This is a genomic window from Paracoccus sp. DMF-8, from assembly GCF_029309835.1.
GTDB lineage: Bacteria > Pseudomonadota > Alphaproteobacteria > Rhodobacterales > Rhodobacteraceae > Paracoccus.
Genome location: NZ_JARJHL010000016.1, coordinates 112,786 through 206,217, shown reverse-complemented (window position 1 = coordinate 206,217; position 93,432 = coordinate 112,786). Strand labels below are relative to the sequence as shown.

General features: G+C 65.1%; 91 protein-coding genes, 1 tRNA gene and 6 pseudogenes (1 of these 98 only partly in view). 41 read left to right on the top strand and 57 right to left on the bottom strand.

Going from position 1 to position 93,432, the window contains the following annotated elements; all coding sequences use genetic code 11:
* The 4 genes from PE067_RS17915 to guaB all read right to left on the bottom strand — a co-directional run.
* The coding region (locus PE067_RS17915) for a PAS domain-containing protein (RefSeq protein ID WP_276191058.1) at nt 1-906 on the bottom strand (906 nt) is incomplete at its 3' end.
* Between the two features lie 60 nt (nt 907-966).
* Nucleotides 967-2,118, bottom strand: a complete 1,152-nt coding sequence (locus PE067_RS17910) for an RsmB/NOP family class I SAM-dependent RNA methyltransferase (RefSeq protein ID WP_276191057.1) — start codon at nt 2,116-2,118, stop codon at nt 967-969.
* A 69-nt stretch (nt 2,119-2,187) separates the two neighbouring features.
* A complete protein-coding gene (locus tag PE067_RS17905; protein ID WP_276191056.1) occupies nt 2,188-3,003 on the bottom strand; it encodes a hypothetical protein in 816 nt (271 codons plus the stop codon).
* Nucleotides 3,004-3,069: 66 nt separating this feature from the next.
* Nucleotides 3,070-4,518, bottom strand: coding sequence for an IMP dehydrogenase (guaB, locus tag PE067_RS17900; protein WP_276191055.1), 1,449 nt, complete (start codon nt 4,516-4,518; stop codon nt 3,070-3,072).
* 357 nt (nt 4,519-4,875) lie between these two features.
* On the opposite strand from guaB, the gene PE067_RS17895 reads away from it, so the two are divergent.
* Nucleotides 4,876-6,012, top strand: a complete 1,137-nt coding sequence (locus tag PE067_RS17895; protein WP_276191054.1) for an outer membrane protein transport protein — start codon at nt 4,876-4,878, stop codon at nt 6,010-6,012.
* A 106-nt stretch (nt 6,013-6,118) separates the two neighbouring features.
* On the opposite strand, the gene murD is transcribed toward PE067_RS17895, so the two are convergent.
* The 10 genes from murD to PE067_RS17845 form a co-directional block, all read right to left on the bottom strand.
* Nucleotides 6,119-7,519, bottom strand: a complete 1,401-nt coding sequence (murD, locus tag PE067_RS17890; protein ID WP_276191053.1) for a UDP-N-acetylmuramoyl-L-alanine--D-glutamate ligase — start codon at nt 7,517-7,519, stop codon at nt 6,119-6,121.
* Nucleotides 7,516-7,911, bottom strand: coding sequence for a hypothetical protein (locus PE067_RS17885; protein ID WP_276191051.1), 396 nt, complete (start codon nt 7,909-7,911; stop codon nt 7,516-7,518). The genes murD and PE067_RS17885 overlap by 4 nt, the downstream gene beginning before the upstream one ends.
* A 128-nt stretch (nt 7,912-8,039) precedes the next feature.
* Nucleotides 8,040-9,122, bottom strand: coding sequence for a phospho-N-acetylmuramoyl-pentapeptide-transferase (gene mraY, locus PE067_RS17880; RefSeq protein ID WP_276191050.1), 1,083 nt, complete (start codon nt 9,120-9,122; stop codon nt 8,040-8,042).
* A gap of 2 nt (nt 9,123-9,124) precedes the next feature.
* A complete protein-coding gene (gene murF / locus PE067_RS17875; RefSeq protein ID WP_276191049.1) occupies nt 9,125-10,510 on the bottom strand; it encodes a UDP-N-acetylmuramoyl-tripeptide--D-alanyl-D-alanine ligase in 1,386 nt (461 codons plus the stop codon).
* Complete coding sequence (locus tag PE067_RS17870) at nt 10,507-11,991, bottom strand: UDP-N-acetylmuramoyl-L-alanyl-D-glutamate--2,6-diaminopimelate ligase (protein ID WP_276191048.1); 1,485 nt, start codon at nt 11,989-11,991, stop codon at nt 10,507-10,509. Before PE067_RS17870 ends, murF begins: the two co-directional genes overlap by 4 nt.
* A 16-nt stretch (nt 11,992-12,007) precedes the next feature.
* Entirely contained in the window at nt 12,008-13,813 is a 1,806-nt protein-coding gene (locus PE067_RS17865; protein ID WP_276191046.1) for a penicillin-binding protein 2, read from the bottom strand.
* Complete coding sequence (locus PE067_RS17860) at nt 13,810-14,148, bottom strand: cell division protein FtsL (protein WP_276191045.1); 339 nt, start codon at nt 14,146-14,148, stop codon at nt 13,810-13,812. Before PE067_RS17860 ends, PE067_RS17865 begins: the two co-directional genes overlap by 4 nt.
* Nucleotides 14,148-15,116 carry a 16S rRNA (cytosine(1402)-N(4))-methyltransferase RsmH gene (gene rsmH / locus PE067_RS17855; protein ID WP_276191043.1) on the bottom strand — a complete coding sequence of 323 codons (969 nt, stop codon included), beginning with the start codon at nt 15,114-15,116 and terminating at the stop codon, nt 14,148-14,150. The genes PE067_RS17860 and rsmH overlap by 1 nt, the downstream gene beginning before the upstream one ends.
* Nucleotides 15,116-15,634, bottom strand: a complete 519-nt coding sequence (mraZ, locus tag PE067_RS17850; RefSeq protein ID WP_276191042.1) for a division/cell wall cluster transcriptional repressor MraZ — start codon at nt 15,632-15,634, stop codon at nt 15,116-15,118. The genes rsmH and mraZ overlap by 1 nt, the downstream gene beginning before the upstream one ends.
* Nucleotides 15,635-16,366: 732 nt before the next feature.
* A complete protein-coding gene (locus PE067_RS17845) occupies nt 16,367-17,479 on the bottom strand; it encodes an Mrp/NBP35 family ATP-binding protein (protein WP_276191040.1) in 1,113 nt (370 codons plus the stop codon).
* A 331-nt stretch (nt 17,480-17,810) separates the two neighbouring features.
* Here PE067_RS17845 and PE067_RS17840 point away from each other — a divergent pair, with 331 nt between their 5' ends.
* Together PE067_RS17840 and rlmJ are read left to right on the top strand one after the other, a co-directional pair.
* On the top strand, nt 17,811-18,026 hold the full coding sequence (locus PE067_RS17840) for a DUF1127 domain-containing protein (RefSeq protein WP_276191039.1): 216 nt from the start codon (nt 17,811-17,813) through the stop codon (nt 18,024-18,026).
* A 377-nt stretch (nt 18,027-18,403) separates the two neighbouring features.
* A complete protein-coding gene (gene rlmJ, locus PE067_RS17835; RefSeq protein WP_276191038.1) occupies nt 18,404-19,180 on the top strand; it encodes a 23S rRNA (adenine(2030)-N(6))-methyltransferase RlmJ in 777 nt (258 codons plus the stop codon).
* Here the strand turns inward: rlmJ and PE067_RS17830 are convergent.
* Genes PE067_RS17830 through gatC form a run of 5 tightly spaced genes read right to left on the bottom strand, consistent with a single transcriptional unit; the run spans nt 19,177 to nt 22,619 of the window.
* Nucleotides 19,177-19,602: a GFA family protein gene (locus PE067_RS17830; RefSeq protein ID WP_276191036.1), complete on the bottom strand. Its 426-nt coding sequence runs from the start codon at nt 19,600-19,602 to the stop codon at nt 19,177-19,179. The genes rlmJ and PE067_RS17830 overlap by 4 nt on opposite strands.
* A gap of 21 nt (nt 19,603-19,623) precedes the next feature.
* Entirely contained in the window at nt 19,624-20,289 is a 666-nt protein-coding gene (locus PE067_RS17825) for an N-acetylmuramoyl-L-alanine amidase (RefSeq protein WP_276191034.1), read from the bottom strand.
* Complete coding sequence (locus PE067_RS17820) at nt 20,253-20,825, bottom strand: hypothetical protein (RefSeq protein ID WP_276191033.1); 573 nt, start codon at nt 20,823-20,825, stop codon at nt 20,253-20,255. The genes PE067_RS17825 and PE067_RS17820 overlap by 37 nt, the downstream gene beginning before the upstream one ends.
* A gap of 28 nt (nt 20,826-20,853) precedes the next feature.
* On the bottom strand, nt 20,854-22,335 hold the full coding sequence (gatA, locus tag PE067_RS17815) for an Asp-tRNA(Asn)/Glu-tRNA(Gln) amidotransferase subunit GatA (protein ID WP_276191032.1): 1,482 nt from the start codon (nt 22,333-22,335) through the stop codon (nt 20,854-20,856).
* Entirely contained in the window at nt 22,332-22,619 is a 288-nt protein-coding gene (gene gatC / locus PE067_RS17810; RefSeq protein WP_276191031.1) for an Asp-tRNA(Asn)/Glu-tRNA(Gln) amidotransferase subunit GatC, read from the bottom strand. Before gatC ends, gatA begins: the two co-directional genes overlap by 4 nt.
* A gap of 127 nt (nt 22,620-22,746) precedes the next feature.
* Here gatC and PE067_RS17805 point away from each other — a divergent pair, with 127 nt between their 5' ends.
* Nucleotides 22,747-23,655: an AEC family transporter gene (locus tag PE067_RS17805; protein ID WP_276191029.1), complete on the top strand. Its 909-nt coding sequence runs from the start codon at nt 22,747-22,749 to the stop codon at nt 23,653-23,655.
* Nucleotides 23,656-23,693: 38 nt separating this feature from the next.
* Complete coding sequence (locus PE067_RS17800; protein WP_276191028.1) at nt 23,694-24,389, top strand: metal-dependent hydrolase; 696 nt, start codon at nt 23,694-23,696, stop codon at nt 24,387-24,389.
* A gap of 154 nt (nt 24,390-24,543) precedes the next feature.
* Here the strand turns inward: PE067_RS17800 and PE067_RS17795 are convergent, their stop codons facing one another.
* From PE067_RS17795 to PE067_RS17730, 14 genes and pseudogenes are all read right to left on the bottom strand, one after another.
* Nucleotides 24,544-24,708: a hypothetical protein gene (locus PE067_RS17795; protein WP_276191027.1), complete on the bottom strand. Its 165-nt coding sequence runs from the start codon at nt 24,706-24,708 to the stop codon at nt 24,544-24,546.
* A gap of 141 nt (nt 24,709-24,849) precedes the next feature.
* Nucleotides 24,850-25,632 carry a succinate dehydrogenase iron-sulfur subunit gene (locus PE067_RS17790; protein ID WP_276191026.1) on the bottom strand — a complete coding sequence of 261 codons (783 nt, stop codon included), beginning with the start codon at nt 25,630-25,632 and terminating at the stop codon, nt 24,850-24,852.
* An 18-nt stretch (nt 25,633-25,650) separates the two neighbouring features.
* The gene (locus PE067_RS17785) at nt 25,651-26,382 is read right to left on the bottom strand and encodes a hypothetical protein (protein ID WP_276191025.1); all 732 of its coding nucleotides are present in this window, start codon (nt 26,380-26,382) and stop codon (nt 25,651-25,653) included.
* Complete coding sequence (locus PE067_RS17780) at nt 26,379-26,726, bottom strand: hypothetical protein (RefSeq protein ID WP_276191024.1); 348 nt, start codon at nt 26,724-26,726, stop codon at nt 26,379-26,381. The genes PE067_RS17785 and PE067_RS17780 overlap by 4 nt, the downstream gene beginning before the upstream one ends.
* Nucleotides 26,726-27,001, bottom strand: a complete 276-nt coding sequence (locus PE067_RS17775) for a hypothetical protein (protein WP_276191023.1) — start codon at nt 26,999-27,001, stop codon at nt 26,726-26,728. Before PE067_RS17775 ends, PE067_RS17780 begins: the two co-directional genes overlap by 1 nt.
* Before the next feature lie 100 nt (nt 27,002-27,101).
* Nucleotides 27,102-28,905, bottom strand: a pseudogene (gene sdhA, locus PE067_RS17770) (succinate dehydrogenase flavoprotein subunit).
* A gap of 8 nt (nt 28,906-28,913) precedes the next feature.
* Nucleotides 28,914-29,303, bottom strand: coding sequence for a succinate dehydrogenase, hydrophobic membrane anchor protein (gene sdhD / locus PE067_RS17765; RefSeq protein ID WP_276191022.1), 390 nt, complete (start codon nt 29,301-29,303; stop codon nt 28,914-28,916).
* A gap of 17 nt (nt 29,304-29,320) precedes the next feature.
* Nucleotides 29,321-29,713: a succinate dehydrogenase, cytochrome b556 subunit gene (gene sdhC, locus PE067_RS17760; protein ID WP_276191021.1), complete on the bottom strand. Its 393-nt coding sequence runs from the start codon at nt 29,711-29,713 to the stop codon at nt 29,321-29,323.
* 264 nt (nt 29,714-29,977) lie between these two features.
* Nucleotides 29,978-30,430 carry a hypothetical protein gene (locus tag PE067_RS17755; RefSeq protein WP_276191020.1) on the bottom strand — a complete coding sequence of 151 codons (453 nt, stop codon included), beginning with the start codon at nt 30,428-30,430 and terminating at the stop codon, nt 29,978-29,980.
* On the bottom strand, nt 30,427-31,461 hold the full coding sequence (locus tag PE067_RS17750) for a MaoC family dehydratase (RefSeq protein ID WP_276191019.1): 1,035 nt from the start codon (nt 31,459-31,461) through the stop codon (nt 30,427-30,429). Before PE067_RS17750 ends, PE067_RS17755 begins: the two co-directional genes overlap by 4 nt.
* Nucleotides 31,458-31,664 (bottom strand): DUF1737 domain-containing protein, encoded by a 207-nt coding sequence (locus PE067_RS17745; RefSeq protein WP_276191018.1) that lies wholly within the window; start codon nt 31,662-31,664, stop codon nt 31,458-31,460. Before PE067_RS17745 ends, PE067_RS17750 begins: the two co-directional genes overlap by 4 nt.
* A 1-nt stretch (nt 31,665) precedes the next feature.
* Entirely contained in the window at nt 31,666-32,217 is a 552-nt protein-coding gene (locus tag PE067_RS17740) for an NnrU family protein (protein WP_276191017.1), read from the bottom strand.
* A gap of 42 nt (nt 32,218-32,259) precedes the next feature.
* Complete coding sequence (locus PE067_RS17735) at nt 32,260-33,102, bottom strand: CoA ester lyase (RefSeq protein ID WP_276191016.1); 843 nt, start codon at nt 33,100-33,102, stop codon at nt 32,260-32,262.
* Nucleotides 33,103-33,207: 105 nt separating this feature from the next.
* Nucleotides 33,208-33,948 carry a sulfite exporter TauE/SafE family protein gene (locus tag PE067_RS17730; RefSeq protein ID WP_276191063.1) on the bottom strand — a complete coding sequence of 247 codons (741 nt, stop codon included), beginning with the start codon at nt 33,946-33,948 and terminating at the stop codon, nt 33,208-33,210.
* A gap of 202 nt (nt 33,949-34,150) precedes the next feature.
* Here PE067_RS17730 and mdh point away from each other — a divergent pair, with 202 nt between their 5' ends.
* Nucleotides 34,151-35,113 carry a malate dehydrogenase gene (gene mdh / locus PE067_RS17725; RefSeq protein ID WP_276191015.1) on the top strand — a complete coding sequence of 321 codons (963 nt, stop codon included), beginning with the start codon at nt 34,151-34,153 and terminating at the stop codon, nt 35,111-35,113.
* A gap of 124 nt (nt 35,114-35,237) precedes the next feature.
* Here the strand turns inward: mdh and PE067_RS17720 are convergent, their stop codons facing one another.
* Nucleotides 35,238-37,607, bottom strand: coding sequence for a pre-peptidase C-terminal domain-containing protein (locus PE067_RS17720; RefSeq protein ID WP_276191014.1), 2,370 nt, complete (start codon nt 37,605-37,607; stop codon nt 35,238-35,240).
* 284 nt (nt 37,608-37,891) lie between these two features.
* Between PE067_RS17720 and sucC the strand changes: the two genes are divergently transcribed.
* From sucC to PE067_RS17665, 11 genes and pseudogenes are all read left to right on the top strand, one after another.
* Nucleotides 37,892-39,085 (top strand): ADP-forming succinate--CoA ligase subunit beta, encoded by a 1,194-nt coding sequence (gene sucC / locus PE067_RS17715; protein ID WP_276191013.1) that lies wholly within the window; start codon nt 37,892-37,894, stop codon nt 39,083-39,085.
* A gap of 6 nt (nt 39,086-39,091) precedes the next feature.
* Entirely contained in the window at nt 39,092-39,976 is an 885-nt protein-coding gene (sucD, locus tag PE067_RS17710; RefSeq protein ID WP_276191012.1) for a succinate--CoA ligase subunit alpha, read from the top strand.
* A 302-nt stretch (nt 39,977-40,278) separates the two neighbouring features.
* Complete coding sequence (locus PE067_RS17705; protein ID WP_276191011.1) at nt 40,279-40,542, top strand: hypothetical protein; 264 nt, start codon at nt 40,279-40,281, stop codon at nt 40,540-40,542.
* A gap of 163 nt (nt 40,543-40,705) precedes the next feature.
* Complete coding sequence (locus PE067_RS17700) at nt 40,706-43,678, top strand: 2-oxoglutarate dehydrogenase E1 component (RefSeq protein ID WP_276191010.1); 2,973 nt, start codon at nt 40,706-40,708, stop codon at nt 43,676-43,678.
* A 3-nt stretch (nt 43,679-43,681) separates the two neighbouring features.
* Nucleotides 43,682-45,252 (top strand): annotated as a pseudogene (gene odhB / locus PE067_RS17695) (2-oxoglutarate dehydrogenase complex dihydrolipoyllysine-residue succinyltransferase).
* 4 nt (nt 45,253-45,256) lie between these two features.
* Nucleotides 45,257-45,568: a hypothetical protein gene (locus PE067_RS17690; protein ID WP_276191009.1), complete on the top strand. Its 312-nt coding sequence runs from the start codon at nt 45,257-45,259 to the stop codon at nt 45,566-45,568.
* Nucleotides 45,569-45,779: 211 nt separating this feature from the next.
* Nucleotides 45,780-46,037, top strand: coding sequence for a hypothetical protein (locus tag PE067_RS17685; RefSeq protein ID WP_276191008.1), 258 nt, complete (start codon nt 45,780-45,782; stop codon nt 46,035-46,037).
* Nucleotides 46,037-46,429, top strand: coding sequence for an MAPEG family protein (locus PE067_RS17680; RefSeq protein WP_276191007.1), 393 nt, complete (start codon nt 46,037-46,039; stop codon nt 46,427-46,429). Before PE067_RS17685 ends, PE067_RS17680 begins: the two co-directional genes overlap by 1 nt.
* Nucleotides 46,430-46,480: 51 nt before the next feature.
* Nucleotides 46,481-47,876, top strand: a pseudogene (gene lpdA / locus PE067_RS17675) (dihydrolipoyl dehydrogenase).
* Between the two features lie 149 nt (nt 47,877-48,025).
* Nucleotides 48,026-48,511, top strand: coding sequence for a lytic transglycosylase domain-containing protein (locus PE067_RS17670; protein ID WP_276191006.1), 486 nt, complete (start codon nt 48,026-48,028; stop codon nt 48,509-48,511).
* A gap of 25 nt (nt 48,512-48,536) precedes the next feature.
* Nucleotides 48,537-48,689 (top strand): hypothetical protein, encoded by a 153-nt coding sequence (locus tag PE067_RS17665; protein ID WP_276191005.1) that lies wholly within the window; start codon nt 48,537-48,539, stop codon nt 48,687-48,689.
* On the opposite strand, the gene PE067_RS17660 is transcribed toward PE067_RS17665, so the two are convergent.
* On the bottom strand, nt 48,664-49,506 hold the full coding sequence (locus PE067_RS17660) for a MoxR family ATPase (RefSeq protein WP_276191004.1): 843 nt from the start codon (nt 49,504-49,506) through the stop codon (nt 48,664-48,666). The genes PE067_RS17665 and PE067_RS17660 overlap by 26 nt on opposite strands.
* A gap of 165 nt (nt 49,507-49,671) precedes the next feature.
* On the opposite strand from PE067_RS17660, the gene dksA reads away from it, so the two are divergent.
* The 3 genes from dksA to PE067_RS17645 all read left to right on the top strand — a co-directional run bounded on the left by dksA (nt 49,672) and on the right by PE067_RS17645 (nt 51,874).
* Nucleotides 49,672-50,094, top strand: coding sequence for an RNA polymerase-binding protein DksA (dksA, locus tag PE067_RS17655; protein ID WP_276191003.1), 423 nt, complete (start codon nt 49,672-49,674; stop codon nt 50,092-50,094).
* 62 nt (nt 50,095-50,156) lie between these two features.
* Nucleotides 50,157-50,729, top strand: a complete 573-nt coding sequence (locus PE067_RS17650) for a DJ-1/PfpI family protein (protein WP_276191002.1) — start codon at nt 50,157-50,159, stop codon at nt 50,727-50,729.
* 2 nt (nt 50,730-50,731) lie between these two features.
* The gene (locus PE067_RS17645; protein WP_276191001.1) at nt 50,732-51,874 is read left to right on the top strand and encodes an FAD-dependent oxidoreductase; all 1,143 of its coding nucleotides are present in this window, start codon (nt 50,732-50,734) and stop codon (nt 51,872-51,874) included.
* Nucleotides 51,875-51,907: 33 nt separating this feature from the next.
* Here the strand turns inward: PE067_RS17645 and glmM are convergent, their stop codons facing one another.
* The 9 genes and pseudogenes from glmM to PE067_RS17600 form a co-directional block, all read right to left on the bottom strand.
* Nucleotides 51,908-53,251: a phosphoglucosamine mutase gene (gene glmM / locus PE067_RS17640; protein WP_276191000.1), complete on the bottom strand. Its 1,344-nt coding sequence runs from the start codon at nt 53,249-53,251 to the stop codon at nt 51,908-51,910.
* Nucleotides 53,226-54,251 carry a dihydropteroate synthase gene (gene folP, locus PE067_RS17635; protein ID WP_276190999.1) on the bottom strand — a complete coding sequence of 342 codons (1,026 nt, stop codon included), beginning with the start codon at nt 54,249-54,251 and terminating at the stop codon, nt 53,226-53,228. The genes glmM and folP overlap by 26 nt, the downstream gene beginning before the upstream one ends.
* Nucleotides 54,248-54,691 (bottom strand): hypothetical protein, encoded by a 444-nt coding sequence (locus PE067_RS17630; protein WP_276190998.1) that lies wholly within the window; start codon nt 54,689-54,691, stop codon nt 54,248-54,250. The genes folP and PE067_RS17630 overlap by 4 nt, the downstream gene beginning before the upstream one ends.
* A complete protein-coding gene (locus PE067_RS17625) occupies nt 54,640-55,080 on the bottom strand; it encodes a dihydroneopterin aldolase (protein ID WP_276190997.1) in 441 nt (146 codons plus the stop codon). Before PE067_RS17625 ends, PE067_RS17630 begins: the two co-directional genes overlap by 52 nt.
* A gap of 132 nt (nt 55,081-55,212) precedes the next feature.
* On the bottom strand, nt 55,213-55,773 hold the full coding sequence (locus tag PE067_RS17620) for a cell wall hydrolase (RefSeq protein ID WP_276190996.1): 561 nt from the start codon (nt 55,771-55,773) through the stop codon (nt 55,213-55,215).
* Nucleotides 55,774-55,989: 216 nt separating this feature from the next.
* Nucleotides 55,990-58,570 (bottom strand): annotated as a pseudogene (locus PE067_RS17615) (putative PEP-binding protein).
* 119 nt (nt 58,571-58,689) lie between these two features.
* Nucleotides 58,690-60,906: a glycine--tRNA ligase subunit beta gene (gene glyS, locus PE067_RS17610; protein WP_276190995.1), complete on the bottom strand. Its 2,217-nt coding sequence runs from the start codon at nt 60,904-60,906 to the stop codon at nt 58,690-58,692.
* A complete protein-coding gene (locus PE067_RS17605) occupies nt 60,906-61,379 on the bottom strand; it encodes a DUF6446 family protein (protein ID WP_276190994.1) in 474 nt (157 codons plus the stop codon). The genes glyS and PE067_RS17605 overlap by 1 nt, the downstream gene beginning before the upstream one ends.
* Nucleotides 61,376-62,305, bottom strand: a complete 930-nt coding sequence (locus tag PE067_RS17600; RefSeq protein WP_276190993.1) for a glycine--tRNA ligase subunit alpha — start codon at nt 62,303-62,305, stop codon at nt 61,376-61,378. The genes PE067_RS17605 and PE067_RS17600 overlap by 4 nt, the downstream gene beginning before the upstream one ends.
* Before the next feature lie 85 nt (nt 62,306-62,390).
* Here PE067_RS17600 and PE067_RS17595 point away from each other — a divergent pair, with 85 nt between their 5' ends.
* Nucleotides 62,391-63,923: a peptidoglycan-binding domain-containing protein gene (locus PE067_RS17595; protein WP_276190992.1), complete on the top strand. Its 1,533-nt coding sequence runs from the start codon at nt 62,391-62,393 to the stop codon at nt 63,921-63,923.
* Here PE067_RS17595 and PE067_RS17590 read toward each other — a convergent pair.
* On the bottom strand, nt 63,847-65,304 hold the full coding sequence (locus PE067_RS17590; protein WP_276190991.1) for a TrkH family potassium uptake protein: 1,458 nt from the start codon (nt 65,302-65,304) through the stop codon (nt 63,847-63,849). The genes PE067_RS17595 and PE067_RS17590 overlap by 77 nt on opposite strands.
* Nucleotides 65,305-65,392: 88 nt before the next feature.
* Between PE067_RS17590 and PE067_RS17585 the strand changes: the two genes are divergently transcribed.
* The 3 genes from PE067_RS17585 to truA all read left to right on the top strand — a co-directional run bounded on the left by PE067_RS17585 (nt 65,393) and on the right by truA (nt 67,679).
* Nucleotides 65,393-65,466 (top strand) — tRNA-Gly (locus PE067_RS17585).
* A 429-nt stretch (nt 65,467-65,895) separates the two neighbouring features.
* Nucleotides 65,896-66,873 (top strand): 5-bromo-4-chloroindolyl phosphate hydrolysis family protein, encoded by a 978-nt coding sequence (locus PE067_RS17580; protein ID WP_276190990.1) that lies wholly within the window; start codon nt 65,896-65,898, stop codon nt 66,871-66,873.
* A 5-nt stretch (nt 66,874-66,878) separates the two neighbouring features.
* On the top strand, nt 66,879-67,679 hold the full coding sequence (gene truA / locus PE067_RS17575; RefSeq protein ID WP_276190989.1) for a tRNA pseudouridine(38-40) synthase TruA: 801 nt from the start codon (nt 66,879-66,881) through the stop codon (nt 67,677-67,679).
* A 50-nt stretch (nt 67,680-67,729) separates the two neighbouring features.
* Here truA and PE067_RS17570 read toward each other — a convergent pair whose 3' ends face one another.
* Nucleotides 67,730-68,392 carry a sugar transferase gene (locus PE067_RS17570; RefSeq protein WP_276190988.1) on the bottom strand — a complete coding sequence of 221 codons (663 nt, stop codon included), beginning with the start codon at nt 68,390-68,392 and terminating at the stop codon, nt 67,730-67,732.
* 264 nt (nt 68,393-68,656) lie between these two features.
* On the opposite strand from PE067_RS17570, the gene PE067_RS17565 reads away from it, so the two are divergent.
* From PE067_RS17565 to PE067_RS17520, 10 genes and pseudogenes are all read left to right on the top strand, one after another.
* On the top strand, nt 68,657-69,118 hold the full coding sequence (locus PE067_RS17565) for a universal stress protein (protein WP_276190987.1): 462 nt from the start codon (nt 68,657-68,659) through the stop codon (nt 69,116-69,118).
* A 102-nt stretch (nt 69,119-69,220) separates the two neighbouring features.
* Nucleotides 69,221-69,790: a NifU family protein gene (locus PE067_RS17560; RefSeq protein WP_276190986.1), complete on the top strand. Its 570-nt coding sequence runs from the start codon at nt 69,221-69,223 to the stop codon at nt 69,788-69,790.
* Nucleotides 69,791-69,835: 45 nt separating this feature from the next.
* Nucleotides 69,836-70,380: pseudogene (tsaB, locus tag PE067_RS17555) on the top strand (tRNA (adenosine(37)-N6)-threonylcarbamoyltransferase complex dimerization subunit type 1 TsaB).
* A complete protein-coding gene (locus PE067_RS17550; RefSeq protein WP_276190985.1) occupies nt 70,377-70,826 on the top strand; it encodes a GNAT family N-acetyltransferase in 450 nt (149 codons plus the stop codon). The pseudogene tsaB and the gene PE067_RS17550 overlap by 4 nt, the downstream one beginning before the upstream one ends.
* A gap of 75 nt (nt 70,827-70,901) precedes the next feature.
* Nucleotides 70,902-71,892, top strand: a pseudogene (locus PE067_RS17545) (BMP family ABC transporter substrate-binding protein).
* Nucleotides 71,893-71,921: 29 nt separating this feature from the next.
* Nucleotides 71,922-73,493: an ABC transporter ATP-binding protein gene (locus tag PE067_RS17540; RefSeq protein ID WP_276190984.1), complete on the top strand. Its 1,572-nt coding sequence runs from the start codon at nt 71,922-71,924 to the stop codon at nt 73,491-73,493.
* Complete coding sequence (locus PE067_RS17535; protein WP_276190983.1) at nt 73,490-73,636, top strand: hypothetical protein; 147 nt, start codon at nt 73,490-73,492, stop codon at nt 73,634-73,636. Before PE067_RS17540 ends, PE067_RS17535 begins: the two co-directional genes overlap by 4 nt.
* The gene (locus PE067_RS17530; RefSeq protein WP_276190982.1) at nt 73,636-74,733 is read left to right on the top strand and encodes an ABC transporter permease; all 1,098 of its coding nucleotides are present in this window, start codon (nt 73,636-73,638) and stop codon (nt 74,731-74,733) included. The genes PE067_RS17535 and PE067_RS17530 overlap by 1 nt, the downstream gene beginning before the upstream one ends.
* Nucleotides 74,733-75,698 carry an ABC transporter permease gene (locus PE067_RS17525; protein WP_276190981.1) on the top strand — a complete coding sequence of 322 codons (966 nt, stop codon included), beginning with the start codon at nt 74,733-74,735 and terminating at the stop codon, nt 75,696-75,698. Before PE067_RS17530 ends, PE067_RS17525 begins: the two co-directional genes overlap by 1 nt.
* Nucleotides 75,682-76,479 carry a purine-nucleoside phosphorylase gene (locus PE067_RS17520; protein ID WP_276190980.1) on the top strand — a complete coding sequence of 266 codons (798 nt, stop codon included), beginning with the start codon at nt 75,682-75,684 and terminating at the stop codon, nt 76,477-76,479. Before PE067_RS17525 ends, PE067_RS17520 begins: the two co-directional genes overlap by 17 nt.
* A 61-nt stretch (nt 76,480-76,540) precedes the next feature.
* Here PE067_RS17520 and PE067_RS17515 read toward each other — a convergent pair whose 3' ends face one another.
* On the bottom strand, nt 76,541-77,122 hold the full coding sequence (locus tag PE067_RS17515) for a L,D-transpeptidase (protein ID WP_276190979.1): 582 nt from the start codon (nt 77,120-77,122) through the stop codon (nt 76,541-76,543).
* 477 nt (nt 77,123-77,599) lie between these two features.
* On the opposite strand from PE067_RS17515, the gene PE067_RS21995 reads away from it, so the two are divergent.
* The 4 genes from PE067_RS21995 to PE067_RS17505 are packed head-to-tail and all read left to right on the top strand — an operon-like array spanning nt 77,600 to nt 80,776.
* A complete protein-coding gene (locus tag PE067_RS21995; RefSeq protein ID WP_346429724.1) occupies nt 77,600-78,460 on the top strand; it encodes a copper ion binding protein in 861 nt (286 codons plus the stop codon).
* A complete protein-coding gene (locus PE067_RS21990) occupies nt 78,367-79,335 on the top strand; it encodes an HAD-IC family P-type ATPase (RefSeq protein WP_346429725.1) in 969 nt (322 codons plus the stop codon). Before PE067_RS21995 ends, PE067_RS21990 begins: the two co-directional genes overlap by 94 nt.
* Nucleotides 79,332-80,066: an HAD-IC family P-type ATPase gene (locus tag PE067_RS21985; protein WP_346429723.1), complete on the top strand. Its 735-nt coding sequence runs from the start codon at nt 79,332-79,334 to the stop codon at nt 80,064-80,066. The genes PE067_RS21990 and PE067_RS21985 overlap by 4 nt, the downstream gene beginning before the upstream one ends.
* Entirely contained in the window at nt 80,063-80,776 is a 714-nt protein-coding gene (locus PE067_RS17505; protein ID WP_276190978.1) for a GDSL-type esterase/lipase family protein, read from the top strand. Before PE067_RS21985 ends, PE067_RS17505 begins: the two co-directional genes overlap by 4 nt.
* A gap of 142 nt (nt 80,777-80,918) precedes the next feature.
* Here PE067_RS17505 and rpmB read toward each other — a convergent pair whose 3' ends face one another.
* The 3 genes from rpmB to meaB form a co-directional block, all read right to left on the bottom strand.
* Nucleotides 80,919-81,194, bottom strand: a complete 276-nt coding sequence (gene rpmB, locus PE067_RS17500) for a 50S ribosomal protein L28 (protein WP_276190977.1) — start codon at nt 81,192-81,194, stop codon at nt 80,919-80,921.
* A gap of 389 nt (nt 81,195-81,583) precedes the next feature.
* Nucleotides 81,584-82,231 carry a methylated-DNA--[protein]-cysteine S-methyltransferase gene (locus tag PE067_RS17495; RefSeq protein ID WP_276190975.1) on the bottom strand — a complete coding sequence of 216 codons (648 nt, stop codon included), beginning with the start codon at nt 82,229-82,231 and terminating at the stop codon, nt 81,584-81,586.
* A gap of 30 nt (nt 82,232-82,261) precedes the next feature.
* Nucleotides 82,262-83,257, bottom strand: coding sequence for a methylmalonyl Co-A mutase-associated GTPase MeaB (gene meaB / locus PE067_RS17490; RefSeq protein ID WP_276190974.1), 996 nt, complete (start codon nt 83,255-83,257; stop codon nt 82,262-82,264).
* 132 nt (nt 83,258-83,389) lie between these two features.
* Here meaB and PE067_RS17485 point away from each other — a divergent pair, with 132 nt between their 5' ends.
* The 3 genes from PE067_RS17485 (at nt 83,390) to PE067_RS17475 (ending at nt 86,252) form a co-directional block, all read left to right on the top strand.
* The gene (locus tag PE067_RS17485; protein ID WP_276190973.1) at nt 83,390-83,812 is read left to right on the top strand and encodes a SoxS protein; all 423 of its coding nucleotides are present in this window, start codon (nt 83,390-83,392) and stop codon (nt 83,810-83,812) included.
* Nucleotides 83,813-83,941: 129 nt separating this feature from the next.
* A complete protein-coding gene (gene serS / locus PE067_RS17480; RefSeq protein WP_276190972.1) occupies nt 83,942-85,234 on the top strand; it encodes a serine--tRNA ligase in 1,293 nt (430 codons plus the stop codon).
* Nucleotides 85,235-85,412: 178 nt separating this feature from the next.
* Complete coding sequence (locus PE067_RS17475) at nt 85,413-86,252, top strand: hypothetical protein (RefSeq protein WP_276190971.1); 840 nt, start codon at nt 85,413-85,415, stop codon at nt 86,250-86,252.
* Here PE067_RS17475 and der read toward each other — a convergent pair.
* From der to PE067_RS17440, 7 genes are all read right to left on the bottom strand, one after another.
* Nucleotides 86,249-87,718: a ribosome biogenesis GTPase Der gene (der, locus tag PE067_RS17470; RefSeq protein ID WP_276190970.1), complete on the bottom strand. Its 1,470-nt coding sequence runs from the start codon at nt 87,716-87,718 to the stop codon at nt 86,249-86,251. The genes PE067_RS17475 and der overlap by 4 nt on opposite strands.
* A complete protein-coding gene (locus PE067_RS17465; protein ID WP_276190969.1) occupies nt 87,715-89,037 on the bottom strand; it encodes a PQQ-like beta-propeller repeat protein in 1,323 nt (440 codons plus the stop codon). Before PE067_RS17465 ends, der begins: the two co-directional genes overlap by 4 nt.
* 35 nt (nt 89,038-89,072) lie before the next feature.
* Complete coding sequence (locus PE067_RS17460; RefSeq protein ID WP_276190968.1) at nt 89,073-89,765, bottom strand: tetratricopeptide repeat protein; 693 nt, start codon at nt 89,763-89,765, stop codon at nt 89,073-89,075.
* Between the two features lie 216 nt (nt 89,766-89,981).
* Nucleotides 89,982-90,581 carry a superoxide dismutase gene (locus tag PE067_RS17455; protein ID WP_276190967.1) on the bottom strand — a complete coding sequence of 200 codons (600 nt, stop codon included), beginning with the start codon at nt 90,579-90,581 and terminating at the stop codon, nt 89,982-89,984.
* 116 nt (nt 90,582-90,697) lie between these two features.
* A complete protein-coding gene (locus tag PE067_RS17450; RefSeq protein WP_276190966.1) occupies nt 90,698-91,267 on the bottom strand; it encodes a hypothetical protein in 570 nt (189 codons plus the stop codon).
* A gap of 109 nt (nt 91,268-91,376) precedes the next feature.
* Nucleotides 91,377-91,895, bottom strand: a complete 519-nt coding sequence (locus tag PE067_RS17445; protein ID WP_276190965.1) for a sarcosine oxidase subunit gamma family protein — start codon at nt 91,893-91,895, stop codon at nt 91,377-91,379.
* Nucleotides 91,888-93,432, bottom strand: the 3' portion of a protein-coding gene (locus PE067_RS17440; RefSeq protein WP_276190964.1) for a sarcosine oxidase subunit alpha family protein. The gene runs 1,386 nt beyond the window's last position; the window shows 1,545 of its 2,931 coding nt (coding positions 1,387-2,931); the start codon falls outside the window, past its right edge; it ends in the stop codon at nt 91,888-91,890. The genes PE067_RS17445 and PE067_RS17440 overlap by 8 nt, the downstream gene beginning before the upstream one ends.

The following is a 93,432-nucleotide window of genomic DNA, read 5'->3' as shown; positions in this document are numbered from 1 at the left end:
TTTCTGGCTTTGCGCAAACTGCGCCTCCAGCTTTTTCAGATCGCTGGCATCGGACAGAACGGCGGTCACGCCGGATTCTTCGCTGCGCCGAAGCGTGACCTGAACGAAATGCTCGGGACCGGCAGAGCGGCTGCGCAGAACCTCGGGTCCGCCGACAAGCCGTCCGGTCGCAACATCCGCCACCCAATCGCAGAGCGGGCGGCCCGGCCCCTCGAGCAAGGTCGCAAGCGATTTTCCGTCGATCTGGCCGCCCAACAGCTCCCTTGCCGCACTGTTGGCACGGACGATCACCCCGGCCGGGTCCAGCAGCAGCAAGGCCACGGGCAATTCATCGAAATGGTCTTGCCGCGCCGGGGGCGCGATCTGCGGCGCGGGCGAAACCTGCGGCAGATCCGCGGCCTGCCAGATCAGCACCTGACTGCCGGGTCTGCGCGTGACCTTGTATCTGCCCATAGTGCCCAGATCGACCGATGTGCTGCCCTTGCGATCCAGCGCCAGCAGAACGGAATGCCAGAAGCGGTCGGGATCGGCATGGGCGGTGGCGAGGCGCTGCCGCAGATCATGACCGAGCAGATCACCGGATTCCTGTAAAAAAATACTGTTCTGCCCCAGAATTTCCCCCTGCGCCGAACTGGTGAAGGCGGCGCGGTCGGAAATCTCAAGCTGCTGCCCGATTTCCTTCACGTCGCGGCGCAGCGCGATGCCTTGGGTCAAGGCGCGCAAGGCGATCGCGCCACCCAGCAGATACCAGGCCAGCGCGACGGTCGCCACGACCAGAACCGCCGTCCCCTGCGGATGGCCGGGCGTGATCGCGATCAGGAGGGCGCCGATCAATGCGGGCAGGGCCAGCAGGGGCACATAGGCCAGTGCGGATGCGGGAATCGCCCTCATCGCCTTGAAGTTCATGCGCAGCCCCTTGCAGATCGTCCTGATGGAAAACCTAGCCGATGATCCGTTAACAGCCGGTTAACGCTTGCGGAGCAAGGCCAGATAAAACCCGTCCGACGCATTCAGCGGCGTGAAACGCTGCGTCGAAATCTGTTCGAACTCCGGTCGCGCGGCAAGGAAACGCGCGATCTGATCGCCGTTTTCCTCTGCCAGCAGCGAGCAGGTCATATAGGCGACATGCCCCCCCGGACGGACGAGATCCGCGGCACGCCCCAAAATGGCGGCCTGGGTTTCGACAAGCCTGCCCAGATCATCCTGCGTCAACCGCCATTTCGCCGCCGGAGTCCGCCGCCAGGTCCCCGATCCCGAACAGGGAACATCTGCGATGACCAGATCCCATTCCCGGTTCAGGGCAGAAGCACCGGCGATGCGGATCCGTGCCTTTGCCCGGGCCGCGCGGGTGGGCAGATCCGCCATGCGCGCCGAGTCGATATCATGGGCGGTGATGTGTTTCGCGCCGCGCCCGGCCATCGCCAGGGATTTGCCGCCCCCACCAGCGCAAAGATCCAGAATCCGGCCTTCCAACGGCAGCGCCGCACAGGCAAGCTGCGCGGAAAGATCCTGCAGTTCGACCAGACCATCCAGATAGGCGCGACTGTTCGCGAGCCGCCTTTCGCCCTGCGTGATCCGCAAGGCGTAAGGCAGCAGGTCCGAGGGTTCGACCAGGATGTCCTCCTCGATCAGCGCCCCCATCGCATCCTGCACATTCGCCTGCATCGCATTGACCCGCAGCCAGACCGGGGCGCGTTCCCGCATCGCCTGCGCGATGCGATCCGCATCCGCGCCAAGCGCCGCCTGCCAGCGCCCAAGCAGCCAGTCGGGAAGGTCGCAAGCCTCTGACGGCGTTGGCGTATGCCCTGCCGATATCTCGTCAATCGTGAGGGGCGCGGGGGCAAAGCCTTCGCCGTTAAAGAACATCGCGGGATTCTGGCCAAGCTCCCGGCATGCGCCCAGCATGATGCTCCGGCCGGTCATCGCCCCGCCCAAAGCCGCGCGGGACCGCAGGCGACGCAGGCTGTCATAGACCAGATCGCGCACCCCGGCACGGTCGCCGGAACCCGCGAACCGGCTGCCCCTGGCCCAACGGGTCAGCGCCGCCTCGGCCGGTTCACCGGCAAGAAAGCGGTCCAGAATATCAATGGCGGCGGCAAATCGGGCAGCAGGGGTCACGGCGTTTCGCTTGCGTCAGGAAGATGGCGCCACAAGAATGTCCGGCAGGCAAAAGTCAACCCCGCAGCCCTAGGGTCCCCCGCGCCACAGCGACCCCGGCGCGGCCGTGCCGCCGCCCGTCGGTTGGGCCGCGCTGACCACGATCATCGGCCCCCGCGTTCCATGGATCGGAGAGGCACGCGCCCCCCCCATCACCGCCAGCGAGCCATGCGCCCCGTCCACGCCGCTGCCAAGCGGGGCGCCAAGTATCGTCACCCGTTCACGCATCATGCGCCTGCGGCCCGGCTGGCTGTCGACGGCGGCAAAGGTGTTGTAGGTTTCGGGCGAACCCGTCATCCCCATGAAACCGCGATCATTGTGCAAGGCCCGCAACGTGTCGAAACGGGCCAGATAGCGGTTGGCATATTGCGGCGTGCGGGAATGAAACGCCCCCGCCGCCACCCGCCAATCGCCGAATTCGGTGTAAAGTTCGGACACGAAACGCGCCGCATAGCGGGCGTTTTCCAATGGGTCGAACATCTGCCGGACCGAGCTGAAATTTTCGCCATGCCAGCGGTAATTCAGCTGAAAACAACCGATATCAATATTCGGGCGCCCCTGATCGACGCGGGACTGGGCAAAGGCGATGGCGCTTTCGGGGTCGTCGAACCAACTGCCCGCACCTTCGGCATTCGCGCTCCACGCCCAGGGGCGGACGACGCCGTCGATGCGCCGGCCGGTTTCGGTCAGGGTCAGCGCGGCCAGAATATCGGCGGGCACGCCGCTTTCGCGCGCGACCTGCTGCACCGCCCATTCGCACACCTCGGCCTGCGGGCTGGCGGCAAGGCGCAGGGGCAGCCCGGCCATCAGCAAAGCCGCCAGAAAAAGAAAAAGGGACCGGGTCATGTCAGGCCGTGGAATGGAAACATTCCCTGACCTTTACCCCGGTCCCCTTAAGATTTCGTATGCACCCTAGCCCAGACGGTAATTCGGGCTTTCGCGGGTGATCTGCACGTCATGGACATGGCTTTCCTTGAGCCCGGCCCCGGTGATACGGACGAACTGGCAGTTCTTGCGCATTTCCTCGACCGTGGCGCAGCCGGTATAGCCCATTGCCGCGCGCAGTCCGCCGACCAACTGGTGAATCACCGCCGCGGCAGAGCCCTTGTAAGGCACCTGCCCCTCGATCCCTTCGGGAACCAGCTTGTCGCTGGCCGCATCCTTTTGGAAATAACGGTCGGCCGAGCCGCGCGCCATCGCGCCAAGCGACCCCATGCCGCGATAGGATTTGAAGCTGCGGCCCTGATACAGGATCACCTCTCCGGGGGACTCATCGGTGCCTGCGATGGCCGAACCGACCATGGCGCAGCTCGCGCCCGCCGCGATCGCCTTGGCGAAATCGCCGGAATATTTGATGCCGCCATCCGCGATGATCGGCACGCCGCCGGCACCCGAAACCGCATCCATGATCGCCGTCAACTGGGGCACGCCGACGCCCGCCACGATCCGCGTCGTGCAGATCGAACCCGGCCCGATGCCGACCTTGACCGCATCCGCGCCCGCGTCGATCAGCGCCCGCGCGCCCTCTGCCGTCGCGACGTTGCCCGCAACGACCTGCACCGAATTCGAGAAATTCTTGATCCGGCTGACCGCGCGGCCAACGCCTTCGGAATGGCCATGCGCGGTGTCGATGACGACCAGATCGACGCCTGCCTCGATCAGGGCCTGGCTGCGTTCGTAGCCTTCGTCCCCGACGGTCGAGGCCGCCGCGACCCGCAGCCGGCCCAGATCGTCCTTGCAGGCCAGGGGGTTCAGCACCGACATTTCGGTGTCCTTGAGCGTCAGGAGGCCGGTCAGCTTGCCGTTGCCATCGGTGATCAGCAGCTTTTCGATGCGACGCGCCTTCATCAGGCTGATCGCCTCGGCGCGATCGGCGGGTTCGCGCAGGATCGCCAGATTGTCCGAGGTCATCATGACGCTGACCGGGGTGCGGTCGTCGCTGGCGAAACGCATGTCGCGGTTCGTCACGATGCCCAGCACCCGACCACCCGCATCGACCACCGGAAAGCCCGAGACATTATAGCGGTCCTGGAGTGCCTTGGCATCGGCCAGCGTCTGTTCGGGGGTCAGAGTGATCGGGTTGTAGACGATGCCCGATTCAAAGCGCTTGACCCGGCTGACTTCGGCGGCCTGCTGTTCGGTGGTCAGGTTGCGGTGGATCACGCCGATCCCGCCCGCCTGCGCCATGGCAATCGCCATGCGGCTTTCGGTGACGGTATCCATCGCCGAAGACAAAAGGGGAATGTTCATCCGGATCTGGCGCGTGACATGGGTCACCACATCCGCCGTCGAGGGCATGACAGTAGATGCCGCAGGAACCAGAAGAACATCGTCGAAGGTCAAAGCCTCGCGAATCTGCATGGAGTCATCCTGATCAGGGGTTCGTTTGGCAGTTTCCCATTTCATGCGACGCGGCAATTGTCCATAGCGCCCGTGCCGATCTGCGACCGAAACGGCAGCCGGGGCGGGCGCGCCCGCATCTGAAAATCGCCCATGTCATTCCGGCGGCAACACGCAACGCGTGTGTTTTCCACATCGCTGCGGCAGCGTTAACCCAACGTCAGTTGCGGTTTCGACACGGGAAACGTCACGCCGTTCACGAAAACGTCACGTCAGGATTGTGTGTTGATTGACCTAGACAAGGGTTCTGCCGCACCTTTGAAACCATGACACTAAAAGCCCTTGACGGGCGTCAGGGAGGGAAAAATGAAAAAGACGATGACAGCGGTCGGGACGATCCTCGCGCTTGGCAGCGGCGCCGCTTTCGCGGGCGGGATCGAGCGTGCGCCGCAATCCTTGGGCATCCTGTTCGAGGAAGGGAATTATGCGGAACTCAGCTTTGGCGGCGCTTCGCCGAGCGTGTCGGGGCGCGATGTCCTGGGCTATGAGACGGGCAATGTCGCCTCGGGCTATGGCTTCTTCGGGCTGGCCTACAAGCACCAGTTCAACCAGAATCTGTCGGGCGCCTTCATCATCGAACAGCCCTTTGGCGCCGATCTGAACTATGCGACCGTGGCGAATGGCGGATCGGTGATGCTGGGGGGCACGGCCGTCACCGTCGATTCGACAACCTATACGGCGCTGCTGCGTTACAAGTTCGACAACAATTTTTCGGTCCATGGCGGTATCCGCGGCTCTCGCGCCAGCGGGAATGTGACGCTGAACGGCTGCGCCTACAGCAGCCCGCTGGCGCCCGTGCCCTGCACCGGCGGTGTGATGGGTTACAATGTCGACACCGACACATCCTGGGGCATGGGCTGGGTCGCGGGCGTCGCCTATGAGATCCCGGATATCGCGGCGCGGATCTCGCTGACCTACAATTCGCCGATCGAGCATGATTTCGACACCAAGGAATCCATCAACGGCATGCCGCTTGGCCCGGATACGGAAACCACGGTCAAGACGCCGCGTTCCTGGACGCTGGAGGGGCAGACAGGCATCGCGGCTGACACGCTGCTGTTCGGCTCGATCCGTTGGGTGAACTGGTCGGAATTCCGCGTCGATCCGCCGATCTTCGTTGGTTTCGTCCCGACGGGCCTGGTCGAGCTGGAGGATACCACCACCTATACCATCGGCGTGGGTCGCAAGTTCACCGACAACTGGTCGGGTTCGGCCTCGTTCACCTATGAACCCACGGGCAATGATCTGGTGTCGCCGCTGGCCCCGACGAATGGCCGCAAAAGCATCACGCTGGCCGCGATCTATACGATGGACAACATCAAGATCACGACGGGCATCAACTATACCAAACTGGGCAATGCCAAGCCCGAAACCGGGACCCCGGACGTGCAGCGCGCCAGCATGCGCGACAACGACCTGTGGGGCGCGGGCGTCAAGATCGGCTATTCGTTCTGATCCCATCCTGCCCGGACGCGAAAGGCCCCCGAAAACCGGGGGCTTTTCATCTGCGCGCCTGATGCCCGGCGGAACTGCCGCATGGGTATTTGGATGATGAAGAAAATCAGGCGCCGAGCGCAGGGACCAGCGCGGTGAAATGTTCGCCGCGCTTTTCAAAATTGGGGTATTGGTCGAAACTGGCCGCCGCCGGGGCCAGCAGGACGGTATCGCCGGGCTGCGCCTCGGTCGCGGCGCGGGCGACGGCTTCCTCCATCGTTTCGACCACCTCATGCGGGGTCTGGCCGATCTGCAGGGCGAAATCGCGGGCGGAATGGCCGATCAGATAGGCTTTCGCGACATGGCCCAGATGGGGCAGCAGCGCTTCGATCCCGCCATCCTTGCCCATCCCGCCCGCGATCCAGCGGATATTTCTGAAGGCGGTCAGGGCCTTGGCCGCGCTGTCGACATTCGTGGCCTTGCTGTCATTGACCCAACGCACGCCGTTGATTTCGGCGACGGTCTGGCTGCGATGCGGCAGGCCGCCGAAGCTGTGGAACGCGGCCTCGATCTCTCGGGGGGGGATGCCCACGGCGCGGCAGGCGGCATAGGCGGCGCAGGCGTTCTGGTGATTGTGTTCGCCCGGCAGCCCCGTCACCTCGCGCAGATCGAGCGAGGCGATCTGACGGCCCTTGCGATATTCGGCCAGAAAGCCCTTGCGCGCGAAAACCGACCAGCCGAAACGTTCCAGTTTCGTCCCCGAGGACACCCGGATCACCCGGTCATCGGTCGCGCCAAAGGAAAGCTGATCGGCCAGATACTGCCCCTCGATCTCGTCCACGCCGATCACGGCGCGGTCGGGGCCACCTTCGGCGAACAGGCGGCGCTTGGCCGCGAAATAGCCGCCCATGCCGTTGTGGCGGTCCAGGTGGTCGGGCGACAGGTTGGTGAACACCGCGACATCCGGGGTCAGCGCGCGGGCCAGATCGGTCTGATAGCTGGACAGTTCCAGCACCACGACCTCGCCGTCCCGCGCGGGTTCCAGCGACAACACGCCGGTACCGATATTGCCGCCCATCTGGGTCGGGCGACCGGCTTCGGTCAGGATATGGTGGATCAGCGCGGTCGTGGTCGATTTGCCATTCGATCCGGTGACCGCGATGACGCGCGGAAAGCTGTCGAAAGCGTCCCAGTCCCGCGTCGCAAAGCTGCGGAAGAACAGCCCGATATCATTGTCCACCGGCACGCCAAGCGCATAGGCCCTGGCGATTACCGGGTGGGGTTTGGGATAGAGATGCGGGATGCCGGGGCTGGTGATCAGCGCGGCGATCCCGTCCCAGTTCTGGTCGCGGGTCAGGTCCAGCACGGTCAGGCCATCCGCCTCGGCCTGCGCGCGGGTATCGGTGCCGTCGTCCCAGACCACGACATGCGCCCTGCCTGCGCGCAGGGCCGCAGCGGTCGCCCGGCCCGAACGGCCAAGGCCGAGGACAGCGATGGTCTGGTTTTCGACACCTTGGACGGGGATCATGGTGCAGTCACTCCCAACACGCGAAGAACCCTTTCGATGAGCTCTTTCGAGGCATCAATCCCCGACGCCAGAACGACAGTCAAGATGACACCAAGCGACATTGCCGGCAGCGCAAGAGACAGGAAAGGCCGTTCCCTGCTGAAGATGCGCAAGGCCCACGATATCCATGGCCCGAAGGATGAAGGGACCGGCTGACCCGCCGCCAGTATCGCCGCATTGACCGCGCCCGCGAACACGACGATGCCCCACAGGACACCGCCCAACGCCCCGCCAAGAAAGATCAGCGCCACGCCAAGGGAAACGACGAACGTGTAGAACCCGGCAAAGGAGAGGGGTCCGGCCACGGCATCCAGAACCGGGCCGATCACAAGCGGCAGCAGAACCAGCCCCAAAAGCCCCCCGCCCAGCAAGAACACGCTGCGCACAACGCGGGCCGCCGCGTCGTCCCAACCTTTGAAATATGCCTCTGCCGCCTTTTCGCGCGGAAGGGCATGCGCGTGGTGGTCGTCCCTCATCGATCTCAGCGGATCTTCAGCGTCGCCAGCCCGATCAGCGCCAGGATCAGCGCGATGATCCAGAAGCGGATGACGATCTGCGCCTCGCCCCAGCCCTTTTTCTCGAAATGGTGGTGGATCGGGGCCATCAGGAAGACGCGCTTGCCGGTGCGTTTGAAATAGAGGACCTGAATGATCACCGACAGGGCCTCGACCACGAACAACCCTCCGACGATGGCCAGAACGATTTCGTGCTTGGTCGCGACCGCGATGGCGCCAAGCGCGCCGCCAAGCGCCAGCGACCCGGTATCGCCCATGAAGACCGCAGCCGGGGGCGCGTTATACCACAGAAAGCCCAGCCCCCCGCCGATCAGGGCGGCGACGAACACCGCCAGCTCACCCGTGCCGGGGACCAGATGGACGCCCAGATAATTCGCGAAATTCGCGTTGCCGACCATATAGGCGATCACCGCGAATGTCGCGGCGGCGATCATCACCGGCATGATCGCCAGCCCGTCCAGACCATCTGTCAGGTTCACCGCATTGGCCGCGCCGACGATCACCAGCATGGCAAAGGGGATATAGAACCAGCCCAGATTGATCAGCGCATTCTTGAAAAAGGGCAGCGCCAGATCATTGGTCAGGGCCTCGGGGTGCATGATGGTCGCGGCAATGGCGGCCAGCGCGGCGATCGCCAGACCGATCGCCATCCTGATCCGGCCCGAGAGACCCGCGTGATGCTGTTTCGTCACCTTGGCATAGTCATCGGCGAAACCGATTGCGGCAAAGCCCAGGGTCACCAGCAGCACCATCCAGACATAGCCGTTATCCAGCCGCGCCCACAGCAGCGTGCCCACCGTCAGCGCCGCCAGGATCAGCAGCCCCCCCATGGTCGGCGTGCCCGCCTTGCTGAAATGGTTCTGCGGGCCGTCATCGCGGATCGGCTGGCCCTTTTTCTGCTTGCGCCGCAAAAGGTCGATCAGCGGGCGGCCAAAGATAAAACCGAAAATCAGCGCGGTGAAAAAGGCGCCGCCAGCGCGAAAGGTGATATAGCGGAACAGGTTGAAGACGTCGCCGCCGTCCGACAGGCTGGTGAGCCAGTAAAGCATCGTTACTCCTTTACGCCAGAGGCGTTGCCTTGCAGCACCGTTCGAAGCGCGTCAACCACCGTCGAAACCCGCGACCCTTTCGAGCCTTTGACAAGCACGATATCGCCGACGCGGGCCAGTTCGCCCGCCTGCGCGGCCAGTTCATCCGCCGTTTCAGCCCAGATGCCGCGCTTGCCTGTGGGCAGCGCGTCATGCAGCGCGCGCATCCGCGGCCCGGCGGTATGGATCAGCGACACCTCGGCCAGCGCGGGATCCTGCGCGACGCCCGCATGCAGGGCGATTTCATCCGGGCCAAGTTCCAGCATGTCGCCCAGAATGGCGATGCGGCGGCTGCCTTGCAGCCGCGCCAGCGTCGCAAGCCCCGCCGACAGCGAGGTCGGGTTGGAATTATAGGCGTCGTCGATCAGCCGGATTCCGGCCAGATCCTCGACGGCGCCGCGCCCCTTGGGCGGCAGCCAGCTTTCCAGCCCCTTGGCCGCCTGTTTCACATCGCCGCCCGCCGCATGGATCGCGGTCAGCACGCCGACGGAATTCATCGCGAAATGGCGGCCCGCGCTTTGCAGCTTGTATTCAACGACTTCCCCAAGAATCCTCGCGCGGATTTTCAGCGTGTCGCCCTGACTCTCGGCCCGCATCAACTGGCCCATGCCGTGATCGCCAAAGCCGATGACGATGGCGCCTGCCGCATCGGCGCAATCGCGCAGGATCTGGGTGACGGGCAGGTCTTCGGGCAGGATGCCGGTGCCAGCCGGTTCCAGCCCCGTGAAGACCGCGCCTTTTTCACGGGCGATGCCTTCGATGGCACCAAAGGCCTCCAGATGGGCGGCGGCGACGGTGGTGATCAGGGCGACATGGGGGCGGGCAAGACGCGAGAGCGGCGCGATTTCGCCGGGGTGATTCATGCCGATTTCGATGATCGCGAAATCGGTGTCGGCAGGCATCCGCGCCAGCGTCAGGGGCACGCCCCAATGGTTGTTGTAACTGGCCTCGGCCGCGTGAACACGGCCCTGCCCCGCCAGCGCATCCCGCGCCATTTCCTTGGTCGAGGTCTTGCCGACCGAGCCGGTGATCGCGATCACACGGCCCGTCATCCGCGCGCGACCGGCGCGGCCAAGGGCGGTCAGCCCGTCCAGCACATCGGGCACGATCAGCAGCGGTGCGTCATCCGCAACGCCTTCGGGACGGCGGCTGACCAGCGCCGCGCCCGCGCCCTTGGCCAGCGCCTGTGCCACGAAATCATGGCCGTCGCGCACATCCTTCAGCGCGACGAACAGATCGCCCGGCTGGATCGTGCGGGTGTCGATGGACACGCCCGAAACGGTGAAATCGCGGCTCGCCTGCCCGCCTGTCGCGGCGGCGGCATCGGCGGATGTCCAAAGCGCGCTCATATCTTGCCATCCAGCGCCGCGACCGCGACCGAGGCCTGTTCGGCATCGTCAAAGGGGAACACGTCATTGCCGATGATCTGGCCGGTTTCATGGCCCTTGCCCGCGATCAGCAGCGCGTCGCCCGGTTGCAGGGCATCGACGCCGCGCAGGATCGCCTCGGCCCGGTCGCCGATCTCGATGGCGTCGGGACCGGCGCCCGCCATGACCTCGGCCCGGATGGCGGCGGGGTCTTCGCTGCGGGGGTTGTCGTCGGTGACGAAAACGACATCGGCATGGGCCGCCGCCGCCTCGCCCATCAGGGGGCGTTTCAGCCGGTCGCGGTCGCCGCCCGCGCCAAAGACCACGATGATGCGGCCCATGACATGCGGGCGCAGGCTTTGCAGGGCAGAGGCCAGCGCGCCGGGTTTGTGGCTGTAATCGACGAAAACCGCCGCGCCGTTTTCGCGGATCGCCGCCAGCTCCATGCGGCCGCGCACGGTGTTCAGGCGCGGCAGGCTGTCGATGATCGCCGCCGGATCGTCGCCCGTGGCCATCGCCAGCCCCATCGCCGCCAGCACGTTTTCCGCCTGAAAGCCGCCGATCAGCGCCAGCCGGACCAGATGCGCCTGACCATATAGCGAAAAGCGCAGATCTTGTCCGGTCGCGTCGTAACGCTGGTTCAGGATGCGCAGATCGGCATTCGCCGATTGGCCGATGGTCAGCAGATCCAGATCGTTTTCGCGCGCAATCCCCGCCATCTGACGGCCGCGCGGGTCGTCGACATTGATGACGGCCTTCGCGCCTTCGATCAGGATATGGTTGAAAAGCAGGGCCTTGGCCGCGAAATAATCGTCAAAATCCCTGTGATAATCCAGATGGTCCTGACTGAAATTGGTAAAAGCCCCGGCCATGACCCGCACCCCGTCCAGACGGCGCTGATCCAGGCCATGGCTGGACGCCTCTATCGCGGCATGGGTCACGCCTTCGGCAGCGGCCTCGGACAGGACACGATGCAGGGTGATCGGTTCGGGCGTCGTATGGGCCAGCCGGGCGTGATAATCGCCCTGCACCCCCATCGTGCCCAGGCTGATCGCCTTATGGCCCAGATTCTGCCAGATCTGGCGGGTGAAGCTCGCGACCGAAGTCTTGCCCGATGTGCCGGTGACCGCCACCAGCTTTTCCGGCTGCGCACCGAACCACAGGGCGCTTGCTGCGGCCAGCGCGGCGCGGGGGTCCTGAACCACGACCAGCGCGGCGTCGGATACGGCAAGTTCGGCGGCGGCCAGCGCGGCCCCCGCCCGGTCGGTCAGGATCGCAGCCGCACCCTGACGCAAGGCATATTGGATGAATTCGCCGCCATGGGCCGCCGATCTCGGCAGGGCCGCGAACAGAAAGCCCGGCTTGACCTGTCGGCTGTCGACCGCCAGCCCCGTGATGTCGGGGTCGCGCCCCTTGTCCCCTCGCAGCCCCAAAAGGGACAGTTGCTTTGCCTGCTCTGACACGCCGGTCCTCGTCTTTTCAGTTCGAGACGAGCTTTAGCTCATCGTTCGAATGCGGTTCAATGATCGGCAGTTCACGTTCGGTTTGCGGACGCAACCCCAGCAAAGGCGCAAGACGGCGGATGATTTCGCCCGCGACAGGGGCGGCGGTGTGGCCTGCGGTGCGCGCCGTGACGCCATTGGCCAGCGTCGCCGTCGGTTCGTCCAGCGTCACGACCATGACATATTGCGGATCGCTGGCCGGAAAGACCGAGGCGAAGGTCGACACCACCTTGTTCTGGTAATAGCCGCCGCTGGCGCGCGGCTTGTCGGCGGTGCCGGTCTTGCCCGCGACCTCATAGCCCGCGACCTCGGATTGCCGCGCCGTGCCGCGCGTCACGACCTGACGCAGCAGCGACACGCCGATGCGCGCGGCCTCGGGCGACATGACCTGTTCGCCTTCGGGCCGGTTGCGGCCATGCACCAGCGTCGGGCGCACCCGCTTGCCGTCATTGGCGATGGTTGCATGGGCAGATGCCAGATGCAGCGGGCTGGCGGCCAGACCGTGACCAGAGGACACCGTCGCCGCCGTCACCGCAGGCCAGCGTTGCGGGACCAGCGGCTTGCCGGTCGGTGCCTCGCTCATTTCCAGCGGCGTCGGTTCAAAAAAGCCCAGCTTTTCCAGAAAGTCTTTCTGACGGTCCGCGCCCAGAAGCTGCGCCACCCGCACCGTGCCCACGTTCGAGGATTTGACGATGATATCCGTCACCGACAACTGGCGGCCATAGTTGTGGAAATCGCGGATGCGATATTTGCCGATGGTCATGGGCGACGAGCCGTTGATCATCGTATTGACGTTCACCAGACGCTGGTCGATGGCCTGCACCACCGGAAAGATCTTGAAGGTCGAGCCAAGCTCATACTGGCCCTGCACCGCGCGGTTGAACAGCGGGCTGTCGGACGGATCGCCCTTGGTCAGGCCACGCGGGCGGTCATTCGGGTCGAAATCGGGCAGGCTGGCCATGGCGACGATCTCGCCGGTCCTGACCTCCATCAGGATGCCGGTCGCACCCTTGGCGTTCATCACGCGCATCCCGTTGGCCAGCACCTCCTCCATCGCGGATTGCACGGTCAGGTCGATGGACAGGGTCAGGGGCGCGCCCTGATGCGCCGGGTCGCGCAGCCAGCCGTCGAAAGCCTTTTCGACGCCCGCCATGCCCAGAACCTCGGCGCTGCTGACGCCTTCCTGACCGAAATTCGAGCCGCCAAGGATATGGCTGGCCAGACGGCCATTCGGATACAGCCGCATTTCACGCGGGCCGAACAGCAGGCCGGGTTCGCCAATGTCATGGACGGCCTGCATCTGTTCGGGGCTGAGCTTGCGCTTGATCCACAGGAAGGTGCGCTTGCCGGTGAAATCCTTGCGCAGGCGTTCTTCGTCCAGATCGGGGAAGATGCGGACCAGTTCGCGCACCGCGCGTTCCGGGTCGATCATCTGCTGGGGATGGGCATAAAGCGAATGGGTCAGCAGGTTCGTCGCCAAGACCCGGCCATTGCGGTCCACGATATCGGCGCGCTGCGAGATGATCTGCGCCTCGGAGGATTGCACGCGCGGCTCTGACGGCTCGCTGGAGGCCAGCGCGGCCATGCGCACGCCCACCGTGGCAAAGCACAGCAGAAAGATGCCGGCCATCAGCTTCAGCCGCGATTCGGCGCGTTTGCGGGCGCGGTCCTGAATTTCGGCATGGCGCAGGGCGCGGTTTTCGGCCTCGACCGCGTCGGGGTTTTCGCCCTTGTCGCGGGCGCGCAGGATCCGGGCCAAGGGGCGAAGCGGTGTGCGGATCATTGGGCGGCCTCCTGTTCGGGTGCGGCATTCGGGTCGATTTCGGGTTTCGGTTCGGGATAGGCGACCTGGCTGATATCGACGAATTGCGACGATTCCAGCGGCACCAGTTTCAGCTTGTCAAAGTTCAGGTTGACCAGTTCGTTCAGCCGTTCGGGCCGGTTCAGGAATGCCCATTCGGCGCGCAAGACGCCCAGTTCCTCGCGCAATCCGCCGATGCTGCGCTGGACATCCGCCATCTCGTTGATCGCGGCTTGCGTGGCATAATTTTCGCGGTAGGCCCAAAAGGCCAAGCCCATCACCACCAGTGTCGTCGTCAGATACAGAACCGAACGCATCACGAAACTCCGGGCAGGACAGGCAGGCCAAGCGCCGCGGAATCGACGCGACCCGCAGGGGCATCGGTGCGCATGGCGACACGCAGCAGGGCCGAACGGGCACGCGGATTGGCGTCCAGTTCGGCGTCATCGGCGCCGATGGCACGGCGGAAGGGCATGGTGAAGGCGGGCAGCGCCTGCTGCGCGACCGGGGCATGGCGGCTGCCGCCGCCCGCGCTGTTCGACCGCATCTGCATGAAGCGTTTGACGATGCGGTCCTCCAGCGAATGAAAGGTCACGACGGCCAGCCTGCCACCCGGACGCAGGGCACGCTCGGCCGCAGCCAGCCCCGCGACAAGCTGGCCGAATTCGTCATTCACCCAGATGCGGATCGCCTGAAAGCTGCGGGTCGCGGGATGGCTTTGGCCGGGTTTCGGGCGCGGCAGACAGCCCGCCACGACCTCGGCCAGTTCGGCGGTGCGGGTCAGCGGGCGGGCGCGGACAATCGCGCGGGCGATCCGGCGCGAGGCGCGTTCTTCGCCGTAGTGATACAGCACATCCGCAATCACGCCTTCGTCCGCGCTGTTCAGCAGGTCCGCAGCGGACGGCCCGTCATCGCCCATCCGCATATCCAGAGGCCCGTCGCGCAGAAAGGAAAAGCCGCGTTCGGCCTGATCCAGTTGCATCGAACTGACGCCCAGATCCAGCACGACGCCATCGACCGGCTGGCCCGCGATCCGGTCCAGATCGGAAAAGGTGCCCTGTTCCAGTTGCAAACGGTCGCCATATTCGCCCGCCCAGACCCGCGCCATGTCGAAAACCGTGGGGTCGCGGTCGATGCCGATCACGCGATCCGCACCCGCCGCCAACAGGCCCCGCGTATAGCCGCCCGCGCCAAAGGTGCCATCGACCCAAAGGCCCGCGACCGGTTCGACAGCGCGCAACAGGGGCGCAAGAAGGACCGGGATATGGGGTGCATCCGCCCCCATCAGCCCGCCTCGGTAATGGTCTGGCTGCTGGCCAGCGCCAGCAGGGACAAGGGGTCCGCGCCGGGTTCGAATTCGGGGACGCGCGCTTCCAGTTCGCGCTCTTCCTCACGGTAGTTTTCGGGGGACCAGACCTTGAGATAATCGCCCGATGCGATGAAAAAGGCGCTGTCGGTCAGACCGATCTTCTCGCGCAGCTTCTGGGGCAGGACCAGACGGCCATCGCCGTCAATCTCTGCCTCTTCGGCGTGACCGTGATAGATGTTTTCCAGCAGGTTGCGGGCGGCGCTGCCGCGCTGCAGGCGAGAGATCTGTTCATCGACCTCATCAATCGCCTGCATGGTGAAAAGCTGCAGATGCTTCCAGCTTTCGGTGCCGAAGACGACGACCAGCTGCGGGCGTTTGCCGGTTTCCCATTCGGGATCAGCGGATTCAAAGACACGGCGGAACTTGGCCGGGATCGAGACGCGACCTTTCGCGTCCACCTTGACCTCCTCCGAACCTCTGAACTTGCGCGCCACCGGCCCGCACTCCTTCCACTGTCCCAAACCTTTCCGGGGTCCCGGAAAAGCAAAGGGCGGATCGGGCTGCTGCCACTGCCCGATCCGCCGCCCTCGTTCCCATTACTGGGCCCCGAAGTTTCGGGGATCGCCGGACTATCCGCGCCACCTGGGGGAGGTGCTGCTCGCGCGCTGTCCAGTCGCTTTATGGATACGGGTGCCTGTATGAAGCCTGCTTGTCGCCTCGGGGTTCTTTTGCGCCCCTTGATGCCCGTTTCCGTGATCAAGGGATGCCATGGGAATTCATGGGAAGCAACGGGTTTGTTTGGTCACACAGCGTGACAACGGCTTGCGCGCGACAGGAACAGACCATGAAAACCGTCACATAGCGCGACAAGCTCATGCAGGTTTCGTTCCCGCAGACAAAACAACCACTACATCTTGTGGGGATGGACCTGTGGCATATAAATCCCAGGTTTTCCCAAATCCGACGCAAGCCAAACCGCAAGACATCAATATTGCCTGCGCCCGGCGCGGGAAAGGGCATTCCGGCGGCCCGAATCACGGTGTTTCACGGCGCGGTGATTCGAAGGTTCGGCACCAGTCCCATGAATTCCCGACGCCCCGTGGCGCCCCCGGCCGGCCATTCCCGGATATTCCCGGAACCGCCCGGCCGCCAAATCCCTGCCGCAGAATCAGGACGCCCGGACCATCAGGTTCCGGGCGCCATCATATTATCGGTCGTGGGAACGCTCAGGCCATGCCGCCGCCGATCAGCCGGTCGGCCAGCCGGCCATAGGCATCGGCCACAGGCCCCTCGCCCGCCGCGATGGGCCTGCCCGCATCGCCCGCCAGGCGCACGTCGAGTTGCAGGGGCAATTCGCCAAGGAAGGGCAGATCCAGCCGCGCCGCTTCGGCAGCGACGCCGCCGTGACCGAACAGATGCGCCTCGTGCCCGCAATTCGGACAGACATACATCGACATGTTTTCGATCAGGCCCAGCACCGGCGTTTTCAGCTTGGCGAACATGTCGATGGCGCGGCGCGCGTCGATCAGGGCCACATCCTGCGGCGTGGACACGATGATCGCGCCGGTGACATTGGTTTTCTGGCACAGGGTCAGCTGCACATCGCCGGTGCCGGGGGGCAGATCGACCAGCAGCACGTCCAGCTCGCCCCAGTTCACCTGGGTCAGCATCTGCTGCAGCGCGCCCATCAGCATCGGACCGCGCCAGACCACGGCCTCGCCATCCTTCATCATCAGGCCAAGCGACATCAGGGTGACGCCATGCGCGTGCAACGGTTCGATCACCTGCCCGTCACTGCTGGGCCGGTCGGTCACGCCCAGCATGCGCGGCTGCGAGGGGCCGTAGATATCGGCGTCCAGCACCCCGACCTTGCGCCCCTTTTTCGCCAGCGCCACCGCGAGGTTCGAGGTCACGGTCGATTTCCCGACGCCGCCCTTGCCCGAGCCGATGGCCAGAATCCGCGCGACACCCTTGACCTGTTCCGGCCCGGCCTGCGGGGTCGGATGGCGCCCGATCTGCAGATTGGGCGGCGGCGCACCCGCGCCCCCCGCCGCACCCGACGACCGCGCGACCTGCTGGTTGGGCTTGGCCCCGGCGGGCGCAGTCATCACGATCGAGACCTTTTCCACTTCGGGCAGGGCGCGCAAACGCTGTTCGGCCTCGGCCTCGGCGGCCTTCATGGCATTGGCCATGGCAGCATCCGACACCTCGATCACGAATCGGATCGTGCCGCCGTCGATGGACAGGGCGCGAATCAGATCGGCCGAAACAAGATCCTGCCCCCCCGGAATCCGGATCTGGGAAAGTTCGTCCAGAACCCTGCTGCGTGAAATCGCCATGTCGCTCCTCCTGACCGCATATCAATGGGACAGAATGGCAGCTTCACCGCCAGCCGCAAGCCTTGCCCGCCACCTCTCTTAAACCACCGGAACCCCGCGTCACTTGCCAATCCGCCCATGCATTTCTGCAACGCAGCAAGAATTGATTTTAGCGCTCACATTTATTTTATCCGGCAAAATTAACGATCTAGAGGCGAGCCATGCGGTCTCTGCATGGCAGCAATCGCGACGTGTCTATTGTGCAGATGCAGAAACTGCGCCATCTTGGGTTCATCGGAAGCGCAGGGCAATCCGGCCGGGCGCTGATAGCAAGAATGGTAGGAAACGGAAAATGGCAGTCCTTGATCTGAATCATGGAGCAGCCTCGCGCGTCGCCGGTTATCTCGGCTCGCTGATGCAGTCGGTCGCAGATTACTTCGCACATCGCGCGGTCTATCTCCAGACGGTCAACGAATTGAACGCGCTGACTGACGCGGAACTGCGCGACCTGGGCATCTATCGCCCGGAAATCCGCCGCATCGCCCACGAGGCGGCAGCGCGGCACTGACACGGAATTACCCGGCCCCTCTCCTCCTCCCTGGGCCTGGGTTTCGGCGGCACCCCCTCTCCTCCTCCCTGGGGTGCCGCCAGGAATACGACAAGGCTCTCTCCTCCTCCCATGAGCCTTGTTGGAACGGCGACGGCACCTCTCCTCCTCCCTGGGTGCCGTCGCCATAATCTCCGCCACGGGCGGAACGGAATACGGCGGTCCCCTCCTCCTCCTCGGGACTGATCGTTCGCGGCGATGGCACTCCTCCTCCCAGCCATTGCCGCACATATACGCGGCCCCTCCTCCTCCCCGGGCCAGCGTTGCGCGGCGATGCCCCTCCTCCTCCCTGGGCATCGCCGCTTTTCATTTTCAGCAATGCGGATTATGCGCGGGACATGTTGTCCTATCAGCACGCCTATCACGCCGGGAATCTGGCCGATTTTCACAAGCACGCGCTGCTGGCGTCGATGCTGGACTATCTGGTGCGGAAACCGAAACCGCTCAGCTACCTGGAAACCCATGCCGGGCGCGGGCTTTACGACCTGTCGGGCGCGGAATCGACCCGCACGGGCGAGGCGCAGGCGGGCATCACCCGCGCGCTGACCGAAGGCTGGCTGCCCCCCGGCCATCCCCTGCTGCAGGCCCTGACCGCGATCCGGGGCTGGCACGGGCCGGACGCCTATCCCGGCTCGCCCCTGATCGCGCAATATCTGCTGCGCCCGGACGACCGCATGGATCTGGCCGAACTGCATCCGGCCGAGGCCGAGGCCCCGGCCCCCCATATCCCCGGCGCAAGGCTGCACCATCAGGACGGCTTCGTGATGGCGAACGCCCTGTGCCCGCCGACGCCGCGACGCGGCATGCTACTGATCGACCCCAGTTTCGAGGTCAAATCCGATTACGAGACGATCCCGCGTTTCATTCAGCGCATCGCCGCAAAATGGAACGTCGGCACGATTGCCCTGTGGTATCCGCTGCTGGCCGACAACCGCCACAAGGCGATGATCGGGTCGCTGGCCGCCAATTTCCCCGAGGCTTTGCTGCACGAGGTCGGCTTTGCCCCCGCCCGCCCCGGTCACGGCATGGTCGGTTCGGGCATGTTCGTCGTGAACCCGCCCTATGGCATCCGGGACGAAACCGCACGGCTAAGCCGCATCTTCGCCGCGCTTTAGCCGGGGTCGTAGCGCAGCACGCCCGACACCTGCCGACCACCGCCATCACTGGAATGTTCGCGCCCGTTCAGCACCTGCAATTCACGAAAGTCAAAAGGGCTGAGCCCGTCAAGACAGGCAGCATTCACCCCGTATTCCTGCGGGTTCGAACGTCGCTGATGGTGCGTATAGATACCGCAAATGCTGCAAAACCAGTGTTTCGCCGTGGCGGTTCCGAACTGATACAGGGTCAGATGCGCCGCCCCTTCGGTGATCTGCAGATCACCGACGCGCGCGGTGACGGCAACCGCGCCGCGCATCCGGCAAAAGCTGCAATCGCAGCGCCTTGCGCTACCCAGACCCTCGGACAAATGCACGGTGAATCGCACCGCACCGCAATGGCAGGCGCCCTGTCTGTGGAAGGGTTCGGGGTCGGTTGTCATGCCACCTCGGGTTTTCGCGGATCAGCCTGCCACGGCGGCGGCGATCCGGCGATCCATTTCATCCTCGGACCCGCTGGCCCAGGGCCGAAAACGCAGGCGAAAGGCGGCAAGTCGGACCCCGGCATCCGCCTGCGGATAGCCGATGCGGTCCAGGCTCGCCGCCAGCGGCAGATCCGGCCCCGGCTCCTCTGGCCAGATCGCCAAACCGCCAAGCGCCAGCCTGCGCCAGTCGAATCGGGGACCGGGGTCGATCTTGCGGCCCGGCGCCATGTCGGAATGGCCGATGACGCCGCTGGCGGGGATCTGCCAGCGCGCCATGATGCCCTGCATCAGGCGTTCAAGACCCAGCATCTGTAGCGCCGGAAAGGGCCGGTCGCCGGGATTGACGATCTCGATCCCGATCGAGCGGGAATTGACATCGTCGCGCCCCTGCCATGTCCCCGCGCCCGCATGCCGGGCCCGCAATTCTTCGGGAACAAGCGCCTCGGCCCGGCCGTCTTCCAGCACAAGCCAATGGGCCGAAACCTCGGCCGCGGGATCGCAAAGCCGGTCACGGGCAGAACCCGCATCGGCCATGCCCGTGTAATGCAGCACGATCAATTCCGGGCGCTGGCCGCCCCGCCGCTCGCCGCAATTCGGCGAGGGGTGAGTCAAAGCTGCGGCTGGCGGTAGGGGCGCGGGTCCCATCCGCAGACAAAACCGTCGCCATCCGGGTCCATGCCGCGCGCATCGACCAGCGGGCCGCCTGCCGCGATAAAGGCGGTCTGCGCCGCCGCCGGATTGGCATAGGTCATGCAGGCGCGGCTGGCCGCATTCGCATTGGCATTGCTGCGTGGATAGGCGGTCGTGCCGGGGTTGCGGTTTTCGGCATGGGCATAGCGCACCAGCACCGGGGTCGAACCGGGATAGGGACCGGTCGTGGCGCGCTGCGCATTCGCAGGCAGTTGCGGCGCATCGGCGGCCCCGGTCGCAGCAGCAGCGGGGGTAGCGGCGGCGGCCTGCCCGGTCTGGGCGGTTCCGGCGATATCAGCAGCGGTCGGCGCCTTGGCGGGCAGCTTGACCGGGATCGCGGTGGGCGCGGGCGCCTCGCCCCTCAACGCAACTTCGCGTTCACGCAGGTATTCACCGTATTGCGTTGAGTTCATGGTGTAATTCGGGTTCCATCCCGCATTTTCACCACAGGCGGCAACCGCCAGAACGGCCAGAATCGTCAGCTTGCGCATGTCCACGTCCTATGATTTCGTCCCAAACCTACCACCAGCGGCCCGGCTTCGCCACAAATCCCGCCGCGCTTTCAAGCACCTGCGCGAAATTCAGCAAGCCGCCTTCGTCCCAGGGACGCCCGATCAGTTGCATGCCAAGCGGCAGGCCCTGTTTGTCCAGCCCCACGGGCACCGAAATCCCCGGCAGACCGGCAAGGTTCACCGTCACGGTAAAGACGTCGTTCAGATACATCTGCACCGGATCGGCATCCGCCATTTCCCCCAGCCCAAACGCCGCCGAAGGCGTCGCGGGCGTCAGGATCGCGTCGATGCCGCTGGCATAGGCCTGATCGAAATCGCGCTTGATCAGCGCGCGGACCTTGCGGGCGCGGTTGTAATAGGCGTCGTAGAACCCCGCCGACAGCACATAGGTCCCGACCATGACGCGGCGCTGGACCTCGGGGCCGAAACCTTCGGCGCGGGTCTTTTCATACATGTCGTTGATGCCATCGCCCGCGCCCAGTTTCGCGCGGCGGCCAGAGCGCACGCCATCGTAACGGGCGAGGTTCGACGACGCTTCCGCCGGGGCAATCACATAATAGGCGGGCAGCGCGTATTTGGTATGCGGCAGGCTGATGTCGACGATTTCAGCACCCGCATCGCGCAGCATATCCGCCGCCTGCTGCCACATCGCGTCGATTTCGGCGGGCATGCCATCCATGCGGTATTCGCGCGGAATGCCGATCTTCTTGCCGCGAATATCGCCGGTCAGGGCGGCTTCGTAATCGGGCACCGGGCGGTCGGCGCTGGTCAGATCCTTGTCATCGACCGAAGCCATCGCGCCCAGCATGATCGCCGCATCGCGCACGGTTTTCGTCATCGGCCCGGCCTGATCCAGCGAGCTGGCAAAGGCAATCGTGCCCCACCGGCTGACCCGGCCATAGGTCGGCTTCAGCCCGACCGTGCCCGTAAACGCCGCAGGTTGGCGGATCGAGCCGCCGGTATCCGTCCCGGTCGCCGCCAGACACAGATCCGCCGCGACAGCCGCCGCCGACCCGCCCGAAGAACCGCCCGGCGTCAACTGCCGGTCATCGACCTTCCACGGGTTCACGGCATTGCCGTAGACGCTGGTTTCGTTGGACGAACCCATGGCGAATTCGTCCATGTTCAGCTTGCCCAGCATGACCGCGCCCGCGTCCCACAGGTTTTGGGTCACGGTCGATTCATATTCGGGGCGGAAACCTTCCAGAATTCGGCTGGCGGCCTGCGTCGCAACCCCGGTCGTGCAGAAAAGATCCTTTATCCCCAAGGGGATGCCGCACATCGCCGGGGCATCGCCCTGCGCCAGACGCTGATCGGCCTCCGCCGCCATCCTGCGGGCGATTTCCGGCGTCTTGTGGACGAATGCGTTCAGCGCGCCCGCCGCGTCGATCGCGCCAAGGCAGGCTTCGGTCAGTTCGGTCGCGGTCACATCGCGGGCGCGCAGACGGTCACGGGCCTCGGCAATGGTCAGTGTGTTCAGTTCGCTCATTCCACCACCTTCGGGACTGCGAAAAAGCCTTCGCGCGCATCGGGCGCATTCGCCAGCACCTTGTCCTGCATCTCGCCATCGGTGACGATATCCTGACGGCGCTTGAGGCGCATGGGTTCGACCCCGGTCATCGGCTCGACGCCGTCGACATCGACCTCGTTCAACTGTTCCATGAAATGCAGGATGCCGTTCAGCTTTTCCGCAAGCGCGGGCAGATCGGCCTGATCGACCGCGATACGCGCCAGATGGGCGACCTTGCGGGCTTCGTCCTGGGTGATCGACATGGGATTTCCTTTCGCTTGGCGCAGGGTTTACCCGCCACGAAGAACCGGGGCAAGCGGCTTGCGCGCCCCGCGCGCCCCGTCGGAAAGCGGGATTGACCGCTGCGCCGCGCCGCAGCAATGTGCCGCCATGTCAGCAACCGTTGCCATCATCCCCATCGCGCTTCTGGTCGCGATCGGCTATCTGGCCCGCCGCAGCGGCCTGGTCCCGGCCAGCGCATGGTCGGGGATCGAGCTGTGCTGCTACCGGCTGTTTTTCCCGGCCATCATGCTGGTTTCCGTCTATCGCGCCGATTTGGACTGGTCGCGGATCGGTCCGTTTTCGATGGCGCTGATCGCGGCGGTCTGGATCGCCGGGCTGGCGGCCTTTGTGCTGAAACCCGTGCTGTCGCTGCCGAATCAGCAATTCACCACGCTGTTCGCGACCTCGACGCGGTGGAACGCCTTTGTCTCGCTGGCGATGGCGTCGCAGATGATGGGGGCCAAGGGCACGGCGCTGGTGTCGGTCGCGATGGCCTTTCTGATCCCCGCGGTCAATCTGGCGAATATCCTGGTGCTGGCGATCTGGGGCAGCGCGGGCGGCAGCCTGGGGCGGATGCTGCGCGCGGTCGTCACCAATCCGCTGATTTTGGGCTGCACGGCGGGGCTGGCGCTGAACCTGCTGCATCTGCGCATTCCGCCGCCCGTGACCCAGGGGCTGGACATGCTGGGCGCATCGGCTATACCTGCCAGCCTGCTGATCGTCGGGGCGGGCATCCAGATCGACCGGCTGTGGTCGGTCTATCCGGCGCTGTGGCTGGGCGTCGGGATCAAGCTGCTCGCGCTGCCCGCGATCTTCTGGATGCTGGGCCGCCATCTTGGCCTTGCCGCCGATCTGATGGTGGCCGGGCTGATCGCCACCTCGGTTCCGACCGCCGCCAATGGCTATATCGTCGCCCGCCAGATGGGCGGAGACGCTGATCTTTATGCCGACATCCTGACCTGGCAGACCCTGCTGGCCGTTGTCAGCATCCCCTTTGTTCTTTCGGCCTTTTCCTGAGGGCCGCCCGTCCATTCCGCTGCAAAAAGGAGCATATCATGAAACTGACCTGGCTTGGTCATTCCGGTTTCCGGCTTGAAATCGAAAGCGCAGTCATTCTGATCGACCCGTGGCTGTCCGGAAACCCGATGTTTCCCGAAGACCGCCGCGCCGAAGCCATAGCGGGCGCAACCCATATCCTGCTGACCCACGGTCACGGCGACCATACCGGCGACGCCCTGTCCATCGCGCATGAGCTGAAAATCCCCGTCGTCGGCATCTATGACCTGATCAACACACGGCAGACGCATGAGGGGATCGAGGGCATCGGCTTCAACAAGGGCGGCACCGTCGATCTGGGCGGCGCCAAGGTGACGATGGTCAATGCCTCGCATTCCTCGTCGATGGAAGGGGCCGACGGCCCGATCTACACCGGCCATGAATCGGGCTATATGATCGCGGGCGAGGGCCGGGTCATCTATCTGTCGGGCGACACCGACATCATGGCCGACATGGCATGGATGGGTGAATTGCACAAACCCGATATCGGCATCCTGTCGGCGGGCGGCCATTTCACCATGGACATGGAACGCGCCGCATGGGCCGCGCGGAAATATTTCAACTTCCGCACCGTGATCCCCTGCCATTACCGCACCTTCCCAGTGCTGGCGCAGAATGCCGATGCGCTCAAGGCGGGCCTACCGCCCGGGGTCGCCCTGATCGAACCCGAAGTGCTGGAGCAGATCCAGCTCTGACACGAAAGGCGCCGGTTTCCGGCGCCTTTTCACATCTCAGCCCCCTATCGCAGGCCCCTGAAAACATCAAACGCGGCGACGGAAGGGTTCCGCGCCGCAATACAGGGTCATCATCCGGATCGCCCGGCCCTTCCGGCCGCGACCCGCTGACGGATCAGGCCGCCTTGCGCTCTGCCGCTTCCAGCGGCATCGGGTCAAAGCTGAAATAGCCATACATCTGTTCCAGAACCGTCAGTGCCGCGACTTCGGCACCGCGCCGGGCCTTTTCGGCAGCGGCGATCTGGGACGGGGCATGTTTGATATCAGTGACGTTTTTCATCTCGGGTCCTCATCGGAAAGCCATTCCTTCCGTGACCCCGAGATAATTCCGCGCCGCAGCATTTTCCAGTGCTGCGGCGCGGCGTCAGTTTGTATGCAACTGCATACCGGCCATGCCGGACGATCAGATCAGCCGATCAGATCAGACGATCCGGTCGACCATCATATGCTTGATCGAGGCAATCGCCTTGGCCGGGTTCAGCCCTTTCGGGCAGGTGTTGGTGCAGTTCATGATCGTGTGGCAGCGATACAGCTTGAACGGGTCTTCCAGCTCGTCCAGACGCTGGCCGGTCGCCTCGTCGCGGCTATCGATGATCCAGCGATAGGCATGCAGCAGCGCGGCCGGACCCAGATAGCGGTCGCCGTTCCACCAGTAGCTGGGGCAGGATGTCGAACAGGATGCGCACATCACGCATTCATACAGCCCGTCCAGCTTCTTGCGATCCTCGATCGACTGGCGCCATTCCTTGTCCGGCGACGGCGTTTCCGTCATCAGATAGGGATGGATCGAGGCGTGTTGCGCATAGAAATGCGTCAGGTCGGGGATCAGGTCCTTGACCACAGCCATATGCGGCAGCGGGTAGATGTTGACGTCCTTGCCCTTGACCTCGTCGATGCCGAAGATGCAGGCCAGCCGGTTGCCCCCGTCGATATTCATCGCGCAGGACCCGCAGATGCCTTCGCGGCAGGACCGGCGGAAGGTCAGGGTCGGGTCGATTTCGTTCTTGATCTTGATCAGCGCGTCCAGAACCATCGGCCCGCATTTGTCCAGATCCAGAAAATAGCTGTCAACGCGCGGGTTTTCCCCGCTATCGGGGTCCCAACGATAGATGTTGAACTTGCGGACGTTCTTGGCGCCCTCGGGCTTGGGCCAGGTCTTGCCGACCCGGATGCGGGAGTTCTTGGGAAGTCTGAACTGGACCATTGGGTCTTCTCCTGGTGGTCAGAACGCAGTCGGTTGATAATCGTCGAAACGGGTATTCGCATGGGGCCAGCCAAAGGCGAATTCCGTCAGTCGAGCGATATGGGCGGGGCGGCGTTCACGGTGGACCGTCGCGAAAAGCGATGATTTGCGCAGGTTCTGCGGCAGGGTATTCGTCAGCCATTCCGCAACGCGGGGCAGCGCCCAAGGCAGAAAGGACTTGCGCCGCAGCCAATGGCCATAAGCCAGATCGCAGGCACCGGCAAAGGGCTCGATCTCGGTCAGGGGCGGGATCGCGTCGCCGCGCGCGCAAAGCGTGCCGGTGCCGATGATCGACAGGCCGCGCGTCTCGGCAAGTTCCTGATGGAACAGATAATTGTGCCAGATCGCGGGCTGGCCATCCCCGACCGCGGCAAAGGCATTGCCCTGATAGCCAAAGACATTGCCGTCAAAGCCCATCGGCGCGGCAAGGTCCAGCGTGCGGGCGCCGTAATCGGCGGGATAGCCGATATCGTCGTCGATGGTGAAAACGATATCACTGGGCTCCGGTGCGAACCAGAACTTGCCCGCATCCTTGACATCGCGATCCGGGATCACCGCCGTCACCCTGACATCGCGGGCCAGATAGCCCGGCACGTCGTCATAGCCGTTCAGCACGACAAACAGGTGATCGACCTGCGGCAGGAACGCATCCACAACGCGGCGCAGGATCCGGCGGCGCGGCGGAAATGTGGCAAGATGGGCGCGGATCATTTCGACCCCGCGCCCAGTTGTTCGTAAAATCCGTTCATCGGATTGACGCCCGCGCGCTGGATGACGCAGTCGCGATAGACGCGCTCGGGGTCGCGCGACGATGCGCGGCCCAGACTGTCGGTGGTGATCCCGATCGAGCCGTAGCCGCCCCGGAAACCGCCCGTGCCGACACCGACGCCGACCCGCACCCTGGGGTCGCGACCGCGTTCCTGATCCAGCGCCAGTTGCATGCACAGCGCCTGCGCATGTTCCAGCGGGATGCGTTCGCGCGGCGTCGGGGCGCAGGCCGCCAGTCCCAGCACCGCCGGGACCAGAACCAGACCTATGCCCCGAAGCGCGCCCATCAGACCGTTGCCCGGGCCGAGGCAGCCGCCCGCGCGATACATTCGGTCGTCGCCGGGCGCCCGACGATGGCCGCGACCAGATCGCCGACATTGCCGCCCGCGGTGCTTTGACGCCCGATATCGACCAGTTCGGCGGCCGAGGCGTTGTTGATGACGCAATCCGTATAGGGCGCGACATTGGCGCCCGGCAGGCGCCGCGCCATTTCGCGGTTCACGGCGGTGCGCGCGGCATTGCGTGCCAGCGCATCGGCCGAAGGCGCGGCGGGCGCCGTCACCTGCGGAATCGCCGGGGGCGCCGGCGTTCGGATTTTGCACGACGCAGCCGGTCAGGGCCAGCAGCGGCGGCGGTCAGGATCAGGGGAAGACGAAGACGCATCAATAAACCCTCGCTTTGGGTGCGATTTTTTTCAGGTCAATCTCGCCTTCCTCTTGCGTGGTCAGAGGCTCGAGGTGAACGGGCCGATAGGCCAGTTTAACCGCGTTCCCCTCGACCCATGCAAGGGAGTGCTTGCGCCAGTTGGCGTCATCCCGCTCGGGGTAATCCTCATGGGCATGGGCGCCACGGCTTTCCTTGCGCGCCTCGGCGGCGACGATGGTGGTCAGCGCATTGGGCATCAGGTTGGTCAGTTCCAGCGTTTCCATCAGGTCGCTGTTCCAGATCAGGCTGCGGTCGGTGACCTTGATATCGGCCATCTTGGCGGCAATCGCCTGCATCTTGACGACGCCTTCGGCCAAAGTCTTGTCGGTGCGGAACACGGCGGCATCGGCCTGCATGGTGCGCTGCATTTCCAGCCGCAGTTCCGCCGTCGGCGTGTTGCCATTGGCGTTGCGGTAATGGTCGAAGCGGTCCAGCGCCTTTTGCACCTGTTCCTTGTTCGTCGGGGGGATCGGCGCCGCGCGGTCGATCACCTGACCCGCACGGATCGCCGCCGCACGGCCGAACACCACAAGGTCGATCAGCGAGTTCGAACCAAGCCGGTTCGCCCCGTGAACCGAGGCGCAGCCCGCCTCGCCCACCGCCATCAAGCCGGGAAAGACCTGATCCGGCGATCTCCTGGGTCGGGTTCAGCACCTCGCCCCAGTAGTTCGTCGGGATGCCGCCCATGTTGTAATGCACGGTCGGCAGGATCGGGATCGGTTCCTTGGTCACGTCGACACCGGCAAAGATGCGCGCCGATTCCGAAATCCCCGGCAGACGTTCGGCCAGTGCTTCCGGCGGGAGATGCTGCAGGTTCAGGAACATGTGATCCTTGTGCTCGCCCACCCCGCGACCTTCGCAGATCTCGATGGTGATGCAGCGGCTGACCACGTCGCGGCTGGCCAGATCCTTGTAGGTCGGGGCATAGCGTTCCATGAAACGCTCGCCTTCGCTGTTGGTCAGGTAACCACCTTCACCCCGCGCGCCTTCGGTGATCAGACAGCCGGAACCGTAGATGCCGGTCGGGTGGAACTGCACGAATTCCATGTCCTGCAGGGGCAGGCCCGCGCGCGCCACCATGCCGCCACCGTCGCCGGTGCAGGTATGGGCGGATGTCGCGCTGAAATAGGCGCGGCCATAGCCGCTCGTCGCCAGCACCACCATTTTTGCGTTGAAGACATGGATCGTGCCGTCGTCCAGTTTCCAGCAGACGACGCCGGTGCAGGCGCCATCGGTGATGATCAGGTCCAGCGCGAAATATTCGATGAAGAATTCGGCCTTTTCCTTCAGCGACTGGCCGTAAAGCGTGTGCAGGATGGCGTGGCCGGTGCGGTCGGCCGCCGCGCAGGTGCGCTGCACGGGGGGACCTTCGCCGAATTCGGTGGTGTGGCCGCCGAAGGGGCGCTGATAGATCTTGCCCTCTTCCGTGCGGGAAAACGGCACGCCGTAATGTTCCAGCTCATAGACCGCTTTGGGGGCCTCGCGCGCCAGATATTCCATGGCGTCGGTGTCGCCCAGCCAGTCGGACCCCTTGACGGTGTCATACATGTGCCACTGCCAGTTGTCGGGGCCCATGTTCGACAGGCTGGCGGCAATGCCGCCCTGCGCCGCGACGGTATGCGAACGGGTCGGGAAAACCTTGGTCACGCAAGCGGTGCGCAGCCCCTGTTCGGCCATGCCAAGCGTCGCCCGCAGCCCGGCGCCGCCAGCGCCCACGACGACCACATCGTAATCATGCGTTACATAATCATAGTCAGCCATGGAAAACCTCAGACGAGAACGAGCGTCGCAAGGCCCATCCGGACCAGCGCGTAAACAGCCGCGGCGATGACCGCATAGCTGAAGATGACGGAAGCGATGATGCCGACCTTGCGGGCCGTGCCCTGCAGGTAGTCGTCGATCATGACGCGGGTGCCGCGGATGAAATGCAGCATCCCCACGATGATGAACAACCCGGTGACGATCGCCGGGAAAGGCTGGCCGAAATAGGCCATGACGCCGGCGCGCGGCAGGCCGATGGCATGGGCCACGACCAGCATGAACACCGGGGTCAGCAGGACCAGCGCGGCGGCGGAAACGGTCAGGAACCAGTGATCCTGCGTTCCGGTATGAGAGGCCCCGAGGCCTTCGGCTGCCTTGAGCGGAGTGATGTAACGCATCCGGGTTGCCTCCTTCATCAGAACACAAAGAACAGGATCAGCGTCAGCACGGCCAGCGCGACCGAGCCATAGACCAGCGCCCAGCTGCTTTTCTGGGCGGTCTCGATTTCCAGCCCCATGCCCGCGTCGTAGAACATGTGCCGGACCCCGGCCAGCAGGTGATACCACAGGGCCCACATCGAGCCGGTCATGATGATGAAACCGATCCACGACCGCATCACCCAATCGGCGCAGGCGAATGCCCGGTCCGAGGTCACGGCGGCGACAAGCCACCAGACCAGCAAAAGGATGCCCGCGACAAGCGCGTGGCCGGTTATGCGCGTCAAGATCGAGGTGATCGCCGCCAAGGGTAGGCGGTAGACTTGCAGATGGGGGGACAGCGGCCGGTTGCCCCGGTTGACGTCGGCCATAATGCGCTCTCCTGCGTTCGTGTCAGGTGCTGTGCCTGTGACCCCTGCGCCTCAGCTGGCGACCTGGGCTGGCTGAATTCGTGGCGTTTCTAACTCTTTTGCCGGGCGTGTCACGTCCATTACCGCGACAAATCAGTTAGAATACGCGATTTAGTAGCATTGTGATCACAGCATTGCGACGTGTGATCACATATTTCCGACCAAGGTCCCGGTTCGTCGCCGGGAAACATCATGCCGGACCCCTGATCGCGCCCGGCACGGCATTCATCTGACCTCGTCCAGCGCCATGCCGATCGTGTCCTTCATGGAAAACAGGACCAGCCGCAGATCATCGCCAAGCGGCGCGGCCACCAGATACAGGCTGAGGATCTGGTCCTGACGCCCCGAACGGTTCAGCCCCGAATACAGCACCAGTTCCTGCACAAGGCCACCGTCATCGACACGCCGGACCACGGTCGAACAACTGTCGAAACCCTTGGGCGCGGCTTTGGATATCGGGCCAAAGATATTGGAAAACTGCTGTTCGTCCAATTCGATGACGGGTTGCAGCGCGTCCGAAAAGCTTTCGTAGCGGCCGTGCAGGAAATGTTCCTTGGCCTTTTCCAGCACGGGAATCGGCTCCAGACCCTGCAGGGAACAGGGCGTGTCGGCCCAACCCGCGCCCGTCGAAAGCGCGGCAGCGACCAGCCCCGCCGCCATGGTGCGAAACCGGCTCATGCCGGGATCAGCGCCCAATAGTCCAGATCCAGCAGGACATGGGGCAGGTATTTCCCATCCCCGCCCTTCAGCCCGTGATCCCCCGCCTTGCCGGTATGGGCGACGGTGCGCAGCCGGATCGCGCCGACACCCGGCGCGGGCGTTTCGGCGATGTCCAGCACCTCGGACCAGGCGCGGACCGTATCGCCCGAGAAACAGGGATTGGCATGGGCGCCCGCGTTCAGCGCGACGATCATCTGGGCATTGGCCAGCCCGTTGAAGGACAGCGCCCGCGCCATCGAAATCACATGGCCGCCATAGATCAGCCGCTTGCCATCCTCGCGCGCGGTGACGTCGAAATGGACCTTGGCGGTGTTCTGCCACAGGCGCGTGGCCAGCATATGTTCGGCCTCCTCGACGGTGACGCCGTCGACATGGTCGATGATTTCGCCGATCCCGTAATCGCCAAGCCGGTAAGGTTCGCCCGCCAGATCAAAGTCATAGCTGGTGAAATCCAGCCCCTCGGGCACGACCAGATCGGCGGGGGCGACGGTTTTGGCCAGATCCGGGACCACGACATCCGGCGCGGGCGCGGCAGCATCGCGTTTGCGCACCATCACCCAACGGACATATTCCATGACGATCTCATCGTCCTGATTCAGCCCGCGCGTGCGCACATAAAGCACGCCCGATTTGCCATTCGAGTTTTCTTTCAGCCCGATCACCTCGGATTCGGACCGCAGCGTGTCGCCCGCATGGACGGGTTTCAGCCAGCGCCCCTCGGCATAGCCAAGGTTGGCGATGGCGTTCAGGCTGACGTCCGGAACGGTCTTGCCGAAAACGATGTGAAAGGCGATCAGGTCGTCCATGGGCGACCCGTCCAACCCGCTGGCGCGCGCGAATTCATCGCTGGAATGCAGCGCGTGACGCGCCGGATACAGCGCGTGATACAGCGCCCGTTCCCCGCCGGAAACGGTGCGCGGCACGGCATGGCGGATGATGTCGCCGATGCGGTAATCTTCGAAAAAACGGCCCGGATTGGTCTTGGTCATTGTTGCCCCAGCTTCATGTCAGGATGGTAGTCGGCCGCGATGTCCTTGGTCACGGCCTGCGCGCAGCGCATGACGCCGCGCGCCGCGTCGAAACTGTAGGCCGGGTCGCCATACAGATCCCAACCCTTTGACAGGGCGTCGGAAACCTTGTGGCAAAAGGCAGAGGTGTCATCCTCGGTCAGCAGGCGGTAGATTTTCGGCACGTCAGGCTCCGAACGGGTTATAGCCAAGCAGGGCATGGATCAGCCCGACCACGCCCATCACGATGATGGCGCCTGCGACTGCCATGACCTCGCGTTTCGCGGCCAGGGGCTTGGTCGGGGGTATCCAGCGCGGTTCGGCCCGGTTGATCGCGATCATCTCGACCAGCGCCCAGACCAGCAACCCGCCGAACAGGACAAAGGACGGCAGGTCGCCATTCACCAGCAGATGCGCAAAGGCCCAGAGCGCAAAGCCCGTCAGTTGCGGGTGACGCAGGCTGTGGGTGATCCGGGTTTTCATGCCATCCGCCGCGAACAGGTAAAATGCCAGCAGGATCAGCAGGTTGTTGATACCCTTCAGGGCGGGCGTCGCGCCCCACCAATAGGGGCCGTCGGTCATGCGATAGCCGATCACCATCAGCACGACCGACACGATCAGCGCCCCGGCGAACAGCCCCCGCGCGCTGTCGCCCATCCGGGCGCGGCGTTCGGGGGCGATGCGTTTGAACAGATGGGCGGCCCACCACAGGGCTGATCCGACAATCAGGATGAACATCCGGCTGGTCCCTTCGACTGGCTGAAAGATGCTGCAACCTTGTCACCCGGCGGCCAGTTCCGCAATCGCCCGCGCCCGCGCCAGAGTGCCGCGCGCGGTTTCGACATGCAGGTTTTCCACGATGCGGCCATCGACGACGGCCACGCCCTTGCCCTGAGACTGGGCGACGTCAAAGGCCTCGATCTGACGGCGGGCCGTGTCGACCTCGACCGGCGACGGGGCAAAGACCTGATTGGCGATCTCGACCTGCGCGGGATGGATCAGCGTCTTGCCGTCAAAGCCCATGTCGCGGCCCTGTTCGCATTCGAATCGCAACCCGTCTTCGTCCTTGAAGGCGTTGAAGACGCCATCCACGATCACCTTGCCATGCGCCTTGGCGGCCAGCAGGCACAGGCCCAGGCCCGCCTGCATCGCCAGACGGTCGGGGCGGAAACGGGCGTTCAGTTCCTTGGCCAGATCATTCGTGCCCATCACCATGCCCTGCAGGCGCGGGTGGCGGGCGATATCGGCGGCGCGCAGCATGCCCTCGGCGGTTTCCATCATCGCCCAAAGGGGCGCATCGGGGATCAGGGCTGCGGCGCGGTCCAGATCCTCGGGGCGGCTGACCTTGGGAATCAGCACGGCATCGGCGCCGGTCGCGAATGCCCGCGCGTCGTCCTGCCCCCATTCCGTCTCAAGCCCGTTGATCCGCACGATCCGCGCCCGTCTGCCGTAATCCGCCTGCAGGGCCTGCGCCAGCAGCGCGCGCGCCGCGACCTTTTCACCGGGCGCCACCGCATCCTCCAGATCAAAGATGATGGCATCGGCAGGCAGGCTGCGGGCCTTTTCCATCGCGCGCGGATTGGCGGCGGGAATATAGAGGACAGAGCGATATGGACGAGTCATGGCGGCCCCCAAAGCAACAAAGTTTCGCGAAATTGCCCCGCTGCGAAGCAAATGACAAGCCAAATCGTGCTGCAGCGCGGCGAGTTTCGCCTTTTCCCCGTGAAATCAACCCATCACACCGGCCCAGATCAGCCGCAGCGACACGATCAGCAGGGTCCAGGTGATAAAGGCGTAAAAGATCCGGACCGGCATGCGCCTGACGATCCACAGCCCGGCCCGCACCGCCAGCAGCGCGGGAATCACCAGCACGGCCGCGACCTTGAGGTTCTGGGCGGACAACTGTCCCAGCAGGGCATAGGGCACCAGCTTGACCATGTTGCAGATCGCGAAAAAGATCGTCGTCGTGCCCGCATAGACGACAGGTGTCATACGCAGCGGTTGGGCATAGACCTGATAGGGCGGCGCACCGGCATGGGCGACAAAGCTGGTATAGCCAGAGACCAGCCCCCACAAGCTGCCCCTGCCCCAGTCCGGCGCCCGCGCGGCGGCCCCGTGCCCCTGCCCGATCAGCGCCCTGAGCGCAAAGACAAGGCCGATCACCCCCACGACGAATTCGATGGCGCGGTCGGTGACGAAACTGGCCGTCGCCCAGCCCAGCAGAATGCCCGCGACGGCCCCCGGCAGCAGCCTGCCAAGGATATGGCGGTCGAAATTCCTGCGATAGGCGACCAGCCCCCCGATATCCGAGATGATATAGACAGGCAGCAGGATCCCCGCCGCCTGCACCGGCGACATGACCAGCGCCAGCAGCAGCACCGAAATCACGCCGACCATGCTCAGCCCGCCCTTGGCCAAGCCGACCGATGTCGCGGCGATGATCGCCAGCACCCATGTCCATGCGTCCAGACCGAACATCGCCCGCCCCCTGTTTCCTTGCGCGATCCATGCCGACAGGATGGGCGCCGCGCAACCGCAATCCGCCCGCTGCCCCTTGCACGGCATCTTTTGCAAATATCCGGCCGTGTTCGCGCAACCATGAATCGCCGCTCTTGCGATTTTCAGACCAAGGCACTAGGCCGTCGCTGTGAAATCCCAAATGGAGGTTCCCATGGCCCGACCCAAGATCGCGCTTATCGGCGCAGGTCAGATCGGTGGCACACTGGCTCATCTGGCTGCAATCAAGGAACTTGGCGACGTCGTTCTGTTCGACATCGCCGAAGGCACGCCGCAGGGCAAGGCGCTGGACATCGCCCAATCCGGCCCGTCCGAAGGTTTCGACGCCAGCCTGAAAGGCGCCAATGATTACGCCGATATCGCAGGCGCGGATGTCTGCATCGTCACCGCAGGCGTGCCGCGCAAGCCGGGCATGAGCCGTGATGACCTGCTGGGCATCAACCTGAAGGTCATGAAATCGGTCGGCGAAGGCATTGCCAAATACGCCCCCGACGCCTTCGTGATCTGCATCACCAACCCGCTGGATGCAATGGTCTGGGCGCTGCAGCAATTCTCGGGCCTGCCCGCGAACAAGGTCGTCGGCATGGCCGGTGTGCTGGATTCGGCGCGCTTCCGCCATTTCCTGTCGGTGGAATTCGGCGTCTCGATGAAGGACGTGACCGCATTCGTTCTGGGCGGCCACGGCGATACCATGGTGCCGCTGACCCGCTATTCGACCGTCGCGGGCATTCCGCTGCCGGATCTGGTCAAAATGGGCTGGACCTCGCAGGACAAACTGGACGCCATCGTCCAGCGCACCCGCGACGGCGGCGCGGAAATCGTCGCGCTGCTGAAAACCGGCTCGGCCTTCTACGCGCCCGCGACCTCGGCGATCGAGATGGCCGAAGCCTATCTGAAGGACCAGAAGCGCGTCCTGCCCTGCGCGGCCTTCGTCAAGGGCGCCTATGGTCTGGACGGGATCTATGTCGGCGTGCCGACCGTGATCGGTGCGAATGGCATCGAAAAGGTCATCGACATCGCGCTGAACAGCGACGAACAGGCGATGCTGGACAAATCCATCGACGCCGTGAAGGGTCTTGTCGCGGCCTGCAAGGAAATCGACCCGTCGCTGGCATAAGCCCGGATCGGTTGATGACCAAGGACCCCCGCGCCCGCCCGGCGCGGGGTTTTTCATTGTCCCCTGTGCGCATGAAAAAGCCCCCGCATGCCGGATGCGGGGGCGATTGTTTCAGGGCCGACGCTCAGTTGAAAATGAAGTCCGAGGTGTAGATGCTCCAGCTTGAAACACCGACCAGCGTGATGACCGTCCCGTCAAAACTGATCTGGGTGTTCTGGCCGACCTGCTGGACGCTCAGATCGGCATAGCTGGCGCCGCTTGCGTTGATATGGATCAGGTCGGTGCCGTCCTGCCAGTCCAGGATGCGATCCGAACCTTCGTTGCGACCAAAGACGAAGATGTCCGCCCCCAAGCCGCCGGTCAGAACGTCATTGCCGAAACCGCCCACCAGACGGTCGTTTCCGGCGCCGCCGATCAGCGTATCGTGGCCCATCCCGCCGAACAGCCTGTCATTGCCGCCGGCGCCCTCCAGCCTGTTGGCCGCGGCATTGCCGGTCAGAACGTCATTGCCGGTGCTGCCGGTGACGTTTTCCATGTTGCGGATCGTGTCCAGCCCGCGCCCGGTGTTCTGCGCCGCGGTGGCCCCCAGATTGACCCGGACGGCACCCGCGCCGGAAAACAGCAGCGTGTCGATGCCCGCGCCGCCGTCGATGACGTCATTGCCAAGCCCGCCGTCCAGCGTGTCGTTGCCCGCGCCGCCGCTCAGCGTGTCATTGCCCGCCCCCGAGACCAGCCGGTTCGCCGCCGCATTGCCGGTCAGCCGGTCATTGCCGCCGCCCGTGGTGACGTTTTCGATACTGAGCAGCGTATCCTGTCCCTGCCCGGTGGCCTGCGCGGTGGCAAGGCCCAGGTTCACCCTGATCGCGGCATTGTCGGAATAGACGGCGGTATCAATCCCCGCGCCGCCGTTCAGCACGTCATTGCCCGCACCGCCGTTCAGCGTGTCATTGCCCGCACCGCCCAGCAGGGTGTCGTTGCCCACGCCGCCGTTCAGCGCGTCGTTGCCCGCGCCGCCGTTCAGCGTGTCATTGCCGCCACCGCCGGTCAGCATATTGGCATTGGCATTGCCGATGAGGCGGTCGGCCCCATTGCCGCCAACGACGTTTTCGACATTGATGATCGTGTCATTGCCATAGCCGGTGGCCTGCGGCCCGGTCCGGGTCAGGTCGACCGTCACGGCGACGCCTCCGGCAAAGTTCACGGTGTCGATGCCCGCGCCGCCGTTCATCAGGTCATTGCCCAGCCCGCCGATCAGCACATCGTTGCCGTCGCCGCCGCTCAGCGAGTCATTGCCGAGTTCGCCATAAAGCGTATCATTGCCCGCATTGCCGAAAATCCGGTCCGATCCGCCGCCACCGCGCATGGTGTTCGCATTGGCGCCGCCGTTCAGCACATCATTCGCGGCCGTGCCGTTGATGGTCGGGGAATTCGACACGACCGACAGATTGTAGGCGCCGTTGTTGGTCGAATAATCGCGATAAGAAGCGTCCAGATAGTAGGTGCCGGTTGTGCTGGCCGTCCAGGTGATCACCGATCCGCCGGACGAGGTATATCCCGTCCGCGACGCCAGCGACGCGCCGGAACCGTCGCGCAGAAACAGCACCATCGACGCGAGGCTGTCCGCCCCGCCGGTCCCGGTCATGGTAAAGGTATAGGTGCGTCCTGCGACCGCACTGAACGCGTGCCAGTCGGAATCGCCATAGGCGTCGATATTGCCACGCAGCATCCCGCCGTCGATCAGCCGCGAAGTCGTGGTGTTGTTGTTCGCGACATTGTCCGAAATGCGCGAGATCAGGGTAAAGGCACCCTCTGCCCCGCCATTGCCATTGGCCGTGTCATAGATGTTGCTATCCGAGACCGAGACGTAATAGGTGCCGGTCGTGCCAATGGTATAGGTCGCCTGATTCCCGGCCCCATCGCTGGCCGAGGCCAGCACCGCGCCATACTGGTCATGAATACGGACCGTGGCGCTGTCGAATGTCAGGCTGCCGTTCGGCGTCACCGAGAAACCGACCCGCTGGCCCGCAACCAGTTCGACGCGATACCAGTCGCTGTCATTGTTCGCTTCCAGATTGCCGTTGATGCTGCCGCTGCGTGCAATCGCCGCCGTGGTCGAACTGCTGTTGACGATCCTGTCCGACATCTGGGTGCGGATGACATAGGGGCCTTCGGCACCGTTGTTGCCGTTGTCGGTGTTGTATTGGTACAGATCCGCCACTTCGATGAAATAGGTGCCGGTCGAGGTCGCGGTATAGGTCATCCACGAGCCATCGTTGGCCGCATTGATCGACCCGCCCAGCCCGTCGCGCAGACGCAGGGTGCCATAGATATCGGTGCCGGTGCCGTCGCCGATCAGATAGAAATTATACGTCAGCCCAGCCGTCAGTTCGACCCGCCACCAATCCGGATCCATGTTGGTTTCAAGCGACGAACGGAAATCGCCGGTTCCTGTGATGACGGCGGTCGTCGTCGAGTTTCCAGGTATATCGGGCATTGCCTGACGCGCTCCTCGCAGATGTAATCGGATGAGTTCAGTGTCGGCGTAAATAACCCGACTCAAAGCGTCAACTCGGATCACGGGCAATCCCGGCCATCGCCCCGGAATGCCGCTACGGAACAGGTTTCGAACCGGGCCGGCGGCGTTTGTGATCACACGTTTCGGGACAGTGATCACAAACCCCGGAATAATGGCGCGAATCCGCTGGAACTTGAAAATAGCGGTTCATCGAAGGGTTTGACTGTGCCAGAAGCAGGCAACCGAATTTGCGGGGGATGACAATGAATATCCACGAATACCAGGCCAAGGCGCTGCTGCGTCAATACGGCGCTCCGGTCAGCGATGGCCATGCCGTGACCAAGGCCGATGAAGTCAAGGCAGCGGCCGGCCAGCTTGGCGGCCCGCTGTGGGTGGTCAAGGCCCAGATCCACGCAGGTGGTCGCGGCAAAGGCCATTTCCTGGAAAAGGAAGCCGGTGACAAGGGCGGCGTCCGTCTGGCGAAATCGGTCTCCGAGGCCGAAGAGCTTGCCCGCCAGATGCTGGGTCGCACGCTGGTCACCCATCAGACCGGCCCGGTCGGCAAACAGGTGAACCGCATCTATATCGAAGACGGTTCCGACATCGCGCGCGAATTGTATCTGGCCCTGCTGGTCGATCGCGGGTCGTCGCGCGTCAGCTTCGTCGCCTCGACCGAGGGCGGCATGGATATCGAGGAAGTGGCGGCGAACACGCCCGAAAAGATCGTCAGCTTCAGCGTCGATCCGGCCTCGGGCCTGTCGGATTTCCACGGCCGCCGCGTCGCCTTCGCGCTTGGGCTGGAAGGTCCGCAGGTCAAGCAATGCGTGGCGCTGGTCAAGAACCTCTACCGTCTTTTCATCGAAAAAGACATGGAGATGCTGGAAATCAACCCGCTGATCGTCACGCCCGAAGGCAACATCAAGGCGCTGGACGCCAAGATGGGCTTTGACAACAACGCGCTCTATCGCCACCCGGACATTCTGGAACTGCGCGACACGACCGAGGAAGATCCCAAGGAACTGGAAGCCTCGAAATACGACCTGAACTATATCGCGCTGGACGGTGAAATCGGCTGCATGGTGAACGGCGCCGGTCTGGCCATGGCGACCATGGACATCATCAAACTGTTCGGGGCCGAGCCCGCGAACTTCCTGGATGTCGGCGGCGGTGCGACCAAGGAAAAGGTGACCGAAGCGTTCAAGATCATCACCAGCGACCCGAACGTCAAAGGCATCCTCGTCAACATCTTCGGCGGCATCATGCGCTGCGACATCATCGCGGAAGGCATCATCGCCGCCGTGAAGGAAGTGGGCCTGCAGGTCCCGCTGGTCGTGCGTCTGGAAGGCACCAATGTCGAGCTGGGCAAGCAGATCATCGCAGACAGCGGGTTGAACGTGATCGCGGCCGACGACCTGTCGGATGCGGCGCAAAAGATCGTCAAAGCGGTGAAGGGATAATTCAAGATGGCCGTTCTCGTAGACAAGAATACCAAAGTCATCTGTCAGGGCCTGACCGGCTCGCAGGGGACGTTCCACACCGAGCAGGCGATCGCTTACGGCACGAAAATGGTCGGTGGCGTGACGCCCGGCAAAGGCGGCAGCGAACATATCGGCCTGCCGGTCTTCAACTCGGTCCATGAAGCCGTGGCCGTGACCGGCGCGAATGCGTCCGTGATCTATGTTCCGCCCCCCTTCGCGGCGGATTCGATCCTGGAAGCGATTGATGCCGATATCCCGCTGATCGTCGCGATCACCGAAGGCATCCCGGTTCTGGACATGATGCGCGTGAAACGCGCGCTGCTGAATTCGAATTCGAAACTGATCGGGCCGAACTGCCCCGGCATCATGACGCCGGACGAATGCAAGATCGGGATCATGCCGGGCAGCATCTTTCGTCGCGGTTCGGTCGGCGTCGTCAGCCGTTCGGGCACCCTGACCTATGAGGCGGTGAAACAGACCTCGGACGTGGGTCTGGGCCAGTCCTCGGCGGTGGGCATCGGCGGCGACCCGATCAAGGGGATGGAACATATCGACGTGCTGCAGATGTTCCTGGACGATCCGGAAACCGAATCGATCATCATGATCGGCGAGATCGGTGGCTCGGCCGAAGAAGAGGCCGCCGAATTCCTGGCCGAACAGAAGCGCAAGGGCAAATGGAAGCCCACCGCCGGTTTCATCGCGGGCCGCACGGCGCCTCCGGGCCGTCGCATGGGCCATGCCGGCGCCATCGTGTCGGGCGGCAAGGGCGATGCCGAATCCAAGATCGAGGCGATGAAAAGCGCCGGGATCGTCGTTGCCGACAGCCCGGCGGGCCTTGGTGACGCCGTGTTGAAGGCCATCGGAAAGTAAGACTTTTGACTTAGGCGCTGCCGATACCTACCTTGTCGGCAGTGCCCGTTGAAGAGTGGATGAAGTGTCCAGGAAACGCATCTGAGCCGCTCGCAATCGCCAGCCCGTCCGCCGGGCAGGTTCCTGCGCAGCCGTGCCCGCATCAGCCCGGCCAGCATCGACATTCCCGCCATGGCAACGCCGGTCAGCGGAATACCAGTCAGCGGCGCCCGGCGCCCCGCCTGACACCGCGTTCCGTTCTGGCCCTGACCGTCTGCCTCGGCCTTGCGGTCGCCGGCTGCGGACGTGCGCCGACGGATGACGTGCTTCGGGGCGGCGTGCCGGCGCGGACCAATCTGCACAAGACCACCACCCTGCCCCCCGACGCGATCCGTTCCGTGGCGCGCAAGGATGCGGGCTGGCGGCTGATCTATCACCCTGCCCGCGCGCCCGTGAATGCCGAACAGGGGGCCGCCGCCGCCCTGTGCAGGCTGGAACGCAAGCGCCCTGCCGAAATCGTCGTGCTGCCGATGGTGTCGCCCTATGACGACCCCGGCGCGCGCATGATCGACGTGGTCTGCGCATGACCCGACATGACGCGTTCACCCGATCTTCATTCTGCGGGGCTACACCCGCAACCGGCCCTGTCGCCGGGCATATGACCAGCAACCCGCGCCCGACCCGCGCGACATATCTTCACCCGGTTCGGGCCGTGACCCCGACCATAGCGAGTTCATTCAGGGCAAGACCATGAACGATCAATCCCCCGGCGGGAATGCCGCCTTTCACGATTCCTCTTTCCTGCAGGGCCATAACGCCACCTATGTGGAACAGCTTTATGGTCAGTGGGCCCGGAACCCCGCCGCCGTGGACCAGGCATGGGATGCCTTTTTCCGCAGTCTCGGGGATGATCAGGCGGCGGTCGAACGCGAGGCGGCGGGCGCAAGCTGGCGCCGCGCCGACTGGCCGCCCTCGCCTTCGGACGAAAACACCTCGGCGCTGACGGGCGAATGGCCGCAATCGACCAAGGCCGAAGCCGACGCCGCGATGAGGCAGATCGGTGCCAAGGCGGCGGAAAAGGGCGTCGCGCTGACCGATGACCAGATGCGCCGCGCAGTGCTGGATTCGGTGCGTGCCATCATGCTGATCCGGTCCTTCCGGATTCGCGGCCACCTGTTTGCCGATGTCGATCCGCTGAACCAGCGCGAAACCCCCAGCACCGGCGAACTGGATCCCGCGACCTATGGTTTCGGCCCGAACGATCTGGATCGCCCGATCTTTATCGACAACGTGCTGGGCCTGCAGGTCGCCTCGATCCGCCAGATCACCGAGCTGATGCGGCGCACCTATTGCGGCACCTTCGCGCTGCAGTTCATGCATATTTCCGACCCGGAACAGGCCGCGTGGCTGAAGGAACGGATCGAGGGTTATGGCAAGGAAATCAGCTTTACCCGCGAAGGCCGCCGCGCTATCCTGAACAAGCTGGTCGAGGCCGAAGGCTTTGAAAAATTCCTGCATGTCAAATACATGGGCACCAAGCGTTTCGGTCTGGACGGTGGCGAGGCGCTGATCCCCGCGATGGAACAGATCATCAAGCGCGGCGGCCAGTTGGGCGTCAAGGATATCGTCATCGGCATGCCCCACCGCGGCCGCCTGTCGGTTCTGGCGAACGTCCTGTCCAAACCCTATCGCGCGATCTTCAACGAATTCCAGGGCGGCAGCTTCAAGCCCGAGGAAGTCGATGGTTCGGGCGACGTGAAATATCACCTTGGCGCGTCCAATGACCGGGAATTCGACGGAAATGTCGTCCACCTGTCGCTGACCGCGAACCCCAGCCACCTCGAAGCCGTGAACCCGGTGGTGCTGGGCAAGGTCCGCGCCAAGCAGGACCAGCTGAACGACACCGAAACCCGGTCCGCCGTGCTGCCGATCCTGCTGCATGGTGACGCCGCTTTCGCGGGTCAGGGCATCGTCGCGGAATGTTTCGGCCTGTCCGGCCTGCGCGGTCACCGCACCGGCGGCACGATCCATATCATCGTGAACAACCAGATCGGTTTCACCACCGCGCCGCATTTCAGCCGCTCGTCGCCCTATCCGACGGATATCGCCCTGATGGTCGAGGCGCCGATTTTCCACGTCAACGGCGACGACCCGGAAGCCGTGGTCCATGCCGCGCGGGTCGCGACCGAATACCGCCAGAAATTCCACAAGGACGTGGTTCTGGACATCTTCTGCTATCGCCGCTTCGGTCACAACGAAGGCGATGAGCCGATGTTCACCAACCCGATGATGTACAAGCAGATCAAGGGCCACAAGACGACCCTGCAGCTTTACACCGAACGGCTGGTTGCCGACGGGCTGATTCCCGAGGGCGAGATCGAGGACATGAAGGCCGCGTTTCAGGCCCATCTGAACACCGAATTCAGATCGGGCAAGGAATTCAAGCCGAACAAGGCCGATTGGCTGGACGGCAAATGGTCCGGCCTGACCATCGAGGGCGAGGATTACACCCGTGGCCAGACCGGCATCGAACTGGACACGGTTCAGGAAATCGGCCGTGCGCTGACCTCGCATCCCGACAATCTGGACGTCCACAAGACGGTGACCCGCCTGCTGGACGCCAAGAAAAAGATGTTCGAAACCGGCGAAGGCTTTGACTGGGCCACGGGCGAGGCGCTGGCCTTTGGCTCGCTGGTCACCGAAGGCCATCCGGTCCGGCTGGCCGGTCAGGATTCGACGCGCGGCACCTTCAGCCAGCGTCACTCTGCCTTCATCGACCAGACGACCGAGGAACGCTATTACCCCCTGAACAACATCCGTCAGGGTCAGGCGCGCTACGAAGTCATCGATTCGATGCTGTCGGAATATGCGGTGCTGGGTTTCGAATACGGCTATTCGCTGTCGGAGCCGAACACCCTGACCCTGTGGGAAGCCCAGTTCGGCGATTTCGCCAATGGCGCCCAGATCATGTTCGACCAGTTCATTTCGTCCGGCGAAAAGAAATGGCTGCGCATGTCGGGTCTGGTGATGCTGCTACCGCATGGTTTCGAAGGTCAGGGCCCGGAACATTCCAGCGCCCGGCTGGAGCGTTTCCTGCAAGGCTGCGCGGAAGAAAACTGGATCGTCGCGAATTGCACGACGCCCGCCAACTATTTCCACATCCTGCGCCGCCAGCTGAAACGGAACTTCCGCAAGCCGCTGGTGCTGATGACACCGAAATCGCTGCTGCGCCATCCGCTGGCGGTGTCCAGCATTCAGGAATTCGGACCCGATTCCAGCTTCCACCGCGTGTTGTGGGATGATGCGGATCGCGGCAAATCGGATTTCAAGCTGCAGGCCGATGACAAGATCCGCCGCGTCGTGATCTGTTCGGGCAAGGTCTATTACGACCTGCTGGCCGCGCGGAATGCGGCGGGTGCCGATGACGTCTATCTGCTGCGTCTGGAACAGTTCTACCCGTTCCCCGCACAGTCGATGTCCAAGGAATTGGAACGGTTCAAGGATGCCGAAATCGTCTGGTGTCAGGAAGAACCCAAGAACCAGGGCGGCTGGACCTTTGTCGAGCCGAACATCGAATGGGTTCTGGGCCGCATCGGCGCCAAGCACGCACGTCCGCGCTATGTCGGACGCAGCGCGGCGGCATCCGTGGCGACCGGCCTTGCCTCGCGTCACAAGGCCGAACAAGAGGCGCTGGTCCATGACGCCATCACGATCGGAGCCTAACGGATGAGCGTTGAACTGCGTGTCCCCGCCCTTGGCGAATCGGTGTCCGAGGCGACCGTCTCGACCTGGTTCAAGCAGCCGGGCGACCGCGTCGCCGTGGACGAAATGCTTTGCGAGCTGGAAACCGACAAGGTGACGGTCGAAGTGCCGTCACCCGTCGCAGGCCTGCTTGGCGAAATCATCGCGACCGAAGGCCAGACGGTCGCCCCCAATGCTTTGCTTGCGCAGATCGTCGAAGATGGCGACGCAGGCCCCGAAGAAATGTTGCCGCGCGAGAACGAGTCGGCCAAGCCCAAGGAAGGACAGAAAGACATGAGCGGAAAAGCCGTGGACGTGATGGTGCCCACTCTGGGCGAAAGCGTTACCGAAGCCACCGTCGCCACCTGGTTCAAGAAGGTCGGCGATGCCGTCGCTCAGGACGAAATGCTGTGCGAACTGGAAACCGACAAGGTTTCGGTCGAGGTTCCCGCGCCTGCGGCCGGTGTTCTGGCCGAAATCCTCGCGCCCGAAGGCGCGACGGTGGATGCCAAGGCCCGCCTTGCCGTGATCGCCGAAGGCGCCGCCGCTGCCGCTTCGGGTTCCGTTCCGACGCCTGCCGGCACTGCGGCGGACCGTGCCCAGAATTCGGCCGAGGCGGTTGCCCGCGCCGAAGCCAAGGGCCTGACCGGCACGACCGCGCGCAGCGATGTCAAGGACGCGCCCGCAGCCGAAAAGGCCATGGCAGAGGCCGGGATCTCGCGCGATGCGGTCACCGGCACCGGCCGCGACGGTCGCGTGATGAAGGAAGACGTGGCCCGCGCCGCAGCCGCCCCCACCCCGTCGGTCGCCCCGACCCCGGCCGCCCGCCGCGCCAGCCGGTTTCGGCCAATGACGCCGCCCGCGAGGAACGCGTCAAGATGACCCGCCTGCGCGCGACCATCGCCCGCCGTCTGAAGGATGCGCAGAACAACGCCGCCATCCTGACCACCTATAACGAGGTGGACATGTCGGGCGTCATGGGCCTGCGCAACGAATACAAGGATGCGTTCGAGAAGAAGCACAAGGTCAAGCTGGGCTTCATGTCCTTCTTCGTGAAAGCCTGCTGCCACGCCCTGAAAGAAGTCCCCGAGGTCAATGCCGAAATCGACGGCGGCGATATCGTTTACAAGAATTACGTCAACATGGGCGTCGCCGTCGGCACGCCGCAGGGTCTGGTCGTTCCGGTCCTGCGCGATGCGGATCAGCTGTCCTTTGCCGATATCGAAAAGCAGATCGCCGAACTGGGCCTGCGCGCCCGTGACGGCAAGCTGACCATGGCGGAAATGCAGGGCGGCAGCTTCACCATCTCGAACGGTGGGGTCTATGGCTCGCTGATGTCCTCGCCGATCCTGAACCCTCCGCAATCGGGCATCCTGGGCATGCACAAGATCCAGGACCGGCCGGTCGTCGTCGGCGGCCAGATCGTCATCCGCCCGATGATGTATCTGGCGCTGAGCTATGACCACCGCATCGTCGACGGCAAGGGCGCCGTGACCTTCCTTGTCCGCGTCAAGGAAGCACTGGAAGACCCGCGCCGCCTGCTGATGGACCTGTGATCCCGTGACGGAGCTTCCAACCGATCCGCAGGCCGCCGATGCTGGCGGTGATCGCGACCCGCAACAGCAACTGGACCAGTTGCTGGCGCAGAATCGCGATACGCTGCAGGGCGTGCTGCGGGTCTGGTTGGTGCGCGTCGTTCTGGTGACGGCCGTGATGTTCGCGCTGGACCGTTTCATGGGTCCGGTGCGCTGGTTCCGGCCGCTGATCGGCATCTATGCGGTGGTTTCCCTGACCAGCAGCCTTGCGCTGCACCGGCTGAAGAACCGCCAGATGGACCGTCTGCGGCAGCTTGCGGGCGGGCAGGCCGAATAGATTTTCCGGCGCCATGCCAAGGGCCGGCGCCGGAAAACGAAAGGGCACGGGCTGGGCAGCGATTGGCAGGCAACCGATCCGCCGATCAACCGTTGAGCCTGCAGACTGGAAGGTCATGCGCCACCGGGTCCGCCCCGGGCCGCAGGCCGGTTTCATAATCCGGGGGACGCGGTTCCAGATCCTGCGCGCCCGCTTGTTCAAAGGTGCTGACATGACCCAGATGATCGCCCATTACGCCATCAGTGATTACGCCCGTTTCAAACCCGCCTTCGACGCCGATGCCGAGGATCGCGGTAACAACAGCCTGTCCCTGCTGCAACTGTGGCGCGAGGATAACGGCAATGTCTGGGCCCTGTTCCAGGTCGGCGATGCCAAGGCGGCACGCGCCTATCTGGATGGCGCGGCGGGTGTCTTCAATTCGCAGGCCGGGGTGCAGGGCGTCGATTACCATTTCGTGGAAACCGCCTGATGTCCGCCGAAACCACCGCCCTGGGTCTGGCCGCGCTGCTGCAGGCGGTGCAGATTGGTCTTGCCGGATATGCCATGCATCGCGACATGGGCGATGAATGGAATGTCGGCCCCCGCGACACGACGCCCGAATTTTCGCCCCTGACCGGGCGGTTGCGCCGCGCGGTCGCCAACCACTTCGAATCGCTGGCGCTGTTCACCATCGCCGTCGTCATGATCTCGATCGAGGATCGCAGCACGGCGCTGACCGTGCTGTGCGCCTGGCTGTATCTGGCGGCGCGCATCCTTTACGTCCCGGCCTATGCCCTTGGCTGGTCGCCCTGGCGGTCGGTCATCTGGGCGGCGGGCTTTCTGCCGACGATGATCATGATCATCTATGCAATTTTGACCTGACCTGTCGCGCCACCACGAACGCGTGGTCGCGAAATCCCTGAGGAGTTGTGAATGTCCACCTACGATCTCATCGTCATCGGCGCCGGTCCCGGCGGCTATGTCTGCGCGATCCGTGCGGCCCAGCTGGGCCTGAAAGTCGCCTGCGTCGAGGGCCGCGAGACGCTTGGCGGCACCTGCCTGAATGTCGGCTGCATCCCGTCCAAGGCCCTGCTGCACGCCAGTCACATGCTGCCACGAAACCGCATGAGAATTTTGAAAAATGGGCCTGATGGGTGCGGCACCCACGGTCGACTGGGACAAGATGCTGGGCTACAAGGCCGAAACCGTGGGCGGCAATACCAAGGGCATCGAATTCCTTTTCAAGAAAAACAAGATCGACTGGCTGAAAGGCTGGGCGGTGATCGAGGCCGCAGGCAAGGTCCGCGTCGGCGATACGGTCCATGACACGAAAAACATCGTCATCGCCTCGGGTTCGGTTCCGGCCAGCCTGCCGGGCGTCACGGTCGACAACGATCAGGGCGTGGTCGTCGATTCGACCGGCGCGCTGGCCTTGAAAAAGATCCCCGGCTCCATGGTCGTGATCGGCGCGGGCGTGATCGGGCTGGAACTGGGTTCCGTCTATGCCCGCCTTGGCGCCAAGGTCACCGTGGTCGAATATCTGGACGTCGTCGCGCCGGGCATGGACGGCGAGGTGCAAAAGCAGTTCCAGAAGGTGCTGGCCAAGCAGGGGCTGGAATTCATCCTCGGCGCCGCCGTGTCGGAGGTCGAGGTCGAAAACGGCCGCGCAGAAGTTGAGTACAAGCTGCGCAAGGACGACAGCGAACATGAGATCAAGGCCGATGTCGTGCTGGTCGCGACCGGCCGCCGCCCCTATGTCGACGAGCTTGGGCTGGACGGGCTGGGCGTCACCCTGACCGATCGCGGCTTTGTCCAGATCGACCAGCATTGGCAGACCAGCGTTCCGGGCATCTATGCCATCGGCGATGCCGTCCCCGGCCCGATGCTGGCCCACAAGGCCGAGGACGAAGGCATGGCGGTTGCCGAAGTCATCGCGGGCAAGCATGGCCATGTAGATTACGACGTGATCCCCGGCGTGATCTACACCACCCCCGAGGTCGCATCCGTCGGCCTGACCGAAGACGCGGCCAAGGCCACGGGCCGCAAGGTCAAGGTGGGCAAGTTCCCGTTCATGGGCAATGCGCGCGCCAAGGCGATGTTCCAGGGCGAAGGTTTCGTGAAAATGGTCGTCGACGCCGACACCGACCGCATTCTGGGCTGCCACATCATCGGCCCGAACGCGGGCGAGATGATCCATGAAATCTGCATCGCGATGGAATTCGGCGCCTCGGCGCAGGATGTCGCGCTGACCTGCCACGCCCATCCGACCTGTTCCGAGGCCGTGCGCGAGGCCGCCCTTGCCTGCGGTGACGGCGCCATTCACGCCTGATCCGGCGGAAATCCGGTCACGACAGGGGGCGGCCCGCCATGGGCCGCCTTTTTTCTTGCGATATGCCGCGCCCCGGCATATCCGAAAAAGCATCATGTCAAAAAGATCCGGGGCCTTGCCAACCGGGCGGAACAAGCGGAGCAGAGACAATGATCCTTCGTCGATTTCTGATCGTCGCGGTGCTTGGCCTTGCGGCCTGCGGCGGCAATGGCGGCAGCCACAGTTCCAAGGGCGCGAACGAGTTTCTGGCCAGCGGGCTGCACCCGAACGAAACGCCGCAACTGCGCGGGCGCATCAACTACTGGGCCGACCATTATCAGGTGCCGCGTTCGCTGGTGCAGCGCGTCGTGATCCGCGAATCCAGCCACCGCCCCGAGGCGCGCAACGGTCCCTATTACGGGCTGATGCAGATCCTGCCGCAGACCGCGCGGACCATGGGCCATCGCGGCGCGCCGCAGGAATTGCTGAACGCCGACACCAACCTGCAATATGCCGTCAAATACCTGCGCGGCGCCTATCTGGTCGCCGACGGCAATCAGGACGAGGCCGTCGGCTGGTATGCGCGCGGCTATTATTACGAGGCCAAGCGCAAGGGCCTGCTGGAAGAAACCGGCCTGCGCCAGTCACGCCGCTGAAAAGCGCCCGCACCTGAAGGCGCTGATGCGTTGGCTGGGGCGGCACGGGCTGGATGACAGGTTCATGCTGCTTGTCATGGGCATCATGGCGGTGGGGATTTTCCTGACCGCCCGCGTCGCAGACGTTGCCGTCTATACCACGCGATCCGCCCTTACCGGCCCTGCCGCCGCGACATGAAGGCCAGACGCTCGAACAGCGCAACATCCTGTTCGTTCTTGACCAGCGCGCCATGCAGCTTGGGCAGAACCTCATTCGCCGGGCGCTTGAGTTCCTCGGGCGACAGATCCTCGGCCAGGATCAGTTTCAGCCAGTCCAGAAATTCGCTGGTCGAGGGCTTTTTCTTCAGCCCCGGCGTCTCGCGCAGTTCAAAGAACTGGGTCAGCGCCTCGTCCAGCAGGCGCGGCTTCAGGCCGGGGTAATGGACATCGACGATGCGTTTCAGCGTCTCGGCGTCGGGAAAGCGGATGTAATGGAAAGAGCAGCGGCGCAGGAATGCGTCGGGCAATTCCTTTTCGTTGTTCGAGGTGATGATGACCACGGGCCGATGCCGGGCGCGGATGGTTTCGCCGGTTTCATAGACGTGGAACTCCATCCGGTCCAATTCCTGCAGCAGATCGTTCGGAAATTCGATATCGGCCTTGTCGATTTCGTCGATCAGCAACACGACCTTTTGATCCGCCTCAAAGGCCTGCCACAGCTTGCCCTTGCGGATGTAATTGGCAATGTCATGGACCCGCGCCTCGCCCAACTGGCTGTCGCGCAGGCGTGACACAGCGTCATATTCATACAGGCCCTGCTGGGCGCGGGTGGTGGATTTGATGTTCCATTCGACCATCTCCAGCCCGACGGATTTCGCAACCTGTTGGGCCAGTTCGGTTTTTCCGGTGCCCGGCTCACCTTTCACCAAAAGCGGCCTTTCCAGCGTGATCGCGGCGTTCACGGCCATGGAAAGATCGGGCGGCGCGACATATCTGTCTGTCGAGGTGAAATGCATCGAAAAATCCCTTGTCCTGCGCGCGAAGTCTGGCGCGCGAAACCTAATCCAGCGCGGCATGCCTTCGCAAGATGCGGCCCCAGGCCGGGTGTGCTAGTGACAATGCCAACCGCATACCGTATTGGGGCCGCATGAACGGGTTCAGCGCCCGCTCACGGAGGACCGATGAAAGCCCAGACCTTTCTTCCCGAAGAATATCGTCCCGCCGAGGACGAGCCCTTCATGAATGAACTTCAACTTGAATATTTCCGTCGCAAGCTGCTTGCGTGGAAGCAGGAACTGCTGAGCCAGTCTGCCGAAACGCTGGAAGGTTTGCAGGACAGCGCCCGCAACGTGCCCGATCTTGCCGACCGCGCAAGCGAGGAAACCGACCGCGCGCTGGAACTGCGCACCCGCGACCGCCAGCGCAAGCTGGTCAGCAAGATCGACGCGGCCCTGCGCCGGATCGAGACGGGTGAATACGGCTATTGCGAAATGACCGGCGACCAGATCAGCCTGAAGCGGCTGGATGCGCGCCCGATCGCGACCATGACGCTTGAGGCGCAGGAACGTCACGAACGCCGCGAGCGGGTTCACCGCGACGACTGAGCAGCGTCGCGGCAAGCCTGCTCATGGCCCGTTGCTCATGACCCGTGCGGAAAGCCGACGCGATGCCCGGTGATGGCCTGCGCCCCATCCTGATCGTCCTGATCGACGGTTACGCGGATTGGGAAACCGCGCTGATTTCGGCCCATGCGCGACAGGGTCACGCGATGGCGCTGCGTCATGCGACACCCGGCGGCGGCCGCGTCAGCTCGATGGGCGGACTGGCCGGCGCGGATCTGCCCGATGTGGTGGTGCAGGGCGATGAGGTGATCGTGCTCTGCGGCGGCGATGGCTGGGCGGCCGGTGCCGCGCCCGCGCTGGATCCCCTGCTGATCGCGGCGCATCGGCGGGGACAGGTGATCGCGGCGATTTCGGGCGCGACGCTGGCCCTGGCGCGGAATGGCCTGCTGGACAGGTTGCGCCATACTTCGGACGCTGCGGGTTTTCTGGCCGGACATGCGCCGGGCTATCGGGGCGGCGATTTCTACACCGACCGCCCTTATGCCGTCCGCGACCGGGGCATCATCACCGCGCCGGGCACCGCCCCCGTCAGCTTCGCCGCCGAGGTTCTGGCCGCCGCTGGCCTGCCCGCGAACAAGGTCGCAGATTTCCGCAAGATCATGGCAAGGGAGCATTAGACATGCCGAACGCCCTTTCCGCGCGCAATGTCGCGGTTGTCGGAGCCGGGATCGCCGGGCTGACGGCGGCGATCGCGCTGGCCCGTCGCGGTGCGCGCGTCACCGTCCTTGAACGCGCCGATGCCTTGCGAGAGGTCGGGGCTGGCATTCAGGTTTCCCCCAACGCGGTGCGCGCGCTGCGGGCGCTGGACCTGCTGCCGGGCTTTCAGGCGCGCGCCGCCCTGAGCGAACAGGTGATCCTGCGCGATCTGTCGGGCGCGCAGGTCGCGCGGCTGGATTTTGCCCGGCATCGTCCGAATGACAGCTTTTATTTCATCCACCGCGCCCGCCTGCAGGACCTGCTGGCCGGTGCCGCGCAGGCCGCGGGCGCGGACATCCGGCTGAACCGCGAGATTGCGGCCCCGCCCGAGGGCTTCGATCTGGTCGTCGCCGCCGATGGGTTGAAAAGCGCCCTGCGCCCCGTGCTGAACGGGACCGAAGTGCCATTTTTCACCGGCCAGACGGCATGGCGCGCGGTGATTGCCGACACGGGTGATGCCGCGCCGCAGGCCGAGGTCTTCATGGGGCCGGGGCGCCATCTGGTCAGCTATCCGCTTGGTCCGGATCGGTTGGGCCGAAACCAGCGCAATATCGTCGCGGTGATCGAACGTCCCGACTGGCACGAGGAAGGCTGGAGCCATGCGGGCGATCCCGCCGATCTGCGCGCCGCCTTTGCCCGCTTTGCCCCGCGCGTCGGCGATTGGCTGGCCCGTGTCGATCAGGCCGGGATCTGGGGCCTGTTCCGCCACCCGGTCGCGACCCATTGGCAGGACGGGCGGCTGGTGCTGATCGGCGATGCCGCCCATCCGACCCTGCCCTTCATGGCGCAAGGCGCGGTCATGGCGATTGAAGATGCCTGGGTGCTGGCCGCCTGTCTGGACGCCGATCACGATCAGGCCGCCGCGCTGGCCCGTTTCCAGTCCCTGCGCCAGCCCCGCTGCACCCGGATCGTCGAGGCGGCGAACAAGAACGCCCGCAACTACCACCTGCGCGGCCCGGCCCGCGCCGTCGCCCATGCGGGTCTGCGCGGGCTGAACCGTTTCGCCCCCGCCAGCCTGATCGAGCGTTTCGGCTGGCTGTATGATTACGACCCGACGCAGGTCTGAATGAAAACGCCCGCCGTGGTGGCGGGCGCGGGTTCAGGCGGCCTTTTCGACGGCGGCGACGATGCCGTCCACGACCTCGCGCAAGATGCCTTCGTCCTCGGCCTCGGCCATGACGCGGATCAGGGGCTCGGTGCCGGATTTGCGGATCAGCACGCGGCCCGCGCCGGCCAGCCGCGCCTCGGCATCGGCGATCACCGCCTTGACGCTGGCCTGCGCCAAGGGATCGGCGCCATTGGCATAGCGCACGTTTTTCAGCATCTGCGGCACCGGATCGAACTGTTTCGCCAGATCAGAGGCGCGCAACCCGCTGTCGGCCATCGCCGCCAGGAATTGCAGCCCCGCGACCAGCCCGTCGCCGGTGGTCATGTAATCGGTCATCACGATATGGCCCGACTGTTCGCCGCCAAGGTTGAAACCCTTTTGCCGCATCCGTTCGACGACATAACGGTCGCCGACCGCCGTGCGCTCCAACCCGACGCCGCGCGTCTGCAGGAAGCGTTCCAGCCCAAGGTTAGACATCACGGTCGCGACCAGCGCATCGCCCTGCAACCGGCCCTGATCGGCCCAACGCGCGGCCAGCAGCGCCATGATCTGGTCGCCATCGGCCACCTGACCCTTTTCATCGACCAGCATCACCCGGTCGGCATCGCCGTCCAGGCTGATGCCCAGATCCGCGCCATGCGCCAGAACGGCAGCCGCGCAGGCCTGAGGGTGAGTGGACCCCACGCCGTCGTTGATGTTGTGGCCGTTGGGTTCGACGCCAAGCGGAATGACCTCGGCCCCGAGTTCCCACAGCACATCCGGCGCGGCGCGCCAGGCGGCGCCATTGGCGCAATCGACGACGACCTTCAGCCCGTTCAGGCGCTGGCCCGCCGGAAAGGTCGTCTTGGCATATTCGACATAGCGGCCCCGGCCATCGTCGATGCGCCGCGCACGGCCGATGTTTTCGGGGCGGGCGGGCGCGATCTCGCCCTCGACCGCCGCACCGATTGCCGATTCCGCCTCGTCCGACAGCTTGAACCCGTCGGGACCAAAGAACTTGATGCCATTGTCATGGGCGTGGTTGTGGCTGGCGGAAATCATGATCCCCAGATCGGCCCGCATCGAGCGCGTCAGATAACCCACGGCAGGCGTCGGCACCGGCCCCAGCAACAGGACATTCATCCCCGTGCTGGTCAGCCCCGCCGTCAGGGCGTTTTCCAGCATATAGCCTGACAGGCGGGTGTCCTTGCCGATCACGACGCGGTGGTCGTTTTCGCTGCCGCGCCGGAAATAGCGCCCCGCCGCCGCGCCAAGACGCAGGGCCATTTCGGCCGTCATCGGATAGGCATTCGCACGCCCGCGAACGCCGTCAGTCCCGAAGATCTTTCTGCTCATCGTCTTTCCCCATGTGAAGCGCGCGCCACAGGCGCAGCCCCTGATTGATGTCCGCGACGTCATGGACGCGGTGGATCTGAACCCCCTGCCCCATGCCTTCCAGCGTCAGGGCCAGCGTGCCCGGCATCCGCGCCTGCGGCGCTTCGGCCCCGCCTATACGCCCGACGAAACGTTTGCGCGACAGGCCCAGCAGGATCGGCAGCCCCAGCCCGTGATAGACCGAAATCCGCCGCAGGATCGCCAGATTATGCGCCTCGGTCTTGCCGAACCCAATGCCCGGGTCGATCACGATCCGGTCGGCGGGAATGCCAGCGGCGAAAGCCCGCTGAACCCGTTCGTGCAGCGCGTCGTAAACGTCCAGCAGCACATCGCCGTAACGCGGATCGTCCTGCATGTTTTCGGGCAGGCCCTGGGCGTGCATGATGCAGACCGCCGCGCCGGTTTCCGCCACGATCCCGGCCATGCGCGGGTCGAAGTCAAAGCCGGACACGTCATTGACCATCTCCGCCCCCGCCTGCACCGCAGCCCGCGCCACATCGCCCTTGCGCGTGTCGGCGGAAATCGGGGCAAGGCCCTGCAGCCCTGCGATGGCGGGGCAGATGCGGGCGGTTTCGTCGGCCACGGCGACCTCGGCCGCGCCGGGACGGGTCGATTGGCCGCCGATGTCCAGAATATCGGCACCCTGCGCGACCAGTTCACGGCCCCGCGCAATCGCGCCATCGGTGCCGCCCACCAGCCCGCCATCCGAAAAGCTGTCGGGCGTCGCGTTCAGGATCGCCATGATGCGCGGGCGGTCCATGGCAAGGCCCAGCACATCGGGGCGCGGGGCGGTCAGCCGTTCCAGCACATCGGCGGGAATGTCGGCGGTGACACGCGGCGCCTGACCGCGCTGCAACAGCTCGCATTCGGTGAAACGCACCCAGCCCCCGGCCAGCCTGTGGCGCCCGGTTTCAAGGGGATCGGTCGGTAATAGATTTGCGCAGTCATGGGCCCCGGTCATCCGTCACGCCAGACTTCTGCGACCTGACCGGGGGTTTTGCAAGGAAATCCTTGATCCCCGAAATCCTCAGTCCCCGGAACCCTCAATCCCCGTCCGGCGCCTGCCCCGGCGCGGTCAGATGAAAGCCCGCAGGCGGCACGGGTTCGGCGCTGCCGGGCGGCAAGGCCCGGGCCAGTCGCGACGCCGACAGCCGCGTTGCCAGCCAAAAAGGTCAGCGCCACGGGATCGGCGCGCAATTCCGCCTCGTCCGCGGTCATGCGATAGGGCGCCCAGACCACGCGCTGCCCTTCGCCCATCGCCCAGTTGAGTTCCGTCAGGCCGTCCGCGACATGCAGGCCAAGCCGGCCGGCCAGCGCCCATGCCGCCTGATCCAGCGCCAGCAGCGCGATCAGCCGGTCATTGCCACCCTGCGGCAGGGGCAGGTTTGGCGCATCGGGCACGATGACCAGCGGCCCGGCGGGCAGGTCGGTGTCGCATCCCGACGAACAGAACCGTCGGCGCGATGCGACGGGTTTCGGCGGCCACGCGCGCCGCGCTGCGCACCAGTGTCACGCCAAGCGCGCCGGGCACCCGGTCCAGCACGCCGATCGTCACCTTCGATCCGGGCGGCGCGGGGATGGTCCAGCACCTGCGCCGCGATCTTTTCGGCCAGCGTCTCCAGCAGATTGTGGCGCCGATCCGCCAGACCCGCCGTGATCGCCCCGATCAGGATGTCATAGCTGAGGATCCGGTCCACCTCGTCGTTCACGCCCTTGACGGGGGTGGCCAGATCGACGGTCAGGCTGAAACTCAGGCGCTGGTCATGTCCCCCGCTCTGTCTGGAAGGCACCGATATCGGCCGCGACGATATAGTCGCTGCAGGTGGATGCGGTCTGCGGGCTCCATGGCATTCATCTCTCGTGCAATGAACAAGCCCGGCGGAACAGCCGCCGGGCGCTTGTCTCAGAGATTTGCCGCTAATTCAGTTCGACGCAACCCGCTGGCCGCCGGATCGGTAAAAGATATGACGACCGATGCGCACGGTGCGGGGTGAGACTTGTTCGACCATTTCGGACGCACGGCGGAGGGTGTGGAAATAGGTCGCGCCCCCGGTCAGATCACGCGGCGCACCCGAAAGGGCGGCCATGGCGACACGCTGCACGCGGCTGAAGGCGGCGCGTTCATTGTAACGGCCCGACACCCGGCCCTTGCAGCTGAACTGACCGCGCTGGTTGACGACGCCGCAGACCGAATTCGGAAAGCGCGGGTGATCGACGCGGTTCAGAATCACCTCGGCAACGGCCTGCTGACCGGCGGTGCGCACGCCCCGCGCCTCGAAATTGCCAATGCCTCGGTCCAGGCATTGCAATTCGGCCTGACTGACGCCGCGCGCCGCGACCTGCTGCACCCGTTCGCCCCCGTTCGAGGCGGATAACCTTCTGGTGTCATTGCCATTTGCGTGACCGGGCACGGCAGAGATGGATAGGGCAATGGCCGTAAAAAGCGCCAAGGCGCCAGACTGCCATGCCATGGAAATGGTCATGCTAAACCTGTCTTTGTCCTGAACCGTGGTTCTTGTTTTTCGCTGGGAGGAGCGCTGTCAGCGCCCCTGATCGAGCGAGAAAGACCAAAACAGCGGGGCAGAAGGCCAGCCCACAGCTCCGTGAAGCCACGAAAACAGACCGAAGGGTTCGATTCCGGCAGGTTTATGCCGAGCGTTTTCGCCCGATCAGCAAGAACCGGCCAGATTCAGAGAGTCTTAAGACTGCGGAAATTCGTCCTCAGAGGCTTTCATGGCCGCTTCGGCAGCTTCGAGAATCGTTTCCTGAGCGGCGGCAAGACGCGCCACGGGCACCCTGAAGGGCGAACATGACACATAATCGACACCCGCCCGCAGGCAGAAAGCGATCGATCTGGGATTGCCGCCATGTTCGCCACAGACCGAAATCGTGATGTCGGGACGATGCGCCTTGGCGCGTTCGACCCCGATCGCGACCACCTCGCCCACGCCCTGCTGGTCGAGGATGTGGAATTCGGGTCCTTCATACACGCCCTTGCCGACATAGGTGCCCATGAAACGGCCCGCGTCATCGCGCGACAGGCCATAGGTCATCTGCGTCAGGTCGTTCGTCCCGAATGACATGAAGGCCGCAATGTTCGGCGATATCGCCCGCCCCGCAGCGCGGCGCGCGCGGCGTTTCGACCATGACGCCAAGGCGGTAGGTGAATGCTCTGCCGGGCTTCCCGTTCCTGACCGCGGCGGCGACGGCGCCGACGCGGGTCTTCACCAGCTCGACCTCGCGCCGGGCGCTGACCAGCGGGATCATGATTTCGGGCACGACCGGCGATCCGGCACGGGCGGCGGCGACCGTCGCCTCGAAAATGGCGCGGGCCTGGATGTCGTAGATTTCGGGCACGGTGATGCCCAGGCGCACGCCGCGCATCCCCAGCATCGGGTTGAATTCGACAGGCGCCCTCGACCCGGCGGACGACATCGGACAGCGGCAGGTCCAGCGATTCGGCCAGTTCGCGCATGCCTTCGCGGTCATGGGGCAGGAATTCATGCAGGGGCGGGTCGAACAGGCGGATGGTGACCGGCAGGCCCGCCATGATCTCGAACAGCGCCGTGAAATCGTCGCGCTGCATCGGCAGGATGCGTTCCAGCGCCAGACGGCGATCCGCAGGCGCGTCGGCAAAGATCATCTCGCGCATGGCCGGCAGGCGCGCGTCGTCAAAGAACATGTGTTCCGTGCGGCACAGCCCGATGCCCTGCGCCTTGAAATTCTGCGCCGTCGCGGCATCGTCGGGCGTGTCGGCATTGGCGCGCACGCCGATGCGGCGGAATTCGTCGGCCCATTCCAGCAACTGGTTGAAACTGTCGTCCAGCGCCGGTTCCAGCAGGGTCGCCGCGCCCGCCAGCACCTCGCCCGAAGTGCCGTCGATGGTCAGGATATCGCCCTCGCGGAAGATGCGGGTGCCGACGCGCATGATGCGCGCGCGCGAATCGATGGAAATGCCGCTGGCGCCGACGATGCCGGGCAGGCCAAGGCCGCGCGCGATCACCGCCGCATGGCTGGTCACGCCGCCGCGTTCGGTCAGGACGGCGACGGCGGCATGCATGCCGCGGATATCTTCGGGCACGGTTTCGCGGCGGATCAGCACCGCAGCGCTTCGCCCCGCGCCTCGCGTTCCTGCGCGGCGGCGGCGGTAAAGACGATCTGGCCGGTCGCGGCGCCGGGGCTGGCGTTGATGCCGCGCGTGACGATGTCGCGCGGGCTGGCGGGGTCGATCTGGTAATGCAGCAATTCGCCAAGGGCGCGGGGTTCGACCCGCATCACCGCCTCTTGCGGGGCGATGATGCCGTCGCGGGCCAGCGCCACCGCGATGCGGACCGAGGCGCGGGAGCTGCGCGTGACCCGGATCGCGTCGATGATCGAGATCTTGCTGTCGGTCAGCACGAATTCGATCTGCATTTCTTCGCGCAGGCGTTCGCGGGCGGCGACGCCGAAGCGGACCAGATCGGCAAAGACCTCGGGCGCGGCCTGTTCCGGCGACTGGCCGCGCGGATCGCGGGTCAGATAGAGCGGATCGGCGCCCTCGCCCTTGGCGTTGCCCTGGGTCTGGCCGCGAAAGCGCCCGGTGATGCGCGGCGTGCCGGTGACGGAGTCGATGAACTGGATCGTGCCCGACCCGGTGACCCCCGGCCCGATGGCCAGCGCCATGTCCTGCACGACCAGCCCCAACGGCGCATTCGGCGGCGCCCCCTTGGCCTGACGCAGCAGCCGGGCGGTCGGCCCGTCCCATGCCCGCGCCATGGACCGCAGCACCTCGGCCAGCTGGCGGGCGGGGTCCTGGGGGAAAGCTTCGTCGGTTTCGGCGTAATAGGCGGCCAGAACCGCGCGCAGGTCGGCATGTTCGTCGGAAAACATGCCGGGGTCGAGCCGCGCGACATGGATGGCATAGGATTGGACGAAACCGCTATACAGCGCATCCGCCGCGCCCCGGCCCTTGATCGCGGCGATGCGGTCGTGGACCTCGTCATTCATGCCGACATTCAGCACGGTCCCCGGCCCGCCCCATGCCGGGTCGATGGCCGAGGGCCGCACGCTGACCAGCCCGCTGCCCTGATCCATCAGCGCCGCCAGCCTTGCCCGGTCGGGCATGCCGCCCGCCGAAATCGCCCGCACCGCATCGGCGGAAATCGCGACGCTGCGGGGGACCGGCAGGTTCATGCGGACCAGACGTTGCAGGCATTTCGCCCGCCAGCCGTGGATACCCGTATTGACCCCGGCCGAGGGGGTAATTTCGACGATGGAAAGCGGATCGTTCAGTGCTTGCATGGGCTGTGAGCCTGTCATGGCCATCCCCTTGCGGCAAGCGGTAAAAAGGGGGCTGCCGCCCCTCGACGCGGGCCTGTGGCCCGCCTCTCACCCCGGCGGGTATTTGGGTGATGAAGAAATCAGCCCTCGATCTTGTTGAAGTCGGCGATGGCGGCGCCGGCGGCGCGGATCTGGGACAGCAGGTTCAGGCGGTTGCGGCGCAGGATCTGGCTGTCGGTGTTGATCTGGACGGCGTCGAAAAAGGCGTCGATGGGCGCGCGCAGGGCGGCGATGGCGGACATGGCTGCCGGGAAATCTTCGGCTTGCATGGCGGCGCTGATCGCGGGTTGGGCCTGACCGAGGGCCGCGAAGAGGGCGCGTTCCTGATCGGTTTCGGCATATTTCGGGTCGGCACCGAAGGAGTATTCGACGCCGTCCTTTTCTTCGGCCTGCGCGAGGATATTGGCGGCGCGTTTCAGGCCCTGCAGCAGGTTGGTGCCGTCGTCGGTTTTCAGGAAATCCGACAGGGCGGTGGCGCGGTTGACGAGCAGGGTCAGGTCGTCATTGCCGGGCATGTTGAGCACGGCGTCGATGACGTCGTGGCGGATGCCTTGATCTTTGAGGAAGACTTTGAGGCGGTCGTGGAAGAAGGAGAGGAGGTCAATTTCCATTGCAACAAGAGCATTAATGAAAGCGGTGCCTTCAGGAAAGCTCGCCTTTTCAAACGCTTTTATTTTCTGCGCGTAATCTGGTTTTTCAAAGCCAGCATCTACGAGCTGTCGCTCACTATCCGCGAAATGCTCTCGTTGCCGCAGGAAGAAAAAGTCAAGATGCACTTCTCCGATCGTATGCATCAACTCTGACAGAGAAATTCTGATCGCATTCCCCAACACCAACCGAACAACCCCCAAGGCCGCGCGGCGAAGGGCGAAGGGGTCTTTGGAACCGGTGGGTTTTTCGTCGATGGCCCAGAAGCCGGTCAGGGTGTCCAGCTTATCTGCCAGCGCAACCGCGACCGAGACCGGGGCGGTGGGCACGGCGTCGGACGGACCCAAGGGGGAATAGTGGTCGCGGGCGGCGTCGGCCACCGCTGCGTCCTTGCCTGCCTCCAGCGCGTAATAGCGGCCCATGGTGCCTTGCAGTTCGGGGAATTCGCCGACCATCGCCGAACGCAGGTCGAGTTTGGCGATGCGGGCGGCTTCCTCGGCCATGTCCGGGTCGGCACCGACCAGCGGGGCGATTTCACGGGCAAGGGCTGCGATGCGGGTGATGCGGTCGGCCTGACTGCCCAGCTTGCTTTGGAAGGTCACGGATTTCAGGCCCTGTTCCCAGTCCTGCATCCCGGATTTCGCCTCTCGCAAATCATTTTCCCAGAAGAAGGCCGCGTCCGACAGGCGGGCGGCCAGCACGCGCTGGTTGCCTTTCAGGATGGTGTCGCCGTGATCGGGGGTGTCGATATTGGCCACCGTGACGAAGCCTTCGATCCGGCCGGTTTTCGGGTTGCGGGCGGACAGGAATTTCTGGTGTTCCTTCATCGAGGTTTGCAGCACCTCGGGCGGCAGGGCCAGAAAGCGGTCCTCGATCACGCCCATCAGGGGGACGGGCCATTCGACCAGACCGGCGATTTCCGACAGCAACCCGTCGTCGGGCACGATCTCCCAGCCACGGGCAAAGGCGAGATTGGCGGCCTCTTGCCGGATGGCGGCCTCGCGTTCCGCGCTGTCCAGCATGACGCGGGCGCGGCGCAGCCTGGCGGCGTAATCGTCAAAGCCGGTCACGGCAAAGGCGTCGGGGGCCATGAAGCGGTGGCCGCGGGTGGTGTCGCCGGTCCGGATGCCTTCGATATCAAGGGGCACGATCCGGGCGCCGGCCTCATCCGTCAGGATGCAGATAATGGAATGGAGGGGGCGGACCCAACGCAGGGAACCCGCGCCCCAACGCATGGATTTCGGCCAGGGAAAGTTGCGGATGGTGCTGTCCAGCACCTCGGCCACGATCTCGGCGGCGGGGCGGCCGGGTTTGACGATGGTCGCGAACCAGACCTGGCCCTTTTTATCGTCGCGCGCGACCAGATCATCGCGGGTCAGGCCCGCACCGCGCAGGAAACCCTGCAAGGCGGCCTCGGGCGCGTCGGTGCGGGGGCCCTTGCGTTCCTCGCGGGTGGTCGGGCTTTCGGCGGAGAGGCCCTCGACGGTCAGGGTCAGGCGGCGCGGGGTGCTGAATGCGCCTGCGCTGCGATAGGTCAGGCCGGCCGCAACCAGACCATCCGTGACCAGCTTGCGCAGATCCTCGCGCGCGCGGGATTGCATGCGGGCCGGGATTTCTTCCGAAAAGAGTTCGATCAGCAGGTCGGGCATCAGTCGATGGTCCTTTTCTCTTCGGCGTCTTCGTTGGTCTGGCGCCATTCATAGGCGCGGCCGTCGGGATAGACGGCCAGAACGGCGTCGATTTTGGGGGCGATGTTTTTCTGCACCAGCCAGGCGGTGGCGCGGCCAGCGGCGATGTCATCGGTCAGGGCAGCCACGTCGAAACAGTCGAACCAGCGCGGCGGGATCAGCGGCGTCGGCGCGGGATAGGGCGCGGCAGTCGCGGCCAGCGCCGGGTCGGTCGTGAAACAGGCGCGGTTCGCCAGCGGCGAACTGACCGAATAGATGCCCTGATAATCGGCGACCGGCAGGTCGATCACCGCGCCATCCGCGCCCTGAACGGCCAGCGTCGCCGGGGCCTGATCGACGGTGCGGTAGTAATGGTAAACCTGCAGGTAATACATGCCGCCGCCTGCAACGAGGACGATGGCGGCGAAAAAGATCGCGATCAGTTTTCCGGTCATCGGATCTGCTCGCCCGTGGCTGCGGGGGTGGTCACGAACAGGTCGGCGCAGCGTTTGGCCAGCGCCCGCACCCGACCGATATAGGCCTGACGTTCGGTGACCGAGATCACGCCGCGCGCGTCCAGCAGGTTGAACAGATGGCTGGCCTTGATCGCCTGATCATAGGCCGGGTGCGCCATCGGGATATTGCGGCCCGCCGCGTCGGTGTCATCGGCCGACAGGATGCGGTCGCATTCGGCCTCGGCATCCTTGAAATGCTGGAACAGCATATCCGTATCGGCCTGATCGAAATTCCAGCGGCTGTATTCGCGTTCGGTTTGCAGAAAGACATCGCCATAGGTCAGCGGAATCGGGCTGGCGGGATCGTTGAAGGGCATGTCCATGACATGCTCGATCCCCAGCACATACATGGCCAGGCGCTCCAGCCCATAGGTCAGCTCGCCCGAGACGGGTCGGCAGTCATGCCCGCCGACCTGCTGGAAATAGGTGAACTGGCTGACCTCCATCCCGTCGCACCAGACCTCCCAGCCCAGACCCCAAGCGCCAAGGGTCGGGCTTTCCCAGTCATCTTCGACGAAACGGACATCGTGGATCATCGGGTCCAGACCGATGGCCTTCAGGCTGCCCAGATACAGATCCTGAAGGTTCGCGGGCGATGGTTTGATGATCACCTGATATTGATAGTAATGCTGTAGCCGGTTGGGGTTTTCACCGTAACGCCCATCCGTCGGGCGGCGCGAGGGCTGGACATAGGCCGCCGCCCAGGGCTTGGTGCCAAGGCTGCGCAGCGTCGTCGCCGGGTGGAACGTGCCCGCGCCGACCTCCATATCATAGGGTTGCAGGACCGCGCATCCCTGAGCCGCCCAGTAATTCTGCAGCCGCAGGATGATTTCCTGAAAGCTCTTGGGCCGGTCGGGGCTGGTCATCGTCGCATCCTTTGGCATAACTGGCAGGAATTTCTGTCGCCTTCTAGGCAGAGGGCGGCGCAGGGTCAATCAGAGGGACGAGTGGATGCGCAGCTTTGCAAGGATCATCGGGGCAGCCCTGCCCGTCGTATTGGCAACTGCGGCCGCGGCCGAGGATGTCGTCATCCGGATCGAGGCGAAACGCGGTGCCGAAGCCGCGCAGGAAACCGCCGCGAACTGGGGGGCGCAATTCCCGAATGTCGTGACCTTTCCGCTGAACGGCGATTGGGTCGCCATCGCGCTTGGCCCCCTGCCCCGCGAAGACGCCGCGCCCCTGCTGGACGACCTGAAATCGCAGCGCAGGATCCCGGATGACAGCTTTATCGCCCCGGCGGGCAACCAGCAGATGACACCCGTCGCTGCCGCGCCCGTGGCAGAGGCGGCAGAGGGCGGCTCGCCCTCGCTGTTCGATGCCGATGCGCTGGCGGGCGGGGCGCAACCGGGTGACGCGGCGACCGAGACCGGCACCACTGAATCTGGCACCACCGAATCCGGCACCACAGAACCTGACACAACCGAAGCGGCCCCCGAGGTCGTCCCCGACGCAGTCGGCGAAACCGTCGCCGAACCGGAACCCGCCCCCGTTCCCACCGGCTTTTTCATCCGCATCGAATCGGATAGCGATCTGGCCCGCGCGCAGGAACTGCTGAACGCGCGGCGCGAAACCCTGCCCGATGCCAGCCTGTGGCAGTTGGAAAACGGCCGCTATGCCGTTGCCGTCGGCCCGATGGAGCAGGATCTGGCGACCCGCTGGCTGGCCGCTTTCCGCGCCGCCAATGCCGTGCCGCGCGATGCCTTTGTCGCGCCGGGCGCCGATATGGGGCAGGTCGCCGTCGAAGGCGCGGCCCCGCCTGCCGACACCCCTGCCGCCGAAGGCCAGACCGCCCCGGCGCTGGAAGATATCCAGCGCGCCCTGCGTTGGGCCGGGCATTATGACGGCGCGATCGACGGCAAGGACGGCCCGATGACCCGCGCCGCCATCGCCAGCGAGGTCGTGGCCCTGCGCGCCTCGCCCGATGCCGATACCGCGATGCACGAACTGATCCGCCGCCGCGAGGCCTGGCGGTCCGAGGTCGGGCTGGTCGACCTGCGCGACGACTATACCGGCCTGTCGCTGCCCGCGCCGATGCAGGCGCTGCAATTCGACCGCACCGAACGCGCGCTGTCGATCTATGGCCCAAAGGACAATTCCGGCGCCGCGCTGATCCTGATCAGCCAGCCGGGCGGGCAACAGGAAATGCTGGACCTGACCGGGCTGGTCACCGCGCTTGGCTGGGTGCCCTCGCCCGAGCGCAGCATCACGCGCGGGCAGGCGATCCTGAAAGGCCGCAACGACACCCATATCGGCTATGCCGAAACCCGCGTCGTCGACGATACGGTGCAGGGATTCGTGCTGATCTGGCCGGTCGCCGATGCAGAAAACCAGCCCCGGATCCTGGCCGAAATCTCGGACGGGCTGACGCGCTTTGCGCCTGCGGAAAACACCGCCCTGCTGGTGCCCGCTACTGACGCCAGAAGCGCGGCAGAAGCAGGACAAGCACCGACAGAAGCTCCAACCGGCCAAGAAACATCCCGATGATCATCAGCCATTTCGCGGCGGTCGGAAACTGATCGACCGCCCCGTTTCGGCTGACCTCGGGGCCCCAGACCGGGCCGACATTGGCAATCGCCGTCCATGCCCCGGTCAGGGCGGTGCGCGGGTGCAGCCCGGTCAGCGACAGCCCGACGATCAGCAGGCCAAAGGTCAGGATGAACAGCGTGAAAAACGCCATGACCGAACTGACCACGTCGCGGTCCAGCGGACGCCCTTCGAGCGTCAGGGGAAAGACGCGGTGCGGCGAATGCATCCTGCGCGCCTGCGCGCGAATGGCCCGGAACAGCACCAGAAAGCGGAACACCTTGATTGCACAGGCGGTCGATCCCGTGCAGCCCCCGACCAGCCCGATGATGATCAGCAGGGCAAAGGGGAAATGTCCCCAGATCGTCACGTCTCCGGCGGCGAAACCCGTGCCGGACGCGGTTGAAACCACGTTGAAAACCGTGTCGCCTATGATCTGGAACGGGTTGGCGCCGGTGCCGGGGGCCTGAATGACCAGACGATAGATCACGATCAGCGACACGATGTAGAACAGCCAGCGCAGATAGGCGCGGACCTGCACATCGCGCCAGATCGGGGCGCCGTTGCCGCGAAACAGCTGCACCATGCGAATGAACGGCAGCGCCGCCACGATCATGAAAAAGGCCGCCGCGATCTGCGGCGCGCCGGGCCATGTCGCGAAACCCGCGTCATAATTCGAAAAACCGCCCGTCGAACAGGCGGTCAGCGCGTGAAACAGCGCGTCGAACCCGCTCATCCCCAGCAGGATGAAGGTGATGAAGCACAGGCAGGTGATAAAGACGTAAACCAGCGTGGTCTCGGTCGCGATATCAAAGGCGCGGGGCAGGATTTTCCCAAGCGTGTCAAAGCCTTCAGAGCGAAAGAACTGCATGCCCCCGACCTTCATCACCGGCAGGAAGATCATCGCGACCACGATGATCCCCAACCCGCCCGTCCATTGCAGGATCGCCCGCCACAGATGCGTGCCCTGCGGCAGGCCGTCCAGCTTGGGAAAGGCGGTCGTGCCGGTCGTGGTCATGCCCGACATCGCTTCGAAATAGGCATCCGAAAAGCCCGCATAGGGGGCACCCAGCATAAAGGGCAGCGCGCCCACCAGCGGCAGCACCAGCCACAGGCCCGTGGTCAGCAGGAACGCCTGCTGGATCTTCAGCGACTGGTCGGCCGTCCGCGTCGCCAGCACCAGAATGCTGCCCAGAATGGCGCAAAGCGCACCCGATTCCAGAAAGGCGGTCCAGTTCCGGTCGCCCCGCCACAGATCGACCAGCATCGGCAAGCTCATCGCCACCCCCAGGGTGACGACCAGTTTTCCGATTGTATTGGCCACCGGGCGGATATCGATCATGCGATCTGCTTGCCGCGCCCCGGTTCTGGCGTCAAGCAAAGCTCATGCTTGCACCATGCCCCGCCCCGCCGTATAGACCTGTCAGGGCGCGGGTGTAGCTCAATGGTAGAGCAGCAGCCTTCCAAGCTGAATACGTGGGTTCGATTCCCATCACCCGCTCCAAACCCTCCTGTATGACCGTTTTCCTTGCTCCGATTCTGATCGGCCAGCGCGATATTCCTGCCTTGATCGCGTCGACGAACCCGGTCGCGAACCGGCAGGGATGCACAGCCCCCTTCGCGCCCCCTGCGCAGCATATGTGCCACACCGAAGCCTTTCACCCGGCCATATGCCCCTTTCCCTTGCAGCGCCCTTGCCCGATCACAGCACCAAAAGATTGAGATTTCGTTGATCCCGGCCCTGCGCGCCCGCTTTTCGCACGCCCGGCTATTCCTGAACGCCGGGTTCTGCCCTACATGGGTTGTGCTTGCCGAACAGTGGCGGAAAGGAACCCCATGTCCCCAAAAGCAAAGTCGCGCCTGTCCTTTTATCTTTTGATCGGCCTGACGCTTTATGCGTCGCTGCTGGGCGCGGCATAAGGGGGGCAAGCACATGGCCAAACGCTATACCGGACGCTATTCGCCCGACACGCAGCGCGACCAGCCGCGCGGCAGCGACCTGCCCGCCCGCGCCATTCCGGGCGACATCCGCCACCCGCAGGAATCGCGGACGCGATGGGTCACCATCGCCGCGACGCCGCTGCTGGTTTCGGCGTTTTTTCAGGACCCGCTGATCATGGCGACCAGCCTTGCGGGCTTTGGCATTCTGGCATCCGGCATGTGGATGACGCGCGAGGGCCTGCGCGCCGAAGCCGCCTATAACGCCCGCCGCGTCGCCCGCCGCCCGGCCTTTCCGCGCAAGCTGTTCGGGGGCGTGCTGACCGGGCTGGGGCTGGCCGTCGGGTCCTATGAACCCGGCACGGCGGCGATGGCGGGCGCGGGAATCATCGGCGTCGTCGGCTCGATCCTGCAATGGCTGACCTTTGGCACCGACCCCATGCGCGACAAGGGGATGGAAGGCATCGACAGCTTTCAACAGGATCGCGTCGCCCGCATCGTCGCCGAGGGCGAGGATTACCTGCGCGCCATGCGCGACGCCATTCTGCGCACCGGCGACCGTCGGCTGGAGGCCCGCGTCCACCTGTTCTCTGCCACCGCCCGCGAACTGTTCGCCCGGGTCGAGGAGGACCCCGGCGATCTGGCTGCCGCGCGCCGCTATCTGGGCGTCTATCTGATGGGCGCGCGGGACGCGACGGTGAAATTCGCCGATCTCTATGCCCAGACCCGTGACGAACGCGCCCGCGCCGATTACGAGGCGCTGCTGGCCGATCTGGAAACCAATTTCGCCGCCCGCACCCGTCAGCTGATCGAGGGCAGCCGCACCAATCTGGATATCGAAATGCAGGTGCTGTCCGAACGTCTGGCCCGCGAAGGCATCCGCACCGACGACACGATGACCTACCTGAACCGGCCCGTGCCGGAAAACCTGATCCTGCCCGAAGGCAGCAAGACCCGCGACAGGCGCGACTGAACGCCATGCCACGCTACGCCTTGCAGGTCGAATATGACGGCGTGCCCTTTGCCGGCTGGCAGGCGCAGGCCGAACACCCAAGCGTTCAGGGCGCGCTGGAACGGGCGCTTGCCCGGCTGGATCCCGGCTTTGCGGCAGGTGCGCGGATCGCCGCCGCCGGGCGCACCGATGCGGGCGTCCACGCGACGGGTCAGGTCGCCCATGCCGATCTGGTCCGCGCATGGGACCCGTTCAAGCTGGCGCAGGCCCTGAACTGGCACCTGAAGCCCGCCCCCATCGCGATCACCGCCGCCGCCGCCGTGCCGGACGATTTCCACGCCCGTTTTTCCGCCATCGAGCGGCGCTATGCCTTTCGCCTGATCGCCCGCCGCGCGCCTGTCGTGCATGAGCGCGGCCGGGTCTGGCAGGTCCAGCAGCCGCTGGACAGCGAGGCCATGCGCGCAGGCGCGGCGCATCTGATCGGGCGGCATGACTTCACCACCTTTCGTTCGACCATGTGTCAGGCGGCCAGCCCGGTAAAGTCGCTGGATGACATCACGATCCGCGAAATCCCGCTGGAGACGGGCCGCGAATACCGCTTTTACCTGCGGGCGCGGTCCTTTCTGCACAATCAGGTGCGCTCGATCGTCGGCACATTGGAACGGGTCGGCGCGGGGGCATGGCAGCCCGATCGCGTGGCGACGGCGCTGGCGGCATGTGACCGCGCGGCCTGCGGGCCGGTCTGCCCGTCGCAGGGGCTGTATCTGACGGGCGTCGGCTATCCGGCGGACCCGTTCGGGGACGGGGCACAGGTCTGGCGCGACTAGCAACCAAGAGGCGGCGGCTTCAGGATGTTACAGGGCAGATGCGCGGGCGATCAGCCTTCGCCGCGTTCCCCGTTGCGGCGGCGGCAGGGGCGACGGCCCTGCCAGTTCGGCAGGATCACCGTCATCACCGTATTCATGATGATCCACAGATCGACGCGCAGGTTGTTGCGGCGCTGATAGATCAGATCCAGCCGCAGCTTGGTCGGCAGGCAGCGGCGGTAATAGGCGGCCTCGGTCGCCTCGGCGGTCTGGCACGATGCCATGATCCGGTCTTCATGCGCGTGATAGATCATCGTGGCAAGGCCGGTGACGCCCGGCCGATTGACCAGAACCGCGGAATATTGCTTGGGGAAGCGTTCGACATATTCGCGCAACGGCGGGCGGGGGCCGACAAAGCTCATGTCGCCGCGCAGGATGTTGAACAGCTGCGGCAGTTCATCGATGCGGGTGCGGCGCAACACGCGGCCGACACGGGTGATCTGCCAGTTCTTGTGCGCCCCGGTCGCGCCGGAATCGCCCTCATCGCGCAGCATGGTGCGGAATTTCAGCAGGTTGAACGGCTGTCCCGGCGCCCGCATCCGTGGCGCGACATAGAACAGCGGGCGCCCCTGCGTCAGCAGCAGAACCGCGGCGACGATCAGCATGACGACGGACAGGGGAATCAGCAAAAGCAGGGCAAAGGTGATGTCAGAGGCCCTTTTGCGGACCGTCATGCCATTGGAGGATGACCGCCCCCGTAACAGCCACGCCAGCCCGAGCGGTCCGGCCGACACGAGTTTATGGCCGTCTGTCCTGTCCCAGTCGTGGTGAATGGTCACGATATAGCTCGATATTCTTTGGTCTGACCTACTGACTTTTTTGCCGTAACATAGCTTGGTTGAATTGCAAACCGCATCAATTAAAATCGGCGCCGTCGCTTGCGGGACCGTTGCCTTTCGGCCAGTCTTTGCGCAGCACGGCTCTGCAAAAGGTGAACAATGCGTAAACTTCTGGTCGTGCTGGACGACACGCGGGAATGTATCAACGCCATCCGCTTTGCCGCGCTGCGGGCCGCGCGGACCAATGGCGGGGTGCAGGTGCTGGCGGTGATTCCCGCAGGAGAGATCCAGCATGGCATGGGCGTCGCCGATGTCATGCGCGCCGAGGCGCAGGACCGGATCGAGGCCCATTTCGAGGTTTTCGCGAAATGGATGCGCGACCGCCCCGGCGTCGAACCCGAACTGATTATCCGCGAAGGCGACCCCGGCACCGAATTGCTGGCGCAGGTCGCTGCCGATCCCGATATCGGCGTCGTGGTGCTGGCGGCGGCCTCGGACAGTTCGGGGCCGGGCCCGCTGGTGACGCGGCTCTTGCGCGAAATGCCCAACATGACCTGCCCGGTGACCATCGTTCCGGGCGATCTGTCGCGCGAAAGGCTGGAACAGGTGACACGCGGCTGACCCGCCTCGCGACGCGATCCCCTGACGCGGCCCGCTTTTGATCCGGACCTGACTTGACTTGCGGCACCCCCGATCCCCATATCTGCGCCAAAGGAGCACCCGATGTTCATTCAGACCGAAACCACGCCGAACCCGGCGACGCTGAAATTCCTGCCCGGCGAAACCGTCCTGGGTCAGGGCACCGCCGATTTCCCCTCGGCCGAGGCATCGGCGCCCAGCCCGCTTGCCCGCCGCATCTTTGACGTTCCGGGCGTGACCGGCGTCTTTCTGGGGTCGGATTTCGTCACCGTGACGAAATCGGACGAGGTGGCATGGGATCATCTCAAGCCCTCGATCCTGGGCGCGATCATGGAACATTTCCAGTCGGGCGCCCCGGTCATGCAGGGCGGCGCCGATACCGCCGGCGGTCATACCGGCCATGTCAGCCATGACGGGCCGGATCCTGAAATCGTCGACCAGATCAAGGAACTGCTGGACACCCGCGTCCGTCCCGCCGTGGCGCAGGATGGCGGCGACATCACCTTTCACGGCTTTGATCGCGGCATCGTCTATCTGCACATGCAGGGCGCCTGCGCGGGCTGCCCCTCGTCCACGCTGACGCTGAAGATGGGCATCGAAAACCTGCTGCGCCATTATATCCCCGAAGTGACCGAGGTTCGCCCGGTTGCCTGACCTGTCCGCGGATTCGACACATCGGCCGCGCATTGCGCGGCCTGCTTGATATCCGGCGACCGCCTGCTGGCCTCGGCCCATGTCGATATGGCGCGGGGTCAGGCCGAACATCTGTTTCCGATGCTGGAACGGGTGCTGGCCGACGAGGCTGCACCTGGTCCGACCTGTCGGTGATCGGCACGGGCACCGGCCCCGGCAATTTCACCGGCATCCGCATCGCCGTCGCCGCCGCACGCGGCCTGTCGCTGTCGCTTGGCATTCCCGCCATCGGCATCGGCGCGACCGAGGCGCTGGCGCTTGGCCTGCCCCGCCCCTGCCGCATCGTGATCCCCGCCCGCGGGGATGAGGTGATCTGGCAGGATTTCGGCGACGCCCCCACCCTTCCGGCCCCCCCCCTTCCGGCCATGTGCCTGCGCAGGGAACTGCCCCCCGGCCCGATCATCTCGACCCCCGTCATGCCGATTGCCGAAGGCATCGCGCGGCTGGCGCTCGCACGCCGCGACACGCCCCAGCCCCGCCCCGCGCCGATCTATCTGCGCCCGGCCGATGCCGCGCCGGCGCGCGACCGTGGCCCGGTCATGCTGCCGTGACCCCTACCCCATCACCAAGGGCCCCCGCGCCGAAGGATCTGGCGCAGATCCATGCCCGGTGCTTTCCCGCCCATCCCCGCGCATGGTCGGCGGGCGAAATCGCCGCGCTGACGGACAGGCGCGGCAGCTTTCTGCTGACCCGCCCGGCGGGGTTCCTGATCGGACGGGTCATCGCGGACGAGGCGGAACTGCTGACCCTTGCCGTCGCCCCCGAGGCCCGGCGCCAAGGTCGCGGCCGCCAGCTTTTGCATGAATTTCAGGCAAAAGCCGCAGCAATGGGCGCGGCTGAGGGGTTTCTGGAGGTCGCATCCGACAATCCCGCCGCGCTGGCGCTGTATCTTTCGCAGGGCTGGCAGCGGGCGGGCCTGCGCCGGAACTATTACGCGCCGGGGGTCGATGCGCTGATCCTGCACCATCGCTTTACCGCGTCCCACGAAATCGGTTGACGCCCCGCAACCTGTGCGCCCAAATTCCAGAGGAGAGATTTGCGGAATGATCCGCGCAGATGAATGAGGCTTGCAATGTCCCTGACGAAATCCATGCTGGCCGGCACCGCCGCGCTGATCGCCGCGCCCATGATGGCATTTGCCGATCCGGCACTGATCTTTGACCTCGGGGGAAAATTCGACAAATCATTCAACGAGGCGGCCTATCGCGGGGCCGAACGCTGGAAGGCCGAAACCGGCGGCAGCTACAAGGAACTGGAAATGCAGTCCGAGGCGCAGCGCGAACAGGCGCTGCGCAGGCTGGCCGAAACCGGCGCCAATCCGATCGTGATGACCGGCTTCGCCTTTGGCGAGGTGCTGACCAAGCTGGCAGGCGATTATCCCGAAACGAAATTCGTCATCATCGACACCGTGGTCGAGGCGCCGAACGTCCAATCCGTTGTTTTCACCGAAGAACAGGGCAGCTATGTCGCGGGCGTGATGGCCGCGATGGCGTCGCAGACCGGGACCGTCGGCTTTATCGGCGGCATGGATATCCCGCTGATCCACAAATTCGAATGCGGCTATGTCCAGGGCGTCAAGGCAACCCGCCCCGATGCCCGGGTGATCGTGAACTACACCGGCACCACCCCCGCCGCATGGAACGACCCGGTCAAGGGGGGGGAGTTGACGCGGGCGCAGAAATCCTCGGGCGCGGATGTGATCTATGCGGCGGCGGGCGGCACCGGCATCGGCGTGCTGCAGGCCGCGGCCGACGAAGGCATCCTGTCCATCGGCGTGGACAGGCAACCAGAACGCGCTGCATCCGGGCAAGGTCCTGACCTCGATGGAAAAGGGCGTGGACAATGCCGTTTACGAAGCCTTTACCGGCGGCGTCGACATCGACGCGGGCACGCGCGTCATGGATCTGGCCGCAGGCGGCGTCAGCGTTTCGATGGATGAAAACAACGAAGCCCTGATCACCGCAGACATGAAGGCCGCAATCGACGCCGCGAATGCGGGCATCTCTGCCGGAGAGATCGAGGTTCACGATTACATGACCGACAACACCTGCCCGGTTCAGTAATGCCAACCGGGGCGGCAGGGGGTGCCGGGGTGCCGCAGACGCCCCCAGCCATCGAGTTGCGTGGAATTTCAAAGGCTTTCGGCCCCGTTCAGGCAGATCGCGATATCTCGATGGCGGTCCCGCGCGGGACGATCCATGGCATCATCGGCGAAAACGGGGCCGGGAAATCGACGCTGATGTCGATCCTTTATGGCTTTTACCGCCCCGATGCGGGTGAAATCCTGATCGACGGCACGCCCATCGCGATTTCCGACAGCCAGACCGCGATCCGCGCGGGCATCGGCATGGTGTTCCAGCATTTCAAGCTGGTGCGGAATTTCACCGTGCTGGAAAACGTGATCCTCGGGGCCGAAGACGGCGGGCTGCTGCGCCCCTCGCTGTCGCGCGCCCGCAAGGAGTTGCGGCGGCTGGCCGATGAATACGGGCTGGACGTCGATCCCGACGCCCTGATCGAAGAGCTTTCCGTCGGCCATCAGCAGCGGGTCGAAATCCTCAAGGCGCTGTATCGCAACGCGAATATCCTGATCCTGGACGAGCCGACCGGGGTGCTGACCCCAGCCGAAGCCGACCATCTGTTCCGCATCCTTCGCGGGTTGCGCGACCAGGGCAAGACCATCATCCTGATCACCCACAAGCTGCGCGAGATCGTGGATTCGACCGATAACGTCTCGGTCATCCGGCGCGGCGAGATCGTGGGAACGGTGCGCACCGCCGACACCAGCCCCGAACAGCTGGCCGAGATGATGGTCGGTCGCAAGGTCTTGCTGAACGTCGAAAAGGCCCCTGCCCAACCCGGCGCCCCGGTGCTGGACATCACCCGATTGCGCATGATCGACCGCGACGGCGTCGAAAGGCTGCGCGACATCGACCTGACGGTCCGGCGCGGCGAAATCGTCGGCATCGCCGGGGTCAGCGGCAATGGCCAGACGCAGCTTCTTGAAATCATTGGCGGGTTTGGCGAACCCGGCGCCACCCTGATGGGCGAGATCGCGATCAACGGCAAGGCGATCCCCCTGCATGGCTATGGCGCGAATGGCCGCACGCGCCGCAAGCTGGGCATCGGCCATGTCCCCGAGGACCGGCAGACCGAAGGTCTGATCATGGATTTCGCAGCCTGGGAAAACGCGGTTTTCGGCTATCACGACGCGCCCGAATGGCAAAAGGGGCCGCTGATGGACAATGCCGCGATCCGCGCCGATACGGAATCCAGGATGGCGCGTTTCGACGTCCGCCCGCCGAACCCCGAACTGGCGGCGCGGAACTTTTCCGGGGGGAACCAGCAGAAAATCGTCGTGGCGCGCGAAATCGAACGCAACCCCGACCTGCTGCTGATCGGCCAGCCGACGCGCGGCGTCGATATCGGCGCGATCGAATTCATCCACCGGCAGATCGTCGCGCTGCGCGATCAGGGCAAGGCGATCCTGCTGATCTCGGTCGAGCTGGACGAAATCCGCGCGCTGTCCGACCGGATCGCGGTGATGTTCGACGGGCGCATCATGGGACAGGACCACCCGCCCGACACCAGCGCCTCTGATCTGGGCTGCCTGATGGCAGGGGTTTCGCCGGGCGGGGCGCCAATGACAAAAGGGACGGGCGCGTGACGCATTCCTTCCGGATCATCGGGACCCTGACCAGCGCGGCCATCCTGTCAGGATGCGTGCCCGTCGCGCAGATGGTCTCGCAGGGCGAGGAACGGCACCGGAATGAGGCGCAGCGTTTGCGCATGGGCAATGGACAGGGCTGATGGAAACAATGCCGAAATGGGCCGATCTGATCCTGACGCCGCTAATTTCGCTGCTGCTGGCCTTTGCGATTTCCGGGCTGGTCATCCTCGCCATCGGTGAAAACCCGTGGGAGGCACTGAAGGTCATGGTGACCGGCGCGCTCGGCTCCAGCTATGGCTGGGGTTTCACGCTGTATTACACCACGAATTTCATCTTTACCGGGCTGGCCGTCGCCGTCGCCTATCACGCCGGGCTGTTCAATATCGGCGGCGAAGGGCAGGCGTCGCTTGGCGGGCTTGGCGTGGCGCTGGTCTGCCTGTCGCTGCCCTGGCCCGGCTGGTGGCTGGCGCTGCCCGCCGCGATGATCGGGGCGGCGCTGTTCGGCGCGCTCTGGGCGCTGATCCCGGCGGTTTTGCAGGCCAGACGCGGCAGCCATATCGTCATCACGACGATCATGTTCAACTTCATCGCCGCCGCGCTGCTGAACTATCTGCTGGTCAATGTCCTGCGCCCGGTGGGCAGCATGGACCCGTCCACGCCGCGCTTTCCCGCCGAAACGCATCTGCCCTCGATCAGCGACATCATGGCGGGTTTCGGGGTCAGCTGGGGCCAGCACACCCCCGCGAATGTGACGCTGATCGTGGCCCTGATCGCCTGCCTTCTGGTCTGGATGCTGATCTGGCACACCCGCCTTGGCTATGAAATCCGCGCCTTTGGCAAATCCGAACCGGCGGCGCTGTATGCGGGGATTTCGCCCACCCGCATCATCATCACCGCCATGATGATTTCCGGCGCGCTGGCCGGGCTGATGGCGATCAACAACGTCATGGGCGAGGCGGAACGGCTGCTGATGAATTCGGTCGAGGGCGCGGGCTTTATCGGCATCGCGGTCGCGCTGATGGGGCGCAACCACCCGGCGGGCGTCTTGCTGGCCGCGCTTTTGTTCGGGTTCCTGTATCAGGGCGGGGGCGAACTGGCGCTGTGGACATCCATCCCGCGCGAATTGATCACCGTCATTCAGGCGCTGGTCATCCTGTTCACCGGCGCGCTGGACAACATGGTCCGCATGCCGCTGGAGCGGCTGTTTCTGGCGCGGCGCAGGCGGGGGGCCAGGTGATGGATTTCGCGATCGTCCTGCAGGTTCTGGACGGCGCCCTGCGGCTGATGACGCCCTTGCTGTTCGCCTGCCTTGCCGGGCTTTATTCTGAACGCGCGGGGATTTTCGACATCGGGCTGGAGGGCAAGATGCTGATGGCGGGCTTCGCCGCCGCCGCCGTTGCCGCCGTCACCGGCAATGTCTGGCTGGGGCTGGTGGCGGGGATCGGCGCATCCGTTGCGCTGGCATTGCTGCATGGGCTGGCCTCGATCACCTTTCGCGGCAACCAGTTGATTTCCGGGGTGGCCGTGAACTTTCTGGCCGCCGGGCTGACAGTCCTGCTGGGCCAGCGCCTGTTCCAGTTGGGCGGCCGCACCCCGTCACTGGGCGGAGAGGCGCGGTTCGGCCCGGTCACCCTGCCCTTTGCCGAAACCCTGCGCGATGTGCCCGTGCTGGGGCCGATCTATGCGGAACTGATTTCCGGCCATACCGTGCTTGTCTATCTGGCGCTGGCCTGCGTGCCGCTGACATGGTGGGTGCTGTTTCGCACGCGCTTTGGCCTGCGGCTGCGGGCGGTGGGGGAAAACCCCGCCTCGGTCGATACGGCAGGGGTGTCGGTGACGCGGCTGCGCTATCAGGCGGTGATCATCTGCGGCATCCTGTGCGGGCTGGCGGGGGCCTATCTGTCCACCGCGCTGGCGGCGGGTTTCGTGCGCGACATGACCGCCGGGCGCGGCTATATCGCGCTGGCCGCGCTGATCTTTGCCAAGTGGCGCCCCGCGCATGCGCTGTTCGCGACCTTCCTCTTCGGGCTGATGGAGGCGATTGCCAACCGCTTCCCGAATATCGACATCGGCCCGATCACGGTGCCGTCGATGTTCATGAACGCCCTGCCCTATATCCTGACGGTGATCATTCTTGCGGGCTTTGTCGGCCGCGCGATCCCCCCCCGCGCCGGAGGCGAACCCTATGTCAAAGAGCGATGAGCTTGCCCGCCTGATCCGCGACCGCGCAGGCGGGCAACCGCCCGAATACGGGCTGATTCTGGGGTCCGGTCTGGGCCATCTGTCGTCGCAGGTGCAGGGCACGGCGATCCCCTATTCCGACCTGCCGGGCTTTCCCCATGCGGGCGTGTCCGGCCATGTGCCGCAACTGGTGATCGGAGAGTTGGAGGGCCGCCGCGTCGCCGTCTTTGGCGGCCGGGCGCATTACTATGAATCGGGCCGCGCCGATGCCATGCGCCTGCCGCTGGAGGTTCTGGCCGCGCTTGGTTGCCGACAGTTAATCCTGACCAATGCGGCGGGGTCCCTGCGCGCCGATCTGCCGCCCGGCTCGCTGATGCTGCTCAGCGACCATATCGCGATGGGCGGGCTGAACCCCCTGATCGGCGAACCGTCCGAGGCCCGTTTCGTCCCCATGACCGACGCCCATGATGCGGGCCTGCGCCAGCGCCTGCTGGACGCGGCGCGGGCCGAGGCGGTCGATTTGGCGCAGGGCGTCTATTTCTGGTTTTCCGGCCCGTCGCTTGAAACCCCCGCCGAAATCCGCGCGGCAAAGGTGCTGGGCGCCGATGCGGTCGGCATGTCCACGGTGCCCGAAATCATCCTGTCGCGCTTTCTGGGCCTGCGCTGCGCCGCGATTTCGGTCATCACCAATATGGGCGCGGGGCTGTCGGATGAAGCGATCAGCCATGAACATACCAAGGCCATGGCGCCGCTTGGCGCGGCCAAGCTGGAACAGGTCCTGCGCCGGTTCCTGCGCGGGTAACCGTCCAATGAAAACCGGCGGCCCCGCATCACGCAAAGCCGCCGGTTGAATGCGTCAGGTCTCAGTAAACGTAGACCGGCGTGCCAAGCGGGACCCGCTCGAACAGATCCATCACGGCCTCGTTGCGCATGCGGATACAGCCGTTCGACACCGAGCGCCCGATGGAACCCGGCTCGGTCGTGCCGTGGATGCGGATCGAGGTGTCATTGCCGTTCGCATCATACAGATACAGCGCCCGCGCGCCCAGAGGGTTGTTCGGGCCGCCCGGCATGCCATCGGCATAGCGTTCATATTGCGCGGGGTTGCGCTTGATCATCGCGGGCGTCGGCGTCCAGCTGGGCCATTCCTGCTTGCGGCCCACCGTGGCGCGGCCACGCCAGACCAGTTCGGCCTTGCCCACGGCAACGCCATAGCGCGTCGCGCGGCCCGGCGCGGTGACGTGGTAAAGGAAATAGTCCTTGCTGACGACCACGATGCTGCCGGTTTCAAAATCGCTGCGGATCGCGACTTCGGTCGGCTGATAGGGGTCGCGCGTGCGCGCGGCGGCTGCCTGCGGGGCGGCGGGCAGCCCCTGTTGCGCAAGAACCATGCTCGGCGCGGCCAGCACGGGCGCGGCAATCAGAAGCAACTGTCGACGGTTCATGTCCTGTCCTGCTCTTTCTTGTGGTCTTTCCCGCCGGATACCGCCAAGTCTGGCGTGATTCAACTCAAAGCGCCGTGACGCTGCGCCCGTCATGTTGAAACGTGACCGCCCGGACACTAGCTTTAAGGCTGAAAAGGTTAAATCCGATGACGCATTGCGCCCTTTCACGGCCCTGCGCGGCGAAAGCCCGAACCGACCGGCAGCCCCCCTGCTGTCGCCGGGTGCGGATGGCGCGCGGCCTGCCTGCGCATCTGTGCCGCGCCTGCGGCGGACGCGGCTGCCGTTGTCATATCAGGGCCAGAGTTTCGGGCGCGCGTCAGCCGGTGCTGAGCAATGCCGCCCGCCCCATACCGCAGGCCCGCCTTGACCAGATCCTGATCGTGACGCAGGCCCCAAGGGCCAAGCCATGCCGCCCACAGGCCCCTCCGGCCGTCTTTTCCGGCTCGCTGAAAACGCAACTCGGACAAGGACATGGCCATGAAGGACCATTCGCAACACAAAACTGAACCCCTTGACGGCCGTTCCGGCCAGCAGGTCGACCTGACCCTGACCGGGATGAGCTGCGCATCCTGCGCCGGTCGCGCCGAAAAGGCGCTGAACGCGGTTCAGGGCGTCAGCAACGCCTCTGTCAACCTCGCGACCAGCCGCGCGACGCTGCAGGTCGACGGCCCTGACGCGCTGGCCCGCGCGGCCGAGGCGGTGGCCCGGGCGGGCTATCCCGCCCAACCGCTGGAAACCCGGCTGGAGGTGCAGGGCATGACCTGCGCATCCTGCGTCGGTCGCGTCGAAAAGGCGCTGACCGCCCTGCCCGGCGTCGACAGCGCCATCGTCAATCTGGCGACGGCCAGCGCGACGATCCACCATCAGGCGGGCATCGCGCCGCAAGCTCTGGCCGATCTGGTCACGGCCAAGGGCTATCCTGCGGCGATCTGCCGTGAACAGGCCCATCATGCGGGCCATGACCACGGCGGCACCGCGACGCAGATCCGGCGCAATTTCCTGATCGCGCTGGTGCTGACCCTGCCCGTCTTCATCATGGAAATGGGCGGCCACCTGATCCCGGCATTCCACCACTGGCAGCACATGCGCTTTGGCCAGCAGCCGCTGTGGATCCTGCAATTCCTGCTGACCGGCGCGGTTCTGGTCTGGCCGGGGCGGGTGTTTTTCAGCCTCGGCATCCCCGCCCTGCTGCGCGGCGCGCCGGAAATGAACAGCCTTGTCGCGCTTGGCGCGGGGCGGCGTTTCTGTATTCGACCGTCGCGACATTCGCCCCCGGCCTGCTGCCCGCCGATGCCGTCCATGTCTATTTCGAGGCGGCGGCCGTCATCGTCACCCTGATCCTGCTGGGCCGCTGGCTGGAGGCCCGCGCCAAGGGCGAGGCCGGGGCCGCCATCCGCAAGCTGGTCGAACTGGCCCTCGATACCGCCACGGTCGAACGCGCGGACGGGGTGGAAACCATCCCCGTCGCCGATCTGCGCCCCGGCGACATCATCCGCCTTGTCCCCGGCGAACGTGTCGCGGTTGACGGCATCATCACCGAAGGGCGCGGCGCCATCGACGAATCCATGCTGACCGGCGAACCCCTGCCCGCCGAAAAGGCCCCCGGCGACCCCGTGACCGGCGGCACCGTCAACGGCACGGCGGCCCTGTCCTTCCGCGTCACCGCGACCGGCGCCGATACCGCGCTGTCGCGCATCATCCGCATGGTCGAGGATGCGCAGGCCGCCAAGCTGCCCGTTCAGGCGCTGGTGGACCGCATCACCTCGGTCTTCGTGCCTGCGGTGATGGGGCTGGCCGTGCTGACCTTTGTGCTGTGGATGATCCTTGCGCCCGCTCCCGCGCTCAGCCAGGCGCTGGTTGCGGCGATTTCCGTGCTGATCATCGCCTGCCCCTGCGCGATGGGGCTGGCCGTGCCGGTGTCGATCATGGTCGGCACCGGGCGCGGCGCGCAGCTTGGCGTGCTGTTCCGGCGGGGCGAGGCGCTGCAGCGTCTGGCCGATGCCCGCATCGTCGCCTTTGACAAGACCGGCACCCTGACCCGAGGCGCGCCCGCGCTGGTCGCCATCGAAACCGCAGGCATCGACCGCGCCACGGCGCTGGCCCTGACCGCCGCGGCCGAGGCGCGATCGGAACACCCCCTTGCCCCCCGATCATCGCCGCCGCCAAGGCGGAAGGCGTCGAAATCCCACCCGCGCAGGATGTGCAAAGCGTGACCGGGCGCGGGCTGACCGCGCAGGTGCAGGGCCGGGCGGTGCTGATCGGCAACCCGACCGCGCTGACTGAATCCGGCATCGCCGCCAACCCCGACCTGCTGCAACGCGCCGCAGAACTGGCTGCAACCGGGGCAACCCCGGTGCATCTGGCGGTTGACGGGCGCCATGTCGCCACCTTCGCCCTTGCCGACCCGATCCGCCCCGAGGCCATCCAAACCGTCGCCGACCTGCACCGGATGGGCCTGAAAACCGCAATGATTTCAGGCGATACGCAGGCCACGGCGGATGCGGTCGGGCGCCGGATCGGCATCGACCACATTCAGGGCGGCGTGCTGCCGCAGGGCAAACTGGCCGCAATCCGCGACTTCGGGGCGGGCACGGTCTTTGTCGGCGACGGCATCAACGACGCCCTCGCGCTGGCCGCCGCCGAAACCGGCATCGCCATCGGCACCGGCACCGATATCGCCATCGAATCGGCCGAGGTCGTGCTGGTCGGCGGCGATCCTTCGGGCGTGACCCGCGCGATCCGGCTGAGCCGGGCGGTGATGCGCAACATCCGCCAGAACCTGTTCTGGGCCTTTGGCTACAACGTCGCGCTGATCCCGGTCGCCATGGGGGCGCTGGTGCCCTTTGGCGGGCCGCAACTCTCGCCGATGCTGGGCGCGGGGGCCATGGCCCTGTCCTCGGTCTTTGTCGTGACCAACGCCCTTCGCCTAAGGACCGCAGGATGACGCAAAACCGGCTGCGCGCCCGGAAAACCCCTGCCACAACAACCCGCCGTGCATTTCTGGCCGGCGCAGCCACCGTCGCGCTCGCCTCGATGGCGGGCGCGACGGTTCCCCCCCCCGCCGCGCCCCGCATCGTCGTCTTTGGCGACAGCCTGACCGAAGGCTACGGCCTCGACCCCGAACAGGCGCTGGTCGCGCAACTGCAAGGCTGGCTCGACACGCGCGACCTGCCCGCCGTCATGGTGAATCAGGGCCTGTCCGGCGACACCACATTCGGCGGGCGCGTGCGCATCCACTGGGCGCTGCGCCACGGCGCGGATGCGGTGATCGTCGAACTGGGCGGCAATGATTTTCTGGCCGGGCTGGCGCTGAGCGATACCGAAAAGAACCTCGATTCGATCATCATCCGCGCCAAACGCGGCAACCGCCCGGTCCTGCTGGTCGGCATCGTCCCGCCGCAGCGCGCCATGCAGGCCGCGCGCGAAGATGTCATCGCCATGTGGGCGCGTCTGGCCGAACGCCATCAGGTGCTGCTGCTGCCCGACCTTTATGGCCCGTTGTGGCAATTCCCCGAATCCGAATGGCCGCGTTTCCTGCAAAAGGATCACACCCATCTGTCGCCCGAGGGCGTGCGGCTGGTCGTCGAAAGCGATCTTGGCCCGAAAACGGCCGAACTGCTGGCCCGGATCGCGCAGGCGGGGTCCAACCCCTGATATCCAAGCCACGATATCCAATCCCCGGCCCGCAACCAGCCCGCAGATATGGCAAAACCCCGCTGAACCAGCGGGGTCATCCATCACGTCACCAGCCAACCAATCTCCGCGCCGCAGGCGGCGCGGGAACGGCTGCGGCGAATCAGGCTTTCGACAGCTCGCGCTTGATTTTCAGCGCGCGGTCCGACAGTTCGGCGTCCTTGGCTTTGGCCAGATAGGCATCCAGACCGCCACGGTGATCGACCGAGCGCAGCGCCGCAGCCGAAATCCGCAGTGAATAGCTACGGCCCAGCTTTTCCGACGCCAGCGAAACCTCGTTCAGGTTCGGCAGAAAGCGGCGGCGGGTCTTGTTATTGGCGTGGCTGACATTGTTCCCGGTCATCGGGCCTTTGCCGGTCAGTTCGCAAACGCGCGACATGTTCGTGTTCCTTCGTTTCGATTCTGCACGGGCGGCGGCCCGCAATATGAAAGGGCGCCGCGAGGCAGCGCCCGGAATTCCGTCTGCGGGGAAATACGGATTTCCGCCGTGCGCGTCAAGCCTTTTCGGGTATGTCACACCGATCCAACGCCGGTTTCGCCCGTGAAACGACCTGCCCGCTGCACCATGGGAACGGGCGGCACCATATCCGCGCCACGCCCAGACCAGCAAGGGCCCCCATCCCGCTGGTCTGAATATCGGGTGCGGATGGCGATTTCATGACGTTTCTCGGCATGGATGCCCGGATCGACAGTCCCCCCGCGCGTCACAGCGGATCCCGGATATTGCGCGGCCCTTGCCGGATACGGCTTGCGGAAACTGCCCGGAATTTACCCGCCATAGCACGCCTCGATCCGCAGCAGTTCCTGCTTGCGCCACAGCCCGCCGCCATAGCCCGTCAGCGACCCGTCCGCGCCGATGACGCGGTGGCAGAGAATCAGCACCGCGATCTGATTCGCCCCGTTCGCGCGGGCCACGGCGCGCGTGGCCGTCGGGCGCCCGATACGGCTGGCGATATCACCATAGCTGCACACCCGACCGGCCGGGATATCCAGCAACGCCTGCCAGACCTGCCGCTGAAAGGGCGTGCCATGCATCGCCAGCGGCACGGTGAAATCGGCGCTTTTCCCGGTGAAATAATCCGATAACGCGCGCTCCAGCAGGTCGGTCACCGCGGTCCGGCCAATGCCGATCCGGCCCCGCACCATGGCGGACAGACGGCGCATTTCCGTCCGAAGCGCCCGCCGCCCGGCGAATTCCAGCAGATGCAGCCTGTCGTGATCCGTCACCGCAACCATGCCGCCAAGCGGGCCGGACAAAAAGCCCGCGACCAGTTCAGCCTGCCCGCCCGGTTCGATCGGCGGATGGCCAAAATGCGCGGCAAAGCCCGCCTGAAAATCCTGCGCGCTGTCGGGCCAGATCTGCAAGGGCGGCTCGGCCAACAGCGAGGGCTGATAGGTGTTCGCGTTTTGATCCATATCGCCAGCTTAGGGCAATATGCGGGCCTGTCACGCCGGATCTTGCGCCGGATATGTGGAAAGCCAGTCCAGCATCTGCACTGCTGCGGTTTCCGGCGCAACCTCGCCGCGCGAAACGGCATCGCCCGCCGCGCGCATCCGGCGCTGAACCTCCGGCGCCTCCAGCCGCGCCAGCAGCCCGGCGCGCAACTCCGCCAGAAAGGCCCCGCGCGCCTGTTCGGCACGGCGCCCGTCGAAATGCCCCTGCTCGCGCCGCCATTCGGCCAGATATTCCATGTTCTCCCAGGCTTTTTCCAGACCGTCGCCGACATAGGCCGAAACCGGCAGGGCTTTGGGGAAGCCCTCGGGGTCGTTCGGGCGCTTGCGCATCAGCCGCAGCGCGCCGGAATAATCGGCCACCGTGCGCCGGGCGGTGGACAGCAATTCGCCATCCGCCTTGTTCACCAGAATGATGTCGGCGATTTCCATGATGCCGCGCTTGACGCCCTGCAATTCGTCGCCGCCCGCCGGGGCCAGCAGCAGGATGAACAGGTCGGACATATCGGCAACCAGCGTTTCCGACTGGCCGACGCCCACGGTTTCAATCAGGATGACGTCGAAACCGGCGGCCTCGCACAGCCGGATCGCCTCGCGCGTGCGGCGGGCGACGCCGCCCAGTTGCGCCTGCGAGGGCGAGGGGCGGATAAAGGCATTGGGGTCGCGCGACAGCGTTTCCATCCGGGTCTTGTCGCCCAGAATCGACCCGCCCGAGCGGGTCGAGGACGGATCGACCGCCAGCACCGCGACCTTCAGGCCGCGCCCGGTCAGCAGCTTGCCGAACGCCTCGATAAAGGTGGATTTGCCGACGCCCGGCGTGCCCGACAGACCGATGCGCAGCGCCTGACGCGGCGGCAGTTCGCCCAGCAGACGCACGGCGCGGTCACGGTGATCGGCGCGGCTGCTTTCGATCAGCGTGATCGCGCGGGACAACGCCCGGCGGTTGCCTGCGACCAGCGGCTCGGTCAATTCGTCCAGGTAACCCGTCATGTCGTCACGTCCCGCATCCTCAACCCGTTCATGCGTGGATATTGACCGCACACGAACATGTAAACCATCCACCAGTTGTCGCAGACGAACGGCGGGCGTATCCCAAGGCGCAAGGTCTGTGAAAGGCACATCATGTTTTCCCCCCTGCGCATCGCATTCACCCTGGCGGCGGCCCTGATTCTGGTGATGGACATGCTGCCCCTGATCCGGGGGCAATCGGCGCAGGCCGCGACCAGCCAGCAGGCCGTGGAAAAGGGCGTCAAGCTGCTGATGGTGGAACGTCAGGGCTGCATCCATTGCGCCGCCTTTCGCCGGGACATCGCGCCGGGTTACGGCGCCTCGGCGCAGGGGCGGCAGGCGCCGCTGGTCGCCATCGACATCGACGGCCCCTGGCCTGACGGGCTGGCGCTTGGCACCGCGCCCTATCTGACGCCGACCTTCATCCTGCTGCGCGACGGGGTCGAGGTGTCGCGCATTCTGGGCTATCCGGGGGCCGACCGCTTTTACCCGATGCTGTCGCGGATCATGCAGGAAACGGGTGTCGCCGCGAAATAGCGGCGGTTCATGATTTCTCAACCCGTTTCGGGCTACGGCTTTTCTCCGGGGCGCCCTTGCGCTAAGGCAATCGGCACCCACGGCGAAAGGCCGGGGCCGACAGGAACGTCAGGAAAGAGGACAGACGCCATGCATGACATCCGCGCCATCCGCGAAAACCCCGCCGCGTTCGACGCCCTGCTGGGGCGTCGCGGGCTGGAACCTGTGTCGTCGGCCATCCTGTCGCTGGACAGCGCCCGCCGCGCGAAAATCGCCGCGGCCGAAGAATTGCAGGCCGAACAGAACAAGGCCAGCAAGGAAGCCGGCACCGCCAAGGGGCGCGGCGACGATGCCGAATTCGAACGCCTGCGCGCGCTGGTCGCGGCGAAAAAGGATCAGGCCGCGACCCTGCAGGCCGATGCGGGCGCGCTGGACGTGCAGTTGCGCGACATGCTGATGGGCATTCCGAACCTGCCGCTGGAAACCGTGCCCGTCGGCAAGGACGAAGACGACAATGTCGAAATCCGCCGTTGGGGCACGCCGCGCGAACTGGATTTTGCGCCGCGCGAACATTTCGACATCGCGGGCGTCAAGCCCGGCATGGATTTTGAAACCGCCGCGAAACTGTCGGGCGCGCGTTTCGTGCTGCTGCGCGGCGGCGTGGCGCGCATCCACCGCGCGCTGGCGCAGTTCATGCTGGATCTGCACATCACCGAACACGGGCTGACCGAAACCTGGGCCCCGGTTCTGGTCCTGTCGGACATGATGGAAGGCACCGGCCAACTGCCGAAGTTCGGCGAAGACAGCTATCAGACCCGCGAAGGCTGGTGGCTGATCCCGACCTCGGAAGTGACGCTGACCAATACCGTTCACGGCGATCTGGTCGATCACGCCACCCTGCCCCGCCGCATGACCGCGCATAGCCAGTGTTTCCGGTCAGAGGCGGGCAGCGCGGGCCGCGACACCGCCGGGATGCTGCGCCAGCACCAGTTCGAAAAGGTCGAGATGGTGTCGATCACCGATGCCGAAACGGGCGTGGCGGAACATGCCCGCATGACGCGCTGCGCCGAAACCGTGCTGGAACGCCTTGGCCTGCCCTATCGCACCATGGCGCTATGCACCGGCGACATGGGTTTTGGCGCGCGCATCACCCATGATCTGGAAGTCTGGCTGCCCGGCCAGAACAAATACCGCGAAATTTCCAGCGTCAGCTATTGCGGCGATTTTCAGGCGCGGCGGATGAATGCCCGCTACCGCCCCGCAGGCGGTGGCAAGCCGGAGTTCGTCCATACGCTGAACGGCTCAGGCCTGGCGGTCGGGCGGGCACTGATCGCCGTGCTGGAAAACGGCCAGCAGGCGGACGGTTCCGTCCAACTGCCCGAGGCGCTGCACCCCTATCTGGGCGGCAAGACCCGGTTATCCGCCGAAGGTGACCTGATCTGAGCCCGTGGCGGAACAGGACCGCCGGACCCATCGTCCGGCCCCGCGTTCAGACCGGCCCGGATCCCCGACCTGCACATCCCCGGCCCGCACATCCCCGCCGGGCCGGGACATCGCGGACAACAAATCGTCATCGCAGGACAGGCGGGAAACTTCGCGCCGGGCCTTGCGTTGGCAAGGTATGCGCCGTCTTGCGATCACCCTGCTTGCCCTGTGCACCGGCCTGTTCGTCGGCAGCGGCCTGATCTTCACACGGATCTCGGGTCCCGCTTCGTCGGGTATCGCCGGCACGCGGCTGGACGGGTTGGGCGCGGCGCAGCCCTATCGTGAATTGCTCACCGAACGCGTCACGACCATCCCCGGCGGGGTCGGCATGCTGTTCGTCGATCCCCAGGGGCCGGTGCTGATCCTGCTGCTGACCTGCGTCTGGCTGGCTGCCTTTGGCTATCTGCTGCGCGTCTCGGGCCTGCTGAACCGGCTGCTGGACGGGCGCAAAAACCGCCGCCGCTGGTCGCATGTCCTGGACCGTATCGCGATCGGCGAGTCCCCCGCCCTGATGACCGGCCTGATCGCCGGCGCGATCTGGCCCTGGGTGCCCCCGGACAAGGCGATCCTGCGTTTCGTGGTCGCGGCATTTCTGTTTGCCGGGATGATGGGCGCCGCCGGATTGCGCCTGCGCCGGTTGCGCCAGCCGCGCGGACGCGACCTGTCGGCCAGCACCTCGCTTGGCATGATGGCGGGATGGGCGACGCTGGTCCTGTGCATGAGCTTTGGCGCGCTGCTGGATGCGGAACTGGGCATGTCGCAGACCATGTCGACGCTGATCGCCCTGCTGATCTGCGCCGTGCTGACGGTCTGGTTCCAGTTGCAGATCGGCGCGCCCTTTGCCTATAGCCTGACGGTGAACTGGGGGCTTTTGGGCATCGCCATCGCCATGATGTCGGGCAATGTCACCATCGCGACGGCCACCGCCATCGCCATGACGGTGGTGGGCGTCGCGCTGGTCAGGGTCACGACCTAGCTGCCTTTGGGCTTCTGGCGGTTCTTGTGTTTCGACAGGGCGCCCGACTGGTTGATCTTGTCGGCCTTGTGCCGATAGGGGTTTTTCGTCCCCTGATCGCGGAAGGTCAGCCGGATCGGCGTGCCGGGCATGTCAAAGTCCTGCCGCAAACCATTGACAAGATAGCGCGCATAGCTGTCGGGCAGCTTGTCGGTATGGGTCGCCATGACGACGAAGGCAGGCGGCCGGGTCTTGACCTGCGTCATGTAGCGCAGGCGGATGCGGCGGCCGCCCGGCGCGGGCGGCGGATGCGCCTCGGTCATCGCGCCCAGCCACTGGTTCAGACGCGCGGTGGTGATGCGGCGGTTCCAGACCTCATGGGCTTTCAGGATGGCGTGATGCAGCCGGTCCAGCCCCTTGCCGGTCTTGGCCGAAACCGTGACCAGAGGCGCGCCTTTCAACTGTGGCAACAGGCGTTCGAACGCCTCGCGCAATTCCTTGAGCTTGGCGGGCTTGTCCTCTTCCAGATCCCATTTGTTCGCGGCAACGACCACGGCGCGGCCTTCGGTTTCGGCGAAATCGGCGATGCGCAGATCCTGCTGTTCAAAGGGGATATCCACGTCCAGCAGCACCACGACGACCTCGGCAAAGCGCACGGCGCGCAACCCGTCGGCCACCGACAGCTTTTCAACCTTGTCCGTCACCCGCGCCTTCTTGCGCATCCCGGCGGTATCGAAAACCCGGATCGGGGTGCCCATGAAATTCGTGGCGACGCTGATCGAATCGCGGGTGATCCCGGCCTCGGGGCCGGTCAGCAGGCGGTCTTCGCCCAGAATCTTGTTGATCAGGGTCGATTTCCCGGCATTCGGGCGACCGATGACCGCGATTTGCAGGGGCTTTTCGGCGGTCGGTTCCCAATCGGGGACCTCATCCGCATCCTCGTCGATATCGACATCGGTTTCAGGCTGCTGCTGAACATTCGCGGCCTCGAATTCCTCGGCCAGCGGCAGCAGGGCGCGATACAGATCGTCCATCCCCTCGCCATGTTCGGCAGAGATGCGCAGCGGTTCGCCCAGCCCAAGCGAATAGGCCTCCATCGCGCCGGCCTCGCCCGCGCGGCCTTCGGCCTTGTTGGCGGCAAGGATGACGTGCCGGGCGCGGCGGCGCAGGATTTCCGCGAAATATTCATCGGCGGCGGTCAGGCCGACGCGGGCGTCGATGACGAACAGGCAGATATCGGCCTCGTCAACGGCGCGTTCGGTCAGGCGCCGCATCCGGCCCTGCAGGCTGTCGTCATCGGCCATTTCCAGACCGGCGGAATCGACCACGATGAAACGCAGATCACCCAGCTTGCCCTGCCCTTCGCGCAGGTCGCGGGTCACGCCGGGCTGGTCGTCGACCAGCGCGAGACGCTTGCCGACAAGGCGGTTGAACAGCGTCGATTTACCGACATTGGGGCGGCCGACAATGGCAAGGGTAAAGCTCATCGGTAGGCCACAAGCTGACCGTCGCGGGTCACCACATACAGCGTCTGCCCGGCAACGGCGGGCGCGGCGGCGGCACCGCCCGGAATGGCGCCCTGCCCGACCAGATTGCCCGAGGCCGGATCATAGACCCGCAGCACCCCGTCGCTGGATGCGACATACAGCCGGTTGCCCGCCAGCACCGGGCCGAAATGGGCGTGGACGCGGTCCTGTTTCTTGACCCGGGCGTCGGTGTATTCGGGCAGGCTGACGGTCCAGACCGTCGCGCCATTCGCCGCATCCATCCGCACAAGCTGGGCCTGATCGTTGATCGCGAAAACCGCATTCCCCGCCGGGACGACCGGGTTCGCCGCGCCCTGGCGGGCATCCCATTCCTGAAGGCCCGTGGCCATGTCGAAGGCCGCCGTCCGCCCCGAGGTCGTGCCGGCATAGACGCGGCTGCCGACGATCACCGGATCGCCGCCCATGTCGCGCAACAGTCCGACCGCGCGGCCGATGCGAGAACCGCCGACCTGCGCCGACCACAGTTGTTCGCCCGTCCGCCGGTCCGCCGCCAGCAACTGCCCCGAGGCATAGGGAAAGACCACCGTATTGCCCGATACGGCAGGCGACACGGCGCCCATCACCCCGGCCACGGCGGGGGTGCCGCCGACCTGCCATTCGACCTTGCCGTCAGAGGCCCGGATCGCCCAGCCCGTCGCATTGCGGCCCATCACATAGACGCTGCCGCCATCCACCACCGGCGCCCCCGAGATCGTCGCATTGACCCGTTGCCGCCACAGCACGGCGCCCGAACGCGCATCCAGCGCGACCAGCTCGCCATATCCCGTCGTCACATAGACGCGCCCGCCCTCATAGGCGACGCCCCCGCCGGACACGCTGTCGCCGACCTCGCCGCCCGGACGCAGATCGCGGACCCATGCGGTCGCGCCGCCGGTCGTCGTCGCGGCGACCTGCGCGCGGCTGTCCAGCGTATAGACCAGACCGCCCCCGACAACGGGATCGGCGGTGATGCGGTGACGCAGCCCGCTGCCCTGACCGATATTGCTGGCCCAGATCGTCGAGGTGCCGCCGCCGATCGCGACATTGCCGCCGTAATGCTGGGCGTTTCCGCCGCGCTGCGGCCATTCAGCATTGCCGCGCACCTCCGGCAGGGACAGCGCGGATGTGGTCGGCCCTTCGCTGCCGACGACCGTCGGACCATCGGGCGACAGGATCGCGCGCGGGTCAAGCCGTTCGCCGGGCAGCCTTTTTTCCCGGTCTCCGCACCCTGCAAGGGCAACGGTTCCCGCCAGCAGAGCGATCAGGGGCAACCTCAACATCACTGTCTCCTTCTTGATGGTCGCGTTTCCGGACCTCAGTTGGCCGCTGCGGCAGGCGCGCCTGCGGCCACGGCTTCGGGTTCGGGCTCGGCACCCATCACAATCATCATTTCGGCAAGCCTGCGGCGCAAGGGCTCTGACAACCCGTCCTTTTGCTGGATCTGGCGGATCAGCATGATGGCGTCGTCGTCGCGGCCCGCGCCGATCAGGGCCACGGCCTTTTGTTCCAGCGCCAGCAGTTCGAACGGCGCGCCGGGACGCGACAATTCGGTCAGCAGCCCGTCGCGGTCGGCGGGGTTCATGTCGGTCCCGCCCGCGATCACCGCCTTGAGCATGGCCAGATCATGCATCAGCGCATCGCCCGACTGGACGTTGCGGGCCAGCGCGCGCAGATCCTCGGCGGCGGCGGCGCCCTGCCCCTGTTCGGCCAGCGCGCCCGCCGTCAACAGCCCCGCGACCAGCTGGCGGTTCCTGTCGTCGCCCGCATCGACCGCGGCCAGCGCCGCCGCGCGATCGGGCGCGGCATCCGCCGCCAGCACCGCATCGCCAAAGGCCTGCGCCTGACGGTTGTTTTCGATCCGGGTATATTCGTAATAGGCGCTGCCCCCGACGATCCCCAGGATCAGCAGCACGACGATCCAGCCATAACGCTTCATCACGCGGAAAAGCCGGTCGCGGCGCAGGTCGGCGGTCACTTCGTCGATGAAGCTGTCACTCTGGTTGGTCATGTCGTCCCCGTCTGTTCCTGTCCGCACTTCTATACGCGCAAAGGGTTCCTTGCCAATGGCGGACAGGTTTCGGACCATGGGGCAAGGTGCCGGAAATCGCGCAAAATTCATCGCCGGCGCCGCAAACGGGGCAAAAAGCGGCCGCGACAGACGCAAGGGACCTGCCAGAGCGGCTCTGGCAGGTCCCCGTATCCGCGTGACGCGACGGTGATCGGGTTACAGGCGCGAGGCCACGTTTTCCCAGTTCACCAGATTGTCCAGGAAGTTTTCCAGATATTTCGGACGGGCATTGCGGAAGTCGATGTAATAGCTGTGTTCCCACACATCGCAGCCCAGCAGGGCGGTCTGGCCGAAGCACAGCGGGTTCACGCCGTTTTCAGTCTTGGTCACTTCCAGCCCGCCATCGGCGTTCTTGACCAGCCAGGCCCAGCCCGAACCGAACTGACCGACGCCCGCATCCGCGAATTTTTTCTTGAAATCCGCGACCGAACCGAAGGATTCGACCAGCGCCTTTTCCAGATCGCCCGGAATGGCGCCCGGATTCGGACCCATCATTTCCCAGAACTGGGCGTGGTTCCAGTGCTGGCTGGCGTTGTTGAAAATGCCGTTCTGGGCAACCGCGCCCGACTGATAGGTGCCGGTGACGATGTCTTCCAGCGACTTGCCTTCCCATTCGGTGCCGGCAATCAGCTCGTTCAGTTTGACGACATAGGCATTGTGGTGCTTGTCGTGGTGGAATTCCAGCGTTTCCTTGGACATGCCGGCGCCCGCAAGCGCGTCATGGGCATAGGGAAGGTCGGGAAGGGTAAAGGCCATTTCGGTCACCTTTCGATTGAATTTCGGGGTATTAGTGGCACATGACGGGGCCGGGTGAAAGCCCCGGTGAAAGCCCCCGGGCTTAGCATCCAACGCAGCGGAGCCGGTCGGGTTCCCTATCCGCGCCGTTGCGGCGGCTGCCCGCAGATGCCGTTTCCGGTGATCGTGTTGTCATAGCCCTGCGCCTTGACGGACAGGATCGCGCGGCTGTCGGATTTGATCACCGCCAGCCGGAAATCCAGCCGTTCCGTCCATTGGCCGACCGCGTTGCGCACCCCGGCCAGCGCCCAGCCATAATGGCGTTCGCGCGCCGAATCGGCGGTGACCTCGGCCTTGATCGGGCGGCCGACCAGCGCCTGCAGGATCGGGTCGAAGACCTCGATCCGGCCGGTCGCCTGACGGGTGACGATGACCACCTCGGGCACCCAACCCGTGCCGTCGGCATCCTGAAAGGCGCAGATCATCACCACCGGCGACGGCCCGGCCGGCGGCTGCGGCAAGGCGCGCGGCGTTTCGGCAGGGGTTGTTTCGTCAGCGGCGGTTTCGTCAGGCCGCGTTTCATCATGCCGGGACGAGGCGGGCCGGCTTGTGCCGTCTGGCGCACAGGCGGCCAGAACGGCGGCCAGAACGACGATCTGTCCAGCCGCGATCAGGGTCCTGGTAAAAAGGCTGCGCCCTGCGCCCATGCGACTGTCATCCCGGAAAAGGTTACGGCAATATCACATGCATAGCGACAACCCGCCACCTCGACCAGCGTCGAGATGGCGGGGCGCGCAGATTGTCGCGCCGCCCGCCCTAGCGGGGGGCAAGCGTGGTGCCGGGACGGGCAGCCCCCTGCAAAAGCCCGCGCATGTAATCGGCCACCGAACGGAAGCCCACGACCCGGTAGCCGCCGCCGACCGGCCAGATCGCGCAGGACACCTGCGCCAGCCGCGTCCGGCGCACGCCGTCCCCGGCCAGCCGGGCAAAATCGACGGGGGCCAGTTTCGCCAGCGCCTCACCCGCGCCATTGCCGATCACGTCAAATCCGGCGCGCATGTCCGACACGTCCAGAACCAGCGCATGTTCGCCCGTCAGCGCGTCGTTCAGCGCTGCCACCGCCTCGGCCACATCGGCGCGGGGCAGGATCAGCAGCAGTTCGTCGGGCGACATCCAGCCCAGCCAGCGGTCGCCCGCCGCGCTGAACCGGGTCTGCGCGGGAATGGCCAGCCCCGCCGCCTCGGCGATGGCATCGCCCGCGCGGTCCAGATCGGCGCGGATCTGGATCATGCCGGGGGTGGCGATTTCGGTGATGGTTGCAAGTGCCTCAGCCATTGGCCCGCGTTCCTTCCTTGTCGTAGAACACCGGATCACAGATCCGCGCCTTGACGGGTTCCCCGCCGGGGTTGGTGAATTCCAGAATATCGCCCATCCGGTCCGGCCCGTTCAGGACCAGCGCCATGGCGATCGGTTTGTTCAGCGTCGGCGAGAAATAGGTCGAGGTGACCCGCCCCTGCGTGTTGCGCTGATGGTTGCCGTTCCGGCCCGAGGCGACCGCATAGGCCCCGTCCGGGATGACGCGCCCGTCCAGGCTTTCCAGTCCGACCAGCTTCCAGCGGTTCGGGTCGGTCATGTGGCTGCGTTCCTGGGCGCGCTTACCGATGTAATCGGCCTTTTTCTTGGAAATCGCCCAGTTCAGCCCCAGATCCTGCGGGATCACCGTGCCATCGGTTTCGTCGCCGATCATGATGAAACCCTTTTCGGCGCGCATGACGTGCATCGCCTCGGTGCCGTAGGGGGTGACGTCCAGATCGCGGCCCAGATCATGCAGCTTTTCCCAAAGCTCCAGCCCCCGGTTCGCGGGCACCGCCACCTCAAAGGACAATTCACCCGAGAAACTGATGCGATAGACCCGCGCCGGGATTCCGGCCAACTCACCTTCAGCCCAACCCATGAAGGGCAGCGCCTCGGGCGACAGATCCATGCCGCCAAGACGTTCCAGCAGCGTGCGGGCCTGCGGGCCGACAACCGCGACCTGCGCCCATTGTTCGGTGACATTGGCGGTATAGACCTTCCAGTCCCACCATTCGCATTGCAGCCAATCCTCGAAATGGCCGTGGATGCGGTCGGCGCCGCCCGTGGTCGTATGGACCAGCCATGTGTCGTCCGACAAGCGCGCGGCGACGCCGTCATCGGTCAGGAAACCGTTTTCGCTGCAGATCAGCCCATAGCGGCATTTGCCGACCGGCAGGGTGGACATCATGTTGGTATACATCATGTCCAGGAACTTGCCCGCATCCGGCCCCTTGACGATGATCTTGCCCAGTGTCGAGGCGTCCAGCGTCCCGACCGAGGCCCGCACCGCGCGGATTTCACGCGCCACCGCCGCCGCATGGCTTTCGCCGCCCTTGGGATAGCAATAGGCGCGGCGCCAATGGCCGACGGGTTCCCAATGCGCGCCGTGGCGTTCGTTCCAGTCGTGCATCGGCGTCTTGCGCAGCGGCTGAAAGATCTCTCCGCGCGCCTCGCCCGCGATGGTGCCAAGGGTCAGGGGCGTATAGGGCGGGCGGAAGGTCGTCGTGCCGGTCGCGGGGATCGCCTGCGACAGCGCCTTGGACAGGACCGCCAGACCGTTGATATTGCTGACCTTGCCCTGATCCGTCGCCATGCCAAGCGTGGTATAGCGTTTGGTATGTTCGACGCTTTCGTAACCTTCCTGCGCGGCCAGTTCGACATCGGAAACCTTGACGTCGTTCTGGAAATCCAGCCACATCTTGAACCGCGCCTTGCGGGTCGCATGTTCCGGCATCACCCAGACCGGCAGCAAGGACCGTTCCTGAACCGCGCCGGTCAGCGCCGCAACCCGCAGGTC

What these genes read in the sequence shown, in the direction of transcription:
- PE067_RS21995 (WP_346429724.1), top strand. Translation starts at nt 77,600, where the DNA reads ATGAAGGACCATTCGCAACACAAAACTGAACCCCTTGACGGCCGTTCC.
- PE067_RS17530 (WP_276190982.1), top strand. Translation starts at nt 73,636, where the DNA reads ATGGAAACAATGCCGAAATGGGCCGATCTGATCCTGACGCCGCTAATT.
- rpmB (WP_276190977.1), bottom strand. Translation starts at nt 81,194, where the DNA reads ATGTCGCGCGTTTGCGAACTGACCGGCAAAGGCCCGATGACCGGGAAC.
- dksA (WP_276191003.1), top strand. Translation starts at nt 49,672, where the DNA reads ATGAAAGCCCAGACCTTTCTTCCCGAAGAATATCGTCCCGCCGAGGAC.
- PE067_RS17820 (WP_276191033.1), bottom strand. Translation starts at nt 20,825, where the DNA reads ATGCGCAAGCTGACGATTCTGGCCGTTCTGGCGGTTGCCGCCTGTGGT.
- sucC (WP_276191013.1), top strand. Translation starts at nt 37,892, where the DNA reads ATGAATATCCACGAATACCAGGCCAAGGCGCTGCTGCGTCAATACGGC.
- PE067_RS17735 (WP_276191016.1), bottom strand. Translation starts at nt 33,102, where the DNA reads ATGACTCGTCCATATCGCTCTGTCCTCTATATTCCCGCCGCCAATCCG.
- der (WP_276190970.1), bottom strand. Translation starts at nt 87,718, where the DNA reads ATGAGCTTTACCCTTGCCATTGTCGGCCGCCCCAATGTCGGTAAATCG.
- PE067_RS17475 (WP_276190971.1), top strand. Translation starts at nt 85,413, where the DNA reads ATGCGCCGTCTTGCGATCACCCTGCTTGCCCTGTGCACCGGCCTGTTC.
- PE067_RS17525 (WP_276190981.1), top strand. Translation starts at nt 74,733, where the DNA reads ATGGATTTCGCGATCGTCCTGCAGGTTCTGGACGGCGCCCTGCGGCTG.
- PE067_RS17685 (WP_276191008.1), top strand. Translation starts at nt 45,780, where the DNA reads ATGACCCAGATGATCGCCCATTACGCCATCAGTGATTACGCCCGTTTC.
- PE067_RS17830 (WP_276191036.1), bottom strand. Translation starts at nt 19,602, where the DNA reads ATGACAACCGACCCCGAACCCTTCCACAGACAGGGCGCCTGCCATTGC.
- PE067_RS17520 (WP_276190980.1), top strand. Translation starts at nt 75,682, where the DNA reads ATGTCAAAGAGCGATGAGCTTGCCCGCCTGATCCGCGACCGCGCAGGC.
- PE067_RS17845 (WP_276191040.1), bottom strand. Translation starts at nt 17,479, where the DNA reads ATGGCGATTTCACGCAGCAGGGTTCTGGACGAACTTTCCCAGATCCGG.
- PE067_RS17665 (WP_276191005.1), top strand. Translation starts at nt 48,537, where the DNA reads ATGCGTTGGCTGGGGCGGCACGGGCTGGATGACAGGTTCATGCTGCTT.
- truA (WP_276190989.1), top strand. Translation starts at nt 66,879, where the DNA reads ATGCCACGCTACGCCTTGCAGGTCGAATATGACGGCGTGCCCTTTGCC.
- PE067_RS17465 (WP_276190969.1), bottom strand. Translation starts at nt 89,037, where the DNA reads ATGTTGAGGTTGCCCCTGATCGCTCTGCTGGCGGGAACCGTTGCCCTT.
- sucD (WP_276191012.1), top strand. Translation starts at nt 39,092, where the DNA reads ATGGCCGTTCTCGTAGACAAGAATACCAAAGTCATCTGTCAGGGCCTG.
- PE067_RS17620 (WP_276190996.1), bottom strand. Translation starts at nt 55,773, where the DNA reads ATGACCATTTCCATGGCATGGCAGTCTGGCGCCTTGGCGCTTTTTACG.
- PE067_RS17605 (WP_276190994.1), bottom strand. Translation starts at nt 61,379, where the DNA reads ATGACCGGAAAACTGATCGCGATCTTTTTCGCCGCCATCGTCCTCGTT.
- PE067_RS17750 (WP_276191019.1), bottom strand. Translation starts at nt 31,461, where the DNA reads ATGACCAAGACCAATCCGGGCCGTTTTTTCGAAGATTACCGCATCGGC.
- PE067_RS17720 (WP_276191014.1), bottom strand. Translation starts at nt 37,607, where the DNA reads ATGCCCGATATACCTGGAAACTCGACGACGACCGCCGTCATCACAGGA.
- PE067_RS17645 (WP_276191001.1), top strand. Translation starts at nt 50,732, where the DNA reads ATGCCGAACGCCCTTTCCGCGCGCAATGTCGCGGTTGTCGGAGCCGGG.
- PE067_RS17560 (WP_276190986.1), top strand. Translation starts at nt 69,221, where the DNA reads ATGTTCATTCAGACCGAAACCACGCCGAACCCGGCGACGCTGAAATTC.
- PE067_RS17660 (WP_276191004.1), bottom strand. Translation starts at nt 49,506, where the DNA reads ATGCATTTCACCTCGACAGACAGATATGTCGCGCCGCCCGATCTTTCC.
- PE067_RS17650 (WP_276191002.1), top strand. Translation starts at nt 50,157, where the DNA reads ATGCCCGGTGATGGCCTGCGCCCCATCCTGATCGTCCTGATCGACGGT.
- PE067_RS17860 (WP_276191045.1), bottom strand. Translation starts at nt 14,148, where the DNA reads ATGCGTTCGGTTCTGTATCTGACGACGACACTGGTGGTGATGGGCTTG.
- gatC (WP_276191031.1), bottom strand. Translation starts at nt 22,619, where the DNA reads ATGTCGATCACCCAGGACGAAGCCCGCAAGGTCGCCCATCTGGCGCGT.
- PE067_RS17840 (WP_276191039.1), top strand. Translation starts at nt 17,811, where the DNA reads ATGGCAGTCCTTGATCTGAATCATGGAGCAGCCTCGCGCGTCGCCGGT.
- folP (WP_276190999.1), bottom strand. Translation starts at nt 54,251, where the DNA reads ATGACCGGGGCCCATGACTGCGCAAATCTATTACCGACCGATCCCCTT.
- sdhD (WP_276191022.1), bottom strand. Translation starts at nt 29,303, where the DNA reads ATGCGTTACATCACTCCGCTCAAGGCAGCCGAAGGCCTCGGGGCCTCT.
- PE067_RS17700 (WP_276191010.1), top strand. Translation starts at nt 40,706, where the DNA reads ATGAACGATCAATCCCCCGGCGGGAATGCCGCCTTTCACGATTCCTCT.
- PE067_RS17800 (WP_276191028.1), top strand. Translation starts at nt 23,694, where the DNA reads ATGAAACTGACCTGGCTTGGTCATTCCGGTTTCCGGCTTGAAATCGAA.
- guaB (WP_276191055.1), bottom strand. Translation starts at nt 4,518, where the DNA reads ATGCAGATTCGCGAGGCTTTGACCTTCGACGATGTTCTTCTGGTTCCT.
- sdhC (WP_276191021.1), bottom strand. Translation starts at nt 29,713, where the DNA reads ATGGCCGACGTCAACCGGGGCAACCGGCCGCTGTCCCCCCATCTGCAA.
- PE067_RS17485 (WP_276190973.1), top strand. Translation starts at nt 83,390, where the DNA reads ATGTTTTCCCCCCTGCGCATCGCATTCACCCTGGCGGCGGCCCTGATT.
- glyS (WP_276190995.1), bottom strand. Translation starts at nt 60,906, where the DNA reads ATGCCCGACCTGCTGATCGAACTCTTTTCGGAAGAAATCCCGGCCCGC.
- PE067_RS17460 (WP_276190968.1), bottom strand. Translation starts at nt 89,765, where the DNA reads ATGACCAACCAGAGTGACAGCTTCATCGACGAAGTGACCGCCGACCTG.
- rlmJ (WP_276191038.1), top strand. Translation starts at nt 18,404, where the DNA reads ATGTTGTCCTATCAGCACGCCTATCACGCCGGGAATCTGGCCGATTTT.
- PE067_RS17495 (WP_276190975.1), bottom strand. Translation starts at nt 82,231, where the DNA reads ATGGATCAAAACGCGAACACCTATCAGCCCTCGCTGTTGGCCGAGCCG.
- PE067_RS17805 (WP_276191029.1), top strand. Translation starts at nt 22,747, where the DNA reads ATGTCAGCAACCGTTGCCATCATCCCCATCGCGCTTCTGGTCGCGATC.
- PE067_RS17670 (WP_276191006.1), top strand. Translation starts at nt 48,026, where the DNA reads ATGATCCTTCGTCGATTTCTGATCGTCGCGGTGCTTGGCCTTGCGGCC.
- PE067_RS17895 (WP_276191054.1), top strand. Translation starts at nt 4,876, where the DNA reads ATGACAGCGGTCGGGACGATCCTCGCGCTTGGCAGCGGCGCCGCTTTC.
- glmM (WP_276191000.1), bottom strand. Translation starts at nt 53,251, where the DNA reads ATGAGCAGAAAGATCTTCGGGACTGACGGCGTTCGCGGGCGTGCGAAT.
- PE067_RS17795 (WP_276191027.1), bottom strand. Translation starts at nt 24,708, where the DNA reads ATGAAAAACGTCACTGATATCAAACATGCCCCGTCCCAGATCGCCGCT.
- PE067_RS17790 (WP_276191026.1), bottom strand. Translation starts at nt 25,632, where the DNA reads ATGGTCCAGTTCAGACTTCCCAAGAACTCCCGCATCCGGGTCGGCAAG.
- meaB (WP_276190974.1), bottom strand. Translation starts at nt 83,257, where the DNA reads ATGACGGGTTACCTGGACGAATTGACCGAGCCGCTGGTCGCAGGCAAC.
- PE067_RS17785 (WP_276191025.1), bottom strand. Translation starts at nt 26,382, where the DNA reads ATGATCCGCGCCCATCTTGCCACATTTCCGCCGCGCCGCCGGATCCTG.
- PE067_RS17905 (WP_276191056.1), bottom strand. Translation starts at nt 3,003, where the DNA reads ATGACCCGGTCCCTTTTTCTTTTTCTGGCGGCTTTGCTGATGGCCGGG.
- PE067_RS17580 (WP_276190990.1), top strand. Translation starts at nt 65,896, where the DNA reads ATGGCCAAACGCTATACCGGACGCTATTCGCCCGACACGCAGCGCGAC.
- murF (WP_276191049.1), bottom strand. Translation starts at nt 10,510, where the DNA reads ATGAGCGCGCTTTGGACATCCGCCGATGCCGCCGCCGCGACAGGCGGG.
- mdh (WP_276191015.1), top strand. Translation starts at nt 34,151, where the DNA reads ATGGCCCGACCCAAGATCGCGCTTATCGGCGCAGGTCAGATCGGTGGC.
- mraY (WP_276191050.1), bottom strand. Translation starts at nt 9,122, where the DNA reads ATGCTTTACTGGCTCACCAGCCTGTCGGACGGCGGCGACGTCTTCAAC.
- PE067_RS17825 (WP_276191034.1), bottom strand. Translation starts at nt 20,289, where the DNA reads ATGGGACCCGCGCCCCTACCGCCAGCCGCAGCTTTGACTCACCCCTCG.
- serS (WP_276190972.1), top strand. Translation starts at nt 83,942, where the DNA reads ATGCATGACATCCGCGCCATCCGCGAAAACCCCGCCGCGTTCGACGCC.
- PE067_RS17445 (WP_276190965.1), bottom strand. Translation starts at nt 91,895, where the DNA reads ATGGCTGAGGCACTTGCAACCATCACCGAAATCGCCACCCCCGGCATG.
- gatA (WP_276191032.1), bottom strand. Translation starts at nt 22,335, where the DNA reads ATGAGCGAACTGAACACACTGACCATTGCCGAGGCCCGTGACCGTCTG.
- PE067_RS17595 (WP_276190992.1), top strand. Translation starts at nt 62,391, where the DNA reads ATGCGCAGCTTTGCAAGGATCATCGGGGCAGCCCTGCCCGTCGTATTG.
- PE067_RS17755 (WP_276191020.1), bottom strand. Translation starts at nt 30,430, where the DNA reads ATGAGCCGGTTTCGCACCATGGCGGCGGGGCTGGTCGCTGCCGCGCTT.
- PE067_RS17505 (WP_276190978.1), top strand. Translation starts at nt 80,063, where the DNA reads ATGACGCAAAACCGGCTGCGCGCCCGGAAAACCCCTGCCACAACAACC.
- PE067_RS17455 (WP_276190967.1), bottom strand. Translation starts at nt 90,581, where the DNA reads ATGGCCTTTACCCTTCCCGACCTTCCCTATGCCCATGACGCGCTTGCG.
- rsmH (WP_276191043.1), bottom strand. Translation starts at nt 15,116, where the DNA reads ATGGGGGCGGATGCACCCCATATCCCGGTCCTTCTTGCGCCCCTGTTG.
- PE067_RS17740 (WP_276191017.1), bottom strand. Translation starts at nt 32,217, where the DNA reads ATGTTCATCCTGATTGTCGGATCAGCCCTGTGGTGGGCCGCCCATCTG.
- PE067_RS17450 (WP_276190966.1), bottom strand. Translation starts at nt 91,267, where the DNA reads ATGGGCGCAGGGCGCAGCCTTTTTACCAGGACCCTGATCGCGGCTGGA.
- PE067_RS17865 (WP_276191046.1), bottom strand. Translation starts at nt 13,813, where the DNA reads ATGATCCGCACACCGCTTCGCCCCTTGGCCCGGATCCTGCGCGCCCGC.
- PE067_RS17600 (WP_276190993.1), bottom strand. Translation starts at nt 62,305, where the DNA reads ATGACCAGCCCCGACCGGCCCAAGAGCTTTCAGGAAATCATCCTGCGG.
- murD (WP_276191053.1), bottom strand. Translation starts at nt 7,519, where the DNA reads ATGATCCCCGTCCAAGGTGTCGAAAACCAGACCATCGCTGTCCTCGGC.
- PE067_RS17680 (WP_276191007.1), top strand. Translation starts at nt 46,037, where the DNA reads ATGTCCGCCGAAACCACCGCCCTGGGTCTGGCCGCGCTGCTGCAGGCG.
- PE067_RS17780 (WP_276191024.1), bottom strand. Translation starts at nt 26,726, where the DNA reads ATGGGCGCGCTTCGGGGCATAGGTCTGGTTCTGGTCCCGGCGGTGCTG.
- PE067_RS17565 (WP_276190987.1), top strand. Translation starts at nt 68,657, where the DNA reads ATGCGTAAACTTCTGGTCGTGCTGGACGACACGCGGGAATGTATCAAC.
- PE067_RS17515 (WP_276190979.1), bottom strand. Translation starts at nt 77,122, where the DNA reads ATGAACCGTCGACAGTTGCTTCTGATTGCCGCGCCCGTGCTGGCCGCG.
- PE067_RS17570 (WP_276190988.1), bottom strand. Translation starts at nt 68,392, where the DNA reads ATGACGGTCCGCAAAAGGGCCTCTGACATCACCTTTGCCCTGCTTTTG.
- PE067_RS17590 (WP_276190991.1), bottom strand. Translation starts at nt 65,304, where the DNA reads ATGATCGATATCCGCCCGGTGGCCAATACAATCGGAAAACTGGTCGTC.